This is a genomic window from Avibacterium sp. 20-126, from assembly GCF_044358625.1.
In the GTDB taxonomy this organism is placed as follows: Bacteria; Pseudomonadota; Gammaproteobacteria; order Enterobacterales; family Pasteurellaceae; genus Avibacterium.
Map to the genome: position 1 here is coordinate 1,953,097 of NZ_CP091457.1, position 115,343 is coordinate 2,068,439.

General features: G+C 40.7%; 103 protein-coding genes, 7 tRNA genes, 3 rRNA genes and 1 other annotated feature (2 of these 114 only partly in view). Of the genes, 59 read left to right on the forward strand and 54 right to left on the reverse strand.

Annotated features, from left to right (window positions below; all coding sequences use genetic code 11):
* A protein-coding gene (gene cmoB, locus L4F91_RS09185; protein WP_395896108.1) for a tRNA 5-methoxyuridine(34)/uridine 5-oxyacetic acid(34) synthase CmoB crosses the window boundary here: on the forward strand, positions 1-323 show its 3' portion. Its footprint begins 643 nt before the window's first position; 323 of the gene's 966 nt are visible here — the last part of the coding sequence; the start codon falls outside the window, past its left edge; the stop codon is at positions 321-323.
* A gap of 330 nt (positions 324-653) precedes the next feature.
* On the opposite strand, the gene rrf is transcribed toward cmoB, so the two are convergent.
* The 9 genes from rrf to gmk form a co-directional block, all read right to left on the reverse strand.
* Positions 654-769 (reverse strand): 5S ribosomal RNA (gene rrf, locus L4F91_RS09190).
* A gap of 102 nt (positions 770-871) precedes the next feature.
* A 23S ribosomal RNA gene (locus L4F91_RS09195) occupies positions 872-3,770 on the reverse strand.
* A gap of 209 nt (positions 3,771-3,979) precedes the next feature.
* Positions 3,980-4,055: transfer RNA gene (locus L4F91_RS09200), tRNA-Glu, on the reverse strand.
* A gap of 90 nt (positions 4,056-4,145) precedes the next feature.
* Positions 4,146-5,689, reverse strand: a 16S ribosomal RNA gene (locus tag L4F91_RS09205).
* Together the 16S, 23S and 5S rRNA genes with 1 tRNA gene alongside form the textbook arrangement of a ribosomal RNA operon.
* Positions 5,690-6,046: 357 nt before the next feature.
* Entirely contained in the window at positions 6,047-6,853 is an 807-nt protein-coding gene (gene murI / locus L4F91_RS09210) for a glutamate racemase (protein WP_395896110.1), read from the reverse strand.
* A 68-nt stretch (positions 6,854-6,921) separates the two neighbouring features.
* The gene (recG, locus tag L4F91_RS09215; protein WP_395896111.1) at positions 6,922-9,003 is read right to left on the reverse strand and encodes an ATP-dependent DNA helicase RecG; all 2,082 of its coding nucleotides are present in this window, start codon (positions 9,001-9,003) and stop codon (positions 6,922-6,924) included.
* The gene (gene spoT, locus L4F91_RS09220; protein WP_395896113.1) at positions 9,003-11,126 is read right to left on the reverse strand and encodes a bifunctional GTP diphosphokinase/guanosine-3',5'-bis pyrophosphate 3'-pyrophosphohydrolase; all 2,124 of its coding nucleotides are present in this window, start codon (positions 11,124-11,126) and stop codon (positions 9,003-9,005) included. The genes recG and spoT overlap by 1 nt, the downstream gene beginning before the upstream one ends.
* 75 nt (positions 11,127-11,201) lie before the next feature.
* Entirely contained in the window at positions 11,202-11,468 is a 267-nt protein-coding gene (gene rpoZ / locus L4F91_RS09225; RefSeq protein ID WP_250349499.1) for a DNA-directed RNA polymerase subunit omega, read from the reverse strand.
* A gap of 66 nt (positions 11,469-11,534) precedes the next feature.
* Positions 11,535-12,161 (reverse strand): guanylate kinase, encoded by a 627-nt coding sequence (gmk, locus tag L4F91_RS09230; protein WP_250363573.1) that lies wholly within the window; start codon positions 12,159-12,161, stop codon positions 11,535-11,537.
* A 416-nt stretch (positions 12,162-12,577) separates the two neighbouring features.
* On the opposite strand from gmk, the gene gapA reads away from it, so the two are divergent.
* The 4 genes from gapA to nrdG all read left to right on the forward strand — a co-directional run bounded on the left by gapA (position 12,578) and on the right by nrdG (position 19,671).
* On the forward strand, positions 12,578-13,582 hold the full coding sequence (gene gapA, locus L4F91_RS09235) for a glyceraldehyde-3-phosphate dehydrogenase (RefSeq protein WP_250349497.1): 1,005 nt from the start codon (positions 12,578-12,580) through the stop codon (positions 13,580-13,582).
* A 295-nt stretch (positions 13,583-13,877) separates the two neighbouring features.
* Positions 13,878-15,674 carry an AMP-dependent synthetase/ligase gene (locus L4F91_RS09240; RefSeq protein ID WP_395896116.1) on the forward strand — a complete coding sequence of 599 codons (1,797 nt, stop codon included), beginning with the start codon at positions 13,878-13,880 and terminating at the stop codon, positions 15,672-15,674.
* Between the two features lie 305 nt (positions 15,675-15,979).
* On the forward strand, positions 15,980-18,106 hold the full coding sequence (nrdD, locus tag L4F91_RS09245) for an anaerobic ribonucleoside-triphosphate reductase (RefSeq protein ID WP_395896118.1): 2,127 nt from the start codon (positions 15,980-15,982) through the stop codon (positions 18,104-18,106).
* Between the two features lie 1,094 nt (positions 18,107-19,200).
* Positions 19,201-19,671 carry an anaerobic ribonucleoside-triphosphate reductase-activating protein gene (gene nrdG / locus L4F91_RS09250; RefSeq protein WP_265777373.1) on the forward strand — a complete coding sequence of 157 codons (471 nt, stop codon included), beginning with the start codon at positions 19,201-19,203 and terminating at the stop codon, positions 19,669-19,671.
* A 21-nt stretch (positions 19,672-19,692) separates the two neighbouring features.
* Here nrdG and L4F91_RS09255 read toward each other — a convergent pair whose 3' ends face one another.
* From L4F91_RS09255 to L4F91_RS09265, 3 genes are all read right to left on the reverse strand, one after another.
* Complete coding sequence (locus L4F91_RS09255) at positions 19,693-20,487, reverse strand: TatD family hydrolase (RefSeq protein ID WP_395896120.1); 795 nt, start codon at positions 20,485-20,487, stop codon at positions 19,693-19,695.
* 11 nt (positions 20,488-20,498) lie between these two features.
* Entirely contained in the window at positions 20,499-21,116 is a 618-nt protein-coding gene (locus tag L4F91_RS09260) for an NUDIX hydrolase (protein WP_250363582.1), read from the reverse strand.
* 93 nt (positions 21,117-21,209) lie between these two features.
* On the reverse strand, positions 21,210-21,719 hold the full coding sequence (locus L4F91_RS09265; protein ID WP_250351644.1) for a peptidylprolyl isomerase: 510 nt from the start codon (positions 21,717-21,719) through the stop codon (positions 21,210-21,212).
* A 112-nt stretch (positions 21,720-21,831) separates the two neighbouring features.
* Between L4F91_RS09265 and cysS the strand changes: the two genes are divergently transcribed.
* Positions 21,832-23,211: a cysteine--tRNA ligase gene (gene cysS, locus L4F91_RS09270; RefSeq protein ID WP_250363583.1), complete on the forward strand. Its 1,380-nt coding sequence runs from the start codon at positions 21,832-21,834 to the stop codon at positions 23,209-23,211.
* Positions 23,212-23,610: 399 nt separating this feature from the next.
* Here the strand turns inward: cysS and hmpA are convergent, their stop codons facing one another.
* Positions 23,611-24,810: an NO-inducible flavohemoprotein gene (gene hmpA, locus L4F91_RS09275; protein ID WP_395896123.1), complete on the reverse strand. Its 1,200-nt coding sequence runs from the start codon at positions 24,808-24,810 to the stop codon at positions 23,611-23,613.
* A gap of 139 nt (positions 24,811-24,949) precedes the next feature.
* Between hmpA and L4F91_RS09280 the strand changes: the two genes are divergently transcribed.
* Positions 24,950-25,378 (forward strand): RrF2 family transcriptional regulator, encoded by a 429-nt coding sequence (locus L4F91_RS09280; protein ID WP_395896125.1) that lies wholly within the window; start codon positions 24,950-24,952, stop codon positions 25,376-25,378.
* A gap of 119 nt (positions 25,379-25,497) precedes the next feature.
* Here the strand turns inward: L4F91_RS09280 and glyS are convergent, their stop codons facing one another.
* From glyS to L4F91_RS09330, 10 genes are all read right to left on the reverse strand, one after another.
* Complete coding sequence (gene glyS, locus L4F91_RS09285) at positions 25,498-27,561, reverse strand: glycine--tRNA ligase subunit beta (RefSeq protein ID WP_395896127.1); 2,064 nt, start codon at positions 27,559-27,561, stop codon at positions 25,498-25,500.
* Between the two features lie 176 nt (positions 27,562-27,737).
* A complete protein-coding gene (locus L4F91_RS09290) occupies positions 27,738-28,775 on the reverse strand; it encodes a YhcG family protein (RefSeq protein WP_395896129.1) in 1,038 nt (345 codons plus the stop codon).
* 36 nt (positions 28,776-28,811) lie between these two features.
* Complete coding sequence (locus tag L4F91_RS09295; RefSeq protein WP_395896131.1) at positions 28,812-29,081, reverse strand: hypothetical protein; 270 nt, start codon at positions 29,079-29,081, stop codon at positions 28,812-28,814.
* Positions 29,082-29,103: 22 nt separating this feature from the next.
* Positions 29,104-29,721 carry a glutathione S-transferase family protein gene (locus L4F91_RS09300; protein WP_395896132.1) on the reverse strand — a complete coding sequence of 206 codons (618 nt, stop codon included), beginning with the start codon at positions 29,719-29,721 and terminating at the stop codon, positions 29,104-29,106.
* 25 nt (positions 29,722-29,746) lie between these two features.
* Entirely contained in the window at positions 29,747-30,655 is a 909-nt protein-coding gene (gene glyQ, locus L4F91_RS09305; RefSeq protein WP_395896134.1) for a glycine--tRNA ligase subunit alpha, read from the reverse strand.
* Between the two features lie 201 nt (positions 30,656-30,856).
* Positions 30,857-38,083 (reverse strand): YadA-like family protein, encoded by a 7,227-nt coding sequence (locus L4F91_RS09310; protein WP_395896135.1) that lies wholly within the window; start codon positions 38,081-38,083, stop codon positions 30,857-30,859.
* A gap of 944 nt (positions 38,084-39,027) precedes the next feature.
* Positions 39,028-40,038, reverse strand: coding sequence for a galactose/methyl galactoside ABC transporter permease MglC (gene mglC / locus L4F91_RS09315; RefSeq protein ID WP_250351581.1), 1,011 nt, complete (start codon positions 40,036-40,038; stop codon positions 39,028-39,030).
* Positions 40,039-40,056: 18 nt separating this feature from the next.
* Entirely contained in the window at positions 40,057-41,562 is a 1,506-nt protein-coding gene (gene mglA, locus L4F91_RS09320; RefSeq protein WP_395897877.1) for a galactose/methyl galactoside ABC transporter ATP-binding protein MglA, read from the reverse strand.
* A gap of 69 nt (positions 41,563-41,631) precedes the next feature.
* Positions 41,632-42,624, reverse strand: coding sequence for a galactose/glucose ABC transporter substrate-binding protein MglB (mglB, locus tag L4F91_RS09325; protein WP_250363594.1), 993 nt, complete (start codon positions 42,622-42,624; stop codon positions 41,632-41,634).
* A 204-nt stretch (positions 42,625-42,828) separates the two neighbouring features.
* Positions 42,829-43,830, reverse strand: coding sequence for a substrate-binding domain-containing protein (locus L4F91_RS09330; protein WP_395896138.1), 1,002 nt, complete (start codon positions 43,828-43,830; stop codon positions 42,829-42,831).
* Positions 43,831-44,050: 220 nt separating this feature from the next.
* Between L4F91_RS09330 and galT the strand changes: the two genes are divergently transcribed.
* The 3 genes from galT to galM are packed head-to-tail and all read left to right on the forward strand — an operon-like array spanning position 44,051 to position 47,295.
* Positions 44,051-45,094, forward strand: a complete 1,044-nt coding sequence (galT, locus tag L4F91_RS09335) for a galactose-1-phosphate uridylyltransferase (protein ID WP_395896140.1) — start codon at positions 44,051-44,053, stop codon at positions 45,092-45,094.
* Between the two features lie 21 nt (positions 45,095-45,115).
* Positions 45,116-46,273: a galactokinase gene (galK, locus tag L4F91_RS09340; protein WP_395896142.1), complete on the forward strand. Its 1,158-nt coding sequence runs from the start codon at positions 45,116-45,118 to the stop codon at positions 46,271-46,273.
* The gene (galM, locus tag L4F91_RS09345; RefSeq protein ID WP_395896145.1) at positions 46,267-47,295 is read left to right on the forward strand and encodes a galactose-1-epimerase; all 1,029 of its coding nucleotides are present in this window, start codon (positions 46,267-46,269) and stop codon (positions 47,293-47,295) included. Before galK ends, galM begins: the two co-directional genes overlap by 7 nt.
* 226 nt (positions 47,296-47,521) lie before the next feature.
* Here the strand turns inward: galM and proB are convergent, their stop codons facing one another.
* A complete protein-coding gene (gene proB, locus L4F91_RS09350; protein ID WP_395896146.1) occupies positions 47,522-48,625 on the reverse strand; it encodes a glutamate 5-kinase in 1,104 nt (367 codons plus the stop codon).
* A gap of 158 nt (positions 48,626-48,783) precedes the next feature.
* On the opposite strand from proB, the gene L4F91_RS09355 reads away from it, so the two are divergent.
* Genes L4F91_RS09355 through folA form a run of 3 tightly spaced genes read left to right on the forward strand, consistent with a single transcriptional unit; the run spans position 48,784 to position 50,563 of the window.
* A complete protein-coding gene (locus tag L4F91_RS09355) occupies positions 48,784-49,572 on the forward strand; it encodes a threonine/serine exporter ThrE family protein (RefSeq protein WP_250363600.1) in 789 nt (262 codons plus the stop codon).
* Complete coding sequence (locus L4F91_RS09360; protein ID WP_250351572.1) at positions 49,569-50,033, forward strand: threonine/serine exporter family protein; 465 nt, start codon at positions 49,569-49,571, stop codon at positions 50,031-50,033. Before L4F91_RS09355 ends, L4F91_RS09360 begins: the two co-directional genes overlap by 4 nt.
* Positions 50,034-50,065: 32 nt before the next feature.
* Positions 50,066-50,563: a type 3 dihydrofolate reductase gene (folA, locus tag L4F91_RS09365; protein WP_395896150.1), complete on the forward strand. Its 498-nt coding sequence runs from the start codon at positions 50,066-50,068 to the stop codon at positions 50,561-50,563.
* Between the two features lie 66 nt (positions 50,564-50,629).
* Here folA and mutM read toward each other — a convergent pair whose 3' ends face one another.
* The 4 genes from mutM to radC form a co-directional block, all read right to left on the reverse strand.
* Positions 50,630-51,451 (reverse strand): bifunctional DNA-formamidopyrimidine glycosylase/DNA-(apurinic or apyrimidinic site) lyase, encoded by an 822-nt coding sequence (gene mutM, locus L4F91_RS09370; RefSeq protein WP_395896152.1) that lies wholly within the window; start codon positions 51,449-51,451, stop codon positions 50,630-50,632.
* 148 nt (positions 51,452-51,599) lie between these two features.
* Complete coding sequence (gene rpmG, locus L4F91_RS09375) at positions 51,600-51,770, reverse strand: 50S ribosomal protein L33 (protein ID WP_005542835.1); 171 nt, start codon at positions 51,768-51,770, stop codon at positions 51,600-51,602.
* 11 nt (positions 51,771-51,781) lie between these two features.
* The gene (gene rpmB, locus L4F91_RS09380; protein ID WP_011608297.1) at positions 51,782-52,018 is read right to left on the reverse strand and encodes a 50S ribosomal protein L28; all 237 of its coding nucleotides are present in this window, start codon (positions 52,016-52,018) and stop codon (positions 51,782-51,784) included.
* Positions 52,019-52,244: 226 nt separating this feature from the next.
* Positions 52,245-52,901 carry a DNA repair protein RadC gene (gene radC, locus L4F91_RS09385; protein WP_395896157.1) on the reverse strand — a complete coding sequence of 219 codons (657 nt, stop codon included), beginning with the start codon at positions 52,899-52,901 and terminating at the stop codon, positions 52,245-52,247.
* Between the two features lie 173 nt (positions 52,902-53,074).
* On the opposite strand from radC, the gene coaBC reads away from it, so the two are divergent.
* The 5 genes from coaBC (at position 53,075) to crp (ending at position 56,354) form a co-directional block, all read left to right on the forward strand.
* Positions 53,075-54,298 carry a bifunctional phosphopantothenoylcysteine decarboxylase/phosphopantothenate--cysteine ligase CoaBC gene (gene coaBC / locus L4F91_RS09390; RefSeq protein WP_395896159.1) on the forward strand — a complete coding sequence of 408 codons (1,224 nt, stop codon included), beginning with the start codon at positions 53,075-53,077 and terminating at the stop codon, positions 54,296-54,298.
* Positions 54,299-54,306: 8 nt separating this feature from the next.
* Positions 54,307-54,762 carry a dUTP diphosphatase gene (gene dut, locus L4F91_RS09395; RefSeq protein ID WP_250351568.1) on the forward strand — a complete coding sequence of 152 codons (456 nt, stop codon included), beginning with the start codon at positions 54,307-54,309 and terminating at the stop codon, positions 54,760-54,762.
* Between the two features lie 91 nt (positions 54,763-54,853).
* Complete coding sequence (gene slmA / locus L4F91_RS09400; protein WP_250351643.1) at positions 54,854-55,453, forward strand: nucleoid occlusion factor SlmA; 600 nt, start codon at positions 54,854-54,856, stop codon at positions 55,451-55,453.
* A gap of 21 nt (positions 55,454-55,474) precedes the next feature.
* On the forward strand, positions 55,475-55,696 hold the full coding sequence (locus tag L4F91_RS09405; RefSeq protein ID WP_250351642.1) for a YheU family protein: 222 nt from the start codon (positions 55,475-55,477) through the stop codon (positions 55,694-55,696).
* Positions 55,697-55,718: 22 nt separating this feature from the next.
* Positions 55,719-56,354: a cAMP-activated global transcriptional regulator CRP gene (gene crp / locus L4F91_RS09410; RefSeq protein ID WP_265748352.1), complete on the forward strand. Its 636-nt coding sequence runs from the start codon at positions 55,719-55,721 to the stop codon at positions 56,352-56,354.
* A 73-nt stretch (positions 56,355-56,427) separates the two neighbouring features.
* Here the strand turns inward: crp and L4F91_RS09415 are convergent, their stop codons facing one another.
* The 4 genes from L4F91_RS09415 to L4F91_RS09430 form a co-directional block, all read right to left on the reverse strand.
* Entirely contained in the window at positions 56,428-57,942 is a 1,515-nt protein-coding gene (locus L4F91_RS09415; protein WP_250351567.1) for a DHA2 family efflux MFS transporter permease subunit, read from the reverse strand.
* Position 57,943: 1 nt separating this feature from the next.
* The gene (locus tag L4F91_RS09420) at positions 57,944-59,113 is read right to left on the reverse strand and encodes an EmrA/EmrK family multidrug efflux transporter periplasmic adaptor subunit (RefSeq protein WP_265762791.1); all 1,170 of its coding nucleotides are present in this window, start codon (positions 59,111-59,113) and stop codon (positions 57,944-57,946) included.
* A gap of 12 nt (positions 59,114-59,125) precedes the next feature.
* Positions 59,126-59,623 (reverse strand): transcriptional repressor MprA, encoded by a 498-nt coding sequence (gene mprA, locus L4F91_RS09425; protein WP_395896163.1) that lies wholly within the window; start codon positions 59,621-59,623, stop codon positions 59,126-59,128.
* A 145-nt stretch (positions 59,624-59,768) separates the two neighbouring features.
* A complete protein-coding gene (locus L4F91_RS09430) occupies positions 59,769-60,779 on the reverse strand; it encodes a YeiH family protein (RefSeq protein WP_395897879.1) in 1,011 nt (336 codons plus the stop codon).
* Positions 60,780-60,946: 167 nt separating this feature from the next.
* Between L4F91_RS09430 and ispF the strand changes: the two genes are divergently transcribed.
* Genes ispF through L4F91_RS09465 form a run of 7 tightly spaced genes read left to right on the forward strand, consistent with a single transcriptional unit; the run spans position 60,947 to position 65,543 of the window.
* The gene (ispF, locus tag L4F91_RS09435) at positions 60,947-61,423 is read left to right on the forward strand and encodes a 2-C-methyl-D-erythritol 2,4-cyclodiphosphate synthase (RefSeq protein WP_395896165.1); all 477 of its coding nucleotides are present in this window, start codon (positions 60,947-60,949) and stop codon (positions 61,421-61,423) included.
* A gap of 3 nt (positions 61,424-61,426) precedes the next feature.
* Positions 61,427-62,434 carry a tRNA pseudouridine(13) synthase TruD gene (gene truD, locus L4F91_RS09440; protein ID WP_395896167.1) on the forward strand — a complete coding sequence of 336 codons (1,008 nt, stop codon included), beginning with the start codon at positions 61,427-61,429 and terminating at the stop codon, positions 62,432-62,434.
* An 8-nt stretch (positions 62,435-62,442) separates the two neighbouring features.
* Positions 62,443-63,183, forward strand: a complete 741-nt coding sequence (surE, locus tag L4F91_RS09445; protein WP_395896169.1) for a 5'/3'-nucleotidase SurE — start codon at positions 62,443-62,445, stop codon at positions 63,181-63,183.
* Between the two features lie 33 nt (positions 63,184-63,216).
* Positions 63,217-63,792 carry a YqaA family protein gene (locus L4F91_RS09450; protein ID WP_250363611.1) on the forward strand — a complete coding sequence of 192 codons (576 nt, stop codon included), beginning with the start codon at positions 63,217-63,219 and terminating at the stop codon, positions 63,790-63,792.
* Positions 63,793-63,806: 14 nt separating this feature from the next.
* Positions 63,807-63,995, forward strand: coding sequence for a hypothetical protein (locus L4F91_RS09455; RefSeq protein WP_395896171.1), 189 nt, complete (start codon positions 63,807-63,809; stop codon positions 63,993-63,995).
* A 13-nt stretch (positions 63,996-64,008) separates the two neighbouring features.
* Positions 64,009-65,160, forward strand: a complete 1,152-nt coding sequence (gene nlpD / locus L4F91_RS09460; RefSeq protein WP_250363612.1) for a murein hydrolase activator NlpD — start codon at positions 64,009-64,011, stop codon at positions 65,158-65,160.
* On the forward strand, positions 65,160-65,543 hold the full coding sequence (locus tag L4F91_RS09465; RefSeq protein WP_395896174.1) for a hypothetical protein: 384 nt from the start codon (positions 65,160-65,162) through the stop codon (positions 65,541-65,543). The genes nlpD and L4F91_RS09465 overlap by 1 nt, the downstream gene beginning before the upstream one ends.
* A 121-nt stretch (positions 65,544-65,664) precedes the next feature.
* On the opposite strand, the gene L4F91_RS09470 is transcribed toward L4F91_RS09465, so the two are convergent.
* Positions 65,665-66,435, reverse strand: a complete 771-nt coding sequence (locus L4F91_RS09470) for a M48 family metallopeptidase (RefSeq protein ID WP_395896176.1) — start codon at positions 66,433-66,435, stop codon at positions 65,665-65,667.
* A gap of 73 nt (positions 66,436-66,508) precedes the next feature.
* Positions 66,509-67,036, reverse strand: a complete 528-nt coding sequence (ppa, locus tag L4F91_RS09475) for an inorganic diphosphatase (RefSeq protein ID WP_250351556.1) — start codon at positions 67,034-67,036, stop codon at positions 66,509-66,511.
* A 160-nt stretch (positions 67,037-67,196) separates the two neighbouring features.
* On the opposite strand from ppa, the gene L4F91_RS09480 reads away from it, so the two are divergent.
* The 17 genes from L4F91_RS09480 to hda all read left to right on the forward strand — a co-directional run bounded on the left by L4F91_RS09480 (position 67,197) and on the right by hda (position 82,339).
* Positions 67,197-68,441 (forward strand): aromatic amino acid transporter, encoded by a 1,245-nt coding sequence (locus L4F91_RS09480; protein WP_395896178.1) that lies wholly within the window; start codon positions 67,197-67,199, stop codon positions 68,439-68,441.
* A 73-nt stretch (positions 68,442-68,514) separates the two neighbouring features.
* Positions 68,515-69,279 (forward strand): class I SAM-dependent methyltransferase, encoded by a 765-nt coding sequence (locus L4F91_RS09485; RefSeq protein ID WP_395896180.1) that lies wholly within the window; start codon positions 68,515-68,517, stop codon positions 69,277-69,279.
* Between the two features lie 71 nt (positions 69,280-69,350).
* Positions 69,351-69,479 (forward strand) — a sequence feature (His leader region).
* A 30-nt stretch (positions 69,480-69,509) separates the two neighbouring features.
* Positions 69,510-70,409 (forward strand): ATP phosphoribosyltransferase, encoded by a 900-nt coding sequence (gene hisG / locus L4F91_RS09490; protein WP_250351553.1) that lies wholly within the window; start codon positions 69,510-69,512, stop codon positions 70,407-70,409.
* 37 nt (positions 70,410-70,446) lie between these two features.
* The gene (gene hisD / locus L4F91_RS09495) at positions 70,447-71,742 is read left to right on the forward strand and encodes a histidinol dehydrogenase (protein ID WP_265777846.1); all 1,296 of its coding nucleotides are present in this window, start codon (positions 70,447-70,449) and stop codon (positions 71,740-71,742) included.
* A gap of 137 nt (positions 71,743-71,879) precedes the next feature.
* Positions 71,880-72,185 carry a hypothetical protein gene (locus tag L4F91_RS09500; RefSeq protein ID WP_395896183.1) on the forward strand — a complete coding sequence of 102 codons (306 nt, stop codon included), beginning with the start codon at positions 71,880-71,882 and terminating at the stop codon, positions 72,183-72,185.
* A gap of 165 nt (positions 72,186-72,350) precedes the next feature.
* On the forward strand, positions 72,351-73,403 hold the full coding sequence (gene hisC, locus L4F91_RS09505) for a histidinol-phosphate transaminase (RefSeq protein ID WP_395896185.1): 1,053 nt from the start codon (positions 72,351-72,353) through the stop codon (positions 73,401-73,403).
* A gap of 92 nt (positions 73,404-73,495) precedes the next feature.
* Positions 73,496-74,590, forward strand: a complete 1,095-nt coding sequence (hisB, locus tag L4F91_RS09510; protein ID WP_395896187.1) for a bifunctional histidinol-phosphatase/imidazoleglycerol-phosphate dehydratase HisB — start codon at positions 73,496-73,498, stop codon at positions 74,588-74,590.
* 32 nt (positions 74,591-74,622) lie between these two features.
* Positions 74,623-75,636, forward strand: coding sequence for a YhcG family protein (locus tag L4F91_RS09515; RefSeq protein ID WP_265762319.1), 1,014 nt, complete (start codon positions 74,623-74,625; stop codon positions 75,634-75,636).
* 15 nt (positions 75,637-75,651) lie between these two features.
* Positions 75,652-76,245 carry an imidazole glycerol phosphate synthase subunit HisH gene (hisH, locus tag L4F91_RS09520; protein ID WP_265762320.1) on the forward strand — a complete coding sequence of 198 codons (594 nt, stop codon included), beginning with the start codon at positions 75,652-75,654 and terminating at the stop codon, positions 76,243-76,245.
* Positions 76,245-76,739: a protein disulfide oxidoreductase gene (locus L4F91_RS09525; RefSeq protein ID WP_265762321.1), complete on the forward strand. Its 495-nt coding sequence runs from the start codon at positions 76,245-76,247 to the stop codon at positions 76,737-76,739. The genes hisH and L4F91_RS09525 overlap by 1 nt, the downstream gene beginning before the upstream one ends.
* A 23-nt stretch (positions 76,740-76,762) precedes the next feature.
* Positions 76,763-77,512 (forward strand): 1-(5-phosphoribosyl)-5-[(5-phosphoribosylamino)methylideneamino]imidazole-4-carboxamide isomerase, encoded by a 750-nt coding sequence (gene hisA / locus L4F91_RS09530; RefSeq protein WP_265762322.1) that lies wholly within the window; start codon positions 76,763-76,765, stop codon positions 77,510-77,512.
* Positions 77,494-78,273: an imidazole glycerol phosphate synthase subunit HisF gene (gene hisF / locus L4F91_RS09535; protein ID WP_250364044.1), complete on the forward strand. Its 780-nt coding sequence runs from the start codon at positions 77,494-77,496 to the stop codon at positions 78,271-78,273. The genes hisA and hisF overlap by 19 nt, the downstream gene beginning before the upstream one ends.
* Before the next feature lies 1 nt (position 78,274).
* The gene (hisIE, locus tag L4F91_RS09540; protein WP_250364043.1) at positions 78,275-78,901 is read left to right on the forward strand and encodes a bifunctional phosphoribosyl-AMP cyclohydrolase/phosphoribosyl-ATP diphosphatase HisIE; all 627 of its coding nucleotides are present in this window, start codon (positions 78,275-78,277) and stop codon (positions 78,899-78,901) included.
* 9 nt (positions 78,902-78,910) lie between these two features.
* Positions 78,911-79,414 carry a chorismate lyase gene (locus L4F91_RS09545; RefSeq protein WP_250364042.1) on the forward strand — a complete coding sequence of 168 codons (504 nt, stop codon included), beginning with the start codon at positions 78,911-78,913 and terminating at the stop codon, positions 79,412-79,414.
* Between the two features lie 150 nt (positions 79,415-79,564).
* Positions 79,565-80,191 (forward strand): uracil phosphoribosyltransferase, encoded by a 627-nt coding sequence (gene upp, locus L4F91_RS09550; protein ID WP_250351541.1) that lies wholly within the window; start codon positions 79,565-79,567, stop codon positions 80,189-80,191.
* A gap of 98 nt (positions 80,192-80,289) precedes the next feature.
* Positions 80,290-81,543: an NCS2 family protein gene (locus L4F91_RS09555; protein ID WP_265762323.1), complete on the forward strand. Its 1,254-nt coding sequence runs from the start codon at positions 80,290-80,292 to the stop codon at positions 81,541-81,543.
* 106 nt (positions 81,544-81,649) lie between these two features.
* Positions 81,650-82,339: a DnaA regulatory inactivator Hda gene (gene hda, locus L4F91_RS09560; protein ID WP_268738960.1), complete on the forward strand. Its 690-nt coding sequence runs from the start codon at positions 81,650-81,652 to the stop codon at positions 82,337-82,339.
* Between the two features lie 121 nt (positions 82,340-82,460).
* On the opposite strand, the gene L4F91_RS09565 is transcribed toward hda, so the two are convergent.
* From L4F91_RS09565 to ccmA, 11 genes are all read right to left on the reverse strand, one after another.
* A complete protein-coding gene (locus L4F91_RS09565) occupies positions 82,461-83,036 on the reverse strand; it encodes a hypothetical protein (RefSeq protein ID WP_250351539.1) in 576 nt (191 codons plus the stop codon).
* Between the two features lie 16 nt (positions 83,037-83,052).
* Positions 83,053-83,448, reverse strand: coding sequence for a VOC family protein (locus tag L4F91_RS09570; RefSeq protein ID WP_250351538.1), 396 nt, complete (start codon positions 83,446-83,448; stop codon positions 83,053-83,055).
* Positions 83,449-83,566: 118 nt separating this feature from the next.
* Entirely contained in the window at positions 83,567-84,466 is a 900-nt protein-coding gene (gene ccmI / locus L4F91_RS09575) for a c-type cytochrome biogenesis protein CcmI (RefSeq protein ID WP_250364040.1), read from the reverse strand.
* Positions 84,467-84,469: 3 nt separating this feature from the next.
* Positions 84,470-84,952, reverse strand: coding sequence for a cytochrome c-type biogenesis protein (locus L4F91_RS09580; RefSeq protein ID WP_250364039.1), 483 nt, complete (start codon positions 84,950-84,952; stop codon positions 84,470-84,472).
* Positions 84,952-85,497 carry a DsbE family thiol:disulfide interchange protein gene (locus L4F91_RS09585; protein WP_250364038.1) on the reverse strand — a complete coding sequence of 182 codons (546 nt, stop codon included), beginning with the start codon at positions 85,495-85,497 and terminating at the stop codon, positions 84,952-84,954. Before L4F91_RS09585 ends, L4F91_RS09580 begins: the two co-directional genes overlap by 1 nt.
* A gap of 19 nt (positions 85,498-85,516) precedes the next feature.
* Positions 85,517-87,466: a heme lyase CcmF/NrfE family subunit gene (locus tag L4F91_RS09590; RefSeq protein WP_395896194.1), complete on the reverse strand. Its 1,950-nt coding sequence runs from the start codon at positions 87,464-87,466 to the stop codon at positions 85,517-85,519.
* On the reverse strand, positions 87,466-87,981 hold the full coding sequence (gene ccmE / locus L4F91_RS09595) for a cytochrome c maturation protein CcmE (protein ID WP_250351533.1): 516 nt from the start codon (positions 87,979-87,981) through the stop codon (positions 87,466-87,468). Before ccmE ends, L4F91_RS09590 begins: the two co-directional genes overlap by 1 nt.
* Complete coding sequence (gene ccmD, locus L4F91_RS09600) at positions 87,978-88,181, reverse strand: heme exporter protein CcmD (RefSeq protein WP_250351532.1); 204 nt, start codon at positions 88,179-88,181, stop codon at positions 87,978-87,980. The genes ccmE and ccmD overlap by 4 nt, the downstream gene beginning before the upstream one ends.
* Positions 88,182-88,288: 107 nt before the next feature.
* Positions 88,289-89,026, reverse strand: a complete 738-nt coding sequence (locus tag L4F91_RS09605; RefSeq protein WP_265777470.1) for a heme ABC transporter permease — start codon at positions 89,024-89,026, stop codon at positions 88,289-88,291.
* 45 nt (positions 89,027-89,071) lie between these two features.
* A complete protein-coding gene (ccmB, locus tag L4F91_RS09610) occupies positions 89,072-89,737 on the reverse strand; it encodes a heme exporter protein CcmB (RefSeq protein WP_395896197.1) in 666 nt (221 codons plus the stop codon).
* A 45-nt stretch (positions 89,738-89,782) separates the two neighbouring features.
* Entirely contained in the window at positions 89,783-90,433 is a 651-nt protein-coding gene (gene ccmA, locus L4F91_RS09615; protein ID WP_395896199.1) for a cytochrome c biogenesis heme-transporting ATPase CcmA, read from the reverse strand.
* 525 nt (positions 90,434-90,958) lie between these two features.
* Here ccmA and leuA point away from each other — a divergent pair.
* The 4 genes from leuA to leuD all read left to right on the forward strand — a co-directional run bounded on the left by leuA (position 90,959) and on the right by leuD (position 96,133).
* A complete protein-coding gene (gene leuA / locus L4F91_RS09620) occupies positions 90,959-92,512 on the forward strand; it encodes a 2-isopropylmalate synthase (RefSeq protein WP_395896201.1) in 1,554 nt (517 codons plus the stop codon).
* An 11-nt stretch (positions 92,513-92,523) separates the two neighbouring features.
* Positions 92,524-93,606 carry a 3-isopropylmalate dehydrogenase gene (gene leuB, locus L4F91_RS09625; protein WP_265777473.1) on the forward strand — a complete coding sequence of 361 codons (1,083 nt, stop codon included), beginning with the start codon at positions 92,524-92,526 and terminating at the stop codon, positions 93,604-93,606.
* 505 nt (positions 93,607-94,111) lie between these two features.
* A complete protein-coding gene (gene leuC, locus L4F91_RS09630; RefSeq protein ID WP_250351526.1) occupies positions 94,112-95,521 on the forward strand; it encodes a 3-isopropylmalate dehydratase large subunit in 1,410 nt (469 codons plus the stop codon).
* Between the two features lie 9 nt (positions 95,522-95,530).
* On the forward strand, positions 95,531-96,133 hold the full coding sequence (gene leuD / locus L4F91_RS09635; RefSeq protein WP_395896204.1) for a 3-isopropylmalate dehydratase small subunit: 603 nt from the start codon (positions 95,531-95,533) through the stop codon (positions 96,131-96,133).
* A gap of 180 nt (positions 96,134-96,313) precedes the next feature.
* On the opposite strand, the gene folD is transcribed toward leuD, so the two are convergent.
* A complete protein-coding gene (gene folD, locus L4F91_RS09640; RefSeq protein WP_250364031.1) occupies positions 96,314-97,174 on the reverse strand; it encodes a bifunctional methylenetetrahydrofolate dehydrogenase/methenyltetrahydrofolate cyclohydrolase FolD in 861 nt (286 codons plus the stop codon).
* A gap of 167 nt (positions 97,175-97,341) precedes the next feature.
* On the opposite strand from folD, the gene L4F91_RS09645 reads away from it, so the two are divergent.
* A tRNA-Pro gene (locus L4F91_RS09645) sits at positions 97,342-97,418 on the forward strand.
* A gap of 25 nt (positions 97,419-97,443) precedes the next feature.
* Positions 97,444-97,520 (forward strand) — tRNA-Arg (locus L4F91_RS09650).
* Between the two features lie 278 nt (positions 97,521-97,798).
* Here L4F91_RS09650 and groL read toward each other — a convergent pair.
* Together groL and L4F91_RS09660 are read right to left on the reverse strand one after the other, a co-directional pair.
* Positions 97,799-99,433, reverse strand: coding sequence for a chaperonin GroEL (gene groL / locus L4F91_RS09655; protein WP_395896206.1), 1,635 nt, complete (start codon positions 99,431-99,433; stop codon positions 97,799-97,801).
* Between the two features lie 199 nt (positions 99,434-99,632).
* The gene (locus tag L4F91_RS09660) at positions 99,633-99,923 is read right to left on the reverse strand and encodes a co-chaperone GroES (protein ID WP_250351521.1); all 291 of its coding nucleotides are present in this window, start codon (positions 99,921-99,923) and stop codon (positions 99,633-99,635) included.
* Between the two features lie 319 nt (positions 99,924-100,242).
* On the opposite strand from L4F91_RS09660, the gene L4F91_RS09665 reads away from it, so the two are divergent.
* From L4F91_RS09665 to L4F91_RS09675, 3 genes are read left to right on the forward strand one after another with little or no spacing between them, the layout of a single operon-like run.
* On the forward strand, positions 100,243-101,253 hold the full coding sequence (locus tag L4F91_RS09665) for a Fe(3+) ABC transporter substrate-binding protein (protein ID WP_395896208.1): 1,011 nt from the start codon (positions 100,243-100,245) through the stop codon (positions 101,251-101,253).
* A 56-nt stretch (positions 101,254-101,309) separates the two neighbouring features.
* Entirely contained in the window at positions 101,310-102,971 is a 1,662-nt protein-coding gene (locus tag L4F91_RS09670; protein ID WP_395896210.1) for an ABC transporter permease, read from the forward strand.
* The gene (locus tag L4F91_RS09675; protein ID WP_250351518.1) at positions 102,968-103,993 is read left to right on the forward strand and encodes an ABC transporter ATP-binding protein; all 1,026 of its coding nucleotides are present in this window, start codon (positions 102,968-102,970) and stop codon (positions 103,991-103,993) included. Before L4F91_RS09670 ends, L4F91_RS09675 begins: the two co-directional genes overlap by 4 nt.
* Before the next feature lie 74 nt (positions 103,994-104,067).
* Here L4F91_RS09675 and L4F91_RS09680 read toward each other — a convergent pair.
* Positions 104,068-104,143 (reverse strand) — tRNA-Ala (locus L4F91_RS09680).
* A gap of 77 nt (positions 104,144-104,220) precedes the next feature.
* Positions 104,221-105,663, reverse strand: a complete 1,443-nt coding sequence (gene gltX, locus L4F91_RS09685) for a glutamate--tRNA ligase (protein WP_395896212.1) — start codon at positions 105,661-105,663, stop codon at positions 104,221-104,223.
* A gap of 173 nt (positions 105,664-105,836) precedes the next feature.
* Between gltX and L4F91_RS09690 the strand changes: the two genes are divergently transcribed.
* From L4F91_RS09690 to L4F91_RS09700, 3 genes are all read left to right on the forward strand, one after another.
* Positions 105,837-105,912 (forward strand) — tRNA-Val (locus tag L4F91_RS09690).
* Between the two features lie 38 nt (positions 105,913-105,950).
* A tRNA-Val gene (locus L4F91_RS09695) sits at positions 105,951-106,026 on the forward strand.
* Between the two features lie 66 nt (positions 106,027-106,092).
* Positions 106,093-106,168: transfer RNA gene (locus L4F91_RS09700), tRNA-Val, on the forward strand.
* A 140-nt stretch (positions 106,169-106,308) separates the two neighbouring features.
* On the opposite strand, the gene mreD is transcribed toward L4F91_RS09700, so the two are convergent.
* The 4 genes from mreD to uvrA form a co-directional block, all read right to left on the reverse strand.
* Entirely contained in the window at positions 106,309-106,797 is a 489-nt protein-coding gene (mreD, locus tag L4F91_RS09705) for a rod shape-determining protein MreD (RefSeq protein ID WP_250351516.1), read from the reverse strand.
* Positions 106,797-107,843 (reverse strand): rod shape-determining protein MreC, encoded by a 1,047-nt coding sequence (gene mreC, locus L4F91_RS09710; protein WP_395896214.1) that lies wholly within the window; start codon positions 107,841-107,843, stop codon positions 106,797-106,799. The genes mreD and mreC overlap by 1 nt, the downstream gene beginning before the upstream one ends.
* Before the next feature lie 80 nt (positions 107,844-107,923).
* On the reverse strand, positions 107,924-108,970 hold the full coding sequence (locus L4F91_RS09715; protein WP_250351514.1) for a rod shape-determining protein: 1,047 nt from the start codon (positions 108,968-108,970) through the stop codon (positions 107,924-107,926).
* Between the two features lie 147 nt (positions 108,971-109,117).
* The gene (uvrA, locus tag L4F91_RS09720; protein ID WP_250351513.1) at positions 109,118-111,946 is read right to left on the reverse strand and encodes an excinuclease ABC subunit UvrA; all 2,829 of its coding nucleotides are present in this window, start codon (positions 111,944-111,946) and stop codon (positions 109,118-109,120) included.
* A 172-nt stretch (positions 111,947-112,118) separates the two neighbouring features.
* Between uvrA and L4F91_RS09725 the strand changes: the two genes are divergently transcribed.
* From L4F91_RS09725 to L4F91_RS09745, 5 genes are all read left to right on the forward strand, one after another.
* On the forward strand, positions 112,119-112,634 hold the full coding sequence (locus L4F91_RS09725) for a single-stranded DNA-binding protein (RefSeq protein WP_395896217.1): 516 nt from the start codon (positions 112,119-112,121) through the stop codon (positions 112,632-112,634).
* 626 nt (positions 112,635-113,260) lie between these two features.
* Entirely contained in the window at positions 113,261-114,064 is an 804-nt protein-coding gene (locus L4F91_RS09730) for a site-specific integrase (protein WP_395896219.1), read from the forward strand.
* A complete protein-coding gene (locus tag L4F91_RS09735) occupies positions 114,051-114,416 on the forward strand; it encodes a hypothetical protein (protein WP_395896221.1) in 366 nt (121 codons plus the stop codon). Before L4F91_RS09730 ends, L4F91_RS09735 begins: the two co-directional genes overlap by 14 nt.
* Positions 114,417-114,426: 10 nt before the next feature.
* Positions 114,427-114,813: a hypothetical protein gene (locus L4F91_RS09740; RefSeq protein WP_395896222.1), complete on the forward strand. Its 387-nt coding sequence runs from the start codon at positions 114,427-114,429 to the stop codon at positions 114,811-114,813.
* A 146-nt stretch (positions 114,814-114,959) separates the two neighbouring features.
* Positions 114,960-115,343: the 5' portion of a hypothetical protein gene (locus tag L4F91_RS09745; protein WP_395896223.1), read on the forward strand. The gene runs 213 nt beyond the window's last position; 384 of the gene's 597 nt are visible here — the first part of the coding sequence; the start codon lies at positions 114,960-114,962; the stop codon falls past the right edge of the window.

The following is a 115,343-nucleotide window of genomic DNA, read 5'->3' on the forward strand; positions in this document are numbered from 1 at the left end:
TAAGGGTAGGTGGGGAATTAGTACTTGAAACGTTAGTCATTGATGGTGATGAAAACACCGTACTTGTACCGCAAGATCGTTACGCAAAAATGAAAAACGTCTATTTTATTCCTTCTGTCAATGCTTTGATTTTATGGCTAGAAAAGAGTGGATTTCACAATGTGCGTTGTGTTGATGTGGCCGTAACCCGCCTTGAAGAACAACGTAAAACCGAATGGCTAGAAAACGAAAGCCTGATTGATTTCCTTGATCCACAAGATCACAGCAAAACGATTGAAGGCTACCCAGCTCCAAAAAGAGCGGTGATTTTGGCGAATAAATAATGAATAAAAAAGCACCGCACTTACAAAATCGCTCAAATATGACTTATTTGAGTGATTTTGATATTCTTTCTTAAACATATAAGACCAAAGTGCGGTGTAATTTTGACAGATTTTTCTTGCATCTTTTTTCTCTTGCTTATGTCTTTTATACCCAAAACATATCAAGACATAATTAATAGCCTTTAAATATACTTATATATAATATCTTTTATCTTTAGATTATGGTTCAATCTAGCCTATTCATTCTCAGTGATGCTTCTCTGCTTCTATTCCCTCCAAATACAAAAAACGCCACTGAGTTCCCTCAATGGCGTTCTTCTTTCATTCAAAACCTGGCGGTGCCCTACTCTCACATGGGAAACTCCCACACTACCATCGGCGTTACAGCGTTTCACTTCTAAGTTCGGCATGGATTTAGGTGGGTCCACTGCACTAACGCCGCCAAGATAATTCTTTCGCTTATCTCTCTTCTTTATAGACTTCAAAGCCTTTCGCTCTAAAATCCCTACTCTTTCAATCAAAAACAAGCCAAAACCCTTGAGTGTTGTATAGTTAAGCCTCTCGGGCAATTAGTACTGGTTAGCTCAACGACTCACATCGCTTACACACCCAGCCTATCTACGTCTTAGTCTCAAACAACCCTTACCAACTTAAAGTCGGGGAGAACTCATCTTAAGGCAAGTTTCGTGCTTAGATGCTTTCAGCACTTATCTCTTCCGCATTTAGCTACCCAGCAGTGCCTCTGGCGAGACAACTGGTACACCAGTGATGCGTCCACTCCGGTCCTCTCGTACTAGGAGCAGCCCCTCTCAATTCTCCAACGCCCACGGCAGATAGGGACCGAACTGTCTCACGACGTTCTAAACCCAGCTCGCGTACCACTTTAAATGGCGAACAGCCATACCCTTGGGACCTACTTCAGCCCCAGGATGTGATGAGCCGACATCGAGGTGCCAAACACCGCCGTCGATATGAACTCTTGGGCGGTATCAGCCTGTTATCCCCGGAGTACCTTTTATCCGTTGAGCGATGGCCCTTCCATTCAGAACCACCGGATCACTATGACCTGCTTTCGCACCTGCTCGACTTGTCTGTCTCGCAGTTAAGCTTGCTTATACCATTGCACTAACCTGACGATGTCCGACCGTCATTAGCAAACCTTCGTGCTCCTCCGTTACGCTTTGGGAGGAGACCGCCCCAGTCAAACTACCCACCAGACACTGTCCGAACACCCGTTTCAGGCGCTTCGTTAGAACATCAAACGTTAAAGGGTGGTATTTCAACAACGACTCCACGATAACTGGCGTTACCGCTTCATAGTCTCCCACCTATCCTACACATCAAAATTCAAGGTTCAGTGTCAAGCTATAGTAAAGGTTCACGGGGTCTTTCCGTCTAGCCGCGGGTACACCGCATCTTCACGGCGATTTCAATTTCACTGAGTCTCGGGTGGAGACAGCCTGGCCATCATTATGCCATTCGTGCAGGTCGGAACTTACCCGACAAGGAATTTCGCTACCTTAGGACCGTTATAGTTACGGCCGCCGTTTACTGGGGCTTCGATCAGGAGCTTCTCTTTCGATTACACCATCAATTAACCTTCCAGCACCGGGCAGGCATCACACCCTATACGTCCACTTTCGTGTTTGCAGAGTGCTGTGTTTTTAATAAACAGTTGCAGCCAGCTGGTATCTTCGACTGGTTCATGCTCCATTCGCAAAGAACTTCACACTACGCCAGCGCACCTTCTCCCGAAGTTACGGTGCTATTTTGCCTAGTTCCTTCACCCGAGTTCTCTCAAGCGCCTGAGTATTCTCTACCTGACCACCTGTGTCGGTTTTCAGTACGGTTTAGTAAAGCCTGAAGCTTAGTGGCTTTTCCTGGAAGTGTGGTATCAGTTACTTCAGCTCCTTAGAGCCTCGTCATCATCTCTCTGTGTTGACAGTAGACCGGATTTGCCTAGTCTACCCACCTACCAACTTAAACGTACATCTCCAACAGTACGCTAACCTAACCTTCTCCGTCCCCACATCGCAGCTTTACCAAGTACGGGAATATTAACCCGTTTCCCATCGACTACGCTTTTCAGCCTCGCCTTAGGGGCCGACTCACCCTGCCCCGATTAACGTTGGACAGGAACCCTTGGTCTTCCGGCGAACGGGTTTTTCACCCGTTTTATCGTTACTTATGTCAGCATTCGCACTTGTGATACGTCCAGCAATCCTCTCGAACCACCTTCTTCCGCTTACACAACGCTCCCCTACCCAACAATCTTTCGATTGATGCCGCAGCTTCGGTACTATATTTTAGCCCCGTTACATCTTCCGCGCAGGCCGACTCGACTAGTGAGCTATTACGCTTTCTTTAAATGGTGGCTGCTTCTAAGCCAACATCCTAGCTGTCTAAGCCTTCCCACTTCGTTTCCCACTTAATATAGATTTTGGGACCTTAGCTGGCGGTCTGGGTTGTTTCCCTCTCCACGACGGACGTTAGCACCCGCCGTGTGTCTCCTGTGCAGTACTCTTTGGTATTCGGAGTTTGCATCGGTTTGGTAACCCGGGATGGGCCCCTAGCCGAAACAGTGCTCTACCCCCAAAGGTATTCACACAAGGCTCTACCTAAATAGATTTCGGGGAGAACCAGCTATCTCCCGGTTTGATTGGCCTTTCACCCCCAGCCACAGGTCATCCGCTAATTTTTCAACATTAGTCGGTTCGGTCCTCCAGTTAGTGTTACCCAACCTTCAACCTGCCCATGGCTAGATCACCGGGTTTCGGGTCTATACCTTGCAACTAGCCGCCCAGTTAAGACTCGGTTTCCCTTCGGCTCCCTTATTCAGTTAACCTCGCTACAAAATATAAGTCGCTGACCCATTATACAAAAGGTACGCAGTCACCCAAAAGGGCTCCCACTGCTTGTACGTACAGGGTTTCAGGTTCTATTTCACTCCCCTCACCGGGGTTCTTTTCGCCTTTCCTTCACAGTACTGGTTCACTATCGGTCAATCAGGAGTATTTAGCCTTGGAGGATGGTCCCCCCATCTTCAAACAGGATTCCTCGTGTCCCGCCCTACTTCTCGTAAGCTTAGTACCACACGCGATTTTTCAGATACGGGGCTATCACCCTGTTTCGCTTGACTTCCCAGTCAATTCTCCTAAATCACTCGCTATCACTTACTGGCTACTCCGCTTTCGCTCGCCGCTACTCACAGAATCTCGGTTGATTTCTTTTCCTCGGGGTACTTAGATGTTTCAGTTCTCCCGGTTCGCCTTGTTTACCTAGTTTATTCAGTAAACAATGATAGGTTCTTCACCTATCGGGTTTCCCCATTCGGACATCGTGGGTTAAACGCTTCTTATCAACTCACCCACGCTTTTCGCAGATTAGCACGTCCTTCTTCGCCTCTGATTGCCAAGGCATCCGCCCTGTACGCTTTCTCACTTAACTATACAACCTCAAGGATTTTTTTCCTTAAAGCTATCATCGTCATTCGTTGAGAATCGCTTACTTGCTTTTGTTCAAGTAAGTCTTCTTTTACTCAGACTTCTTCAATTCAATGATAAACTTTATCTTTTATCACCGGCTTGAAAGTCTCTTCAGTTTTCAGCTTGTTTTTACATTGTTAAAGAGCAATTCGCTATAAAATTAGCTTTATATGGCGTCCCCTAGGGGATTCGAACCCCTGTTACCGCCGTGAAAGGGCGATGTCCTAGGCCTCTAGACGAAGGGGACTACATATAAAGGTAATCTCTACTACATCCTTTGCTTCTCATTGTCTAACATCAATCAACCAATCTGTGTGAACATTCGTCTTCTCTTCGGTAAGGAGGTGATCCAACCGCAGGTTCCCCTACGGTTACCTTGTTACGACTTCACCCCAGTCATGAATCATACCGTGGTAAACGCCCCCCTCTCGGTTAAGCTATCTACTTCTGGTACAACCCACTCCCATGGTGTGACGGGCGGTGTGTACAAGGCCCGGGAACGTATTCACCGCGACATTCTGATTCGCGATTACTAGCGATTCCGACTTCATGGAGTCGAGTTGCAGACTCCAATCCGGACTTAGATGCACTTTCTGAGATTCGCTCACCCTCGCAGGCTCGCTTCCCTCTGTATGCACCATTGTAGCACGTGTGTAGCCCTACTCGTAAGGGCCATGATGACTTGACGTCATCCCCACCTTCCTCCAGTTTATCACTGGCAGTCTCCTTTGAGTTCCCATCTCTACATGCTGGCAACAAAGGATAAGGGTTGCGCTCGTTGCGGGACTTAACCCAACATTTCACAACACGAGCTGACGACAGCCATGCAGCACCTGTCTCAAAGTTCCCGAAGGCACAGTCTTATCTCTAAAACCTTCTTTGGATGTCAAGAGTAGGTAAGGTTCTTCGCGTTGCATCGAATTAAACCACATGCTCCACCGCTTGTGCGGGCCCCCGTCAATTCATTTGAGTTTTAACCTTGCGGCCGTACTCCCCAGGCGGTCGATTTATCACGTTAGCTACGGGCGCCAAGCTCAAAGCCCAACCCCCAAATCGACAGCGTTTACAGCGTGGACTACCAGGGTATCTAATCCTGTTTGCTCCCCACGCTTTCGCACATGAGCGTCAGTATCTCCCCAAGGGGCTGCCTTCGCCTTCGGTATTCCTCCACATCTCTACGCATTTCACCGCTACACGTGGAATTCTACCCCTCCCTAGAGTACTCTAGTAAACCAGTCTGAAATGCAATTCCCAAGTTAAGCTCGGGGATTTCACATCTCACTTAATTTACCGCCTGCGTGCCCTTTACGCCCAGTTATTCCGATTAACGCTCGCACCCTCCGTATTACCGCGGCTGCTGGCACGGAGTTAGCCGGTGCTTCTTCTGTGACTAACGTCAAATCAACGCGCTATTAACACGTCAACCTTCCTCATCACCGAAAGAACTTTACAACCCGAAGGCCTTCTTCATTCACGCGGCATGGCTGCGTCAGGGTTCCCCCCATTGCGCAATATTCCCCACTGCTGCCTCCCGTAGGAGTCTGGGCCGTGTCTCAGTCCCAGTGTGGCTGGTCATCCTCTCAGACCAGCTAGAGATCGCAGGCTTGGTAGGCCTTTACCCCACCAACTACCTAATCCCACTTGGGCTCACCTTATGGCTAGTGGCCTTCCGGTCCCACTACTTTAATCCTCAGATATTACGCGGTGTTAGCCATCGTTTCCAATGGTTATCCCCCTCCATAAAACAGATTCCCAAGCATTACTCACCCGTCCGCCACTCGTCAGCATCGAAAGCAAGCTTTCAACCCGTTACCGTTCGACTTGCATGTGTTAAGCCTGCCGCCAGCGTTCAATCTGAGCCATGATCAAACTCTTCAGTTTAATCTCGCTCAATGAATACATAACGTTATATTCTTTTCGAATTTCAAGTTAAGCATCATTGATTTCTAAATTTTAAATCTTTTTGAAAATCAACGAATGCCCACACAGATTGTCTGATTGATTGTTAAAGAGCAAAAAAGAACGACGCGATTTGTATCATCTTAATTTCTACAACGTCGCGTCGTTGTGTGCGGCGTATTATAGACATCTCGAAAATCTTTGCAAGTCTTTTTTTGTAAAAAATAATAAAAAAACATAAAAATGATGACGACTGACTATTTTAAAATCACACTGATGATTTCTTCTGCAAAGTGCGGTGAAAATTTAGTGAATTTTTATACCGCACTTAATTATTGGCTATTTATCTAAAATAAGCGTTCGTAAGCTTGAAAAGCCAAATTGTTTAAATACCTTTAATAAAGAAGGCTGTTCTTTACTTTCTTTTGTACAATACACCAAATTCTGTTTGACTGTTTTTTGCGTTGGTTCTCCAAGCAAATCCTTGACTCGTTTAGCAATTGCTTTACTTGGATCTAAAAAATATTTCACCTGTGGCAAGCAGGCTTTTAGTTCTGCTTTTAGGAATGGGAAATGGGTACAACCTAAAATCACCGTATCTAATGATAAATTCCGTTGCCATTCTTTGACTTCAAATAAAAGTTTTATGGGATCAATGGGATTCCCTTGTAATTTTTCTTCTGCCATTTTCACCAATTCCGTGCTTCCTAGCTTTTCAACAGTACAATGCATTGCGTAATCTTGAATCAGCTTATCTACATAAGGTCGTTTTACTGTACCTTTAGTGGCAAGTAATCCGATAATCCCTGTTTCTGTTTGCTGTGCAGCAGGTTTTACTGCCGGTACTGTACCAACAACTGGGCAAGAAAATTTTTCTCGTAATGCTGGCAAAACGACTGTGCTTGCGGTATTACAAGCTATCACAATTAAATCAATCGGATGTTGTTGCGAAATTTTCTGACAAATCAAGACACAACGTTCAATAATCGCCTGCTCTTCTTTTTCAGAATAAGGAAAAAATGCGTTGTCTAAACAATAAAGGTAATGGCAATAAGGCAAAAGTGTTTTAACTTCACGATATACACTCAAGCCCCCAATGCCAGAATCAAAAAATAAAATGGTAGGCGGATTAGATAAGGTTGTCATTTATTATTAAAAAGCAATTCAAGTTGAGGTGATCTTATACCTTAGTATAGGATATCTCAAGGTAAAGTTTACGCATTGGAATAAATGGTTTTCTCGTCAAGCCAACGCTGAATCAAGGCGTCCGAAAGTTGTGGATATTTGTGAATTATTTCTCTGGCATACTGCTGAACCATTGGGATCATTTTGCGATCGCGCATTAAATTTGCCACTTTAAATTCAGCTACCCCTGTTTGTTTTGTTCCCAATACTTCCCCCGGTCCACGGATTTCAAGATCTTTTTCTGAAATATAAAAACCATCTTGACTTTCACGTAACACTTGCAGACGTTTTTTTGATACCTTTCCTAATGGTGGTTTATACATTAGTACACAAAACGAGGCCGTACTTCCCCGCCCTACACGTCCACGCAGTTGGTGGAGTTGAGATAAGCCAAGCCGTTCAGCATTTTCGATAATCATCAAACTTGCATTAGGTACATCAACCCCCACCTCAATTACCGTTGTGGCCACAAGAACATCCAGCTCTGCCGCTTTAAAACTTGCCATAATGTCTTGCTTTTCTGTCGGCTTCATTCGCCCATGAACTAAGCCAATACGTAAATTAGGTAAAGCGTTTGTCAGATCTTGCCAAATTGCTTCTGCGGCTTGCGCCTCTAAGACTTCACTTTCATCAATAAGCGTACAAACCCAATATGCTTGACGTTTTTCATTCACACAAGCCTGATACACGCGTGCAACAATTTCAGCACGGCGTTCTTCTGAAATCGCAACCGTTGTAATGGGCGTTCTTCCCGGTGGCAATTCATCAATAATAGAGGTATCCAAATCAGCATAAACTGTCATCGCTAAGGTGCGCGGAATAGGGGTTGCCGTCATTATCAGTTGATGTGGATAATTTCCTGATTTTTCACCTTTTTCCCGTAACATTAAACGCTGATGTACGCCAAATCGGTGCTGTTCATCAATAATCACTAAAGCGAGATCATTAAATTCTACATCCTGCTGAAATAAGGCGTGCGTACCAACAATCATCTGCACTTCACCTGATTTCATCTGTTCTAATACGGTTTGGCGTGCCTTACCTTTCACTTTTCCGGCAAGCCAACCGACCTTGATACCAAAAGGCTCAAGCCAATGTTGAAAATTGACAAAATGCTGTTCAGCCAAAATTTCCGTCGGTGCCATTAATGCCACTTGCCTTTGGTTATCAATTGCGACGAGTGCGGCTAACGCTGCAACCAAGGTTTTCCCTGATCCCACATCACCTTGCACCAATCGCATCATTGGATAAGGCTTTTGTAAATCTCGCTCAATATCCTGCACAACACGATGTTGTGCATTAGTTGGGGTAAATGGCAAACGCTGTAAAAAGTGCTGTTTTAGATCCGTTTGATAGTGCAAGGGCAAAGCAAAAAATTGCTGAATATTTGACCGCACTTTTTGCATTGCCAAATTATGAGCTAATAATTCTTCAAAAATTAATCGCACTTGCGCTGGGTGCTGTCCCTTTTCGAGCATTTCCAGCGAAACATCGGGTGGCGGACGATGCAAAAATCGGAGCGCCTCTTTCAAACTGTATGGATAAGGATTAAATTCATCAGGTAGAATTTCTGGCAACTGGATTTTATCTAACAACGCCAGCGCTTGATCGGTGAGTTTTCGTAAAGCGTTTTGCTTTAAACCTTCAGTGGTAGAATAAATGGGGGTAAGCGTTTCTGCCATAACTAAAGGAGCATCATCACGAATAATTTGATATTCAGGGTGATGAATTTCTGCCATAAAACGACCACGCTTAATTTCACCGAAGGCTTTTACCCGTGTTCCCACCTGAAAACTGTTACGCATTGCCGCGTTAAAATTGAAAAAACGTAAAGTTAATTTTGATGTGCTATCAGATACCACGACGATTAGAATTGGGCGACGTCCAAACTGCACTTCACAGAGCTGAACTGTCGCACTGATCGTCGCATATTGCTCAGGACGAAGATCAATAATAGGCGTAATGCGTGTACGATCTTCATAACGACTCGGTAAATGAAAGAGAAGATCTTGTAGATTATTAATACCAATTCGGCTTAATTTCGCCGAAACTGCCACTCCCACGCCTGATAGTGTAGTAAGCGGTACAGCCCCAAGAATATCTGTTGTCATTAGCGATTAATATTACGTTCAATACTGACAAAACCCGGCGTTGTCTTGATTTTTCGCATAATTTGGCTTAAATGATGGGTATCTTTTGCGGTAAGCAATACGACAATTTGATATAAACGTCCGTCTTGCTCTTCCGTCCAAATGCTATGAATATTACTGTCCATTGCGGAAATATTCGATGTCAAATTAGGCAACGCCCCTTGCTGATTAATCATTTCAATGCGTAATTCTGTTTCAAAATCGACTTTATTCTCACTATTTTCCCACGTAACAGGCGTATAATGCTCTTTATTGTCTTCATGATTACGCAAATTTGCACAAGCTTCATGATGTACAACAAGTCCTTTGCCGGGACTCGCATAAGCCATAATTGGATCGCCAGGAATAGGATGGCAACATTGTGCGAATGTTGTTAATAAATTTTCTGAACCATTAATAGCAAAAATGCTTTTATTATTACTTAGATCACCATCGGTATCAATTTCAATGCTTTCACCAAGTAAACGATAGGCAATGACCGCACTCATCTGATTGCCTAAACCAATTTCAGCTAGCAAATCCTCAAAACGATTAAGTTTAAGTTCATTTAGCAACGTATTAATACGTTGTGGTGAAATCTGTTCTAATTTATGTGGCAATAAGGCATTCGTGAGCTGACGTTTACCTAATAGAATAGCGGTATCTGAACGCATATTTTTCAAGGCATGACGAATATTAGAACGTGCTTTTGCGGTAACCACAAAATTAAGCCAAGCCACATCAGGACGCGCATTTAACGCGGTGATAATTTCTATTGTTTGTCCTGATTGCAACGGTTGAGAGAGTGGGTAAGGTTTGCGATCAACATTTACTGCAACACACGCATTACCAATATCAGAATGAACCGCATAGGCAAAATCAACTGCTGTTGCCCCTACAGGCAATTCAACAATGCGTCCTTTCGGGGTAAAGACATAAATTTCTTTCGGGAAAAATTCTGATTTTACGCTTTCAATAAATTCAAAAGAATTCCCCGCACTTTGTTGCAATTCGATCAGGCTTTGTAACCAACGTTGTGCGCGAATTTGTGCCGTGGTGCTATCATTCTTACCGCCTTGTTTATATGCCCAATGCGCTGCCACCCCCATTTCTGCCATTTGATCCATTTCTTCTGTACGAATCTGCACTTCCACCGGCACGCCGTGTGGACCAATCATAGAAGTATGTAAGGATTGATAGCCATTTGCTTTCGGCACAGCAATATAATCTTTTACTCGACCGGGACGTGGCTTATATAAGCTGTGCATTTGTCCTAGCACACGGTAGCAAGTATCAACATCTTTCACTACCGCACGGAAAGCATAAATATCCATAATAGAATGAAATTGCTGATCTTTGAGGCGCATTTTTTGGTAAATGGCATAAAGGTGTTTTTCTCGCCCAAAGACGCGTGCATCAATACCCACATCCCCCAGACGTCCTTTAATTTCATCGGAAATCCGCTCAATCATATCTTTGCGGTTACCACGCGCAATTTTTATTACTTTTTGTAATACCGCATAACGCTGCGGGTGCATCGCTTCAAAACCGAGATCTTCTAGCTCATTTTTAATATGTTCTATCCCTAAACGATGAGCAAGAGGAGCGTAAATTTCAAGGGTTTCTTTTGCAATCCTACGCCGTTTATCCGGGCGTAATGCGCCAAGTGTGCGCATATTATGGGTGCGATCAGCCAATTTAATAAGCACAACACGAATATCTCGTGTCATTGCCAAGATCATTTTACGGAAGTTCTCTACTTGCGCCTCTTGGCGTGTGCGAAATTTGAGTTTATCTAATTTAGAAACACCCTCTACAATTTCAGCAACACTCGTACCAAATTCGGCTTCAAGCTGCGCCTCGGTATAAGGTGTGTCTTCAATCACATCATGCAACAAGGCTGCCATCACCGCTTCGTGATCTAAACGCATTTCCGCAATAATGGAGGCCACCGCAACAGGGTGTGTGATGTACGGCTCACCGCTAGAGCGAGACTGTCCTTCGTGCGCATCTCTTGCGATAATATATGCACGTCTTACTAATTCAATTTGTTCAGCAGGCAAGTAGCCGCGAATAATATGCTCTAAACGTTCAAATAAGTACAAAGGACACCTAACTTTTTATTCAAATTTTATTGCGAAGGATAAAAATAAAACAAAAAACTACCGCACTTTTATCGCTTATGAAGATAATAAAGATACTGCGTGATGTTCTGTTGCCTCTTGCTCTAAGGCATCTTGACGCTCGTGCGCATTCATAATTTCATTATTGATCAAGCCTTTCTCAATCTCACGCAATGCAATGACTGTTGGCTTGTCATTGTCTTCTGGCACCAAAGGTTGGCGAATATGCAATTGTAATTCTCTTGCACGGCGTGCTGCGGTTAAAATTAAATCAAAACGGTTACCAATTTGTTCTACCGCATCTTGCACTGTTACACGAGCCATAAATTTACTCCAATCAGTTAAACTTCTTCAATAAATAAAAGGGATCTAATGATACTAAAATGTCAATTATTTTGCCAGTAATTGATGAATTAAAGCGATATTTTGCGTTTGTTGATAGCTTTTGGTTAAACATTCGGCGCGTAAAATGTGCTGTAAATCTGCCACAGCTTGTTCAAAATTATCATTAATAATCACATAATCATATTCATCATAATGAGACATTTCACTGGTGGCTTTTGCCATTCGATCGGCAATCACTTCTGCGCTATCCTGTCCACGTCCAATTAAACGGCGCTCTAATTCACTCACAGAAGGAGGCAAAATAAAAATACTTTTTACACTCGGTAATTTGGCACGAATTTGTTGCGCCCCTTGCCAATCAATATCTAAAAAAACATCAATGCCTTGCGCCAAACTTTTTTCAATCGTTGGTAAGGAGGTGCCATAATAATTTCCGCCAAATACGTTCGCATATTCCAAGAATAAATCTTGTTCAATTAAATGCTCAAATTCCGCTTTACTCACAAAATGATAATGCACGCCATCCACTTCGCCCGGGCGTGGTGAGCGGGTGGTATGGGAAACAGAAACCATCATTTTACGCCCTGTTTCTTTTGCTAATAATGCGGCGATTAAAGATGATTTTCCCGCACCACTTGGGGCAGAAATAATATAAAGGTTACCCTGGCTCATTGTTTATCCTCAATTTCCATCAAATTACGCTCATTATGCCGATAAATCAGAAAAAAATCATTAGGGGCAGGGGATATTTTTCGTGGTAACTGCGTTGAATGTGGTTCGTTTAGCATAACTCAACTTTGCCACTTTCGCCTTGCTCTCACAAAAATAGCCCCCCGCTCAACGGCGAAATAAATTATCAACAATCCCTAAAAGTGCGGTGTTTTTTTACTTAATATTGACAAAATAAAAACAAGCTAACTGGCTGATCCGCAAAGTTTTGATGTAGATCACAAATGTTTTACGGTTTTCTTGCGAGTTAGTTTCACCCTATCTAAAAAGCGTGCTATAATCCGCAGCGAACGGAAAATAGAAATTCTTTCTATGCACCGTAACCCTTTTGTTTAACTTAAATTATAGGTGAAAAACTTATGGCAATTAAAATTGGTATCAATGGTTTTGGCCGTATCGGTCGTATCGTATTCCGTGCAGCACAACAACGTGATGACATCGAAGTAGTAGGTATCAACGATTTAATCGACGTTGAATATATGGCATATATGCTAAAATATGATTCAACTCACGGTCGTTTTGATGGCACAGTTGAAGTAAAAGATGGCCATTTAGTGGTAAACGGTAAAACTATCCGTGTTACCTCTGAGCGCGATCCTGCAAACTTAAAATGGAACGAAATTGGTGTTGATATTGCTGTTGAAGCAACAGGTATCTTCTTAACTGATGAAACTGCTCGTAAACACATTGAAGCGGGTGCGAAAAAAGTTGTATTAACCGGTCCATCTAAAGATGCGACACCAATGTTTGTAAACGGCGTAAACTTTGATACTTATGCAGGTCAAGATATCGTTTCAAACGCCTCTTGTACAACAAACTGTTTAGCACCATTAGCGAAAGTAATCAACGACAAATGGGGAATCAAAGACGGTTTAATGACCACTGTTCACGCAACCACAGCAACCCAAAAAACAGTTGATGGTCCTTCAGCGAAAGACTGGCGTGGTGGTCGTGGTGCGGCTCAAAACATCATTCCATCTTCAACAGGTGCAGCAAAAGCAGTAGGTAAAGTTATTCCTGAGTTAAACGGTAAATTAACAGGTATGGCATTCCGTGTTCCAACACCAAATGTTTCTGTTGTTGATTTAACTGTAAACCTTGAAAAACCAGCAACTTACGCTGAGATCTGTGCAGAAATCAAACGTGCTTCTGAAAACGAATTAAAAGGCGTTTTAGGCTACACTGAAGATGCAGTAGTATCAACAGACTTCAACGGTTGTGCATTAACTTCTGTATTTGATGCAGAAGCAGGTATCGCATTAACTGATACTTTCGTTAAATTAGTATCTTGGTACGATAACGAAACAGGTTATTCAAACAAAGTATTAGACTTAGTAGCTCATATTCACAACTACAAAGGCTAATTAAAAATCATTTAAAATTAAGCCGCACTTTTAAAGTGCGGTTTTTTTCACCAAATTTTTCTCGCTGATTTATTCTTGCTTCTCTCTATTTGCCTTTCTCTGGAAAAACATTTCTTTTCTTCATAACATAAAAATGAACAACTGTTCGCTCGTTAAAACTGTTACATCGCTCACAAAATCACTGATTATCCGCATTTTTCAGCGGATTTTTCTCGCTTTTTATTGGATTAACGATTATATTTAGCCTACAACTGTACGCTAAAAAATCATAATTAGGTAAATAGGATAAAGAAGAATGACAAATACCCTTGATTTTCATTTTGTGAGCCGTTTTCAACAGCAAGCAAAAACATTAAAAAATAACACCGCACTTCGTTATTTTGAAAATCAACAATGGCACGATATTTCTTGGGCTAGCTTTCAACAACAAGTAAACGAACTTTCTCTTGCACTACTCGCCCATCATATTGATGTACAAGACAAAATTGGCATTTTTTCCCATAATATGCCACGCTGGACAATTGCCGATATCGCAGCATTACAACTTCGTGCCATTACCGTACCAATCTACGCAACCAATACCGCACAGCAGGCCGCGTTTATTATTAATGATGCCGATATAAAAATTCTCTTCGTTGGCGATCAAGAACAGTATGAACAAGCATTACACATTGCTGCGGATTGTCCACAGTTACAGCATATTGTGGCGATGAAAGACAGCATTCAACTGCACAATCATCCACTGGCTTGCAGTTGGGCAAACTTTATTGCAACAGGATCTCAAACCAATCCCACAGCATTACAACAACGTCTCGATAATAAACAACTGAATGATTTATTTACCCTTATTTATACTTCTGGCACAACAGGTGAACCAAAAGGCGTGATGTTAGATTATGCTAACCTTGCCCATCAACTTAAAGCGCACGATCAAGCATTAAAGCCCATTACAGAACAGGATATTTCCCTTTCTTTTCTGCCTTTCTCACATATTTTTGAACGTGCTTGGGTCGCCTATGTACTACATCGTGGTGCAGTGAATTGCTATATTGAAAACACCGATCAAGTTCGCCCTGCGTTAAGTGCTATCCGCCCAACATTAATGTGTGCGGTGCCACGTTTTTACGAAAAAATTTACACCGCTATTCACGATAAAGTGCAACAAGCACCCAAACTTCGCCGTGCGCTATTTAACTGGGCAATGAACGTGGGGCATCGTTATTTTGATCGCAAAAGCCAAAAACTGCCTATTCCATTTTGGCTTAAACAGCAATTTTTCTTAGCGGATAAATTAGTGTTGAGCAAATTACGCCACTTGCTCGGTGGACGTATTCGTATGATGCCCTGTGGCGGTGCAAAATTAGATCCCACTATTGGGCTATTTTTCCACAGCATTGGCATTAACATTAAGCTGGGCTATGGTATGACAGAAACCACCGCTACCGTTTCTTGCTGGGAAGATGATCATTTTGAGCCAAATTCTATCGGCAAGTTAATGCCCGGCGCCGAGGTTAAAATTGGCGAAAACGATGAAATCCTAGTGCGTGGCGAGATGGTTATGCGTGGTTATTACAAAAAACCAGCGGAAACTGCTACTGCCTTTACCGCTGACGGTTTTTTGAAAACTGGTGATGCTGGTAAATTAGATGAGCAAGGACATCTCTACATCACGGATCGCATTAAAGAGCTGATGAAAACCTCAAACGGTAAATATATTGCCCCTCAACATATTGAAGGAAAAATTGGAAAAGATAAATTTATTGAACAAATTGCCGTGATTGCTGATGCGAAAAAATATGTTTCCGCCTTGATTGTGCCTTGTTTTGCCTCTTTAGAAGAATATGCGAAAAAACTCAATATTAAATATCAAGATCGAATGGAGTTGCTCAAACATTCTGAAATTATTCAGCTTTTTGAAAAACGTTTAAATGAATTGCAAAAAGAGTTAGCAAGCTTTGAACAAATAAAAAAATTCACCTTGCTACCAGAAGCCTTTACTACCGCAATGAATGAAATTACCCCCACATTGAAACTACGTCGAAAAGTGATTTTGGAACGTTACAAAGCACAAATTGAAGCCATGTATCAATAAAAAACCAAGCGCGGTGATTTTTCACCGCATTTTCCATTTTTCATTTCTCTTCACAACAGCAAAAACTCGCAAATTTTTCACCGCACTTTATTTTTATAAACTTTGATCTATATCAATAAAATTGACAATTTATTGAGAATAATTCTCATAAATAAAGATGAAAATTGCCTAGTAAAATCAACTTCTCCACGTCATTTCGCTCAAAAAACAAGCTAAAAAACCTTATTTTTTATCAGTTGAATTTGGTAAAAATCTATATATAGTGCTTTTCAAAACATAAAAACACAATATATAGGGGTTATACAATGAGTTCGTTTTTTGTCATCAAACGCGATGGTTCACGCGCGCAATTTGATATTCAACGCATCATCAATGCAATTCGTAAAGCAGCCTTAGCCGTTGGCATTCATAATGAGGATTATTGCCACACAATGGGACAACAGATTGCCAATGACATTTTTGCACAATATCAGCAAGACATTGATATTAACGAAATCCAACAATTGGTTGAAAATCAATTAATGACAAGTGCTTATCCGCAAGTCGCACGGGCTTATATTGAATATCGCCACGATCGAGATTTAGCACGCGAAAAACGTAGTCAGCTCACCCAAGATATTGAAGGGCTGATTGAACAAAGTAATGTGGAATTACTCAATGAAAACGCGAACAAAGATGCTAAAGTCATTCCTACGCAACGGGATTTACTTGCCGGTATTGTGGCGAAGCATTATGCAAAGCGTTATATTCTACCTCGTGATGTCGTAGAAGCGCACGAAAAAGGCGAAATTCACTACCACGATTTAGATTATGCCCCATTCTTTCCAATGTTTAATTGTATGTTGGTGGATCTCAAAGGAATGCTCACGCACGGTTTTAAAATGGGCAATGCGGAGATTGAACCGCCTAAATCAATTGGCACCGCTACCGCAGTAACCGCCCAAATTATTGCACAAGTGGCGAGCCATATTTATGGCGGAACCACAATTAATCGTATTGATGAAGTACTTTCCCCTTATGTTCAGCTGAGCTATGAAAAGCATTTAAAAACCGCCCAACAATGGAATATCCCTGAACCAGAAAATTATGCGAACGCCTTGATTGAAAAAGAATGTTTTGACGCCTTTCAATCATTGGAATATGAAGTCAATACCCTACATACCTCCAACGGACAGACCCCTTTTGTTACCTTTGGTTTCGGTTTAGGAACAAGTTGGCAAGCCCGTTTAATTCAACAAGCCATTTTGCGTAATCGTATTCGTGGCTTAGGAAAAAATCACAAAACCCCCGTCTTTCCTAAATTGGTTTTCACGATTAAAAAAGGAATAAATCAGCAACACTGCGATCCCAATTATGATATTAAACAACTGGCTTTAGAATGTGCTTCCAAACGGATGTATCCTGATATTCTTAACTATGATCAAGTGGTTAAGGTAACGGGATCATTTAAAGCGCCAATGGGCTGTCGCAGCTTCCTAGGCGCTTATGAGGAAAATGGTGAGCTTATTCACGATGGGCGTAATAATCTCGGTGTGGTTAGTCTAAATTTACCGCGTATTGCACTAGAGGCTCAAGGTAATGAACAACGTTTTTACGCATTACTTGATGAACGCCTTGCTATTGCGAAAAAAGCCTTAATGACACGTATTGCACGTCTCGAAAACACCAAAGCACGGGTTGCCCCTATTCTCTATATGGAAGGGGCTTGCGGGGTTCGCTTAAATGCGGATGATAATGTCGCAACTATCTTTAAGCAAGGACGTGCTTCCATTTCCCTAGGTTATATTGGTATCCACGAAACCATTAACGCCCTTTATCAAAAGGGTCATATTTATGATGATGAATATCTACGTCAAAAAGGCATTGCTATTGTAGAATATTTAAGCAATGCAGCAAAACAATGGCAACAAGACACAGGCTATGCCTTTAGCCTTTATTCCACACCAAGTGAAAATTTATGCGATCGCTTCTGCCGCCTAGATACCAAGCAATTTGGCATCATTCAAGGAGTAACGGATAAGGGATACTACACCAACAGCTATCATCTTGACGTAGAAAAAAAGGTCAATCCCTACGATAAACTCGACTTTGAAATGCCTTATCCCCCATTAGCAAGTGGAGGCTTTATTTGTTATGGCGAATACCCAAATATTCAACACAATCTCAAAGCCTTAGAAGATGTTTGGGATTACAGCTACGACCGCGTGCCTTATTACGGGACAAACACGCCCATCGATGAATGCTATGAATGCGGTTTCACGGGCGAATTCCATTGCACCAGCAAAGGCTTTACTTGCCCTAAATGTGGTAATCACGACAGTGAAAAAGTCTCTGTTACTCGCCGTGTTTGTGGTTATCTCGGTAGCCCCGATGCACGCCCGTTTAATGCGGGTAAACAAGAAGAGGTGAAAAGAAGAGTGAAACATTTATAATTGGAGAATGGAGTGAGAATTTTGTTTAAGGTTAAATTGCTTTTTTCTTTATGATTGATAACGGATTTCGCCGTTGGCAACTTCCTTTCTTTTGCTTACCCAAAAGAAAGGAAGCTAAGAAAAGAGACTCCGATCAAACCGCATTTTCCTCATCCTGATAAAGTTTTTTAACGAAAAGTAAGCTCATACTCGCTACGCTACGTTCAGGCGTTACTTTTCTAAAAATTTTATCTCCATTCGGGCGGTTTGGACGGGGAATGCGGTTAAGATGAACTTTAAAGTGCGATAGAAATTTTTGGATTTTTTAAAATTCTGTGGAAAATGCCCACACTTTATTACTTGCTTTTTTCTTTGGGATTGATAACAGATTTCACCGTTGGGCGACCTACTTTCTTTTGCTTGCTCAAAAGAAAGTAGGCAAAGAAAAAAGCCCCCGACTAAATTGCTGTTCTTCATTTTTAGCAAATTTTCTTAACGAAAAGTAAGCCCATACTCGCTACGCTGCGTTCAGGCATTACTTTTCTAAAAATTTGTTAAAAATGAAGGCAATTTACACGGGAGATTAATTCATTATCTTCTCCAGATCATAGAGAAGGATTTTGAAGCCCTTCTGAAATAAACGGGGAGATACTGTATTCAACCTCAGATTTTATAAAGCGGGAACGTTCAAGCTCCTCTTTAGTAAAGAGGGGTGGGGAGATTTGTTCAGGAAGCTACTTCACCACCTACGAGCCATAGGCGGTTAGGTAACACAGTCGCTCTGTGACTAAGATCGAGAATTTTCTTTACTCTTTGTAAAACTCAAAGATTCTCACCGCACTTTAAAATTCGCCTTAACCGAATTTCCCCGTCCAAACCGCCCGAATGAAGATAAAATTTTTAGAAAAATCACGCCGAGCGAGAGCGAAGCGAACATCAGGCTGATTTTTCGTTAAGAAAATTTTATTAGAATGAGGAAAAAGCGGTTTGATCGGGGTTCCCTTTTCTTTGCTTCCTTTCTTTTGGGTAAGCAAAAGAAAGGAAGTCGCCAACGGCGAAATCCGTTATCAATCACAAAGAAAAAATTAATTATTCAAGATAAACAATAAAATAAAATGAACTATCTCCAATATTACCCCGTTGATATCGTAAACGGTGAAGGCACACGTTGCACACTCTTTGTCAGTGGTTGCGAACACGCTTGCAAAGGTTGCTATAACCAAAAAAGCTGGTCATTTAGTGCTGGTGTGCGATTTGATAAAGCAATGGAAGATCAAATTATCCGTGATCTTCAAGATCAACGTATTAAACGGCAAGGACTCAGTTTATCAGGCGGAGATCCCCTCCACCCACGCAACGTGCCAACTTTACTCGCCTTAGTCAAACGCATCAAAACAGAATGCCCAGACAAAGACATCTGGCTTTGGACAGGCTATCAACTTGCGGAACTCAATGAATTACAACGCGAAATGTTACCTTATATTGACGTACTGATTGATGGTAAATTTATCCAAGAACAAGCCGATCCCTCTTTAATATGGCGAGGTTCGGCTAATCAGGTCATTTATCGCTTGAAAATTGACTAATTTTACATCACTAATATGGCACTATTTCTCAGCAAATAACGCACAACTAGTTTGCCAAATTCGCTCGGCAATGTCTTCGGGACGTTCTGATCTTAATTCACATAATGCATTGAAGGTTTCTCGTATGCGCATTGGGCGATTAGGCTGACCTTGAAAACCAAATACGGGCATATCCGGGCTGTCGGTTTCAAGCAATAAGCTATCTAAAGGCAGACGTTTAATGGTTTCACGAGTTTTGTTCGCACGCGCATAGGTAATCACACCGCCTACGCCAATTTTATAGCCTAAATCGACAAAGCGTTTGGCTTGTTCATAACTGCCTGAGAAACCGTGTACCACGCCCGTAATGCTAAGTTGGGCGTTTTTTAAAAAACGATAAAGATCCTCGTGAGATTTGCGTGAATGTAAATTCACTGGTAATTGATTGTCTTTCGCTAAATGAAGTTGAGCTTCTAAAAATTCGCATTGTTTTTGCCATAATGCAGGCGTTAATAGCTCAGGCACGCCTTTTTCTAAGCCAATTTCAGCTACCGCAGTCAGATTGTTAGAACGCTGAGCAAGCCGCTGTGCCAATAGGTCTAAATCTGCTAAGCGATGCCGAGCAATATATAATGGATGTAAACCCAAGCCATAATAAAGCTGTTTAGGATAAAGTGCGGTGAGTTTTTCAATATTATTAAAATCTTCTGCTTGCACTGCCACCACTAACATTTTCTCAACGCCAGCTTGTTGGCTTTCTTCAATCAGTTCCGCCAAAGGCTGTTGAGTGCTAGCCAATAAATAATCAAGATGAGTGTGAGTATCAAAAAATGGCACGAGAATTCCTGTTAATCAAAAATGGTCTGCCAATGTTTGGCGTAATGTGCTTCAAAGCACATTTTTATTTGTGCTTCTGTTGTTTTGCCCGTTGCCAAAGGTGGCAAATTCTGTAAGGAAAAATAACCACTGGCTAAGGTTTCGCTATTTGGTTTAAATTCTCCCCCTATAGCACGGCAATAAATGAACACTTTACATACATTATGCGCCAACGCAGGAGGGTTATTTTTAGTATGATCTTGCAAGGCAATAACAAACTCGGCTATGGCATCTAGCCCTGCTTCTTCCTTTACTTCTTTCAACACATTTTCTTTGACGGTGGCAACCACATCACACCAACCGCCGGGGAGCGCCCACAAGCCATTTTCTTCTTGTACCAATAGAATTTGGTTATCTTGAAAAATTGCCGCTCTAGTATCAATTTTTGGCGTTTGATAACCATTTTCATTGCAAAATAACTGGGTAACACGCGCTAAAGGTAAATTAGATTGGGCTTGCAACATTTCAGCGCTAATTTCTCTAATCCGTTGAAAGCGTTCTAAATCAAATTTGTTTTCAGAATAAAATAAGCCAGCTTGTGCTAATCCTTGCAATTCGATTATCCATTGCAACCATTTTTCATTTTGCATCGTACGCTTCCTTAGAGAAGATAGTAAAAATCAAGTGCGGTAAAAATTTTAGTTATTTTAAAAGGAGGCAAGCCTCCTTTTATTTCGTCAATCTTATTCCACTGTAACAGACTGAATGACAATATCGTCCACAGGAACATCTTGGTGGAAGCCTTTATTGCCGGTTTTTACACCTTTGATTTTATCTACGACATCCATACCGTCCACGACTTCACCAAATACGGCATAGCCCCAATCTTGTACCACTTCTTTACCAAACATTTGTTTAGAACGGTAATCCAAGAACGTATTATCTGCTACATTAATAAAAAACTGTGCTGTTGCAGAATGCGGATCAGAGGTGCGAGCCATTGCGATAGTCCCACGTTTATTGCTTAAACCGTTATTGGCTTCGTTTTTGATAGGCGCATTGGTATTTTTTTCCTTCATTCCCGCTTCCATTCCACCACCTTGGATCATAAAGCCATTAATAACACGGTGGAAAATTGTGTTATCATAAAACCCATTTTTACAATAGGTTAAAAAATTTTCGCTGGTAAGTGGCGCTTTTTCGCTATTTAAAGTAAGTTTGATATCACCCAAATTGGTGTGTAAAGTAACCATTGTCATCGTTATATTCCTCTAACTGATAAAGGCGGTTATTATTTCATAAAAGTGCGGTATAATTCCAGCTCATTTATTTTGTCTAATTCATCATTTCAAGAGAAACAAACAAATGCTAAAAATTTTCAATACATTAAGCCGAGAGAAAGAAATTTTTACTCCCATTGAAGCCAATAAAGTGGGGATGTATGTGTGCGGTGTTACCGTTTATGATTTATGCCATATCGGACACGGACGCACTTTTGTTTGTTTTGATGTGATTGCGCGTTATTTACGCTATTTGGGTTACGATCTCACTTATGTACGCAACATTACCGATGTGGATGACAAGATCATTAAACGCGCATTAGAAAATAAAGAAACCTGTGAGCAATTAGTGGATCGAATGGTCGCTGAAATGTATCGTGATTTTGATGCGCTCAACATTTTACGCCCAAATATTGAACCAAGAGCCACCCATCATATTCCTGAAATTATTGATATTGTTGAAAAATTAATTCAACGTGGTCACGCTTATGTGGCAGAAAATGGCGATGTGATGTTCGATATAGAAAGTTTCCCACAGTATGGCAAACTTTCTCGCCAAGATCTCACTCAATTACAAGCCGGGGCAAGAATTGAAATTTCTGAAATCAAGAAAAACCCAATGGATTTTGTGTTATGGAAAATGTCTAAACCCAATGAACCAAGTTGGGATTCTCCGTGGGGAAAAGGTCGCCCGGGTTGGCATATTGAATGCTCAGCAATGAATAGTAAACAACTTGGGGATCATTTTGATATTCACGGTGGTGGCTCAGATTTAATGTTCCCACACCACGAAAATGAAATTGCGCAATCTTGCTGTGCGCACGATGGCGAATACGTCAATTACTGGATTCACTCAGGAATGATTATGGTGGATAAAGAAAAAATGTCGAAATCCCTTGGCAACTTCTTCACCATTCGCGATGTATTAAATCATTATCACGGCGAAGTGGTACGTTATTTCTTACTCACTGCCCATTATCGTAGCCAGCTCAATTACAGTGAAGAAAATCTTAACCTTGCACAAGGCGCATTAGAGCGTTTATACACGGCATTACGTGATACCGATCCGAATGTTGCCCCGCAAGGTGGCGAAGCATTTGTCGCACAATTTAAAGAAGCGATGGATGATGATTTCAACACACCAAATGCCCTCTCTGTACTCTTTGAAATGGCGCGTGAAATCAATAAATTGAAAGGGGAAGATAAAATCAAAGCCTCTCAACTTGCCGCCCGCTTGCGTGAGTTAGGTGATATTTTAGGCTTATTACAGCAAGCCCCTGAACGTTTCTTACAAGCTGGCGCTGACGATGACGAAGTCGCCAAAATCGAAGCCTTAATTAAACAACGCAACGAAGCCCGAGCAACTAAAAACTGGGCTGCCGCTGATGAAGCCCGCGATCAACTCAATGCAATGGGCATTGTATTAGAAGACGGTGCAAATGGCACAACGTGGCGTAAGCAATAAACCTTGATAATCACATCCGCACGTAAAACGTGCGGATCTTTAGACTTTATCTCTAAATTTTTATGTCCTCAACAGAGACAAGTGAATAATGTCTCTCAGCTTATCCTTATTCACTCACCTTTGCCTACAAGGCTACAAATCGTTTTTGTTTAAAAACTATATACTATTTATAGTTCCATTTATTGTATGGTCGATTTTTATCATCATTCAATTTGCTTATCATAGCTTACTTTCCTATATGTTGAATTTTAGTTATTAATAGCATTTTCCCACAGCTTAGGCTCTTTCGTCCCATACAATAGATAAATAACATACCATTTTTTATAACCAGATAAATCAGCTATAAAAAATAAGGCTAGATATTCCTATCCAGCCCTATTTCTGTATTAACGCTAAATATTAGTCTAACTTGACACCGCCCGTATTAAATGCCTCAAAATGAATTTGCGCTACTGGCACGCCTAACTCAACTAAAGCATTGTACTGTGCTTGCATAAATGCCATTGGACCGCATAAATAGTAATCCGCCTCTTTAGGTAAAAGTGCGGTTGGAATTTGGCTTAAATTTAGACGACCTGTTGCATCAGCTTGTTCGTCTTCCACTTCATAGACAGTAAACGTACTGACATTTGGATACTGTGCTTTTACACTATCAATATGATTTTTCATAGCATGCACATCAGCATTACGACAGGCGTGGATAAAGCTTACTTTTTCAGGTACATTTTGTTCTACAAGCTGGTTAAGCATTGCAATCATAGGGGTTAAGCCAACACCACCACTAATAAATACATTCGGCTTATGGCTATCAACCAAGAAGAAATTACCTGTTGGAGCAGTGGCTTCAATCTCATCGCCTTCTTTTAACTGATGCAAGGTGTTTGAAACCCAACCGCCTGCAAGTTCACCTTTTGGATCTTCACGTTTTACAGAAATACGTAAATAATCTGTTTTTGGATTATCTGAAAGCGTATATTGACGAGGTTGTTTTAACCCTAATTCTTCGACAAAAACACGCACTGAAATATATTGCCCCGCTTTATAAGTTGGCAATGCGCCCCCATCGACAGGCTGTAAATAAAAAGACGTAATTTCACTGCTTTCTGCTACTTTTTTCGCAATTTTAAATTTACGCCAACCTAACCAGCTTCCTTTTGTTTGTTGGTGTTCATCATAAATGGCTTTTTCTGTGCTAATCAGAATATCTGCTAATTGGTTATAAGCCGCAGTCCAAGCTTCAATTAATGGATCGTCCATTGAAATTTGCAACACTTCACTAATAGAATGAAGTAAGTTGTTACCTACAATAGCATAGTCAGGTGCTTGAATATCCAAACTCACGTGTTTATGTGCCATTAATTCAACGGCAGGCAATAACACAGCGGGATTTTCAATATTTTCTGCATAAGCTAATACCGCATTAGCTAAAGAACGGGCTTGTGCGCCACTACGTTGATGACCAAGATTAAATACTTGTTTTAATTCTGGATGATTGGTCAGCATTCTGTTGTAAAAATAAGAAGTCAGTGCAACACCATTTTCACGTAGCACTGGCACAGTCGCTTTCACTAATTCAATTTGATTTGCTGTTAATGACATAAACATTCCTTTTTCGTTTATTAAAAATGTATTTAAAATACATTTTTAATGTTAGGCTGGCAAGCGATTATTTATGAATACGCGATAATCTAGCGAGAAGTGGTGAAATAGACTACAATAATCCACCTAAGGAGTTGAAATGCAAATTAATAAATTTACTGATTATGGTTTCCGTGTGTTAATTTACCTTGCTCGTCAGCAAGCGCAAAGCCACACAATCGCAAGCCTTGCTAATGCCCTTCAACTCTCACAAAATCATTTAGTGAAAATTGTGCATTTTATGGCGAAACAGCAATGGCTCATCACTAGTCGCGGTAAAGGGGGTGGAATTCGCTTAGCAGAAAATACGCTTGATCTTCCTCTCGGTGAAATGCTACGCACTTTTCAAGGCAATGATCCTCTTGTAAATTGCCTCTCACCAAAATGTGGATTACAGCCCCAATGCCAACTGAAACATTTACTTGATAATGCGTTAGAACAGTTTTACCAAAGTCTGAATCAGTATCCATTACGGAAAGTCATTAGTCATTCTTCACAAGGCAACATTCCTTTTATTTCTTATCTGTAATATCAATAAGATAGGGATATAACCTGCTTATGGATAATTTAAAGTGCGGTGATTTTTTTAGAAAAATTTAGAAAAAAAGCCCCGCACTTTAGAAAGCGGGGCGACATTAAAAAGACAAGTTATTGCAATAAAGAAATATCTGCTACTTGTAAGAATAACCCTTGCAAGGTTTTCAGAATGGCTAAACGATTTTGGCGAAGTTGCGGATCTTCGGCGTTTACCATTACTTTCTCAAAGAAGTTATCCACTGGCTGGCGTAAATTTGCCAATTTATCTAACACCGCCACGTAGTCTCCCTGCGCAATAAGTGGTTGCACTTCACTTTGTAACGCGAGTACGCTTTGCGCTAATGCTTTTTCTTCTGGCTCAACACAACGATCTAACTGGATTTCACCAATTTCACCCTCTGCTTTGGCCAAAATATTGCTTACACGCTTATTCGCGGCGGCTAAGGCTTCCGCTGCCTCAAGGGTACGGAAATGTGCCACTGCTCTTACTCGCGCATCAAAATCAGCAGGACGGGTAGGGCGACGGGCAAGTACTGCTTGAATGACATCAACAGCGATGCCTTCTTCTTGATACCAAGCACGGAAGCGACCTAGCATAAAGTCCACAACATCCTCTACAACATTGCCATTGGTTAATTTATCGCCGAAAAGTGCGGTGGATTTTTGCACTAAATCGGTTAAATCAAGAGGTAATTTTTTCTCTACAATGATACGTAACACACCCAATGCCGCACGGCGTAAAGCAAATGGATCTTTATCGCCCTTTGGATGCTGACCAATGCCAAAAATCCCCGTTAAGGTGTCTAATTTATCCGCTAATGCCACGGAACAGGCCACTAAGGAATGCGGTAATTCATCACCGGCAAAACGTGGCATATATTGCTCATTTAACGCAACGGCCACCTCTTCATCTTCACCATCATGACGTGCATAATGCATTCCCATTACACCTTGTGTATCAGTAAATTCAAACACCATATTGGTCATTAAATCACATTTTGATAGTAAGCCTGCACGCTCTGCTTTGCTTACATCAGCACCTATTTGTGCCGCAATTTCACCGCTCAGTTTTTCAATACGTTGTGTTTTATCAAATAACGTCCCGAGCTGCTGTTGGAACAAGACGGTTTTCAAACGAGGTAGATTATCTTCTAAACGCTGTTTTAAATCGGTTTTGAAGAAGAATTCTGCGTCAGTTAAACGTGGGCGTACCACTTTTTCATTTCCTTCAATAATCTTACTTGGATCGTCTGGATTAATATTAGAAACAAAAATAAAGTGCGGTAGTAATTTGCCGTTTTTATCGTAAATTGGGAAATATTTTTGATCCCCTTTCATTGTATAAACCAAGGCTTCTGCTGGCACAGCAAGAAAACGTTCTTCAAATTTCGCGGTCAGCACATTTGGAAATTCTACTAATGCGGTAACTTCGTCAAGTAAACTTTCTTCAATATCCGCTACACCACCAAGTGCGGTGGCTTTTTGTTGTGAATTTTCCAAAATAATCGCTTTACGGCGTTCAAAATCCGCGATGACACTGCCTTTTTGTTCTAAAATTTGCGGATACTGATCGGCATTTTCAATGGTAAATTCTTGCTCACCTAAAAAACGGTGTCCACGAATGGTTTTACCACTGGCAACACCAAGAATTTCGCCTGCAATCAGCTCATCTCCCAATAACAGGGTTACGGTATGCACAGGACGAACAAATTGCTCGCTTTTATCTCCCCAACGCATCGTTTTTGGAATAGGCAATTTCGCAAGGGCATTGCTGATAATACCAAGCAGAAGATTTTTAGTTGGCTGACCTTCAATCACCGCACGATGGACTAACCATTCGCCTTTATCAGTTACCAAACGATCCGCCTGTTCCACACTAATACCACAACCACGCGCCCAGCCTTCTGCGGCTTTGGTTGGCTTGCCTTCTGCATCAAAAGCAGCCGAGATTGCCGGCCCACGTTTTTCCACTTCTTTACTTGGCTGTGCTTCCACTAATCCCAACACTTTCACCGCTAAACGGCGTGGGGTGGCAAACCACTGAACTTCATCAAAGGCTAAACCTGCTTGATGAAGCTCTTGCTCCACATTCTCTTTAAATGCCACCGCTAATTTTTTCAGAGCCTTCGGTGGTAGCTCTTCTGTGCCGATTTCGGCGAGGAAATTTTTTGTCATTTTGTTTCTCTAATTACATTTTAATTTAATTAAGTTTTAGGCTCTCTTGTCTTGCTTTTTCAAGCTGTTTTTCTAACTTTACCGTTTGGCGAACCTGATGACGTGCCTGTTCAATAATTTGACTGATTTGCTGTAATAAACCCGTATTGGTTAATTATGTCATCATCGTTTCTTAATCAGTCATTAAACCGCAATTTTGCTTTTTCTACCGCTAAATGCAATCGCTGTGCTAATATTTCTTTGCTCGGTAACACCGTCATATATTCAGCGATATGAATATCCGATTGCTTTAAATCTAATAATTCAACTTGTTCCTGCTTTTTAGAAGTACATAAAATAATACCCAGAGGAGGATTTTCCCCTTCTTCTTGTTCATATTTTGCAAGCCACGCCAAATAAAGTTCCATTTGGCTTTTATGTGAATGTTTAAACGCTTCGGTTTTTAATTCAATGGCAATTAAGCGTTTTAATTTACGATTATAGAACAACAAATCAATATAGAAATCATCATTATCAATTTGAATTCTTTTCTGCCGTGCGATAAAAGTAAAACCAGCACCTAATTCTAAAAGAAATTGTTCAACTTCTCTTAAAATCGCATCTTCGAGATCTTTTTCTAAATAACGATCATTGAGATCTAAAAAATCCAAGACATACGGATCTTTCAGCACAAGCGACTGATTATATTCGCCTTTTTCTCTCAATAAGGTTAATTCTTGGCTAATGGTTTCATCAGGCTTTTTCGATATTGCCGTGCGTTCAAATAGCAAAGAACCAATACGCTCTTCTAGTGTTCTTGTACTCCAACGCTCTTGTGCCGCCATCGTTGCATAAAAATCGCGTTTGAGCGGATCATCAATATAAATTAATGCTTTGAAATGTGTCCAACTTAATTTTCCACGCAGTGCGTGGACAATTTCCAAATCATCAAATGTTTCGGCAAATTTGATGCAATAATTAAGATGAGATCGTCCCCAACCTTTGCCAAATTGCTCCGTTAGGCTTTTAGACAAGTTTTTAACCACTTCCTTGCCATATTCCGCCCGTTCATTATTGAGAATATATTGATTAATCCGCTGTCCAATATGCCAATAAAGTAAGGTAAGTTCCGCATTGACTGTTACCGCAACACGCTGTTTACTGGTTTGAATAAGTTGGCTAATTTCACCCACTAATTGCTGTTCGTTGATTGCTATGTGGTTTTCTTTTTTCATTTAAAACTCCTGCAAAACTTACCGCACTTTTAGCTATCACTTACTTTGCAAAACGTCAGCCAATTTTTCAATTTCTAGCACAACATCGCCGTTATCTAATAACAACGCAGGAATGCCAATCGCTCCGCGCGCTTTCACTGCTTCAAACTCTGCACGGCTATCACGCAAAGCAAGAAAACGTTTGAGGTTACCTAATGAAGATTGTATTTCCACCGCTTCATATTGCACACCTAATTCTTGCAAGCGTGCCACAAAAGGGGCGGTATCAGGGCAAGTTTCGGCGAAAAATAACACGGGTTTTGTCATATGCTACTCCTAACACAAAATCTTATATTGTTGGTTTTGTTGTTTGTAAAAATATATATTTTTCATTCATTTTTGCCGCCCATTCTACTAAATTAGGGAAGTGTTGCACTAAATTGAAACCTGTGCCATCTATGCGAAATTGCCACCAATCAATTAAACACACCGCACTTAATGTACCGATATTAATTTCGTCACCAAATGTTGCTAATTTCTGTTCTAATTGCTTAAATGTACGAATATTTCTTTCCATTAATTGCTGATGTCTGCTTGTCCACCATTCATTTTGTGGACGAAAACGGCGTTCGGCAACAATGGTTGGCGTGGTATTCTCTAAAATCCCTTCAACTAAAGAATGTAACTGCAAGACTTGCCAACGTTTAGCATTTATCGGAAATAATGTTGGTTGTGAACCTATGCTATCTAAATATTGGCTAATTAACAAACTACCAAATAGCCATTCACCATTTTCCATTTGTAATGCAGGAATTCTCCCTAGCGGATTATCTTGATTATGTGGAGAGTTAGAATCAAATGAATTAGTAATTCTCAATAATTCAACTTGTTCTTCAAGTTGATGATATTTCAATGTAGCAACCGCTTTACGAGCAAATGAACTCGTCGTGGAATACCAAAGTTTCATTTTCCCTCTCCTTAATTCTCTAAAATTATTTTTTACAACCAGGAAAACCTAACGCCTCACGGCTGGCATAATATGCCTCTGCCACGCCTTTAGTTAAAGCACGGATTCGTAAAATATAGCGTTGGCGTTCAGTGACGGAAATGGCTTTGCGTGCGTCCAACAAGTTAAAGCTGTGTGCCGCTTTTAAAATGCGTTCGTAAGCAGGCAATGGCAATGGTTTTTCCAGTGCTAATAGCTCTTGTGCTTCTTTTTCATATTGCTCAAAGGCGTTGAATAAGAAATCAATATCAGCGTATTCAAAGTTGTAAGTGGATTGCTCTACTTCGTTTTGATGAAACACATCGCCATAAGTTGTTTTGCCTAAAGCACCGTCTGACCACACCAAGTCATAGACACTATCCACACCTTGAATATACATCGCTAAACGCTCTAAACCGTAGGTAACTTCCCCCGTAACTGGGCGACATTCTAAACCACCGACTTGTTGGAAATAGGTAAATTGGGTGACTTCCATACCATTTAGCCATACTTCCCAGCCTAGGCCCCATGCACCAAGGGTTGGGTTTTCCCAGTTATCTTCCACAAAACGAATATCGTGTTGTGTTGGATCAAAACCAAGCATTTTTAATGAGCCAAGATAAAGCTCTTGAATGTTATCAGGGGAAGGTTTAATCACCACTTGGAATTGGTAATAATGCTGTAAACGGTTTGGATTTTCGCCATAACGCCCATCTGTCGGACGGCGTGAAGGTTGTACATAAGCAAATGCCATTGGCTCAGGCCCTATAGCACGTAATGCAGTCATTGGGTGAGAAGTCCCCGCGCCCACTTCCATATCAAAAGGTTGCACAATAGTACAACCTTGCTCTGCCCAATAAGCTTGTAGGGCAAGGATCATACCTTGAAAGGTTTTTACATCAAATTTTGTATTCATAGCTAGCTTTATTCAAATTAAGTAAACGAAATGGGGCTATTGTACTGGATTATGGGAAATTATCCTAGTTTAGAATAATCTTCTCTCAAGGAAATTCAGACAAAAAATAAGCCCTACAATATGTAGGGCTTAAAAACAACAAAAATCTCACCGCACTTTATAAATTAAACAAAACTAAAGTGCGGTACAATTTTCAAATGATTACCATTGATAGCCGACAGAACCACCCACAATGTAGTTATTGCGCGTATTTGCCGATGCACCAACTTTAATCACCCATTTCTCATTGTCAGATACACGAGAAACACCTAACGCCACTGCTGACTCGTTGCGGTAAGTTGTACCACCCACAGAAACCATTGATTTACCCGGTCTCGTTGGTTGAGGCAACATACCTAATGCCGCTGCACCTGCGATACCTGCACGGAGTTTTTTATCCATACGTTTCATATCGCCAGCAACTTTATTGACTTTATTATCAAGATGGTTCGCAACATTGCTAAGCTGTGCCACATTTACTGCATCTGTTGGCGCGGTACCTGGTGCCACGTTAGTAATTCGATTACCACCATTATTCAAGCCATTTTGCGTTAAGCTTACCGCATTATTGCCACTGCCAATGGTTACCCCCTCGTTATTCACAACGGTGTTACCCGCAGTGATACTATCAACTTTAAGGTTTTTATTTAATGCAACTTTCACACCTGAAGAGGTTACAGAAGTTTTAATATTTTCATCACCATTAACAGCGACTGTATCACCTAATTTACGGTTAAGTGTTTGACCATCATCAGCCGTAAAATTCAAGCCCTTGTTGATCGTTGCAGTGTTGTTTGCAATATTTGCAGCATTTTTTGCTACATTTTGGTTAGTTTCGTGTAATTGACTACCATTTACTGCATCAGTGCTATTCGCATTAATATTGCCGTCTAATACGCCTGTTACTTTTTTGTTACCTGCGTTAATTCCAGTATCTTTAATGCTCACACCACCAACATTAACCTTATCAAAGTTTACCTCTTTCTTAGTTGCAACAGTATAAACAGTTTGACCATCATCACCAGTTTTTGAAGTTACTTCAATATTATCACCAGCTTCAACTTCTGTTTTCGCCGCTTTCGCTTCTTGTTGAACAGCGTAGAGCTGACTACCGTTTATTGCATCTTGACTTGTTGCACTAATATCACCCTTGGCAACACCAGTTACTTTCTTGTTACCTGCATTGATACCATTAGTTGAGATATTCACATTTCCCACTTTCAAGCCATCTTTGGTGAGAGCAACGTTATCGCCAACTTTAACACCGTCTTTATTCAGTACAGTATCGCCAGCTTTCACACCCTGTTTATTCAATACCGTATCACCAGCTTTTACGCTATTCACATCAAGATCATCTGCAGTCGCAACTGTATAGGTTTTGCTACCGTCAGTATTTTTTGTTTCAGTGACTTTAATGTTTTTACCTTCAACCACTTTTGTTGTAGCGGCTTTTTGTGCTTTCTCTAGTTGGCTTACATTTACAGCATCTGTTGGTGCTTTACCATCATCAACATTAGTAATTTTGTTACCGCCGTTATCTAAGCCATCTTTCGTTAAGCTAACTGGCTTACCTGCTTTACCATTATTGATAGTTACACCATTGTTATCCATCAAGGTATCGCCTGTTGCAACACTGGTAAAATCTGTCAGGGCTTTTGCCATTTTGATAACAAGCTCACCATTTTCGCTATCTACACGAAGGTTTTTGTCTGTTACATCAGCATCTGCCTGAGCTTTACCTTTGATTGTCACTGTTTCATTCAGTTTCTTAATCAAGGTATCGCCTTTGTCCCCAGCAAATTTCAAGCCATCGTTTAAGGTCGCAACGTCTTCACCATTGATGTCTAAACGCGGTTTCTGTTCGCCATCTTTACCATCAACGCCCGGCTTACCTTGTTTCACGGTAATTGTGCCGCTTGCACCATCTTTACCATTCAAGCCGATTGAACCGTCTTTACCGTTGAGGCTTACGCCGTCTTTACCGTTTTCACCTTTCACCGTAATGGTTCCTGGCTCCTTGTCACCACCTACCGTTAAATCTTTATTTAACGCAAATTTGATTTCATTATCTGCCACAGTAGTCACAATATTTCCATTAGGGTCGGTGAATTTCACTGTTTCTCCTAATTTCACATTGTCTTCATTTCCATTATCTGCTGCGATATTGAAACCTGTGTTCACAAGGTTGCTGGTTGCATTTTTCAAATCACCAATATTCGCTGCGTTAGTATCTACGTCACCACCGCTTGCTACATTTGTGATTTGGTTGCCACCGTTATCTAAGCCAGCATCCGTTAAAGATACAGGTTTTTTCTGACCATCTTTTGGTGTAATCGTCACCCCATTATTATTGACAACAGTTGTATTACCATCTGGGGTTGTAAATGTTGCACTCGTCAAGTCAGTTAGCGCTTTTGCCATCTTGATGATTAACTCAGAACCGCTGTTTTCTACATACATATTAGTAGCAGAAACATCATCTCCCGCATTCCCCCCTTTGATGGTTAAGGTCTCATTCAGTTTTTTCTGAATTGCTGCAGTTGTGTCATTATTACCTTGGAATTTCAAGCCATCATTCAAGGTCGCTACTTCCTCGTTATTCACTTCTAAGCGAGGTTTAGTTGATTCTCCAGAAACATCTGGTGTACCATCTGTTTTTGTCGTTAAGGTTACGCCATTTGCACCATCTTTACCAGCAATACTGATACCTGGTTTACCGTCATTGCCTGTATCGCCTTTAATGGATACGCCATTCTTACCATCTTTTCCAACCACATTTATTGTGCCTGCCTTTTTCGGAGCATTAGGATTTGATGGGTTTTCAGGATCCCCAATGGTAATCTCATTGCCAAGACCAATTTTAAGCTGTTTACCCGGTTCATTTGCAGTAACTGTAATTCCTTTCTCACCTTTCAACTGGATAGAATGACCTAAGTCTTGTGAAACTTTTTCATTATTGTCATCTGTTAGAATAAAACCACCACCTTTAGTTGCATCAGTAATGTTACCTGCCACTGCATAAAGTTGCGAGCCGTTAATCGCATCAGTTGAATCTTTGCTAATGCGTCCTGCTGCAACATTCGTGATAGTACGTTCCTTACTAGCTGAGCCAATACTTAATGTTGCAATTGGTGAAGTTCCTGCAAAGCCATCATAGGTAATACCATTTATAACTGCCTCTGTTGTTCCAACCGCAGTTTCGCTGATTGCCCCCGCACCTAATGCAATATCATTCTCATTTTTCGCTTGGCTATCCAAGCCAATGGCAACCGCTTTATCTTTTAAGGCCTGAGCATTATTTCCTAAACTAATTGAGTCGCTTACTTCACGCGTATCAGAAGCACCCGATTTAAATATTAGCTCATTAGGATCATCATTTACAACAACGGCTGTACCTGCTTGACGACCAATCGCAATATTATTACTACCATTTAAATTAGCCCCTGCTGCATTACCTAAGGCAACATTATCATTACCAGTTAGTGTACTACCAGTTGAAGTGCCTAAAGCAAGGTTATTTGAACCGTTGATTCCCCCACCAGCAGAAACTCCCATTGCAACATTATAGTTAGAATTATCGCCAATCCCTGAGCCAGCGGAGTCTCCAATTCCTATATTTGATATTCCCGAAGCAGAATTTCCTGCATTCACACCAATCCAAACACTATTTGGAGCAGTACTATCGCTTCCCGCTGAGTATCCCATAGAAACCATATTATTAGCTTTAGCCTGTGCTACAGGGCCAATTGCAACTGCACCAATCTTTGTTGCTTTTGCCTGATAGCCAACAGCGACAGCAGCTTGATCATCAATATCGCTACCAGACTCAGCAAAAGCACTCTCCCCTACAGCAATATCCCCCTTACCGGTAGCTCGAGCTCTTACTCCTGCTGCAATAGCATCAACTCCTGTTGCACCATCATTATTATAATTTTCATCATTAGGATTATTAGCACCTACACTATAATAATGCGTTTTTGTGGCTTTAATTGCTTCATCAATAGTGTTTTTACCCGTTCCGCCAATATTGTTCATCGTAATATTGCCCGTATTAGGATCAATCGCGGCATTTCCTCCTAAAACTGTTTGCACACTGTTTGCAATATTGCCAACCGTATTCGCCACCATATAGAGTTGCGAACCATTAATCGCATCGGTTGAACTAGCAGTAACTTGCCCAGCTGCCACATTTTTGATTTGACGTTGCTTACCTTCTTCCGTTGTTCCCACAGAAACAACACGAGCGCTTCCAATTTTATCGCCAGCAAAGCCTGAGTAAGTAATACCATTCACTTTCGCACTTGAGGTTTTAACTGCTGCCGCTGCCGTATTACTTCCTTCACCTAATGCAACAGCGCCTGCTAAAGTTGCTTGTGCGTTATAACCCAGTGCAAGCGCCCCCGTTCTTTCAGCTTTAGCTTGAAAACCTAATGCCGCAGCATTATTTTCACTAGTTAACGCTCCCTGCCCAACTGCTGTGCTAGAAGCTCCTACTGCCTGGCTATATTGTCCCACTGCCATTGAGTTATTGCCCGTGGCTTTTGCTCCTGCGCCTACAGCTAATGCAACATTTCCTGTTGCTTGCGCCTCTTGTCCTAAAGCAGTAGATGATTTGGTAGCAAGTGTATTTGAACCAACGGCAACTGCCTGATCGCCACTTGCACTTGCTTTATTACCAATTGCAGTAACAAAATTACCATCAGTATGAGAGCTAGTACCAATTGCAATAGAATCATTGTCATTTACCGTAGCATTACTACCAATACCGATCGCTCTTGCACTTGTTCCAGCTTTATCTTTTTGCACTTTAACATTATTACCGAGAACAAAAGCCTCTTGTCCATTTATAGAGTTATTATTACCCAGAATACGACTTTTTCCTGCATTATTAGTGAGAATATTGCTATCACCAAACACCCCCACTTGTTTGCCTTGAACCGTATTTGAGTTACCAATAATTTCACTATCAGTCGCTGAAACTATATTACGCGCGCCCATTACCATATCGCCACTTGCATTATTTTGTAGCGTATTATTATTGCCAATTACACGGTTATTATCACTAGCTGCCGCAAGATTATTATCATTACCGAATACACCAGAACCGCTTGATGCAATCGTGCCGTTGTTATTACCGAGAGAATAGGTGCCAGCGCCTGTAATGGTTGTTGGATCCCCAATCGCCCCAGAGTTTTGCCCCGTAACTACGTTGCCGTTACCAATAGAAATGGCATTTGCGGCTAAAGCTTGTGCGTTAATCCCCAAAGCAATGGCATTTTCAGCAGTACCTTGCGCACTTGAACCAATGGCGATTGTGTCATTTGCGGTTGCTTTTGCTGCACGCCCAATTGCGGTTGATTGAATACCTGATGCATTTGACTGTACGCCACTTGCTACTGCATATTTACCCGAAGCAGAAGATGCATTCCCTAATGCGGTTGCTCCTTCACCGCTCGCATTGGCATTGGAACCAAAGGCGGAAGCCGAACCAGCGGTTGCTTTAGACTGACGCCCTACGGCAGTAGTTCCACCTGTTGTAATAGGTGAACCCGCAGTAATAGGCGCTCCCGCAGAAGCTAAAGCAGCTTCCCCAATTGCCACAGATGCCACACCTAATGCTTGTGCAGAAACCCCTAATGCAGTCGCGGCATTTGCCAATGCGTTTGCGTTAGCACCAACTGCGGTTGCTGCATTGCCGTTTGTCCCCGGGTTGGCTTTGGTGTCTGTACCAATGGCGATGTTATTATTCGATGTTAATTTTTCTGCTTCGGTATATTTACCCGCATTTTTACCAATGGCGATATTGGAGCTACCTTTGATATATTGTCCTGAATAATAGCCTAATGCGATATTTTGGCTTCCTTCAACATTTTGCCCTGCGTTGATAATGGCAGCAAAGTTATCAGCACCTTTAACATTATTCCCCGCGCTGACACCAATGGCATAGTTTGTGTTACCCTCAACATTCGCCCCTGCGTTTCGACCAATTGCTACGTTTTCTGTGCCTGATATCGCATTTTTACCGGCACCGTTACCAATGGCAATTCCGTTGTTATTCTTTTTGTTCTTCTCTGTGGCGCCACCTTGACCTGCATTGACTCCAATAGCAATCATATACTCTGCATCTGCTTTGGCACTTGAACCAATTGCAACAGAGCCTATCCCTGTAGCTTTCGATTTAAAACCACTTGCCACAGCGTTATAAGCGGCTTGTGCTGCCGCCCCAACAGCAACATTATCTGCACGGTTTTGCGAAGCTAGGCTATCAGGCAAACCTGCTGTACTGGCTTCTGCCCCTGCACCGATCGCAACAGCATTACGCCCTGTGGCATTAGCCCCTGCACCCACTGCCACTGCTGCTGAGGCTATTTCCCTCTGAACATTTGTATTAGTCATTGCTGCAGTATTATTAGTAGTTGTGCCATTTGCCACCGCACCAAGCCCCATTGCCATATCGGCACGTGAAAGGGCGTTAGCTTCTGAACCTAAAGCCACCGCGTCAGTAGCAGTTTGTGCAGTACGCGCTTTAGCCCCAAAGGCAATAGAACGATCGCCTAAGGCTTGTGTGTTGGTATTCGCATCGTAATTGGTTACGCGTGCGCCACCAACATCTGTACCGCCAATAACATCTGCACTACCGATAGCAATAGCACGATCGCCCGCAGCTTGAGAAGATTGCCCCATTGCAAGGCTTCCCTTACCTGAAGCCCAAGAAACCGTACCAATTGCCATTGCATAATCATTAGTTGCGGCAGATTGACGCATCATTGCTAAAGAGTTAAAGCCTGATGCACGAGAGGCTGTACCAATCGCAGTAGCCCCCACTTCTGAACCAATAGAATATGCCCCTAACGCAAAGCTTAATGGTCCGCTGGCTTTAGAATAATCGCCAATGGCAATGCCTGAAGATCCCGTTGCGTTTAAATTAAAACGTCTATCAAACATAGCATTTGCACCCGCACCGATAGCTATTCCTGTTGCTGAAATTAAATTCCCTGAATAACGTCCTGTAGGATCAATTAAATTTGGATCTGCATAACTTAAATTCCCTGGGTTATTATAATTGAGAGCATTATGTCCAAAGTCATCACTTGCAGTTGCAGTCAAACTTTTCTGCTGATTATTAATTATTGCCATTCCCGCATTTTGTTGTGCGGTTCCGCTATATTGTGCTGTTCCCCCAATTGCCACATAGGCATTTGCGGCAAGGGGTAAGCTCATTAATACACTTAATGAAATAAGATTTAAAAAGAAATTTTTGCTTGATTTTGTTGGCTGAATGGAAGAATCCACAAGGCTGTTTGATTTGCCTTGTCGAGAAGCTAATTCTGAGGTTACAACCCAATTTTGCTGAGCGTGGTTCCAAATAATACGGAATATTTTATTCATAAGTTATACCTAATTTTGGTTAGTGAAGAAACAACTATCGTTTAAAAAACGAACAAAGATAAAAATTTCAGGATGCAAATATAGCATAAAACCGCTATATTACTAACCAATTTAGCGTAATTAATTGTAAATTTAATGTAAAGTAACCCCACGTTAATGATTGAAAAGAAGTTCTTATAACTTATTGCACTTTTTAAGCAGCCATTTATAACAATCAACAATTAAATCTACAAAAAAGTTATTTTTCTTCAAAAAAGGATTGGGAGAAATAGAAAATTTATAACAAGATAAATTATTACCTAAGCAAAATGTTCAAGCTGCTTGACCGTAATAATGTAGCATTCATTAAAGATTTGCCCGATAACCACAATGCTAATGCAACATTGCTTCACATATTTAATGTAGGGGCAGACCGATGTGTCTGCCCGTTGGGTGTGAAATGAAATCCATATTATTTTGGGCGGATACATCGATCCGTCCCTATCTGTGGGATAGCACCTTATTGTTCATAAAATCAAATCGTATGATTCTCTTTTGTTTCAATAACCAGAATTGTTGCAGCAATGTAGGGGCAGACCTATGTGTCTGCCCGTTGGGTGTGGAATGAAATCCATCTATTTCGGGCGGATACATCGATCCGTCCCTACCTATGGGATAGCACCTTATTGTTCATAAAATCAAATCGTATGGTTCTCTTTTGTTTTAATAACCAGAATTGTTGCACCAATGTAGGAGCAGACCTATGTGTCTGCCCTTTGGGTGTGGAATGAAATCCATCTTATTTCGGGCGGATACATCGATCCGTCCTTACCTGTGGGATAGCACAATCAACGTCTATTTAGATCGTATAGTACAATTGAAAATCCCCTCTCATGGAGGGGGTATCTATAAAGAGAGAAGAATTAAGTGCGGTGGTTTTTTCACAAGTTTTTTCTGCACTGTCGCTATTTTTTCTTCGCATATTTAAGCGAGTCAATGGCGACGGCGAAGATGATGATGCTCCCTTTGATAATATATTGCCAGTAAGGGTTTACGCCGATGTAGGTTAAACCATAATTGATGACAGTAAAGATAAGCACGCCGGTAATAACGCCCATTACGGTACCCACCCCACCTGCAAAAGAAACACCTCCCACGACACAAGCTGCAATGGCATCAAGTTCATACATAAAACCAAGGTTATTGGTTGCACTGCCGATACGTCCTGCTTCCAGCATCCCCCCAAATGCGTAAAATATTCCTGCAATCATATAAATGGCAACAAGGTTACGGGTTACATTCACCCCTGACACACGAGCGGCTTCTGGATTTCCCCCAATGGCAAAAATATTTTTACCAAAACGCGTTTTATTCCATAGCACCCAAACAAAAGCGGCACAAATTGCTGCATAGATGGTGATATAGGATAATTTGAAACTTCCTATTCTGAAAAAACCTTGAGCAAAAGTTGAAAATTGTTCATTAAAGCCCGCGATGGGTGATGAACCAACGGCATCGTAATAAAGCGAGTTGATACCATAAACAATGATCATCGTTCCCATTGTGGCAATAAATGGGGTAACATTCAGGTAAGCAATGACTACGCCATTGACCAAGCCAATGATTGCGCCAACAAAGCAGACAACTAAAATCACCACAGGAATCGGGATTTCACCTAAATCAGGGAAAACACGGTTCATATTATCCATTGCTTGCAGAAGTGTGGCAGAGATTACCGCAGCCAAGCCCACTTGACGCCCAGCGGATAAGTCGGTTCCCTGTGTAACCAATAAGCCTGCAACACCGAGTGCAATAATTAAACGAACCGAAGATTGGGTCAGAATATTACTGAAATTTCGTAAGCTTAAGAAGCTTGGATCTTGCATAATAATAATGCCAAGCAAGACTAAGAGGACAAAATAAATGGCATTTTGTTTGAGGAAATCAAGCGATTTATTCGATTTTAAAGCTGACATAATTCATTTCCTTCTAAATTAGAGATATTTCGCTGCAAGTTGCAGAATTTCTTCTTGTGAGGTTTTGGCGGTTTCTACAATGCCCGCCACTTTTCCGTTACTCATTACTAAAATTCGGTCGGTTACGCCTAACAGTTCGGGCATTTCGGAAGAAATCATAATGATGCCTTTCTCTTTTTTGGCAAGTTCCATTATCAATTGGTAAATTTCAAATTTTGCACCAATATCAATGCCTCGAGTGGGTTCATCAAGCATTAAAATTTCTGGCTGGGTGAGCAACCAACGCCCAATCACCACTTTTTGTTGATTTCCGCCAGACAGCGAACCAATGGTGGTTTTGTGTGAAGGGGTTTTCACATTCATTGCATCAATCACCCATTGGGTGTCGCTTTTCATTTTGTTGCCACTTAATAAACCTAATCGACCTAAATAGGATTTCATATTTGAAATCAACGAGTTAAATTCAATATTTAGGTTGGCATAAATGCCCGTAGAGCGACGTTCTTCTGTAACTAAAGCAAAACCATTGTTAATCGCTTCAAGTGCGGTGCGATTTTTCATTGTTTTTCCGTACAATTTAATTTCACCCGCTTTACGTTCGCGTACCCCGAAAATGGTTTCCACAATATCGGTGCGTTTTGCCCCTACAAGCCCTGCAATCCCTAGAATTTCCCCTTTACGAAGCTGAAAACTCACATCTTGAATAGACGGTTGATTGAGTGCAGTGAGATGTTCCACGTCTAAAATGACTTCTTGTGGCGTGTTGGTTTTTGCAGGAAAGCGTTGAGTTAGCTCACGCCCTACCATCATTGCCACAATTTCGTCCATTGTACTGCCTTTGACTGGCACGGTGTTGATCCATTTGCCATCACGCAGAATAGTGATTTCATCGCAAATTTTGAAAATTTCGTCCATTTTGTGCGAAATGTAAATAATCCCACAGCCTCGTGCTTTGAGTTTTTCGATGATTTTAAATAAATGTTCCACTTCTTTTTCTGACAAGGAGGAAGTGGGTTCATCCATAATCACAATTTTTGCGTTGTAAGAAAAAGCCTTTGCAATTTCAATCATTTGCATTTGTGAAACAGAGAGATTTGCCACTTTTTCTTTTGGATCTACATCAATATCCAATTCATCAAAAATCGCTTTGGTATCGTGATACATTTTAACGTGATCGACAAAAATGCCTTTTAGCGGATAGCGTCCTAACCAAAGATTATCCATTACATTGCGTTGCCGAACTAAATTGAGTTCTTGATGAACCATTGAGATGCCATTTTCTAGCGCTTCTTTTGATGTTTTAAAATTAACAGGTTGATTTAAAAAGAGAATTTCCCCTTCATCTTTGGCATAAATGCCAAATAGGCATTTAAGTAAGGTGGATTTGCCCGCCCCATTTTCTCCCATTAAGGCGTGAACAGAATGTGAACGGACGGTGAGATTTGCCCGATCTAGGGCTTTAACACCGGGGAAGGTTTTACTTACATTGGTCATTGTCAGTAAAATCCCTTGGTGTTGTGGCATTGGTGTATGTTCTTTCATAGCCAACCTCATAGAAAAGGGGAGCCATTCTCCCCCTATATATAATGCATATTATTTTAGAAATTCATTTAGATTATCTGCATCGACACCCACATAAGGAATACGCACAACCTTACTTTCTAATTTCCATTGTGTGCCTTCTGTCGCGGGTTTTTCGTTAGCTAAGTTATTGGCTAATTGCACCACAGCTTTACCTTGGTTTACGCCATCATTTAACACGGTGCCTGCCATTTCCCCTTTTTTGATCAGTTGCAACACTTCAGGCAGGGCATCCACACCGAAGATCGGTAATTTTTTACCGTGTGCTTTGGTGGCTTCCAATGCACCCATTGCCATACCGTCATTATTAGAAATAATCACTTCAATATCATTCGCTTTAGAGCTGGATAACCACGCGTCCATTTTGTCTTTCGCTAATGCTGCGTCCCACATTCCTGTGTCAATAAAAAGCTGTTCGGTTTCAATGCCATTTTTATTTAATTCTTCAATCACATATTTGGTTCGTGCTTCGGCATCTGGGTGACCGGGTTCACCTTTTAACAGTACATATTGAATTTTACCGTCTTTATTTAAGTCAAAGGCTGGATTAGCTTTCCAGTGCTTGGTGATAAGTTGCCCTTGAATGACGCCTGATTCTTTTGGATCTGTCCCCACATAATAAGCCTGTTCATAACTTCCAATGGCTTTTGCGCCCGGATCTTTATTGAAGAACACCACCGGAATATCCTCCGCTTTTGCTTTGCCAATAATGGTTGGCGCAGCCGCGGGATCCACAAGGTTAATGGCAAGGGCTTTCACCCCTTTAGAGATCAACACATCTACTTGGTCATTTTGCACGGATTGGGCATTTTGTGAATCGTTCATTAATAATTCAACGTCTTTAAGTGTTTTTGCTTCTTTATCAATTTCTTGACGCATTAAAGACATAAAATTATCGTCATATTTGTAAATCGTTACACCAATTCGGTTTACCGCTTGTGCTGTTGTTGCAGCAAGACCTAAGCCCACAGCAAGTGCGGTGGTTTTTAATAGCATTTTTTTCATAGATAGCTCCTTAAATGGATTAAACAATCGCAAAGAGGTTGTGCATACTGCTAAATTTATTTCATACAGCACAAGGATTTGTTATGAAATAAATTCAATAACAGAACAGAGCATAACGAAAAATAATTGTTAAGACTGTGATCCCTCTCACATTAATGGAAACGATTACAAAAAAATGTTTAAAAATGTGACGGTGATCATAAATTAATCACAAGGTTCTGTGGAAAATCGTCTGACTAGGGTTGGATTAAATTGCGTATGAATCGGTGTATTAATGCGGTTATCCACCAAGCTTAACGCTAAGTTAGCCGAATAAGTTGCCATTAAATCAATCGGATAGCGAATAGTAGTAAGTTTAGGGATCAAATAGCGGGCAATGGGCATATCATCAAACCCGATAATGGAAAATTGTTTCGGCACGTTGATATTGTTTTCATTTAATACGGAAATTGCTCCTGCTGCCATTGTATCGTTATAGGCGACGACGGCGGTTAAATCAGAATTGTAGCTCAGTAGATGAATCATTGCCTGTTCACCACCCTCAAAGTCAGGCGAACTGTAGGCAATACGATGTTCAGCATAAGGTAAGACATACTTTTCCAAAGCATTGAGATAACCTTGTATTCGCTCTTGTGCATCACTAATTTGATGATTAGAACCAATATAGCCAATATTTTTATGCCCAAGGCGAATTAAACTTTCTGTGGCAATAAACGTGCCTTTGGTGTTATCAAGGCTCACACAACGGTTTTCATAGCCTTTCACCACACGATTAATCACCACCATTCCCGCAATGCGACTTAAATATTGGCTTAATTCTTCATCACTCAAGGCTTTGGCGTGCACCACTAAGCAACTACAACGCTTGCGTAGCAAGGTTTCAATAGCACGGCGTTCTTTTTCTGCATTATGATAACCAATGCCGATCAAAATACTTTTTTGATGCTGTTCCGCCACTTTATCCACCGCTTTAACTAAAATCGCAAAGAAAGGATCGGTAACATCGGTTACCACCACGCCAATGGTCTCCGTGTTTTGCAGGGCGAGCGCTTGTGCATTCGCATTAGGGTGATAACCCAGTTCCTGCACCGCTTTTTGTACCGCCAGACGGGCTTTCTCACTGGCGGAAGAATGATTATTCAGCACACGAGAAACCGTTGCGACGGAAACCCCCGCCTGTTTTGCCACATCACGAATTGTAATCATCTTCTCCCCTAAAAATGCAAAAAATTTATACCGCACTTATCATATAAAGAATTTTTTCTAATTGAAAACGCTTACTTTAAAAAATGAAAACTCTATCACAAAAAAATACGACTTATTTCTCAATTTGTGATCTAGTTAATAGTTTATTTTTGGCAATCTGCTATTTTATAGCAGTTTCTTTTTGTAACCGCTTTCATCTTTTTGATAAGGGAGAATAATTATGTCTGAACAATTTGTTGCGGCAGATCATCCACACCGCCGCTATAATCCATTGATTGACCGTTGGGTGCTGGTTTCTCCCCACCGCGCAAAACGTCCGTGGCAAGGTCAGCAAGAGAAAAATGAAGAAGTGCAAAAACCAAGCTATGATCCTAACTGTTATCTTTGTCCGCGCAATAAGCGTATTACGGGTGAGCAAAATCCTGATTATCACAAACCTTTTGTCTTTAAAAATGATTTTTCTGCCTTGTTAGAACAAACGCCTAAGCCCGCACCTAGTGATGATCCGTTGTTTCAAACCGCCGCGGCAGAAGGGGAAAGTCGTGTCATTTGTTTTTCACCTGATCACAGCAAAACCTTACCCTTACTGAGCGTAGAAGAAATTGCTGATGTAATTGATGTATGGCAAGCTCAACTCAATGAGCTAGGTCAGCGTTACCCTTGGGTGCAAATTTTTGAAAACAAAGGGGCAGCAATGGGCTGTTCAAATCCACACCCACACGGGCAAATTTGGGCGAACAGTTTTCTTCCCAATGAAGTGGCTCAGGAAGATCTGGCTCAACAGCGTTATTTTGAAAAATACGGTTCAGTGCTATTGGTGGATTATGTACAACGGGAATTGGCACTAAAAGAGCGTATTGTGGTGGAAACCAAACATTGGGTTGCCCTTGTGCCTTATTGGGCGGTATGGCCATTTGAAACCTTATTACTCCCTAAACAACATCGTAAAAACTTTGCACAACTCAGCCCTGAGCAACAGCAAGATTTGGCACTTGCCTTGAAATTGCTGACCACCAAATATGATAACCTGTTTGAAACCTCTTTCCCTTATTCAATGGGCTTTCATTTTGCGCCATTTAACGGCAAAGAAAATGAACATTGGCAACTACACGCCCATTTTTATCCCCCATTATTACGTTCTGCCACGGTGCGAAAATTTATGGTGGGCTATGAAATGCTGGGGGAAAGCCAACGTGATCTCACCGCAGAACAAGCCGCAGAAAGATTACGGGCTTTAAGCGATATTCATTACAAATTACGCTAAATCAAAAGAAGGAGACAATCAATGACCCCACAACAACGTGCAGAACACTTATTTTCTGAAAAATTTCACCGCACTTTTGATCTCCGTGTTTATGCTCCCGGGCGCGTTAATATTATTGGTGAGCATACAGATTACAATGACGGTTTTGTGATGCCTTGCGCCATTAATTATGGCACGGCAGTATGTGGTGCAAAGCGTGATGATAGTTTATTTCGGGTTTATGCCGCTGATCTTGATGCGTTTGATGAATTTGATCTCGCCAAGCCCATTGAAACAAATCCTGCACATAAGTGGACGGGCTATGTGCGTGGGGTGGTGAAATTTATTCAAGCGCAATGTCCTCATTTCCAGAAAGGGGCTGATTTGGTGATTAGTGGTAATGTGCCACTTTCCGCTGGGCTAAGCTCTTCCGCTTCATTGGAAGTGGCTATCGGCAAATTTTGCCAACAGCTTGCCCAGCTTCCGCTTAGCGATACTCAATTGGCGTTGATCGGTCAGCAAGCAGAAAACCAATTCGTTGGAGCGAATTGTGGCAATATGGATCAACTGATTTCCGCCCTTGGGCAAAAAGATCATTTACTGATGATAGATTGTCGCAGTCTTGAAACTCGACCCACACCTGTACCAAATGATGTAGCTGTGATGATTGTTAATTCTCACGTTAAACACGATTTAGTCGCCGGTGAATACAATACTCGTCGCACACAATGTGAAAAAGCCGCCGCGTTTTTTGGCGTGAAAGCCTTGCGAGATGTGTCAGTGGAACAGTTCAATAAAATGGAAGAAAAACTTATCGCACTTGATCCTATCGTCGCTAAGCAAGCCAAGCACGTTATTACTGAAAATGCCCGTGTGCTTGCTGCTGTTGAGGCTTTAAAACAAGGCGATCTCAGTAAACTAGGGCAATTAATGGCACAATCCCACGATTCAATGCGTGATGATTTTGAAATCACCGTGCCACAAATTGATTACTTAGTCGAACTCGCTCAACTTGCCGTTGGCAACACAGGCGGGGCGAGAATGACAGGAGGCGGTTTTGGTGGCTGTATTGTGGTGGTTGCGCCACAAGAAAAAGTTGAAGCGGTACGCCAGCTTATTAGCGAAAATTATGAAAAACAAACAGGGCTAAAAGAAGATTTCTATGTTTGCACCGCCTCACAAGGGGTTTCAGTATGTTAAGACAATCGCACACCGGGCTTGCGCCAGATTGCAAGCCCTTTAAGCTATTTACGCTAACCAATCAACAAGGAATGTGCATTCAATTAATGGATTGGGGGGCGACGTGGCTTTCTTGTAAAATCCCCGTGAATAATCAATTACAAGAAGTACTGCTAGGTTGCCATATACAGGATTATCTCACACAGCAAGCTTATTTAGGGGTAACGGTGGGGCGTTATGCTAATCGCATCGCCAATAGTCGCTTTCGCTTAAATGGTAAAACGATTTATCTTAATGCTAATCAAGGCAAACATCAACTTCACGGCGGTAAAGGGTTTGACAAAGGTCGCTGGCAAGTAGAAAAGTGCGGTGATAATTTTGTTCAATTTTCCCTTTTTTCTGCCGATGGCGATCAGGGCTTTGTCGGTAATTTACAGGTGAAGGTGAGTTATCGTTTAACTGAAAAAAATCAAGTACGTATTGAATTTGAGGGCATTTGTGATCAAGATACACCACTTAATTTAACCAACCACGCGTATTTTAATTTAGATGATGCCAGCGCTGGCACAGATGTACGCCAACATTGGTTGCAACTTAATAGTGAGCAATTCTTACCGGTTGATCAACAAGGTATTCCGAATGCCCCTCTCAAAGCGGTGCAAGGTACAAGTTTTGATTTTCGCCAAGCAAAAATGATAGCTCAAGATTTTTTACAGCAAGAACAACGACTTACTAAAGGCTACGATCACGCTTTTTTACTCAATGGCACACAGCCTTGTGCCATATTGCATTCCAGTAATCGCCAAATTTCCCTTAGCGTTTCCACCTCGCAGCCAGCGTTACAAATCTACACAGGGAATTATCTGGCTGGCACGCCAAATCGTTTAGGGGGAACTTACCAAGATTATCAAGGTATCGCCCTTGAGCCAGAATGTTTGCCTGATACCCCTAATCATCCAGAGTGGCAAAAATACGGTGGAATAAGCAAGAAAAATCAGCCTTATCGGCAGTGGATTGAGTATCAATTTAAGATTAAAAACTAAGTAGAGGGAGATTAACCGTTCCTGAAATACTATATTCGTAAACCTTAGATCCAGTTGGGCCAAACGATTAAAGGGACTAATAGATAAATACCCTCAACCCGCTTTGTTTAGTATGGGAATGCCTGAGAATTGGCATCAAGATAGCTTTTGGGAACGTGCCTTAGAATAAAAAACGTGATAACACTACCGCTCTTTTCTAAGTGCGGTAGTTTTTTCCAAAATATCTCTACAACACCACCATATCATCACGATGTACCGCGACAGCGCCGTATTCATAGCCCAAAATTTGTGGAATCTCTTGTGATTTTTTGCCTTTAATTAAATTTAACGCATCGCTGTTGTAGCGAGGAATTCCAAGGGCGATAATGTTGCCGTTAGGCTGTTGGATTTTTACCACTTCGCCACGAGAAAAACGCCCTTCGATTTGTGCAATGCCTGCTGGAAGTAAGGATTTATGCTGAATTAGCACCGCACTTGTTGCACCTTCATCAATGATAATCGTGCCTGCTGATGGCGCGGCAAAAAGCCATTGTTTACGGCTTTCAATGCGATCTGTTTGCACGGTAAATTTGGTGCCGATATTTTCGCCGTAAGCCAGATCCACAATTACATTTGGGCGATTACCCGGTGCGATAATGGTTTCCACGCCTGAACGGGTGGCAACATCTGCGGCGATCACTTTTGTGGACATTCCTCCTGTACCAAGATTTGTGCCACTTCCGCCTGCGATTTGGCGAATCGCATCGGTGATTTTTTCCACCACTGAAAGCAATTTCGCTTGCGGATTGTTTCTTGGATCGCTATCAAATAAGCCTTGCTGATCGGTGAGCAAATAAAGTTGTTCAGCTTGTGCCAAAATCGCCACAAGCGCCGATAAATTATCGTTATCACCAACTTTAATCTCGGCGGTGGCTACTGCATCATTTTCATTAATCACGGGAATAATGCCGTTATCTAATAAGGCGTTAAGGGTGTCTCGTGCATTGAGAAAACGCTCGCGATCTTCAATATCGGCACGACTGAGCAAAATTTGCCCAATATGAATATCGTAAATAGAAAAAAGCTGTTCCCACGTTTGAATAAGTTGGCTTTGCCCCACGGCGGCTAATAATTGTTTTGAGGCAATGGTAGGCGGAAGTTGCGGATGGTTGAGATAGTCTCGTCCTGCCGCCATTGCTCCAGAGGTAACAATGATAATGCGAAAGCCTGCTTGGTGTAGTTGGGTGATTTGTCGTACAATTTCCATCATATGTGGGCGATGAAGTTTGGTCGTGCCTTGTGTTAAGGTACTTGTACCAAACTTCACGACAATGGTTTTCTTTTGTTCCATAAGGGAGTTTCCTATTACTGTTGAATGCGCAAAACCCTATCATTAAATGCGAAAAATTTCATTAAATTTTCACCGCACTTTGTATGATTTAAAACAATTTTTATTACTCAAAACAGGGTATAATAGCATCATTTTTTAATCAACCCAGCGCAATTGAAATGTCAGAACAAAATCATATTGAACGCCAACGTGAAGTAACACGATTATGTATAAAAGTGGCATTAATGCTACTTCAACACGGTGCAGAAAGTGCGGTTGTGGTACAAATGTCGCATAGATTAGGGCGAGCTTTAGGAATGGATAGTGTTGAATGTGCCTTAACGCCGAATGCGGTGATTATTACCACGCTATATCATAATCATTGCATTACCACTGCACGCAAGAATGTGGATCAAGGCATTAATATGCATATTGTTACGGAAGTGCAACGCGTAGTGATTACGGCGGAGCATCGTATTTATGATTTGCACCAAGTGAAAAAACGCCTTGAGCAAATTAAACCGTTTAAATATAACCGCTCTCTTGTGGTGCTAATGATTGGGTTATCTTGTGCTTGTTTTGCCCATTTATCTGGGGGCGATAGTAGGATTGCGGTGATAACATTTGTTGCTGCTGCAATTGCAATGTTTATTCGTCAATCCCTTGCTCATCGCCATTATAATCCGATCATTGTCTTTTCAATTACCGCCTTTATCGCCTCAATTATTTCAGGAATGGCGTTGAAATATCAATTAGGCAATGATCCGCAAATTGCCCTTGCTTCGAGCGTGCTTTTACTTGTGCCGGGTTTTCCATTGATTAATTCCCTCGCAGATATTCTCAAAGGCCACGTTGGAATGGGCTTAGGGCGTTGGACCATTGCCACCATTCTCACCTTTGGCGCTTGCTTAGGTATTGTCTTTGCCCTTGCACTGTTAAATATTCCCTATTGGGGAGAATTAAAATGACCTTGTTGCTGAATTTATTAGATGATATGTTTTTCGCCGCTATTCCTGCGGTGGGCTTTGCCTTAGTCTTTAATGTTCCCCCTAAGGCATTGAAATATTGTGCAATTTTAGGCGCATTAGGACACGGCTTGCGTACCTTATTGGTGCATTTTGATGTACCGTTAGTATTTGCGACCTTTGCTGGAGCCAGTTTAATTGGTTTTATTGGCGTGCATTTATCGCATCGCTATCTTGCCCATCCTAAAGTATTTACAGTTGCGGCAATTATCCCGATGATTCCCGGCGTTTATGCCTATAAAGCGATGATCGCGATTGTGCAAATTCACCATTATGGTTTTTCTGATGTATTATTTGCACAAATGATTGATTATTTTATTAAAACGGGATTTATTCTAGGGGCATTAGTTTTTGGTTTGGCATTGCCGGGCTTATTGTTCTATCGACAAAAACCTGTAATATAATAGCCAAAGCAAGAGAATCAAAAGGAAAGCAAATGACCCTCAGTTTAATTGTGGCAATGACGAAAAATAATGTGATTGGTAAAAATAACCAAATGCCGTGGCACTTGCCTGCCGATTTAACGTGGTTCCGCCAAAACACGCAAGGCAAACCCGTGATAATGGGGCGGAAAACCTTTGAAAGTATCGGTCGTCCATTACCAAAACGCACCAATATTGTGCTTTCTCGCTCTCCCTTTGAGTACGATGGTGTTATTTGGAAAAGTGATTTTACAAGTGCACTGGATTTTGTGAACGAGTTTCCTGAGATAATGCTGATTGGTGGTGGCGAATTATTTAAACAATACCTTCCCCACGCAGATAAACTCTATCTTACTGAGATTCAAGCAGAAATTGATGGGGATACATTTTTCCCACAAATTAATTGGGCTGAATGGCAAATTGAATTTGAACAATATCGTCCCGCCGATGAAAATAATCCCTATGATTGCCGATTTTTGATTTTACAACGGATTAACCATTCGCGTTCCTAATGAAAAAGGAAGGCTTGCTTGCCTTCCTTCGTTTGTTTAATTAATTTTATACGAGTGCATTTTTCCCTATTTTCCGCCTTTTTTCTGACATTTTGGGCAGAAAAAACTATTACGTTGTCCGATGACTAAACTTTCAATTTTTGTACCGCACTTTGGACAAGGCTTGTCTTTATTGCCATAAACTCGCAATGCTTGAGCAAAATACCCCGGGCGACCATCAGGTTGTAAAAAATCTTTTAAGGTTGTGCCACCTTGTTGAATTGCGCTGGCAAGCACTTGTTTAATGGTTTGAACCAACAATTCACATTGCTCTTTAGTCAAATTTTTAGCTAATTTTAGCGGATGTAATCCACATAAAAATAAGGTTTCATTCGCATAAATGTTACCTACACCAACGACTACGGCATTGTCCATTAAGAAAGTTTTAAGTGCGGTCTGTTTTTTGCGAGATTTTTTAAACAGATATTCCCCGGTAAATTCTTCCGACAGGGGTTCGGGGCCAAGTTTCGCAAAAAGGTGGAAATCCGCCAAATTATCCGTATATAGCCACGCACCAAAACGGCGAGGATCGTTATAACGCAAAACTTTGCCATTATTCATCACAATATCTAAATGATCGTGTTTATCAATGGGACTATCTTGTGGCACAACACGCAAAGAGCCTGACATTCCTAAATGCCCAATGATTGCCCCTTTTTCAGTATGAATGATTAAATATTTTGCACGACGAGAAAGGTGGCTCACTTTTACTTGCCTAAACTCACTCAATTGCGGACTCACTTCCCAGCGTAATCTAGGGTTACGCACGACAATTTTTTCAATGGTAAACCCTGTCAAATAAGGTGAAATGCCATTTTTGGTCGTTTCAACTTCGGGTAATTCAGGCATTTTTCCTCCTTACGAATGCTATATTGTTTCTAATGGAAATCGCTATAATTCACTAGGTAGATAAATAGAGGCAATCAATAAAAATCCAAGAAACGCAGATAGAAAAAAACCCGAACAAGTCGGGTTTTTCTAATTCATCAAAATCAAATTATTTGATTTTCGCTTCTTTATAAATAACGTGTTTACGCACAACAGGATCAAATTTTTTGATCTCCATTTTTTCTGGCATATTACGTTTATTTTTGGTTGTTGTGTAGAAATGACCGGTTTCAGCTGTTGAAACTAAACGGATTTTTTCACGAGCACCTTTAGCTGCCATTTTTTAGCTCCTTAGATTTTCTCGCCACGAGCACGGATTTCAGCTAACACTGCATCAATGCCTTTTTTATCAATAATACGCATACCTTTCGCTGTTAAGCGTAAAGTTACGAAACGTTTTTCAGACTCAACCCAGAAACGGTGAGTGTGTAAGTTAGGAAGAAAACGACGACGTGTCGCATTCATTGCGTGTGAGCGGTTGTTACCAACTGCTGGACGCTTGCCTGTTACTTGACAGACTCTAGACATATTAATCTCCAATAAATCAAATATAAGCTCGAGCTTAGGGTTCGGATTACTGCAAACTAGGTTTGCAAGCCACCTCGTCAGGTCGCTGTAACCGACCCGCATACTATATTAAAGGTGGCAAATTATACTCACTTTATTTGCTATACTCAAGCCTAAATCACTTAATTAACGCAATAAATGACAAAAAAATCAGCAATTCTGTTACATTGCGCTGGCAAGACTTCTGCTATAACCAACCTTTTTCACTAAAAGAAACATAGCAACCTTTACCGATCACAAAATGATCCAATACCCGAATCTCCACTAATTCTGCCACTTTTTGGATCTTTTCAGTAATGCACCGATCAGAATGGCTCGGCTCTGCAATTCCAGAGGGATGATTATGGGCTAAAATAATCGCTGCAGCATTGCAAAATAATGCTGTTTTCACAATTTCTCTAGGATACACAACGGCACTATTAATTGTCCCTAAAAACATTTCTTCTTTTTTAATTAAACGATGTTGATTATCTAGAAAAAGCACCAAAAAAACCTCCCGCTCTTTATGCTCTAGCTCCGTTTGCAAATACATTCGCACCAGTTCAGGACGGGTAAATGCCTGTGCCATTTCCAATTCTTGTAACAAATAACGCTTTGTCATCTCTGTACTGGCTTGAAGCTGGATAAATTGCGTGATACCTAACCCTTTGACGTTGCAAAAAGCGTGTTGATCCGCACTGATTAATTGCCTTAACGATCCAAAATGTTCAAGAACCAAGCGGGATAATTCCATCACTGAACAATTCTTGATCCCTGTACGTAGAAAAATTGCCAATAATTCACTGTCATCAAGGGCTTCTGCACCAAATGTTAATAATTTTTCTCGTGGCATTAAGGCGGTCATTTTAATGATGTACTCTTTTCTCTTAAATCAATTTATACTTACTTTTAGCATAGACAACCGTATTGTGATAGATTTATCCATCACTTTTGCGATCCTGATCGAAAAATAGGATTTTGTATTAAGGAAAATTACAGTAAAATTAACCGCACTTTTAATTTAAGGATCGCTAATTAATGCAAGATCTTCAAGGAAAACGTATCGTTATCGGCATTACGGGGGGTATTGCCGCATATAAAAGTATTGAACTTATCCGCTTGTTACGCAAAAGCCAAGCAGAAGTACGCGTGGTACTTACCGCAGCAGCGGCTGAATTTGTTACCCCACTCACATTACAAGCAATTTCAGGCAATGCGGTGGCTCAATCACTATTAGATCCTCAAGCTGAGTTAGCAATGGGGCATATTGAACTGGCAAAATGGGCAGACCTTATTGTTATCGCACCCGCTAGTGCAGATTTTATGGCGCGCTTAAATGCAGGAATGGCAAATGATTTACTCACCACCATTTGCCTTGCAACTGCAGCGCCAATTTTGCTTGCGCCGGCAATGAACCAGCAAATGTTCCGCCAATCCATCACACAACAAAATTTGGCCAATTTAAAAGCCCGTGGCATTGCCACTGTCGGGCCAAATAGCGGAGAGCAAGCTTGTGGTGATGTGGGCTTCGGGCGAATGTCAGAACCGGCCGAAATTTACACCGCACTTTGTGAAATGCTTCTCCCTAAACAAGATCTCAGCCACTTAACGGTTGCCATTACCGCAGGCCCAACGCGTGAAGCCATTGACCCCGTACGTTATATTAGCAATCACAGCTCAGGAAAAATGGGCTTTGCTATTGCCGAAGCCTTTGCCAAACGAGGTGCAAAAGTAAAATTAATTGCAGGGCCGGTCAATTTGTCTACGCCTGCGCAAGTAGAACGAATTGATGTCATTTCTGCTCAAGAAATGGCGGATGTTACCCTTTCACTTGCACCACAAGTGGATATTTTCATTGGCTGTGCAGCCGTAGCAGATTACCGCGTAGCCCAGATCGCCGATCAAAAAATGAAGAAAACGGCTGGAAATGAGATGCTCACCTTAGAATTGGTGAAAAACCCTGATATTATTGCCACTGTGGCTGCACTCACTGAGAACCGTCCTTTTGTGGTAGGATTTGCCGCAGAAACGCAAAATGTTGCTCAATATGCACAGGATAAATTAGTGCGTAAAAATTTGGATCTGATCTGCGCAAATGATGTTTCTGATGGAAAAGGCTTTAATGGTGATGATAACCAACTTCAGCTTTTCTGGCGTGACGGCAACCAACAATTACCACACAGCAGTAAAAAAGAGTTGGCACGGCAACTCACTCAATATATTGTGGAACGATTTTACGCTCAGTTTGAACGAAAGGAATAAACAAAAAAATGAAAAAGATTGATGTAAAAGTTTTAGATAGCCGAATTGGCACGCAATTTCCCTTGCCAGCTTATGCCACAAGCGGTTCTGCCGGCTTAGATCTGCGTGCGTTGGTGGAAGAAAGTTTTGAAATCCAACCGGGTGAAACGAAGCTCATCCCAACAGGGCTGTCTATTTATATCGCCGATCCTAATCTTGCCGCCGTCATTTTACCTCGTTCAGGACTGGGGCATAAACACGGTATTGTACTGGGTAATTTAGTTGGTCTCATTGATTCTGATTATCAAGGCCCTTTAATGGTTTCAATGTGGAACCGTGGTGATCAACCTTTCAAGGTGGAAGTGGGGGATCGCATTGCACAACTTGTGTTCGTTCCTGTGGTGCAGGCAGAATTTAACGTTGTAAATGATTTTGAACAAACAGAACGTGGTGAAGGCGGATTTGGGCATTCGGGTAAGCAATAGAGGGAATATGGTAGAAGAACAATTAGAAATTGCGGGGATTGAGCCAGCGCCCATCACAGAAAAGCACACCACGACACAACGTACAGAAAAAATAACGAAAAGTGATAAACGTAGTGTTAAAGAACGCCGTTTACAAGTCCTCACCGTGCTGACCCATATGCTTCATTCCGAACGTGGAATGGAACGGATGACAACGGCTCGCCTTGCCCAAGAAGTCGGTGTTTCGGAGGCGGCACTCTATCGCTATTTCCCAAGTAAAACCAAAATGTTTGAAGCCTTGATTGATAATTTAGAAAGTAATTTATTTAGCCGTATCAACCATTCAATCAAAAATGAAACAAACACGATGAACCGTGTGCGAGATATTATGCAAATGATTTTAGATTTTGCACGTAAAAACCCCGGGCTTACTCGTGTTCTTACCGGACACGCCTTGATGTTTGAAGATCCGCTCCTACAAGCACGCGTTGCGCAATTTTTTGATCGTTTAGAATTTCAATTTGTGAATATTTTACAAATGCGAAAATTACGTGAAGGAAAAGGGTTTCATCTCGATGAACGGATTATTGCCTCTTATCTTGTTAATCTGTGTGAAGGACAATTTATGCGTTATGTTCGTTCTAACTTTCGCCATCATTCTAGTCAAAATTTTGAACAACAATGGAAACTTATCGCGGTACACTTTGCATAATAACAATTTTTAGGTAATATGATGATTATTCCTTGGCAAGATTTAGAAGAAGAAACACTCATTAATATTGCAGAAAGTTTCATTCTGCGTGAAGGGACAGATTACGGTGAACAGGAGCTTTCCCTCCAACAGAAAACGCAAAACTTGCTGACCAAAATACGTCAAGGAACGGCTGTAATTGTTTGGTCGGAATTACACGAATCCATTGATATTAAAGATAAAATGGAATTTCTTAAATCATAGATGATAAATGTAGGAGGACACCGTGCAAGAACAACATACTCCGCCAATGGATCCAACCTTAGAATGGTTTTTATCTCATTGCCATATCCATAAATATCCAACCAAAAGTTCAATTATTCACGCGGGTGAAAAAGCAGAAACGCTTTATTATCTCATCAAAGGCTCTGTGGCTATTTTAGTCAAAGATGAAGATGGTAAAGAGATGATCCTTACTTACCTAAATCAAGGCGATTTCTTTGGCGAAGCGGGATTATTTGAAGAAGGTCAAGAACGTTCAGCTTGGGTAAAAACAAAAATGACGTGTGAAGTGGCAGAAATTTCTTACAAGAAATTCCGCCAGCTCATCCAAGTAAATCCTGAAATTTTAATGTATTTATCTGGTCAGCTTGCTCGTCGTTTACAAAATACCTCAAGACAAGTTCGCAATCTTGCTTTCCTTGATGTGGCAGGGCGTATTGCACAAACCTTGCTAAACCTCGCTAAAATGCCAGATGCAATGACTCACCCAGAAGGAATGCAGATCAAAATTACTCGCCAAGAAATTGGTCAAATGGTCGGCTGTTCCCGTGAAACCGTTGGGCGAATTTTAAAAATGCTGGAAGACCAACATCTTATTTCAGCTCACGGCAAAACGATTGTGGTTTATCACTCCAGATAAAAATCTCCATCAAAGAAAAGAGCGGTGTAAAAATGCTGAATTTTCCACCGCTCTTACTCTTTCTATTGCTTTACTAATGCTTATTACCAAACGGCGGATTGGCAAACCACACCACGATAAAAAGCAACATAAACATTATCGCAGACAACCAGAAAATCTCATTTGCGCCAATAATAAATCCTTGCGCGGTGATGGTTCTTGCGAGAGACATTGAGGTTTGCGTTTCGCTCAAACCTAGCTCTGCCATTGTGTTGTAATAAGCTTGGGCGTTGAGATTATAAGGATTGATCGCTTCTGTAAATTGCGTGTGATGTATTGCCTCACGGTTATACCATAAGAAAGTGGTCAGCGAAGTACCAATTGAACCTGCAAGGGTTCGTAAAAAATTAAACAAGCTCGAGGCTGATGCCATTTTTTCTGCGGGTAAACCCGATAAGGTAATGGTGGTGAGTGGCATAAAAAAGCAAGCCACAGCAATTCCTTGGATAAGTTGTGGTAATGCTACATCAGCAAAGGTCATTGAAGGCTCAAAAGTAACGGCACGCCAATGGAAAGTTAAGGCATACACCATAAAACTGATCGTAACTAAAATTCGCATATCAATTTTATAGCCAAAACGTCCAATAATAGGCGAAAGTAGAATGGGGAATAATCCTACTGGGGCGGCGGCAAGCCCTGCCCAAGTGGCGGTATAGCCATAAACTTGTTGTAATAAAAGCGGAATTAGGACGACTGAACCAAGATAAATCAAAAATGCAAGGCTAGTACACAAGCAGCCCACACTAAAATTACGTGATTTAAATAAGGAAATATCCACAACAGGGTTATCCTCAGTCAATTCCCAAATAATTAAGGCAATTAATGCAATGGCAGAAATCACAGTAAGCACGACAATTTCAGTAGAATTAAACCAATCTTGCTCGCGCCCTTGGTCAAGCATTAATTGTAAACAACCCACGCCGATGACAAGCAAAATTAATCCCATCATATCAATAGGCTGCTGATAAGTTTTGGTTTCTCGCTTAGCTAAAATTTTCCAACTTAGAAAAATGACACACAATCCAATCGGCACGTTAATAAAGAAAATCCACCCCCAGTGCAGATTATCACTAATCCAACCACCTAAAATTGGACCAAAAATAGGTGCAACAACCACCGTCATTGACCAGAATGCTAATGCCATACTGCGTTTTTGCGGGGGATAGTTGTTCAGTAATAAACTTTGCGAAAGTGGGATAATTGGCCCTGCCGCAAGTCCTTGAAAAATACGGCATAAGATCAACATTTCTAAACTATGAGAAATACCACATAGCCAAGAAGCAAGCACAAATAAGCCAGTAGCAATTAAAAACAAGCGCACTTCGCCAAAACGTTTTGCTAGCCAGCCTGTAATGGGAATTGAAACGGCATTTGCAACCCCAAAGGAAGTAATGACCCAAGTACCTTGACTAAACGATGCCCCCAGATCGCCTGCAATCGTCGGGATTGCCACATTGGCAATGGTCGAATCTAACACTTGCATAAAGGTGGCAAGGGAAAGGGCAATCGTCATTACTGCCAGTGCGGCACCTTGAACAGGTTTTTGCATATTATTCACCTGCATTAGCTTGAATAATTTGTTCTGCTAATGTGTTTACAGGACTTAGGTCATAATCTAATGCCTGCGTTTGATACAATACTTCACTTGCTCTCGGTTCACGCAACACCTTACCGCGCGTATCCGCCACATTCACTTCCACTGTGGCAGAAAGCCCAAGCCGTAATGGATATTTTTTCATTTGGTCAGGATCTAAATCAATCCGCACTGGCACACGCTGTACTACTTTAATCCAGTTACCTGTGGCATTTTGAGCAGGAAGAAGCGAAAAAGCACTGCCTGTTCCCATTTCTATCCCACTCACGGTGCCATCAAATTTTACGTCATCGCCATATAAATCGAAGACTAATTTTACCGGCTGACCAATCCGCATTTTACGCAGTTGGGTTTCCTTAAAATTCGCATCAACCCACATTGTTTGATTGGATACCACTGCCATTAAAGGGCTACCTACTGCCACTTTTTGCCCCACTTGCACATTACGACGTGCAACATAACCATCAACAGGGCTAACAATTTTGCTACGTTGTAAATTCAACCACGCGAGGGTTAAGGCACTCACGGCATTCTTCACTGCTGGCTGCTCGCGTAACGGCAAATTCCCTAATAAGGCTTGATTCGCTGCTAATTGGTTCTGTGTAGCTTGTAGATCCGCTTGTGCAATATTCACCGCGTCTTTGGCGTGTTGTAAGGTTTCCTTATCAATAGATCCTGTTTTAGCTAACTGCTCACGGCGTTGTAAATCGCCTTTTGCTTTATTAAGTGCGGTGCTTTTTGCATCTAAAATGGATTGCAATTGTTTCACCGTAAAACCCAACTGCTCAATTTGACGCACACTACTGGCTAAATTATCTTGGGCTTGCTGAAAGTGCAATTTGAGATCCGTATCATCAAGCTCAAGAAGAACGTCACCCGTATGGACAAAATCCATATTATCTACGTTAATTTTGCTTACGTTGCCGTTCACTTGGGACGAAATCATCACTTGGTTACCTGACACATAAGCGTCTTCTGTTTCCTCATAATTTCTTACAAAGAAAAACCAATAAACGCTGGTAATTATCGCGATGAGAAGTAGTATAGTAATAAAATATCCCAGTGCTTTTTTACGTTTTGCATTTTTACTTAATACCGGTTTTTTATTTTCAGTTTGTTCTGTCATTGACTTCACCTATTAAAGATTTTCTAAACTGGTTAGCAGTTTAAGTAATAATTTTTTTAATTGTTGCTGCTCTTGTTCATCTAACACAGAAAAAAGTTGATCCACTTGCTTCCATTGATTGGGCAAAAGTTGTTCTAAAAATTGTATTCCTTGCGGCGTAAGGGTTAATAAAAAGCCACGCCGATCCCCTTGTACTTCCGTGCGTGCTAACCACGCACGCTTTACTAATTCATCAGCAATACGTGTTGCATTGGTTTTTGAATAACCAAAAATTTCACTTAATTGACTGGGTTGTAAAGCATAGCTAGGCTGGCAATATAGCACAACTAATGCCATAAAAAGGGTATCATTGAGCTGATATTTTTTAAGCAACTGATTTCGTTTTTCCACATAATGGCTGCTGTTATGCAAAAGTAAACGAGCCAAAAGAATTTGCTCTACTGGCATTGCAGGATTATTCTTCGCCGATTGGCGAATCAACATTTCTTGATCCGAAAAAGAGAGTGGCATAAAACAATTGATTAGTAGAAAATAAACTGCGTAATAGTAACGCACGTAACTATTTGTGTCAAAAAATACCGCACTTTCTTTTTCCTTAATGTATAAAGTGCGGTGCTTTTTCTTAATATTTTTCGAGCCTTATGGCAAACCTGATTTATGCCAATAGATAAGCAAAAATGAGATTGATCCCAAGTCCCCCCACCATTAACCAAATCCAAATTATTGCCCCCAATAATAAGGGTTTTGTTCCCGCTTGTTTCAGTGAGTTAATATGCGTGGTGAGTCCTAATGCCGCCATCACCATCATTAATAAAAAGCGGTCTAATTGAACCAGAAAATCTACGATAAATGAAGGTAATACATTGAAAGAATTAAAAATGGCTACGCCAATAAATAATAAAGCAAAATAAGGAATGACGATTTTACCTTGCTGTGGGTTATTTTCTTTGCGTAAAAAATAGGATAAAGCGAGCAAAAGCGGGGCGAGCATCATTACACGCAGCATTTTAGCAATCACCGCGGTATCTGCCACTTGAGGAGTAATATTTGCCCCAGCGGCATACACTTGTGCAACTTCGTGTACCGTTGAACCGATATAAATACCGAATAAATGATCTGGTAAGTAAGTTTGCAAGTAAGGGTAAAGTAGCGGATAAAGGAACATACTCACTGTGCCGAAAATCACAATTAATGCCACCGCAACAGACACTTTATAAGAAGGGGCTTTTAGGATTGGCTCGGTTGCCATAATGGCGGCAGCGCCACAAATACTGCAACCTGAAGCGGTAAGTTGTACAATTTGGCGATCAATCTTAAGCCATTTAATGCCGATCCAACAAGTCAGTAAGAAAGTCAAAATTAGCATCGTTAAATCAGAAAAAAACGCATTTAAGCCAACCTGACTAATGTCTTGCAAGGTCAAGCGAAAACCAAATAATACGATACCGCAACGTAATAATATTCCTTTTGCAAAGGTTACTCCCGATTTCATTACGGATTCAATACGATGATAAAACGTATTTCCACCTAAAATCCCTAACAAAATGGCTAATGTCAGGGCGCTAATGTGCCACGACAGCGCTAAGGGGGTTTGCGCAAGCAAGCTTGCCAATAAGCTAATTAATATAGTTAAGAATAAACCCGGGAGCAGTGAGAGGTGTTTCATCATTGTATGGTTCTCCACATAACAAGGTAGTGATAGAGTAACGCATTTTTATGATAAGTAAATAAGAAAAATGATAAAAATCCCACCGCACTTAAATTAGCCATTTTTGAATAACGCGGGTGATGCTATAATCTTGCACTATTTTTCAGCAGAGATCAGGAAAGAATATGATACGAATTGGACACGGGTTTGATGTACACGCCTTTGGCGGGGCTGGGCCGATTATTATTGGTGGTGTCGCAATACCTTATGAGAAAGGCTTGCTTGCACACAGCGATGGCGATGTGGCATTGCACGCATTAACAGATGCATTGCTCGGTGCGGTGGCGTTAGGGGATATTGGGAAATTATTCCCTGACACCGATCCACAATATAAAGGGGCTGACAGCAAGGGATTACTACAAGAAGCTTATCGTCAAGTGCAGGGCAAAGGCTATAAAATCGGCAATGTTGATATTACCATTATTGCTCAAGCACCGAAAATGCGTCCGTATATTGATAATATGCGTGCGGCCATTGCACAGGTGTTAGATTGTGAAATAGAACAGGTGAACGTAAAAGCCACTACCAGTGAAAAACTTGGTTTTACCGGGCGTGGTGAAGGCATTGCTTGTGAAGCTGTCGCTTTGCTATTGAAGGTTTAATTTATGCAAGAACTCGCCTTTTTATACAATCCCCCCGAACAACCGGCTCACTTAAAAGCGGAATGTGCTGATTTTATCGTGAAAGAAGAATTGGGCTATGAAATGGCTGGTGAAGGGGAATTTGTCGCTCTTTATGTGCGTAAAACCGATGCCAATACCCTTTTCGTTGGTGAAAAATTAGCTGAATTTGCGGGAATTTCGCCACGTAATATGAGCTATGCCGGCTTAAAAGATCGCAAAGCCATTACTGAGCAATGGTTCTGTCTGCATATGGCGGGGCAAGAAACGCCTGATTTTAGTCAATTTCATTTAGACGGCGTGGAAATTCTTAAAGTAACAAGGCATAACCGAAAAATTCGGACAGGCAGCTTGGACGGTAACCATTTTGAGATTTTATTGCGTGGCGCACAACAAACTGACGATTTAAACCTGCGATTAGAAAATCTGAAGCAGTTAGGGTTTCCTAATTATTTTACCGAACAACGTTTTGGCCGTGATGGGCATAATCTCACACAAGCAATGCGTTGGGCAAAAGGTGAAATTAACGTGAAAGATCGTAAAAAACGAAGCTTCTACTTATCTGCCGCACGGAGTGAAATCTTTAATTTGGTGGTTTCAGATCGTATTCAGCAACAACTTACGCAAGCTATTTTATTCGGTGATATTGTGCAATTAAATGGCTCACACAGTTGGTTTACGGTGAATGAAGCAGAGGATCTTGAGCAATTAAAAGTGCGGTTAAAAAATCAAGATATTTTACTAACCGCCCCATTGGTTGGAGAACATATTCAAGCGGCGAATGCGCGTGAAATGGAGATTGTTCAGCAACATCAAGAGATCTTAAATTTAATGCATAAAGAACGAATGAAGCCAAGTCGCCGTCCCTTATTGATATGCCCGCAATCCTTAGATTGGGCATTTTTGCCTGAAGGATTGAAATTAACCTTTTATTTACCAGCAGGTTGCTATGCTACGGCATTGATTCGTGAATTAATACAGATTATTGAATAAGGAATACAATGAATATTTTATTATCAAATGATGATGGCATTCACGCTGAGGGAATTAAAACCCTTGCCACCGAATTACGTAAAATTGCACAGGTTACCGTTGTTGCACCAGACCGCAATCGTAGTGCCGCGTCAAGTGCGCTAACCCTAGTAGAACCATTACGCCCAATGAAATTAGATAGCGGTGATTACTGCATTAATGGCACACCCGCTGATTGTGTGCATTTAGCCTTGAACGGTTTTCTTTCAGGACAAATCGATCTTGTTGTATCGGGTATTAATGCAGGGGTGAATTTAGGTGATGATGTGCTTTATTCGGGGACAGTGGCGGCAGCTTTTGAAGGTCGCCATCTCGGTTTACCGGCTATTGCCGTTTCATTAGATGGTCGCCAACACTATGAAACAGCAGCGCGTATTGTCTGTGAACTTGTGCCGAAATTGCACAATCAGTTAATAAAAAGCCGTGAAATTCTGAATATTAACGTGCCTGATTTACCTTACGACGACATTAAAGGGATCAAAGTCTGCCATTTGGGCTATCGTGCAGCGGCAGCAGAAGTCATTAAACAACAAGATCCCCGTGGTGAAGCCATTTATTGGATTGGCCCTGCGGGCTTAGCAGAAAATGAGCAAGAAGGCACAGATTTTCACGCAGTGAAAAATGGCTATGTGTCGATTACACCGATTCAAGCGGATATGACCGCTTATCATTCGCTCCAATCTTTACAAGATTGGTTAAAAAGTGAATAATATTCCGTTTTGCAAATTATTGAGGGTATGCCATTGAAAATATTTGGTGCGATGTACGATAAAGTGATGCAGTGGTCGGCTCATCGCTATGCGACGGCGTGGTTGATTTTTACCAGCTTTATCGAATCCATTTTTTTTCCTGTTCCCACTGATGTGATGCTTGTACCAATGGCAATGAATCGCCCTAAACAAGCCTTAAAGCTGGGAATTTATACCGCGATTGCCTCTGCACTCGGTGGCGTCGTGGGCTATGGATTGGGTTATTATGCTTTTGATTATATTCAAGAATATATTATTAAATGGGGCTATCAATCTCACTTAGACACAGCGATGTCTTGGTTTAAACAATGGGGAATTTTAGTGGTGTTTATTGCTGGATTTTCCCCTATTCCCTATAAAGTGTTCACTATTTGTGCGGGCGTAATGCAAATGGCATTTTTACCATTTTTAATTACATCAACGATTTCTCGTGCTGCACGTTTTATTTTAGTGGCGAAATTAGCCGCTTGGGGCGGTCAGAAATTTGCCCATAAATTACGTCAATCCATTGAATGGATTGGCTGGGCAGTAGTACTGCTTGCTGTGATCATTTATTTCATATTCAAATAAAAGTGCGGTCAAAAATGAAAAAATTTTTAATCCTAATTACTTGCTTTTTTATGCTAGGGGCTTGTACATCAGAACCACAACAGCAAGATGAACATCCCCTTTCACCGGGAATGATGCAACCTGTGCTTGGCACAGGGGCAACGGAAGATGCCCAATGGCAACCAATTATTGAAAAACAACCTATGCCTGAATCAATGAATTAATAGAGGAACTCCAATGAAAAAATCTTTTTTACTTTTGCCTATTACGATGGCGGTATTATCAGCTTGTTCATCCACTTCACCTGCACCGGTAGAAAATGCCGATGGTGCGTTGCCACCGGGAACGATGCAACCGGTAGATAGCAATGCTGGAAGCACTTGGGAACCCCAAATTCAGCAACAGAGTATGCCTGCTACAATGACTGCACCTGTTACGCCACAACCCACTTATCAAGCACCTCAAGTACAGGCACCACAAATACCACAACCAGTCAATCAAACTGTGCAACAAAGCAAAAAAGCGGTGGCAAATACCACTGCGAAAGCAAAACAAGTTTCACAAAACTTTGAGATTCCGCGTAACCCAGAAACCAATGCCCCTGATTACAGTAAAATTGATAAAGGCTTCTATAAAGGGAACACTTACACTGTTCGCAAAGGCGATACAATGTTCTTGATTGCTTATATTTGTGGGCTTGATGTGAAAGAACTGGCGGCGATGAATAATATGTCTGAACCTTATACCTTAAGTGTTGGACAAACCTTGAAAGTCTCTAATGAAACCGCCCCTGTTGCGACCAATACTGCGCCAAGTACGGCTAAACCGGTGGAAAAACCTGCACAACCTGCAGTTACTTACACGCCGGGGCCAAATGGTACACAATATGGTTCTGATGGTTCGATCATCGGGCCGATTAAATCTTCGGTCGGTACCCCTTCATCAACGCCAATCGTTTCTGCACCAGTTAAAACACAACCTGTTGTGCAACCGGTTTCTTCTACCCCAATTGCTTCAAATGTGGCTTGGCAATGGCCAACCAATGGCAAAATTGTACAAGGGTTCTCTAGCGCTGATGGCGGAAATAAAGGCATTGATATTAGCGGTTCACGTGGACAGGCAGTTAATGCGGCAGCGGCTGGTCGCGTGGTATATGCAGGTAATGCGTTGCGCGGTTACGGTAACCTTATCATTATTAAGCACAATGATGATTATTTGAGTGCTTATGCACACAATGAAAGTCTTTTAGTGAAAGATCAACAAGAAGTGAAAGCCGGACAGCAAATTGCGAAAATGGGGAATTCTGGCACAAATAGCGTGAAACTTCATTTTGAAATTCGCTATAAAGGCAAGTCTGTTGATCCTATTCGTTATTTACCGAGACGTTAATGATGAAAAAACTTGCTGCATTATGCTTTAGTACCACGCTGACCTTGGGCTGTACCGCCCATTCAGCAAGCCAACTTTTAGGCGGTGATGTTGATGAAAAAGGCTGTATTTCCTCTGCTGGTTATCATTGGTCTGAATTAAAACAGCAATGTGTTCAACCTTTTGATATTGCCGATCTTCGCTTTACCGATCCTGAAGATTCGACCCTCGCTATCTATGTCATCTTGGCACAAGATCAAGGTAAAGCAGAGGTTTTTTCTGCACATTCAACGCCTAATCTGATCCTTGATGCGGTAAAAGGTGGCTATGCAGCAAAAGATAAAAGTCTGAGCATTATAAAAACCACGCAAGGGTGGGAACTGAAAAAACGTCCTACTCGTTAAAAATAAAAAGTGCGGTGGAAAATTTTGTAAAATTTACACCGCACTTTTATTGCATTTAAGTTGAATAGATAAAGGTGATTCTGAATATTAGTTGCTATTTACTCTTTTCAACAGCAATAGTTTATTGACGACCTTTATAAATTGCCACCGCCTCAGGCATTAAACGAAGTAAATTGGCTTGGCGATCTTTATCACTCGGGTGAGTGGAAGAAAGCGCCGCTAATACACCGCTCTTTCCTGAAGAGGCTGTCTGCATTTTTTCCCATAATTTTGGTGCTGCCTCTGGGTTATAACCTGCTTTTGCCATTAAAAATAGTCCCACTTCATCCGCTTCCGTTTCTGCACTACGAGAATAAGGCTTATCTAATGCCCAATCTTTGGTGATACCGATAATTAACCCACTTCCTTCTGAACCAATTTGTGTGGAAAGTGCAATATGCGCAACCTGTGCGACCACATTCGTGAATGTTCCCATATTCACTTTCTTTTTGCCGTGTTCTTTCAGTGCGTGTGCCATTTCGTGCCCCATTACGGTAGCAATTTCATCATCATTTAAGTGTAATTTATCCACAAGCCCTGTATAAAATGCCATTTTACCGCCCGGCATCGCCCACGCATTGAGTTCATTTGATTTAATCACGGTAATTTGCCAATTAAATGGTTGCCCCGTATTATTTTCACGATTAGCATAAGGGTACATTTTATTAAATACTTGATGAATGCGTTTTGATGTTGTTGAATTTGTATCTACAACCCCTTTTTGTTTTGCTTCATTCACCGTTTGTAGGTAACTTGTCGCCGCTTGTTGATTAACACTTGCAGAATCGGCACAAGCATTAAGCATTAGGGTAAAAATGCAAAGTGCGGTGATTTTTTTCATTGTTTTTAACATATTCACTCCTTAGGTTAAACATAGAAAAATACCGCATTAGGTAACGCGGTATTTAAAAAGAACAGGTTAAGAATTATTTTTTTGCACGCTCAAAAGAGTCTAAAATTTCTTTACGTGCCGCCGCAGCATCTTCCCAACCATCAACTTTCACCCATTTCCCGGCTTCTAAGGCTTTGTAGCTTTCAAAGAAATGTTGAATCTGTGCTTTTAGTAATGCTGGTAAATCACCAACATCTTTAATGTGATCGTATTCTTTGCTTAATTTTGTATGTGGTACTGCAATAACTTTAGCATCTTGACCCGATTCATCGGTCATTTTTAATACGCCCACTGGACGACAACGAATCACTGAACCCGGTTGTAAGGGATAAGGGGTTGGTACTAATACATCAACAGGATCGCCATCTAACGATAAGGTGTGGTTAATATAGCCATAGTTTGCTGGGTAGAACATTGCTGTCGCCATAAAACGATCAACAAATAAGGTACCCGTTTCTTTATCCACTTCATATTTGATTGGATCTGAGTTTGCTGGAATCTCAATCACAACATAAATATCATCAGGAAGTTCTTTTCCTGCTGGAACACTTTCTAAGCCCATTTGCTCTTTCCTTCTAGTTAATGAATGGTAATAAAACGCTTGAATTATAGCTTGATTTTTTTGCTTTTGCCAAGCTAAATGGGCAATTTTGGCATTGTGTTTTTATTTTGCACTATTATAATAGTTCACTAATACCAATATAAAACTTATAGGTGAATTTATGAAAAAAAATCCTTCCTTATTTGGTGGTGCGATGATTATCGCAGGCGGTACAATTGGTGCGGGTATGCTCGCAAACCCTATTGCCACCTCTGGCGTGTGGTTTATCGGTTCAATTTTGATCCTCTGCTACACTTGGTTTTGTATGACCACATCAGGCTTAATGCTACTTGAAGCAAACTTACATTATCCTACTGGTGCAAGTTTTGACACCATTGTAAAAGACTTGCTTGGCAAGGGTTGGAATGTGTTAAATGGGCTTTCCGTTGCATTTGTTCTCTATATTCTCACCTATGCATATATTACTTCTGGTGGCGGTTTAACAGAAAGTTTTCTTAATCAATTACTGAGTAGTGAACAAAGTGCGGTGGAAATTGGACGCATTTCTGGCTCACTGATTTTCTGTGCGGTTCTCGCTTTTTTCGTATGGTTCTCAACAAAAGCGGTGGATCGTTTTAGTACCATTTTAATTGCTGGAATGGTGGTGGCATTTTTCCTTTCGGTGACTAATTTATTAGGTATGGTAAACACCGATATTCTGCTTGGTAGCACAGGGGATAGCCAATACTTGCCTTTCGCCCTTGCTGCCTTGCCAGTTTGCTTAGTTTCGTTCGGTTTTCACCAAAACGTACCAAGCCTTGTGAAATATTATGATCGCAACAGCAGCAAAGTGACAAAATCGATTGTTTACGGTACATTCATTGCCTTGATCATCTATATGCTATGGCAACTTGCTATTCAAGGCAATTTACCACGTAATGAATTTATCCCGGTTATCCAAAAAGGGGGCGATATTGCGGTACTATTGGAAGCCTTAAATAATCAAATTCAAACGGATTTTGTCGGCTTAATGTTACGCTTTTTTGCCTATATGGCGATTGCTAGCTCGTTCCTTGGAGTAACTCTCGGTTTATTTGATTACATTGCGGATTTATTCAAATTCGACAACAGTAGTGCAGGCAGAAGCAAAACCGCATTAATCACCTTCTTACCACCGTTGATTTTAAGCTTACTTTTCCCATACGGTTTTGTTATCGCCATTGGTTACGCAGGATTAGCAGCAACAATTTGGGCGGTTATTACGCCTGCATTATTGGCTAAAGCAAGTCGGGCTAGATATCCAAATCAAACTTACCAAGTGTATGGTGGTTCAGCGATGATTTATTTTGTTATCTTATTTGGATTAATTAATATTCTTGTTCAACTCGCTGATTTAGTTGGCTGGTTACCAGTATTTGGAAGATAGTTGAAAATCCCTTAAAATAACAGAAAATAGACACAATTAGCACGGATAACCGTGCTAATTTTTTACCGTTAAGATGATAATGAAAACCTCTGTTTACGATAAAGAAGGCTTTTTTGAGCTTTACCAAAAATTACGCCAGAACCCATCTAGTTTAAATGAAATTGTGGAAAAACCCACAATGTTAAGTTTACTGCCTGATTTAACGGGGAAAAAATTGCTCGATCTCGGTTGCGGAATGGGAGAGCATTTACAACTTTATTTGCAACAAGGTGCAGCATTTGTGGTCGGAATGGATTTATCTCAAGCGATGCTACAGCAAGCGGCAAAAAATCTCGCTGAAAAACGACCGCACTTTGCTTTGCATCAACTGGCAATGGAGCAACTTAATAAATTACCTGATGGAAATTTTGATGTCATTACGAGTTCTTTTGCATTTCACTATATACAAGATTTTCCCCAGTTATTAGCCCATATTCAGGCAAAACTTAAACCTAATGGCTGGCTGATTTTCTCTCAAGAACATCCGATTGTTACTTGCTATCAAGGGGGAGAGCGTTGGGAAAAAGATCAGCATAAACAACAAGTGGCTTATCGACTTAATTATTATCGCGATGAAGGTGAACGGCAACGAAACTGGTTTAAACAACCATTTAAAACCTACCATCGAACACTTTCAAGCATTATCAATGATCTTATCAATGGCGGGTTTCAAATAGAAAAAATGGTAGAACCAATGCTCGCTGAACAACCCGAATGGCAACAAGAATTTAAAGATCTACAACATCGCCCCGTGCTGCTTTTTATCAAAGCGAAAAAAATAAAAAATTTGCTTGCATAAAAATTTTTTTTGCGTAGAGTAATGGCTAAGCAATTTTTGGAGCAAAATAAAATGAATTTTAATCGTAATACTCATCATCACCATCACCCTGAATAATCTTTCGGGCGATGGCGATTGCTTGGAAGATAAGCTTCCGAGTGAGTATTGCTGATACCAAAACACATAAACCTCTCGGAAGTTAATTTCGAGAGGTTTTTTTATACTTAAATTTTGATTTAGAAGGAAAAATTATGGCTAACACAACACGTTTACGTATTGCTTTACAAAAAAAAGGCCGTCTTAGTAAAGATTGTGCTGAATTATTGAAACAATGCGGGGTAAAAATTAATTGGAATGAACAACGTCTGATTGCTTACGCGGAAAATATGCCCATTGAAATTTTACGGGTGCGTGATGATGATATTCCGGGGTTGGTTTTTGATGGCGTGGTTGATCTTGGCATTATCGGGGAGAATGTCCTTGAAGAAGAGGAGCTTGGTCGTATCGCAACAGGCGAAAACGTAAGTTATAAAAAATTACGCACACTTGATTTCGGCGGTTGCCGTTTATCTTTAGCAATTGAACGAGATCGTTCCTATAATGGCGTGCAAGACTTTGCCGATTCTCGCATCGCAACCTCCTACCCTAATTTATTAAAACGTTATATGAATGAACAAGGTGTTCCTTTCAAAAGCACCTTATTAAACGGCTCCGTTGAAGTTGCCCCTTCCGCAGGATTGGCTGATGCTATCTGCGACCTTGTTTCTTCAGGTGCAACCTTAGAAGCAAATGGATTAAAAGAAGTGGAAGTCATTTATCGTTCAACTGCGTGTTTAATTCAACGTCAAGAGGCGTTATCTGCCGAAAAACAAGCCTTAGTAGATAAATTATTAACGCGGATTCAAGGCATACAACAAGCTGGCGAATCAAAATATATTATGCTTCACGCCCCCAAAGCACAATTGGAACAGATTATTAATCTGCTTCCCGGTGTGGAAAATCCCACAATTTTACCACTTGCGCACGATGAAAGTCGCGTTGCTTTACACGCAGTAAGCCAAGAAACCTTATTCTGGGAAACAATGGAAGAACTCAAAGCACAGGGCGCCAGTTCAGTATTAGTATTGCCTATTGAAAAAATGCTCGCGTAAAGTGCGGTCAGAATTTAAAACGTTTTAAGGAAAAATTATGCAAACACTGATTTGGAAAAATTTAACACAACAAGCGCGAAAAGACGCATTAATGCGACCAGCGATTTCTGCCGCACAGTCCATTCAAGAGGCCGTTGAGGCTATTCGTGAACAAGTGCAAAGCAATGGCGACCAAGCATTATTTGAGCTAGGTGAAAAATTTGATAAGGTGAAATTAACCCGTCTGACGATTTCTCCACAGGAAATTGATGCCGCCTCTCAACGCCTCACTCAGGAATTAAAAACAGCAATTCAAAATGCTAAACGTAATATTGAACGCTTCCACCAAGCACAAATTCCGCAACCTGTGGATATCGAAACACAAGCTGGCGTGCGTTGTCAGGTGGTTACTCGCCCAATTAACCGTGTAGGGCTATATATCCCGGGGGGATCGGCACCACTTTTTTCGACCGTATTGATGCTCGCAATCCCTGCTAAAATTGCAGGTTGTAAAAAAATTGTACTTTGTAGCCCGCCGCCTATTGCAGATGAAATTCTTTATACGGCAAGCCTATGTGGCATTGATACCATTTACCCCATTGGCGGCGCACAAGCCATTGTCGCAATGGCATTCGGCACAGAAAGCGTCACTAAAGTTGATAAAATTTTTGGCCCCGGTAATAGTTTTGTGACAGAAGCAAAACGTCAAGTAAGCCAAGCTGTAAATGGCGCGGCGATTGATATGCAAGCAGGCCCTTCCGAAGTATTGGTGTTAGCGGACGAAAATGCCGATCCTGATTTTGTTGCCAGCGATCTGCTTTCTCAAGCTGAACACGGTGCTGACAGCCAAGTGATTTTAGTTACTCCTAGCGAAACCTTAGCAAAACGCACCGCACTTGCTATTGAACGCCAGCTTGCTCAACTTCCCCGTGCTGAAACTGCCCGTAAGGCGCTCAGCCATAGCCGAATTATTCTTGCGGAAGATTTAGCACAAGCCATTGAAATTAGTAACGAGTATGCGCCAGAACATCTTGTGGTGCAGGTAAACAACGCCCGTGAATTGCTCGATCAGCTTGATAATGCAGGATCGATTTTCCTCGGCGCATATAGCCCTGAAAGTATGGGCGACTATGCCAGCGGCACTAACCACGTTCTACCTACTTATGGCTATACCCGTACAACTTCAAGCCTTGGCTTAGCCGATTTTAGTAAACGAATGACAGTGCAAGAATTGACGCCACAAGGTTTTAAAGATCTGGCAAAAACAGTGGAAATTATGGCAGAAGCGGAACAACTAGATGCCCATAAGCAAGCGGTTTCTATTCGTTTGGCAAAACTACAATCCTCAAGCTAGCTACTTGTTACATTTTGTATCGAAACGGGCAATAAATTGTGATGAAGATCGTAAAATTGAGGGAAACCGCTTGCACATTCTGTGCTTTCCATTAAGGATTACTGTGTTTTTATACATTAAAATGAGAGGCTAGAAAAATGCAAGATCAACGAGGTAATAACCAAATTGAAATTTATCAATTAGCAAACGGCGAAACTCAAATTGAAGTGAAATTTGAAAATGACACGGTTTGGCTTTCTCAAGCCCAAATAGTGAAACTTTTTGGTAGAAATCAGTCTGTAATTTCACGTCATATTCGTAATGCAGTAACAGATGGTGAAATCTCAGAAAAAAGCAATATGCAAAAAATGCATATTGCTTTTGCAGACCGTCCAGTCACCTTTTATGATTTGGATACTGTGATTCCTTTGGTACTTACGCTTAAATCAACATTTACTCGCTAAACCTGTAGAGCGACTGATTAATGATAACACGTTAGTCGCACTTGCACTTTTGGTGGCGGAAAGTTTGCCAGAACAAAAAGAATTAATGATAAAACTGATCGAACATTTTATTTTGATCAAATAAAAGTGCGGTCAAAAAAACGAAAATTTTTAGAGAGAACAACAATGACAATCACAACCTTATCACGCAAAAATATTCAAGCCCTCACGCCTTATCAATCGGCGCGCCGTTTAGGTGGGAAAGGGGATATTTGGTTAAATGCCAATGAATTTCACTCATCTCCTCAACTGAATTTGACTCAGCAGAATTTTAATCGCTACCCCGAAGCGCAACCACAAGCATTGATTCAAGCGTATGCTGATTACGCAGGGGTAAAAAAAGAAAATGTGATAGTAACCAGAGGAGGGGATGAAGGGATTGAATTAATCATTCGAGCGTTTTGTGAAGAGCAAGATAGCGTGTTATATTGCCCGCCGACCTATGGAATGTATGCGGTGAGTGCGCAAACCTGTGGTATCGCAACGAAAACCGTTCCTCTAACGGCTGATTTTCAACTTAATCTTGCCGAAATTGAACAACAACTTGATGGCGTTAAAGTTATTTTTGTATGTAGCCCAAATAATCCGACAGGCGGTTTGTTGAAACGGGAAGATTTACTTACCTTATTACAAATGACTCGAGGCAAAGCTATTGTCGTCGTTGATGAAGCTTATATTGAATTCTGCCCAGAAGCGACAATGGCTAACGAACTCGCCCATTATCCTCACCTTGCGATTATCCGAACCTTATCAAAAGCCTTTGCACTTGCAGGATTGCGTTGTGGTTTCACCTTAGCGAATACGGCGCTGATTGATGTCTTACAAAAAGTGATCGCGCCTTACCCAATTCCTGTTCCGGTATCAGATATTGCCGTACAAGCCTTAAGCAAGGAAGGGGTAGCGACAATGCGAGCAAATGTGGATGAAGTCATCACGCAACGCCAATGGCTGGTTAAGCAATTAGGCGATTTACCTTTGGTGGAACAGATTTTTGAGAGTGAGGCAAATTATCTGTTAATTAAATTTAAAGAGGGGCAACACGTTTTTCAGCAATTATGGGAGCAAGGCATCATTCTACGTAACCAACACACTGCGCTAGGATTGCAAAATTGCGTGAGAATGACGGTGGGAAGTGCGGTAGAAAATCAACGTGTAATCAATGCGTTAAAGGCACTTTAGCCATTTAAACCCGTAACAAGAAAAAATACGCGTTTATCTTATTTTCTGATGATAATATTAAACACGCAACGTTACTTTATAAGGAAACACCAATGACACAACAATCTATTTTATTTATTGATCGAGACGGAACCTTAATTGATGAACCGAAAACAGACTTTCAAATTGATAGCCTAGAAAAATTAAAATTTGAAAAAAACGTTATCCCAGCCTTACTCAAATTGAAAAACAAATATCGCTTTGTTATGGTCAGTAACCAAGATGGTTTAGGTACTGCCTCTTTTCCACAGGCTGATTTTGATGCCCCTCATAATGCAATGATGATGTTGTTTAACTCGCAAGGTATTGAATTTGACGATGTGCTGATTTGTCCGCACAAGCCTGAAGATAACTGTGATTGCCGTAAGCCAAAAACTAAATTATTGCAAAAATATATCGACCGTGAATTATTTGACCCCGCCACCAGTTTTGTCATTGGCGATCGTGCAACCGATGTGCAATTGGCGGAAAATTTAGGCATTCGAGCCTTACAATATCATCCTGAAAAATTAAACTGGGATCTAATCAGTGAAAAATTATTAGGCGAACCTGTTACTAACATAGGAAACCATCAGCCACGCTATGCCGAAGTAGAACGAAAAACGAAAGAAACAGAGATTAAAGTTCAAGTATGGCTAGACGAAACAGGACATAATGACATCAAAACAGGCGTGGGTTTTTTTGACCATATGCTCGATCAAATTGCCACGCACGGCGGTTTTAGAATGAATGTTTATTGCAAAGGTGACCTTTGGATTGATGAGCATCACACGGTTGAGGATACCGCCCTTGCCTTAGGCACAGCACTGAAACAAGCCATTGGTGATAAACGTGGCATCGCCCGTTTTGGCTTCGTATTGCCAATGGATGAATGTCGAGCTGAATGCGCAATGGATCTTTCCGGTCGCCCATTTATTAAATTTAATGCACAATTTAAACGCGAAAAAGTTGGTGATTTCAGTACTGAAATGACGGAACATTTCTTCCAATCTATTGCATTTACCCTGTTAGCAACCTTGCATTTAAACGCTGAAGGCGATAATGATCACCATAAAATTGAAAGTTTGTTTAAAGTGTTTGGACGAACATTAAGACAAGCGATTAAAATTGAAGGGAATGAATTGCCGAGTAGTAAGGGGGTACTCTAATTCTTATGGGTAAAGTCTGAAGGGAAATGACTATGCTAAGCAACACAGCCATCATTACTGATATTAAACAAATCATCGCGCAATCTCGTGAAAATGCAGTAAGAGCGGTAGATTTTCAACGTGTGCTGATGTATTGGCACATTGGTAAACGTATTTTCGAAGAAGAACAGCAGGGGCAAGCGCGGGCGGATTATGGGAGTTATTTGATCAAATCTCTTGCAAAACAATTGCAACCTGAGTTTGGTACGGGGTTTTCTGCTCGTCAGCTAGAACGTTACCGTCAATTTTATCGAACTTTTCCAATTGCGACCGCACTGCGGACGCAATTAAACTGGACCCAGTATAAAAGCTTAATTTCAATTAATGATCCTGATAAACGCGAATTTTACATTGCCGAAAGTATCAAGAATAATTGGAGTTCTCGTCAGTTAGAACGTCAAATTAATAGCAGTTTATATGAACGTTTACTGTTAAGTAATGACAAAGAAACCGTGCTTGCAGTGGCGAATAATCAGCTTATCCCTAATGATCCTAAACAGATTATTAAAGATCCTATGGTGTTGGAATTTCTCGGGCTGCAACGTGAAAGTGCCTATTATGAAAAAGATCTTGAACAAGCGATTATTACTCATTTACAGGAATTTTTGCTTGAATTAGGTAATGGTTTTTCTTTTGTTGCACGGCAGAAACGTTTACATCTTGAGGGCGATGATTTTTTCGTGGATCTCGTTTTATATAATCGCTTACTACAATGTTTTGTGATTATCGAAATCAAAACCCATAAATTAACGCATCAGGATTTAGGACAGTTACAAATGTATGTCAATTATTTTGATCGTGTTGAAAAGCTGCCACGAGAAAATCCAACCATTGGGATTTTATTATGTGCAGATAAAAATGATAGCGTAGTGAAATTTTCCTTACCTGAAAATCAACAGCAAATTTTTGCTAGTCAATATCAACTTTATCTACCATCAGAAGAATTATTGCTGACAGAAATACGCAAAGAAATTGAAAATTTTGAACAAAAACAACAAGAAAACTAGGATACTCAGAAAAAAATGCAAACCATTACTATCATCAATACAGGCTGTGCTAATCTTTCTTCGGTGAAATTTGCGTTTGAGCGATTAGGCTATCAAGCGGATATTACCGATGATCTTGCCAAAATTCAGCGTGCTGAAAAGCTTATTTTACCGGGAGTGGGAACGGCATTGGCCGCAATGCAAAGTATGCAAGCCCGTCAATTAACCCACGTTTTAACTCAGCTTACGCAGCCGGTTTTAGGCATCTGTTTGGGAATGCAGCTAATGACAGATTATTCTACGGAAGGTGATGTGGAAACGCTGAAACTTATTCGCGGTAACACGCAATGTTTGCCAAATAAAGGATTACCATTACCCCATATGGGCTGGAATAAGGTACATTATCAGGATAACCACCCATTATTTAAAAACATTCCGCAAGACATCTATTTCTATTTTGTGCATAGCTATGCCGTTTTGCCAAACGAAAATACGATTGCTACCTGCGATTATGGCGTGCCATTTTCTGCAGCGATTGCGAGAAAAAATTTCTATGGCGTGCAATTTCACCCTGAGCGTTCAGGCAAAGTAGGCGAACAATTATTGCGCAATTTTATGGAAAATCTCTAATGAACAAAATCCAAAGTGCGGTGAAAAATCTGCTCATTTTTGTCTTATTGTTTGGCGTTATCTCTCTCGCAATGGATTATTGGCGGCGTCCCAATGCCCCTGAAAATGCGTTGCAACAACCATTGAGAAAGTTGGCAGGAGAACGTATTCAGTTAGCCAAGCTCAGCAAAGAAAAGCCCGTGCTACTTTACTTTTGGGGAAGTTGGTGCAGTATTTGTTCACTGACTTCACCAAGCATCGCAAGCCTTGCCAATGAGGGCATACAAGTCATTAGCGTGGCATTAAAATCGGGCGATGATCAGACGGTACAAGACTATCTACAGCAACACCAATATAATTTTTTGACCGTAAATGATCCACAGGGGACACTTTCCGCCCAATGGCAAATTCAGGTAACACCAAGTATTATCATTATTAAAAATGGCAAAATTGTGCATACCACCACAGGATTAAGTAGTCCTTGGGGCTTAAAATTACGTTTATGGCTTAGTTAATAAATCCAAAAGAGAAAATAACAATGAAAAAAACATCACAAATTATCCCCGCACTTGATCTCATTGACGGCAAAGTGGTGCGTTTATATCAAGGGGATTACGCGCAGCAAACACAATATAGCGATAACCCCATTGCTCAATTTCAGCATTATTTATCGCAAGGTGCGAAGCAGTTACATTTGGTAGATTTAACGGGAGCGAAAGATCCAAGCAAACGTCAAACCAAGCTTATTGGTGAAATCATTGCGGCAACCCAAGCCAATATTCAAGTGGGGGGCGGTATCCGCACAGAACAAGATGTGACAGATTTACTCTCCGTCGGTGCTAATCGCGTGGTGATTGGTTCAACGGCAGTAAAACAACCTGAAATGGTGAAACAATGGTTCACTCACTATGGTGCAGAAAAATTTGTTCTTGCCTTAGATATTCATATTGTAGAGAGTAAAAAACGCATTGCCATTCACGGCTGGCAAGAAACCAGTCCACTTACTTTAGAACAAGTCATTGAGGAGTTTCATCAAGTGGGCTTACAACACGTCCTTTGTACGGATATTTCCCGTGATGGCACATTACAAGGCTCTAATGTTGCCTTATACCAAGAAATTTGCGCCGCTTTCCCACAGATTGAATTTCAATCTTCTGGCGGTATTGGCTCACTGGCAGATATTGCTGCATTAAAAGGCACTGGCGTCTCAGGTGTGATTGTCGGGCGTGCATTATTAGAAGGAAAATTTAACCTAGCGGAGGCGATTCAATGTTGGCAAAACGGATAATTCCTTGTTTAGACGTGCGTGATGGGCAGGTGGTAAAAGGTGTGCAATTTCGCAATCACGAAATTATTGGGGATATTGTTCCTTTGGCAAAACGCTATGCAGAAGAGGGGGCGGACGAACTGGTGTTTTACGACATCACGGCCTCATCAGACGGGCGCACGGTGGATAAAAGCTGGGTGGAGCGGGTAGCGAAAGAAATCAATATTCCATTTTGTGTCGCAGGAGGAATTAAAACCATCGCAGATGCGGAGCAGATTTTTACTTTTGGTGCGGATAAAATCTCAATAAATTCCCCCGCACTTGCTGATCCTACATTAATTACACGGTTAGCGGAGCGCTTTGGTGTTCAAGCCATTGTGGTTGGTATTGATAGTTGGTTTGAGCAAGAAACCGGAAAATACTGGGTTAATCAATATACCGGCGATGAAAAACGTACACGCCAAACAAATTGGCAGTTATTAGATTGGGTCAAAGAAGTACAACAACGCGGAGCGGGGGAAATTGTGCTAAATATGATGAACCAAGACGGTGTACGTAATGGCTATGATTTAGTTCAACTTAAAAAAGTGCGTGAAGTATGCAACGTGCCACTGATTGCCTCTGGCGGTGCTGGCGAAATGGTGCATTTCCGCGATGCCTTTATTGAAGCGAATGTGGACGGTGCATTGGCAGCAAGCGTGTTTCATAAGCGGATTATTGATATTAGTGAATTAAAACGTTATTTACGCAATGAAAAAGTTGAAGTGAGAGGTGAGGAATAAAATGACAAATCAAGTATTAAAAGCCAAAATCAACTGGCAAAAAGTGGACGGCTTACTTCCGGTTATCGTGCAAAATGCGACGACTTGCGAAGTGTTAATGCTAGGCTATATGAACCCTGAAGCACTAGAAAAAACCCTTTCAGAAAAACGGGTTACCTTTTATTCTCGCACCAAGCAACGTCTTTGGACAAAAGGAGAAACTTCAGGGCATTTCCTTAATGTGGTGGATATGAGTTTGGATTGTGATAATGACACCCTATTAATCCTTGCTAATCCCATTGGCGAAACGTGCCATACTGGGGCGGAAAGTTGTTTTCATCAATTTGAAAAACAAGATGAGCCAGATTGGATCTTTTTTAGTAAATTAGAACGTTTAATTGCGAGCCGCAAAGGGGCTGATCCTGAAAGCTCTTACACCGCCCACTTGTATTCACGCGGCACAAAACGCATCGCACAAAAAGTGGGGGAAGAAGGGGTGGAAACCGCACTGGCAGCGACAGTAAAAGATCGTGAGGAAACCATTTGCGAGGCAGCAGATTTAGCCTATCACTTAACCGTGTTACTGCAAGACGCGAATTTAAGCTGGGCAGATGTGATTGCGAAGCTGAAAGAACGGCATCAAAAATAAGTCTAAAAAATGAATTTTGCACACTATCGTCAATTACTCTCTCGCCCTGATTGGCAAACATCAGGGCATTTTGCCACACCTGAAATAGCGCAATGGATACAGCATCAAGGTTCGCTAACGCAGAAATTGCAACAAGCCTGCCAGCAACTTTCCGTGGAGGTTATTCATCAGGGCTGGCAAACAAATTCCTCGACAAAAACTTCCGAAAAAAGCACCGCACTTAATGATGTCTGGCTACGCGAAGTATTGCTAAAAGGCGATGGCATCCCTTGGATTTTTGCACAAACACGCCTGCCTAAAGATACCGTTGATAACGTCGCACAATATGTATTGCAACTAGATAATGCACCCATTGGCTTGTGGTTATTCAAACAACCCATACAACGCACCTCTCTTTATTGGCGACAAGATCCTGAAACTGGCTTATATGCACGTTATTCAGATTTTGACCTCAAAGGATATGTTTTACAAATCAAAGAGTTATTTCTTGATAATTTCTCTTTCCCAGTCTAGCTCTTTCTTTATATGAGTGCGACATCAAAAAAATGAATGAAAAAACACCGCACTTTTTTCATTGATTTTGCATAATTTTGCTGTTCATTTTGATCACTTTGATTTAGAATTTGTCGATTTTATTTTTACGGGTCGAATAAGGGGTTAAAAATGAAAATTGTTGAAGTTAAACATCCATTAGTGAAACACAAATTAGGTTTAATGCGTGCGGCTGATGTTAGTACCAAACACTTCCGTGAACTCGCTACTGAAGTAGGGAGTTTATTAACCTATGAAGCAACCGCTGATTTAGAAACTGAAAAAGTGATTATTGATGGTTGGTGTGGCCCCGTAGAAGTAGATCGAATTAAAGGCAAAAAAGTAACGGTTGTGCCGATTTTACGTGCTGGTTTAGGAATGATGGACGGAGTGTTAGAGCATATTCCAAGTGCGAGAATTAGCGTAGTTGGTATGTATCGTAATGAGGAAACCCTTGAGCCAGTTCCTTATTTCCAAAAATTAGCAAGCGATTTAGAAGAACGTTTAGCCATTGTCGTTGATCCTATGCTAGCAACAGGGGGATCGATGATTGCCACAATTGATTTATTAAAAGAAAAAGGCTGTAACCAAATTAAAGTATTAGTGTTAGTAGCCGCACCTGAAGGGATTGCTGCATTAGAAAAAGCCCATCCAGATGTAGAATTATATACCGCTTCTATCGATCAAAAATTAAATGAACAAGGCTATATTATCCCGGGCTTAGGTGATGCCGGTGATAAAATTTTTGGTACAAAATAATCTTTTTAAAAACGGCATTTATGCCGTTTTTTTCCGCGTGTTTTATGTAAATAAAACGTTTTTTTAAAGTTAATTCAGACAGAGAGTTGAAACTTAAAATGATAAAAACCAATCCAAATGCACCTATTGAGGTGGAAAACAAAGCCAAACAAGCCTTTGTAGGCTTGCAAATGTTATTTGTTGCTTTTGGCGCACTAGTACTTGTTCCCCTTATTACAGGCTTAGATGCCAATACCGCATTATTAACCGCGGGGGTGGGAACATTACTTTTCCAATTATGCACGGGTAAACAAGTCCCCATTTTTCTTGCTTCTTCTTTTGCTTTTATTGCGCCAATCCAATATGGCGTTGCGACTTGGGGGATTGCCGTAACAATGGGCGGGCTAGCTTGCACTGGCTTAGTCTATTTTGCGTTAAGCACACTGGTAAAACTAAAAGGTGCGGAAGCCTTACAAAAGATCTTTCCGCCTGTCGTGGTAGGCCCTGTCATTATTATTATCGGTATGGGACTTGCGCCTGTTGCGGTAGATATGGCACTTGGGAAAAACTCAGCATATCAATATAATGATGCGGTTTTAGTTTCTATGGCAACACTCTTAACGACGCTGGCAGTGGCGGTTTTTGCTAAAGGAATAATGAAACTGATTCCAATTATGTTTGGTATTACGGTCGGTTATATTTTATGCTTATTCTTAGGCTTAATTAATTTCCAGCCTGTCCTTGATGCCCCTTGGTTTAGTTTACCGCATATCACCACACCAGAATTTAAGCTAGAAGCTATTTTATACTTACTTCCAATTGCGATTGCCCCTGCGGTAGAACACGTTGGCGGAATTATGGCGATTAGCTCTGTAACGGGTAAAGATTTTCTGAAAAAACCGGGATTACACCGCACATTACTCGGTGATGGTGTCGCGACCACTGCGGCATCATTATTGGGTGGCCCACCAAATACCACCTATGCGGAAGTAACAGGGGCAGTTATGCTAACACGCAACTTCAATCCAACAATTATGACCTGGGCTGCCGTATGGGCAATTGCCATTTCTTTCTGTGGAAAAGTGGGGGCATTTCTTTCCACCATTCCAACCATTGTAATGGGAGGCATTATGATGCTAGTATTTGGCTCTATTGCAGTGGTCGGAATGAGTACCTTAATCCGTGGCAAAGTCGATGTTACCGAGGCACGCAATCTGTGCATTATTTCTGTGGTGATGACTTTTGGTATTGGTGGAATGTTCGTGAACTTCGGCGAAATTTCATTAAAAGGTATTAGTTTGTGTGCGGTTGTGGCGATCCTTCTTAACCTGATTTTGCCAAAAGCGAAAGATCAGGTAGAAATTCAAGAATAAAATATCACCAAATTCAACGTAGAAAATAGGGGTAGGCTTTATTTATCCCTATTTTTTTTGTATATTCTTACCGCACTTTAGTTTACGAACACATTGGTTATTAGATTTGCAGTTACCGCTTCCCATTCATCAAATTGATGAAGAAACTCTAGATAATTTTTATGCCGACAATAATTTATTGTTGCTCGATTCCTTGCATAAAAATTTTACTGAATTAAAACAGCAATTTTTCTATATCTGGGGAACAAAAAGTAGCGGCAAAACCCATTTACTAAAAGCCTGTTCTAATGAATTTTTAGTGCAGCAACGCCCTTCTATTTATGTGCCATTAAGCAAATCACAATATTTCTCCCCTGAAGTGCTGGAAAATTTGGAGCAGCAAGATTTAGTCTGCTTAGATGATATTCAAGCGGTGATTGGTAATGATGAATGGGAGCTCGCAATTTTTGATCTGATTAATCGTATGCGAGAACAAGGGCAAGGTATTTTACTCATCAGTGCCAATCAATCACCAAATGCGCTACCAGCGAAATTGCCTGATTTGAGATCACGTTTATCTTGGGGGGAAAGTTATCAGCTTGTATCTTTAGATGATGAACAGAAAATCAAGGTATTACAACAAAAAGCACATTCTCGTGGCATAGAACTGCCCGATGAAACCGCTAATTTTCTGCTAAAACGCCTTAATCGTGATATGCACACGCTGTTCCAAGCATTGGCAGACTTAGATAAAGCCTCTTTACAAGCACAGCGTAAACTGACGATTCCTTTCGTGAAAGAGATTTTAAAACTATAAAGGGAAGGTATTCCCCTTCCCTCTCAGTATGTTATCGTCATTCCAAATAAAAATCATACAGCGTTGCCGCTTCCTTATGTACGACGAGTAACACCGCGGTCGCTTTCTCGTATTTTCATTTTCAACGACGATAATAATCTTGTTTACAAATTGTTTTTTTCAGCATTTCTGAATTTTTTGCAATATTTTGTGTTGCAACTTGTTTACCGTATTTATTTTCTTCATCTTGCACCTGCTGTGCAATTTTTTCATCTTGAATGTTAAATACAGGCGCATATTGCACATTTTCTGGCGCATTTTTAGAATAAATGGTGGCACCTGCAATGCTTGCATAATATTCATTATTAGCTTGGTCAATATAATAAGTACGAGAATCGGTCATATCAACGCCATAATGTGATCTAAACCCTCGACAAATCCCCGCACCAGATTTGAATACCGTGTGCGCAACACGATTTTCACTCACCTCATACACTTCAAACTCAATACTTTTGGCGAGTTTTTCTGCATCGCTCATTTTCTTAGGATTAAGAAGCTTCGATTCTTCCTTGCTCACATAGGTTTGATTTTCTGGCTCACTTTCAGAAAAACGAAAAACTTCCACATAACCAGAAGGCTCTGCCGTTTCTTCAACTGCCATAATGAAATGGCTAGAAAAGCTAAGGAAGATAGCCGTTGCTATATTTAACTTTTTCATTTTGTTACCAAATATTTTACTCAATTTCGTATAGTTCCAAAGGTAACCCATCTGGATCTTGAAAAAAGGTAAACTGCTTACCCGTTAATTCATCGACTCTGATAGGTTCACAAAAAATGCAATGTTGGGCTAAATATGCCACAACTTGATGAATATGCTTTACTTTAAATGCCAAATGGCGTAAACCGCAAGCTTCTGGTTTTGTCACTCTGGCTGGCGGGTTGGGAAAGGAAAACAGCTCAATTTGACTACCATCGGGCAAAGCAAGATCCAGTTTATAGCTGTCTCGCTCTGCTCGATAGGTTTCTTGAATCACCTTTGCCTGCAAAATTTGCGTGTAAAAATGTTTAGATTTTGCGTAATCTGACGCAATAATCGCAATATGATGAAAACCTAAAAATAATGAATTCATTTATCCTCCACGCAATAATCGCTCCACTATATCATTTTTTCAGTAAAATGTGGAATTATCGCTCAAATAGGAAAAAGATAAGATTGGCGTATTTCAAATGGCGCGACGCCACACATCATTACTTTTTCTGATTTGCCTTCTCTTTTTCTTCTTGCGCATCACGCGCTGCACGGATACTTTTTTCTAATAATGCGACTCTAGGATCATCTTTGGGAATTAAACGCAGCATCATTGCCCAAGTAACCGCAGCCATTTTATATTCTTCAGCTTCAAAATATTGAAAAGCCAACAAACCTAACGCCTGTAAATTCGTATGATCTTTACGCAGTACGCCTTTGAGTAAATCCATACCTTTATTTTTATCCGTTTGGTCATCAGAGAACATTAATATACGTGCATAAGAAAGCTGATATTCCTTATTTTCAGGATCTAATTTTACCGCTCTTGCATAGCTGTCATAAGCCAAACGTGCATCATTAAGATTCATTGCCGCCTGCCCAAGCGTCCACCAATCTGCCGCATTATTTGGCTCTTTTTGCAATTTCAAACGCAAAGCCATCGCAAACTGCTGTAATTCTTGCTCATTCATTGGCTTACTTTCTTCTTCCTTTAAGCGTTCATAAAAGTGCGGTAATTTTTGATAAGTTTTTTCAATCATAGCCTCTTGTTGCCACGCTCCTACACGCATATAGCCTAATCCCGCTAGAATAGCCAACGCGAGAAAACCTGAAACAAACCAAATTTTGCCATATTGTTTATGATCTTGTTGCAGCGGTTCATTTTCAGGAATATCTTGCAATAAGGTTTGTTGCAATTCTGTGCGTAACTGCGGGGTATCTTCAATTAAGCCTTGTTGTTCATCATCCTCAAGTTCTTTTAACCGATTAAGATAAAAGGCTTTATTTAACTTATTTCGCTTATTGCTATCCTGTTCGGTTTTGCTTGAAAATAATAAGGGATAGAAACAAATCACTGCAATCAAGAGTGTTACGCCTAGACTAATGAGCCAAAAATTCATTGATTATTCCTTATCTGCTAATAATTTTGCTAAACGTTGCTGTTCTGCTTGGGTTAATTTTTCATCATCCATTTGTACCGCACTTTGCTTTGCCTGAATTTGTGTTTTGGATTTGCGGCGTAACACTAAAATACCACCAAATAACACCAAGCCAATCGGTACAATCCAAAGTAATAGCGTAGCTGGCGTGAGCGGTGGGTTGTAGGTAACAAAGTTGCCATAACGTTGCACCATATAATCCACCACTTGCTGTTTAGTTTGTCCTTGATTGAGCAATTGATAAACTTTTTCGCGCATATCCACCGCAATGGTGGCGTTAGAATCTGCAATATTATTGTTCTGACACTGCGGGCAACGTAGCTCTTGGGTGAGGCTTTGATAATCTTGTTCCTGTTGTGCTGACGCAAAATTCCGCACCTCAATCGCTGCCTTGGCGGTGATAGCAAAAAATAAAAGTGCGGTAAAAAAATAAGGAATTTTTCGCATTATTTTTGTTCCATTAATTTTTGATAAATTGGCTGTAACGTGCTTTGCCAGACTTTTTCGTTCACATCACCTGCATAGCGATAATGAATGATGCCTTTGCCATCAATAATGAAGGTTTCTGGTGCGCCATAGACGCCTAAATCAAGTCCAAAAGCGCCTTTTTCATCTTTAATCACAAGCTGATAAGGATTGCCTAACTCTTTTAACCATTTAATCGCCTTATCCGTTTTGTCTTTATAATCTACCCCGATAATGGTTATCCCTTGTGAATGAAGCTGATTTAAATATTGATGTTCCGCATAGCAGGTGGGACACCAAGTTGCCCATACATTCAATAAGATTGGCTTGCCTTGCTGAAAAATACGTTGCTCGTGCGTTTTGTTGTCAAACAGATCTTGCAATATTGCGGTTGGCACAGGTTTGCCCACTAACGCACTTTCCAACGCTTTGGGATCATCGCCGTTGGAATTACGCTGTAATTGAACGAAAAAGGCAATACTCAATGCCAAAAATAAAATTAGCGGAATTGCATATTTTTTATTCATTATAACCTTCTTATTCTGTTTAAGCCTTCGTTAATAACTGTTTGAAACGGTAACGTCGATCAAACATACAAAGCAAGCCGCCTAACGCCATAAAGAGACCACCGAGCCAAATCCAACGAATAAACGGTTTATAATATAAACGTAATGCCCACGCGCCATTGCCAAGGCTTTCACCTAATGCCACATAGAGGTCGCGTGCAAAGCCCCAATCAATCGCGGCTTCTGTCATTGACATTTTACTCACGGTGTAAAAGCGTTTTTCAGCATACAGCGTGGCTTCATATTGACCATTTTTACTGATTTCAATTTCTGCCTTGCCACCAAGATAGTTTGGCCCATTCGCATCACTAATCCCTTGGAATTTAAAATCATAGCCTGCAATCTCAATGCTATCACCAACGTTCATTCGCACATCACGTTCAATGCTGTAATTTTGGCTAAAGGCAATCCCCCAGACGGTCATCGCCACGCCGAGATGTGCCAACACCATTCCCCAATGGGAACGGGAAAGTTTACTTAGCCCTGCAAAAAAGTGATGGCGGTGAGTAGCTCGCTGTTGTAATTCGTATAAGGCTAATACGGTGATGATCACCGACATCATCACGCCTAGCACAGAGGTTGCCGTGATACGATCTTGTAACCAATAAGGCAACCCCCCCCCCGCAATTAACATCAAAATTAGGCTAAGAATGACTGGCGTTCGGATAGCAGAAAATTGATCTCTACGCCATTTTACCAACGGTCCAATACCAAGTAATAAAGCAAAAGGGATCATAATATAAAGGAACATTTGATCGAAGAACGGTGCGCCAATAGAAATGCTGCCCAAGCCAAGTTGTTTATGCACTAAAGGCAATAATGTGCCTAAAAACACCACAGCAAGTGCGGTCATTAAAAGGATATTATTGAGTAACAACATCGTTTCGCGCGAATAACGTTCTGCATTATCTCTTGAGCGAATGCGGTTGCCTTTGTAAGCATACAAGGTCAGTGAGCCACCAATCACGACGATCAAATACGCTAAAATATAGAGTCCACGGGTTGGATCAGAAGCAAAGGCGTGTACAGACACTAAAATACCCGAACGCACAAGGAATGTGCCGAGCAAACAAAGGGAAAAGGCTAAAATCGCCAGCAATACTGTCCAAGCTTTAAATGTGCCTCGCTTTTCGGTTACTGCAAGCGAATGCAATAACGCCGTTCCTGCCAACCAAGGCATTAATGAGGCGTTTTCTACCGGATCCCAGAACCACCAGCCGCCCCAGCCGAGTTCATAATACGCCCACCAAGAACCAAGTACGATCCCTAAGGTTAAAAACACCCAAGCGGCCATTGTCCAAGGTCTTGACCATCTTGCCCACGCGGTATCCAGTTTGCCCGTCATTAATGAGGCAATGGAAAAAGCAAATGCCACTGAAAATCCCACATAACCCATATAAAGCAGGGGTGGGTGGAAAATTAAACCAATATCTTGCAATAATGGATTTAATTCTCGCCCTTCCACTGGAAAATTTGGAAAGGTACGTGTAAAAGGGTTCGATGTGAAGAGGACAAAAATCAAAAAACCAATCGTAATAACCCCCATCACGCCTAACACGCGCGCAACCGCTTCTTGCGGTAACGGCTTGCTGAAAAAGGCTACCGCAGCACTCCATAAGGTGAGCAACCAAATCCATAGCAATAATGAGCCTTCGTGCGATCCCCATACCGCAGATAAGCGATAAGCCAAGGGTAACGTTGTATTTGAATTATTGACCACATATTGCACAGAAAAATCATTGGTCGCGAATAGATAAAATAAGCACGCAAATGCCAAACTCAATGCCACAAATAACCCATAGGTCATTGGACGTGCTAATGCCATCAGCTGGGCATTATTTTTTTCTGCCCCATATAAAGGGAATATCGCCAATAATAACGCAATGCCTAAACTTAGGGCTAACGCATAATTTCCTAATTCCGCAATCATTATTTACCTTCTCGTTTTTCTTGGCGATCACGTTCGCTTTCATGGCTTAAATCTGAAATGCCCATTGGCTTATGCACTTTTTTCATTTGTTCGCCTAATTCGGGTGGAACATAATTCTCATCGTGTTTTGCCAATACTTCACTGGCTTCTAGCACAGTCGGGGTTTTTAATACCCCTTGTGCAACAATGCCCTGTCCTTCACGGAATAAATCAGGCAAAATGCCTTCATATTCCACCGTAATTGAAGGCCCAATATCATTGAGATCAAATACCACTTTCAGGCTTTTCGCATCACGTTTTACTGAGCCTTCCACCACCATTCCGCCAACACGGATACGTTGCCCAACGTGCGGTTTGGTTTCCGCATTCTCATTTTTGCCATAAAGTACTTCTGTTGGTGTATAAAATAAATCAATATTTTGACGCAACGCATACAACACCAGCGATGACGCCACCGCAAGACCGACTAACACAAATAAAACAATGGTTAAACGAGATTTACGTCTTGGATTCATAGGCTTTCTCCCGTTCTACGTTTTTGTTCATATTGGGCACGTTGTTGTTCACGTTTAATTTCATTAATGAGATTTTTCTTACTCATCACCCCTTGCAAGATCAAGCCCACAATGGCTAAGAAAGAAATGCCATAGGAAAGCCAGACGTAAAACCCATAGCCCCCCATATTTAGAAAATCACTCACAGAGTTAAAAAACATTCTCTTATCCTTATAAAATTAAAAATTCGTTGAAAAACCACCGCACTTTAGTTTTCTCCCCGCATTATGTTTAAAAAATAAAAGTGCGGTGCAAATTTATGCAAAATTTATTTGCTATTTACTAACATTTTTACCCAAGGGCGTTTTTTCTCATCATTTAATAAGGCTAAACGATAACGCACTAATGTTAAACAAATGGTTAATGCCATAAAGCCCAAAATAGATAAAATCAGTGGGATCAACATCGGCGTTGCAATAGATGGCTTTTCAAATTTGGTGATACTCGCGCCTTGGTGCAAGGTATTCCACCATTCCACAGAGAAGTGGATAATCGGAATATTGATAACACCAACAATGGATAAAATGGCGGCGGCTTTCATTCCTGTTATGCGATCTTGGAATGCGGAATACAACGCAATCACGCCTAAATATAAGAAAAATAAAATTAATGATGCGGTTAAGCGTGCATCCCACACCCACCACGTTCCCCACATAGGTTTTCCCCAAATCGCCCCAGTTACTAAGGCGATAAAAGTAAATACCATACCAATTGGTGCCATCGCAATAATTGAAAGATGTGCTTGGCGAATTTGCCACACTAAACCAATGATTCCCGCAATCGCCATTGACACATAAATACTCATTGACCAAATGGCTGCCGGAACGTGAATATACATAATGCGAAAGCTATTACCTTGTTGGTAGTCTGCTGGTGCATAAGCTAAGCCCCATACTAAAGCCGTCGCAATGAATAAGGTTGAAAGTATGGCAAACCAAGGAAGTAATTTTCCACATACGCGATATTGCGTTTCTGGTTTAGCATAAGGGTGAAGCCATTTCCACATAATGAATATTTTCCTTACTTTAAAATCAAAAATCAGTTTCTCACGTTATTCCACGCTAATCCGTAACGCTGCCGCAATAGCAAAAGGCGATAAGGTTAATGCAACACATAACATTGCGCCCAAAATAGCAAGTTGCCCGTTATAAGGCAAGGTAAGTGCCGCCGCTTCAAGGACAGACGAAGAAAAAATCAACACGGGAATAAACAAAGGTAACACCAATAAACTCAGTAGCACACCGCCTTTGCGTAGCCCAACCGTAAGTGCCACACCAATTGCACCAAGACAGCTTAGAATTGGCGTCCCCAATAACAATGTCAGCACTAACGCCCACCAAATATGGCTATCCAAAGAAAGCAATAACGCAGCAATAGGGGAAAGCAAAATCAAGGGTAAGCCTGTCAATAACCAATGTGCCACCACTTTAGCTAATGCGGTTAAGGCTAAATGTTGTGAGCTGAGCATTAATTGCTCTAATGAGCCATCAATAAAATCATCACGAAATAAACGTTCAAAAGATAATAATGCCGAGAGCAACGCTGCCACCCAAGCAACCCCGGGGGCAATTTCGGCGAGTAATTTCGGTTCTGGGCCGATGACCAAAGGAAATAAGGTAATAATAATCAAAAAGAACCACAACGGATTGAGAATCTCCGTTTGTTTTCGCATCGCAATGCGTAATTCCCGTTTGATAATTTGCGTAAATATCTGCATAAAAACGTCTCTCATTTTGCACCGCACTTTATTTGAGCGTAGCGACTAAGCACGATGTGGGTCAAATTTATATTTCTCTAAATCCAGCACCTGTAATTGTTCGCTCGGGATCGCTTGATGACTAGTTAAAATCACCATTCCGCCTTTTTCCACTTGCTGTTCAAATAAGCCTGTTAAAATGCGTACACCCTTTTTGTCAATCGCCGTGAAAGGCTCATCTAAAATCCATAAAGGCGCTTGGGAAAGCCATAACCGTGCAAGGGCAATACGTCGCTGTTGCCCTGCGGAAAGTTGCCCTGCGATAATCTCTTCACGCCCGAGTAAGCCCACTTTTTCCAATGCCTGCCAAAGGGCTTCTTCACCTTGTTGGCATTGGCTAACGGCTTGATAAAATTTTAAATTTTCCCACGCGGTGAGTTCTGGTTTAATTCCCGTGTGATGACCTAAATATAATAACTGGTAATAATACGCTTCACGGCATTGTTTAATCGGTTGAGCATTCCAGCATACTTGCCCAACAACGGGTTGGGCTAGCCCAACTAAAATCCGTAATAAACTGGTTTTTCCAATACCATTATGTCCTTCAATCTGTACAAAATCACCACTTTGCCAAGTTAAAGATAACTCGGAAAATAAGGTTTTATCACCACGTTGGCAGGTAATTTGTTCAAGCTGTAATTGATTGATTATTGACATAAAAATTGACAATTATTGGAAAATGCCCTGATTCTATCATAAGGCGATAACACCGCGTAGTTCTTCCAGTAAAGAAAGGCTACCCCTTTAGTGGTATTTGTAGGTTATTATTGATTTAACGCAAAATTTGTTTTTTCTTCTTTATCAAAATAAATTTTATTCTCTTGTTTTCAGGAAAAGTGCGGTATAAAAAAATAACATTTTTGCTACTTTTAGTTTATTAAACCAATATAAAATTAAAATATGAAATATTAAACTAAACGAACACATTGAAAATCGTTTGCTTTAGAGAAAAATCCTAAAATAGTGTTTGACAGTTTATTTTTAGCAGGTAAGATAAAACCGTTTTCAAGAAGGATTATGTTTTATGTTTACTCGTGTTTTGCTTTCACTCCACCTGCTCCTCTCACAATTTTTGTGCGGCTAGCTTGTGGATAAAAAACACGTTATGTAAAAATTTCCCAAATTTGACCCGCACTTTAGAGGCGGGTTTTTTTATATTCAAAATCAATGAAAGGATAAGTTATGACAGATCAAGTGATTATCTTTGACACCACCTTACGCGATGGCGAGCAAGCCCTAAAAGCCAGTTTAACGGTAAAAGAAAAACTACAAATTGCCCTTGCTCTTGAACGTCTTGGCGTTGATGTAATGGAAGTGGGATTTCCTGTTTCTTCTGCGGGGGATTTTGAATCCGTGCGCACCATTGCGGAACATATCAAAAATAGTCGTGTCTGTGCGTTATCTCGTGCGGTGGATAAAGATATTGACGTGGCAGCAGAAGCCTTAAAAGTGGCGGAAGCATTCCGAATTCATACTTTCATTGCCACCTCAGCTTTGCACGTTGAAAGCAAATTACGTCGCACCTTTGATGATGTGGTAGAGATGGCAATTAATGCGGTTAAACGTGCGCGCCGTTATACCGATGATGTGGAATTTTCTTGTGAAGATGCTGGGCGTACAGGCATTGATAATATTTGCCGTATTGTAGAAGCCGCAATCAATGCGGGAGCAACCACAGTGAATATTCCAGATACAGTGGGTTATTGTTTACCAATGGAATATGGCAATATTATCGCCAATGTAATGAACCGTGTACCAAATATTGATAAAGCGATTATTTCCGTGCATTGCCATAATGATTTGGGAATGGCGACTGCGAACTCTTTAACTGCGATACAAAATGGTGCAAGACAAATTGAATGTACAGTAAATGGTATCGGTGAGCGTGCGGGTAACACGGCATTGGAAGAAGTGGTGATGGCAATTAAAACCCGTCAGACCTTGTTTGGCGTAGATACTCGTATTAATACACAAGAAATTCACCGTGTTAGCCAAATGGTTAGTCAATTATGTAATATGCCAATTCAACCCAATAAAGCGATTGTTGGGTCAAATGCCTTTGCCCATTCTTCTGGTATTCATCAAGACGGTATGGTGAAAAATAAAAATACTTACGAAATTATGTCGCCAGAAACCATCGGTTTGAAAAAAGAAAAATTGAATTTAACGGCTCGTTCTGGGCGTGCAGCGGTAAAAAATCATATGGATTCAATGGGATATCAAGAAAGTGAATATGATTTAGATAAATTGTATGAGGCGTTCTTGAAATTAGCAGATAAAAAAGGGCAAGTGTTCGATTATGATTTAGAAGCCCTTGCTTTTATTGATATGCAGCAAGGCGATGAGGATCGTTTAACCTTAGATGTGATTACTTCACAAATGATCAGCCATTTACCTGCCTCTGCCTTTGTGCAAGTGGAGCTAGACGGTGAAAAATTAAGTCAAGTATCCAGTGGAGGTAATGGCCCAGTGGATGCGGTGTTTAATGCCATTTTGAACATCACGAATATTGATTTAAAAATGTTGAATTATCACTTAACGGCTAAAGGCGAAGGGGCTGAGGCACTAGGGCAAGTGGATATTGTGGTGGAGCATAAAGGTCGCCGTTTCCACGGGGTGGGCTTGGCAACGGATATTGTAGAATCCTCAGCCCGTGCGCTGATCCACGCCATCAATGCAATTTACCGCTCACATAAAGTAGAAAATTTGAAATTAAGCAAAAACTCGATCAATTAAGGAGTGATACGATGAAAAATTATAATGTTGCTGTATTAAGTGGTGATGGCATTGGGCCTGAAGTGATGGCAGAAGCCATTAAAGTGCTTGATGCCGTACAACAAAAATACGGTTTTCAGCTTAACTTCCGCCATTTTGATGTAGGTGGCATTGCCATTGACAAGCACGGCACAGCGTTACCAGAAGACACCTTAACAGGTTGCGAACAAAGCGATGCTATCTTATTTGGTTCAGTGGGTGGACCAAAATGGGAACATCTTCCGCCTAACCAACAACCTGAACGCGGTGCGTTATTACCATTACGCAAACATTTTTCATTGTTTTGTAATTTACGCCCTGCAACCTTATACAAAGGCTTAGAAAAATTCTGCCCATTGCGTGCGGATATTGCCGCTAAAGGTTTTGATATGGTTACCGTCCGTGAATTAACGGGAGGCATTTATTTTGGTCAGCCAAAAGGGCGCGAAGGCGAGGGAGATAATGAGAAAGCCTATGATACGGAAATTTATCATCGCTATGAAATTAAACGCATTGCCAAAGTTGCCTTTGAAACCGCAATGAAACGTAAAAAACATTTAACGTCTGTAGATAAAGCCAATGTATTAATCAGTTCAATCTTATGGCGGGAAGTGGTTGAAGAAGTTGCGAAAGATTACCCAGAAGTAACGTTAGATCATATCTACATTGATAATGCTACGATGCAATTAATCAAGCAACCTGAATTTTTTGATGTGTTACTTTGCTCAAATATTTTCGGCGACATTATTTCTGATGAATGTGCGATGATCACGGGTTCAATGGGAATGCTACCTTCAGCGAGCTTAAACGAAAAAGGATTTGGTTTATATGAGCCTGCAGGCGGTTCTGCCCCTGATATCGCAGGGAAAGGTATCGCAAACCCAATTGCACAAATTCTTTCTGCCGCAATGATGTTACGTTATAGCTTTAATCTTAATGAGGCGGCGAATGAAATAGAAAGTGCGGTACAAAAAGTGCTAGAAAATGGCTATCGTACAGCAGATTTAGCCGATGAAAACACACCTGTTTCAACGAAGGAAATGGGGGATCTGATTGTGGCGGAGATTAAGGCTTAGCCATTTATTAAGAAACTTGATTAATTTATCTGGTTTCACCTAACTGAAACTTCATTTTCTTTGTTCGCACAAAGAAAACGAAGCAAAAGAAATGCGCCCTGATAACTTGCTTTTCTTCATTTCGTGGAGTGGCAAACGGCGGATTTTTAACTCGCCTGCAAGCAGGCTCAAACACGAAAAATCCCCCTAGCCACTTAGCCACTCATTCAGGCAAGTTATAAAGGGGAAAAACGGGATATTCACTATCCTTTTAATTTAACAAAGATAGTACTTCGGGTTACCTGCTGTTTTGCCCAAACGTAAATAAATTTTTAGGAAAATTCATTCTAAAAAATGGAAGCAAAACAGCAGAGAGCTTTTTTGCACAAGCAAAGACACCTTTTAGGTTGAACGTTGCTTTTGCAACAGCACGCAGTGCAAGGCATAGCCACAGTAAAATGAAGTCGCTATTAGGCGAAACCAAACAGCAGATACCAAATATTAAATACCAAATAACGAGCGAAATATGAAAAAAACTCTCTACGACAAATTATTCGATGCACACATCGTCTACGAATCACAAGGTGAAACACCGATTTTATACATTAATCGCCATTTAATTCACGAGGTTACTAGCCCTCAAGCATTTGATGGATTACGAGTCGCGAACCGCCCAGTTCGTCAAGTAGGAAAAACCTTCGGCACAATGGATCACAGTATTTCAACGCAAGTACGTGATGTGAATAAATTGGAAGGGCAAGCCAAAATTCAAGTGCTTGAATTAGCTAAAAACTGTGCAAAGACAGGAATTGAGTTGTTTGATATGAATAGCAAACAACAAGGTATCGTTCACGTAGTTGGACCTGAACAAGGGCTAACCTTACCGGGTATGACCATCGTATGTGGCGATTCACACACCGCAACTCACGGCGCTTTTGGTGCATTAGCCTTTGGAATTGGAACATCAGAAGTCGAACACGTGTTAGCAACACAAACCTTAAAACAAAGCCGCGCGAAAAATATGAAAATTGAAGTGCGTGGTAAAGTTGCCCCGGGGATTACTGCAAAAGATATTGTGCTTGCGATTATCGGTAAAACCACAATGGCTGGTGGCACAGGACACGTTGTAGAATTTTGTGGCGAAGCGATTCGTAACCTCTCAATGGAAGGTCGAATGACAGTATGTAATATGGCAATTGAACTTGGTGCGAAAGCAGGATTAATTGCCCCAGATGAAACGACCTTTGAATATTTAAAAGGGCGTCCTTATGCGCCGAAAGGTAAAGATTGGGATGAGGCTATCGCTTATTGGAAAACACTCAAAACCGATGAAGGGGCTGAATTTGATACGGTAGTCGTATTAGAAGCCAAAGACATCGCACCACAAGTCACTTGGGGAACAAATCCGGGACAGGTGATTGGTATTGATCAAACCGTACCCAATCCAGCGGAAATGCGTGATCCTGTGATACGTGCCTCTGCGGAAAAAGCCTTAGCTTATATTGGTTTAGAACCCAACGCAGATTTAACTCAGATTTCCATTGATCAAGTATTTATTGGCTCTTGCACGAACTCTCGTATTGAAGATTTACGCGCTGCCGCTGCGGTGATGAAAGGGCGTAAAGTGGCGGATAACGTAAAACGCGTGTTGGTTGTTCCGGGGTCTGGGCTTGTGAAAGAACAAGCAGAAAAAGAGGGGTTGGATAAAATCTTTATTGAAGCTGGCGCACAATGGCGTAACCCCGGCTGTTCAATGTGCTTAGGAATGAACGATGACCAACTAGGCGAATGGGAACGCTGTGCCTCCACCAGTAACCGTAATTTTGAAGGCCGTCAAGGGCGTAATGGCCGAACACATCTTGTTAGCCCAGCAATGGCAGCAGCCGCAGCGGTGTTTGGTAAATTTGTCGATATTCGTCAAGTGGAATTATATTAAGGAGAAATTATGGCAGGCTTTAAACAACATTCAGGCATTGTTGTGCCATTAGATGTGGCAAATGTAGATACCGATGCCATTATTCCAAAACAATTTTTGCAAGCGATTACACGCGTCGGTTTTGGTAAACATTTATTCCATGAATGGCGTTATCTTGATGCCGAAGGCACTCAGCCCAATCCCGAATTTGTACTAAACTTCCCGCAATATCAAGGGGCGAGTATTTTGCTTGCACGCAAAAATCTAGGCTGTGGTTCATCTCGTGAACACGCGCCTTGGGCATTGGCCGATTATGGTTTCAAAGTGATGATTGCACCAAGTTTCGCAGATATTTTCTATAACAACAGCTTAAACAATCATATGCTTCCAATCCGTTTAAGCGAAGAGGAAATCGAAGAAATCTTCCAATGGGTGTGGGCAAACCAAGGCACAACCATTGATGTAGATTTAGAAAAAATGACCGTTACCACAGGTGAAAAAATCTATCCCTTTGAACTAGATGAATTCCGCCGTCATTGCCTATTAAATGGTTTAGATAATATTGGTTTAACCTTGCAACACGAAGAGGCTATTTCAGCATACGAGAAAAATATTCCTGCATTCTTGAAATAGATTTAAGGCTGACATAACGTCAGCCTAATTTTATCTAAAGGCTGGAAATTTTGATTTTTTTAATGTATACCTATGCCAATATTCTGCATATTCAAAGTGGTGATATAGCAATGAGCTTAGGATTATTTTCAATCGGCATTGGATTATATTTTTAAAGTGCGGTGTTTTTTTCTATTATTTTTATTTGCCCTCAGCCCAATGTTTTTCATAAGCGGATAACGTATTATACATTAACATTGCAACGGTCATTGGCCCTACACCACCGGGAACTGGGGTAATATAACCCGCTCTTTCTTTTGCTTTATCAAATTCCACATCACCCGCAAGTTTGCCATCGACACGGTTAATCCCGACATCAATCACCACAGCGCCTTCTTTAATCCATTCGCCGGGGATAAATTGTGGTTTTCCTACCGCTACCACTAAAATATCCGCTTGCTTAACGTGATGTGCCAAATCTTTTGTAAAGCGATGTGTTACCGTAACGGTGCAGCCTGCAAGTAATAGTTCTAATGCCATAGGACGCCCTACGATATTAGAAGCCCCTACAATTACGGCGTGCTGACCATAAAAATCAATGCCAGTAGTTTCTAAAAGCTTGATCACGCCATAAGGCGTACAAGCGCGTAAGGTAGGAATACGCTGACATAAACGCCCCACATTATATGGGTGAAAACCATCCACATCTTTATTTGGTGAAATACGCTCAATCACAGAGGTGCTATTAATATGAGCCGGTAAAGGCAATTGAACGAGAATCCCATCAATGTTCGGATCCGCATTTAACTCATCGATCAGGGCAAGCAATGCTTGCTCGGACGTACTTTCAGGCAAGTCATAAGATTTAGAAAACATACCAATTTCTTCACAGCTTCTACGTTTACTTTCAACATAAACTTGTGAAGCTGGATCTGTGCCAACTAAAATAACAGCCAACCCCGGGGCGCGTCTATTTTGTTTAAGATGCTGCTGAATTTTTTCTGCTATTTCTGCTTTGATTTCTTTCGAGAGTGCGGTGCCAGAGATGATTTGTGCCGTCATTACGTTTTCCTTAAATATGAAATGCTGAGAAAGTAAACGTTTGCTATTCTCTCAAAAAAAACCTTCTAATGTAAGCCTAATTGAGATAATTTTGAGCGATTAAACCAAAAAACAGAAAAAATTCATTGACTGATAATAAAAGCATTTTATAATTACCGCCATCTTGTCGGCGAGTAGCGCAGCTTGGTAGCGCAACTGGTTTGGGACCAGTGGGTCGTAGGTTCAAATCCTATCTCGCCGACCACTTCTTTTATATATCCATTTGAAATGCGCCCTTAGCTCAGCTGGATAGAGCAACGGCCTTCTAAGCCGTAGGTCATTGGTTCGAATCCAATAGGGCGTGCCATTATGTTATTTTCCCTTGTGAATTCTTGTTAGTCCCTGTTTCTTATCAAGTATTTAATAAAAAGCACATCCTAATGAAAACGAGAGGAAATCTATATCATTTTCCATATAAAATAATCCATACTGATTTTCTGATTTTTTATACTGATGATTTTCGCTCTAACTTATTAGTCTAACTACAAAAAATCCCCATAGCGAAAACTACGGGGATTTATACAGTAGAAATTTAAAAATAAGAAAAATTTCTACCGCTCTTTGAAAATAAGGATGTGGGAGGAATTACATCATACCGCCCATTCCACCCATTCCGGCGCCTAGATCAGCTTTCTCTTCTTTAGGAATCTCTGTTACCATCGCTTCAGTGGTAATCATTAATCCCGCGATAGAAGCGGCAAATTGAAGTGCTGAACGTGTTACTTTAGTTGGATCTAAGATACCCATTTCAAGCATATCACCATATTGCTCAGAACCGGCATTATAACCAAAGTTTCCTTCGCCAGATTTCACCGCACTTGCCACAACAGAGGCTTCTTCACCTGCATTGGTAACAATTTGGCGTAATGGCGCTTCCATTGCACGTAAAGCTAGTTTGATCCCGACGTTTTGCTCTTCATTATCACCTTTTAAGTTTGTGGCTACTTTGCTTGCTGCACGAATTAAAGCAACGCCACCACCTGCAACAATTCCTTCTTCTACCGCTGCACGGGTTGCGTGTAAGGCATCTTCAACACGATCTTTTTTCTCTTTCATTTCAACTTCGGTTGCAGCACCGACTTTAATTACTGCCACGCCACCAGCTAATTTCGCTACGCGCTCTTGTAATTTTTCTTTGTCATAATCAGAAGTGCTTTCTTCAATTTGCTGACGAATTTGTGCAACACGTCCTTTAATTTGCGCTTCTTCACCTACACCGTCAATAATGGTCGTGTTGTCTTTATTGATCACCACACGTTTTGCTTGACCTAAATCTTCTAAGGTTGCTTTTTCTAACTCCATACCGATTTCTTCAGAAATTACGGTACCTGCCGTTAAAATGGCAATATCTTGTAACATTGCTTTACGGCGATCACCAAAGCCCGGCGCTTTCACTGCGGCAACTTTCACGATACCACGCATGGTATTTACCACTAATGTCGCAAGCGCTTCCCCTTCTACATCTTCTGCAATGATAAGTAACGGCTTACCGGCTTTTGCTACCGCTTCTAATACAGGTAATAATTCACGAATATTAGAGATTTTTTTATCCACTAAAAGAATAAATGGGTTATCAAATTCTACCGTTGCGGCTTCAGGTTTATTGATAAAGTATGGAGAAAGGTAACCGCGATCAAATTGCATTCCTTCCACAACAGCAAGCTCATCTTCTAAGCCCGTGCCGTCTTCAACGGTAATCACGCCTTCTTTACCCACTTTTTCCATTGCTTCAGCAATTAATTTCCCTACGACATTATCTGAGTTCGCAGAAATCGTACCGACTTGCTCAATTTCTTTTGAGCTTTCGCACGGTTTAGAAAGGGCTTTTAATTCAGCAACGACTGCATTAACCGCCTTATCAATACCACGTTTTAAATCCATTGGGTTCATTCCTGCAGCCACGGCTTTTAACCCTTCATTCACGATCGCTTGGGCTAAGACCGTTGCGGTTGTGGTACCGTCTCCTGCCGCGTCATTCGCTTTAGACGCCACTTCTTTCACCATTTGTGCGCCCATATTTTCAAATTTATCTTCTAATTCGATTTCACGAGCCACAGAAACACCATCTTTTGTGATCGTTGGCGCACCAAAGGCTTTATCTAAAATTACATTACGACCTTTTGGCCCTAGCGTTACTTTCACTGCATCTGCAAGAATGTTTACGCCGTTAAGCATTTTTACACGTGCATCATTACCAAATTTAACGTCTTTTGTTGCCATTTTTATTTATTCCTTTTAATGAGATTATTAATTAATGTTTACTTCTGCAAGATCTGCACCAACTTTGATTCGTTGCTCCGTTTGGAACATTTCGAAGACCAAATTTTTGTTCTAGTTCTTGGTGTGTTTTAGCTGTTACGTTTTTACATTTTGGACAAGTATGAGGAAGATTTAATGTACCAGTCATAATTTTCTCCGATTATTCTACAATAGCTAAAATATCGCTTTCAGAAATGATTAATACTTCTTCGCCATCAATTTTTTCTGCTTTTACGCCATAGCCATCATTAAAAATAATGGTATCGCCCACTTTGACATCTAAAGGGAGTACTGTGCCATTTTCTAAAATACGTCCTTTCCCCACTGCAAGCACTTTTGCACGGGTAGATTTTGTTGCTGCAGAACCGGTTAATACGATTCCGCCCGCAGATAAGGTTTCAATTTCTTCACGTTTGATGATCACACGATCGTGTAATGGACGAATATTCATTGTTATTTCCTTTTTACGTTGATGTTTAAAAAAAGTATTGCAAATATGGGGGAGTTTTTTTGCGCTTTCAAGAGCGTAATCAAATTTTTTTATCCAAGAGTAAATATCAAATCAAAGAAAATGAGAATAATTTTTATTTACTTCATTGTTTTTTTATGTAAAATCAAGCACAGCTAGAAGAAATTTTAGCGAAACAACATCACTTGAATATGAAATCTGTTTTTTTGTCATACCAAAGAAAAATTCGTTTGGAAAGAGTGCGGTCTAAAAAGCAGGAAAATTTCAAACACCCATCTATTTTAACCACGGAGAACGTGAAATGAAAAAAACATTATCAGCGATTGCATTATGCACCACATTTGCCACCTCAGCGTTGGCTGCCAATGAAGTCAATGTTTATTCTTATCGTCAGCCTTACTTAATTGAGCCTATTTTAAAGCAGTTTGAAAAAGAAACGGGCGTAAAAGTGAATTTTATTTTTGCTGATAAAGGGCTGGTTGAGCGTGTGAAACGTGAAGGCGAGCTTAGCCCGGCTGATGTGCTATTAACAGTGGATATTAGTCGTGTGATGGAAATTGTTAATGCTGGATTAGCGCAACCGATTCATTCTACAACGTTAGAGAAAAATATTCCTGCTCGTTTCCGTGATAGTCAAGATAGATGGTTTGCTTTAACCAGCCGTGCGAGAGTGATCTATTCTTCAAAAGATCGTGTTGGCAAATTACCACCGAGCTTTACTTATTATGATTTAGCCAAACCTGAATTAAAAGGCAAAGTGTGTGTGCGTTCTGGCAAACATTCTTATAATGTTTCGTTAATTGCGTCATTGATTGCCCACGATGGCGTAGAAAAAGCCAAAGCGTTCTTAACGGGATTAAAAGCAAACTTGGCACAAAAACCACAAGGCGGTGACCGCGATCAAGTGAAAGCAATTAAAGAGGGCGTGTGCGATTATTCATTAGGCAATAGCTATTATTACGGCAAAATGCTAGAAGATGAAAAACAAAAAAGCTGGGCAGAAGCAGCTTATATTAACTATCCAAACCAAGAAACCGTGGGCACACATATGAATATCAGCGGTGTGGTTATCGCAAAATATGCCCCAAATAAAGCAAATGCGGTTAAATTAGTGGAATATTTAAGTGGTGATCAAGCACAACATCTCTACGCAGAGCTAAATCACGAATATCCAGTAAAACCTTCTGTAGAAAAATCAAAATTGGTACAGTCTTGGGGCGAATTTAAGCAAGATGACTTGCCATTAGAGAAAATTGCAGAAAACTATGAAAACGCATTGAAATTAATCGATGAAGTAAAATTTGACCTATAATAGGCCTAATCTAGGCTAGCCTATCCCATGCAGGGTAGGCTAGTTTTATTTTGATTATGGATAATTTCACACAACATAAAAAATTTTTCGCAAAAAGCACCGCACTTATCATATTGTTAGGGGTATTGGGGTTTTTCTTGCTTCCAATTATCGCCTTGTTATCTTCGGCATTTGGCAGTTCACTGCACAGTTTGCAACATTTATGGCAAACGGTGTTTACCGACTATTTAGTTAATTCCCTAAGCCTAGTGGTGGGGACAACAGCCTTAAGCTTATGCTTTGCCTTACCTTGTGCATTTTTGGTTTCGCGTTATCATTTTATTGGTAAAACCTTGTTACAGTGGTTGCTTTGCCTCCCACTTGCCATTCCAGCGTATTTATCAGCCTATCTTTATACCGATTTTTTAGACTATCCCGGTATTGTGCAACAAAGTTTACGCACTTGGTTTGATTGGCAAACCAAGCAAGATTATTGGTTTCCTTCCATTCGTAGTCTAGGCGGTGCTTGTTTTATTTTGGCATTGTCTTTATATCCTTATATTTTCTTATTGGTAAGAATGGCGTTAATGGAGCAAGGCGATAATTTACAACAAAGCGCAAAATTGCTAGGGGCAAGTCGCTGGCGGGTGTTTTACAAAATTACCTTTGCCTTAATCCGCCCTGCTATTGCGGTGGGTTGTGCCTTAGTTGCAATGGAAACCTTAGGCGATTTTGGTACAGTCGCATTCTTTGCGATTCCTTCACTCACCACTGCCATTTATGATACTTGGCTCGGCTTTGGTGATTTACAAGCGGCAGCGCAAATTTCGCTTTTTATGCTAGGGCTATTGGTGCTATTTATCAGTATTGAACGTTACGCTCGTCGCCAACAACGCTATTATCAACGAACAGGGCAGCGCCCGAACCAAACGCAACAGCTCAACGGATTAGGTTGGGGATTACTGTTATTTAGCATCATCTTGATTATTCTTGCCTTTTTTATCCCACTCTTTCAACTCAGCTATTGGTCTATCATCTATTTTGAGCAAGCGTGGACGGCTGATTTCTGGCAATATAGTCAAAACAGCTTACTGGTTTCTGGGCTGGCAATGATCATTTGTGTATGTTTAGCGTTATTAATGCACTTTTGGGCAAGATTAACCCCCGTGCCGTTGGCAAAACTGGCAGTACGCTTTTCTGCACTAGGCTATGCCATTCCCGGTACGGTACTTGCAATCGGCTTGTTAATTCCTTTTACCTTTGCCGATCATCAACTTAATCAATGGTTAAAATGGCTAGCTTTACCCATGCTTGGTTTAGTGTTTTCAGGCTCACTTTTCGCACTTGTCTCTGCTTATGTCATTCGCTTTTCGGCAATGGCATTAGGCAGTTTAGAAACGAGCCTGAACCAAATACCACCTTCTTTAGAAATGGCAGGCAGAATGTTAGGCTATAAATCGTGGGGAATCTGGCGAAAAATCCATTTACCTCTTATGCATAAAGGAATTTTTACCGCATTATTGCTGGTTTTTATTGAAAGTATGAAAGAACTTAATGCTTCTTTATTATTGCGCCCGTTTAATTTTGATACGCTCGCCACCCACGTTTTCACCTTTACTTCAGATGAACAGCTTGAACGTGCTGCGTTGCCTGCATTAATACTGATTTTAGTTGGGATAATTCCCGTATTGATTTTAACTCGCGCTTTACTGCAATCAGGGAAAAAACAGAATAAATGAAGATGTTAGATATTACCCATTTAACTTGTTGCTATAACAATCAACCTATTTTACAAGATCTTAATTTATCTATTGAAAATGACGATATTGTCTGTTTACTTGGCGCAAGCGGTTGCGGAAAAACGACCTTACTCAAAGCTATCGCAGGATTGCTCCCACTCAGTGCAGGAACGCTTCGCTTGCAAGGTAAAGATATTGGCTATCTTGAGGCAAATCAACGAGAAATAGGCTTGATCTTTCAAGATTATGCACTTTTCCCTCACTTAACCGTAGCAGAAAATATTCTGTTTGGCTTACATCAACGTAATAAAAATGAGCAAATAAAAACCTTGCAAAAAATGACCGCACTTGTGCATTTACAAGGTTTGGAAAAACGCTATCCACACGAGCTTTCAGGCGGGCAACAACAGCGTGTCGCCATTGCTCGTGCGTTAGCTTGTCAGCCGAAATTGTTATTACTAGACGAACCTTTTTCTAACATTGATAGCCAAGTTCGTCATCAAATGATCGAAGAAATTCGCACTATTCTCAAACAGCAGCATATTCCTGCCATTTTTGTAACACACAGCAAAGAAGAGGCATTTCTATTTGCTGATAAATTAGCGCTAATGAACCAAGGAAAAATCTGTCAAGTTGGCTCACCTCGCACACTTTACCAGCAGCCAAACAGTCCTTTTGTGGCTAATTTCTTGGGCGAAATGAATTATTTGCCTTGTCAGCCTATTGATGAACAGCATTACCAATCCCTACTTGGCGTGCATTTATGTACAAATCATCAATTACAACAAAAGCCGAGTTATCTTGCGATCCGTCCAGAACAGTTACAATTACGCTTAGTGGATGATCTCAAACAAGCCAACGGCATTATCCGTCAGAAGCGTTTTTTAGGGGCTTATTATAAATATCACGTAGAAATCTCTGGCGTGCAATTGATCATTACAAGCCAGCAATCTTTACCCTTAACGGGGCGGGTTCAGGTATTATATGAGAAAGAAACTGGCGTCATCTTTGCTGAAAAATAATATATTGAAAATTGAAGTATTATTTAGCGTATAAAAAGCAAAAGCCTTGAAATTTCTTTCAAGGCTTTAAAATCTGGTGGAGATAATCGGGATCGAACCGACGACCTCTTGAATGCCATTCAAGCGCTCTCCCAACTGAGCTATATCCCCTTAATACTGGCTATGATAATTAGCAGAATGAATGCTGTCAATATTAAATTTGTTGCATTCATTCGCTAGATTAAATATTAAGCGTTTTGTGCTTGAATAAAATCGATGGCTTTTTGAATACGTGCCAATGAACGTTCGCGACCGATACCCACAAGGGTGATATCCATTGAAGGGGATTGTCCTGCTCCTGTAACGGCAACACGTAATGGCATACCCACTTTACCCATTCCTACCCCCAACGCTTCCGCCGTTTGCTCAATGGCTTGGTGAATTGGTTTGGCTGTCCATTGAGGAAGTGCGGTCAATTTTTCTTTTACTTTTTCAAGTGCATCAATTGCACCAGATTTAAAGTGTTTTTTCACCGCACTTTCATCAAAATGATCAAACTCTTCAAAGAAATAACGGCTTGCACTTGCCATTTCTTTCAATGTTTTACAACGCTCACCAAGCATAACGACAATATCACTTAATGCAGGACCATTGGTGGTATCAATGCCTTGCTGTTGATAATGCCAAGCAAGGTGTTTAGCAACATATTCAGGCGGTAATTCACGAATATAGTGATGATTTAGCCACAAGAGTTTTTCCGTATTGAATGCACTTGCAGATTTACTCACTTGAGTTAATTCAAACAGCTTGATCATTTCTTCTACAGAGAAAATTTCTTGATCGCCATGCCCCCAACCTAAACGCACCAAATAATTGAGTAAGGCTTCCGGTAAAAAACCATCATCACGATATTGCATAACACTCACTGCTCCGTGGCGTTTTGATAATTTTTGTCCATCATCACCTAAAATCATAGAAACGTGTGCATAAGTTGGAATTGGCGCGCCTAATGCTTTTAATATGTTAATTTGACGCGGGGTGTTATTAATATGATCTTCACCACGCACAACGTGTGTGATCCCCATATCCCAGTCATCAATCACAACACAGAAGTTATAGGTTGGTGAACCATCGGTACGGCGGATAATTAAATCATCAAGTTCGCGATTGCTAATTTCAATACGTCCACGCACCGCATCATCAAATACGACAGAACCTTCTTGTGGGTTTTTGAAACGTACAACGTGAGGTGCATCGGGATTCTCAGGTGCGTGATGTAAGCAATACCCATCATAACGTGGTTTTTCTTTATTTTTCTCTTGCTCACTGCGTAAATGTTCTAAACGTTCTTTAGAGCAATAACAACGATAAGCCAAACCTTGCTCAAGCATTTGATCAATGACTTGATTATAACGATCAAAGCGTTTTGTTTGGTAATATGGCCCATGCTCCCAAGCTAAATTTAACCATTCCATTCCTTCTAAAATCGCTTGTGTTGCTTCAGGTGTAGAACGTTCTAAATCAGTATCTTCGATGCGTAATACAAATTCACCTTGGTTATGTTTTGCAAATAACCAAGAATATAATGCCGTTCTTGCTCCTCCAACGTGCAGATAACCCGTTGGGCTAGGAGCAAAGCGAGTACGAACTTTCACAGAGGGATCTAAAGTAAATAAGGGTTCAGCTTTCATTTTATAACCTTGTTCGATAGAAAAAATTAAATCGGCGATATTGTACTATGAGTTATCCGAATTCACGATAAAAAAAGAAAATTTATGTCTATTTTTACAACACTTAGACAAAAATAACTAAAAATGTATTGACTGTATGTTGAGAATACTTATAATGCCAACCCACAACACAAGGGCGATTAGCTCAGTTGGGAGAGCACCTCCCTTACAAGGAGGGGGTCACTGGTTCGAGACCGGTATCGCCCACCACTTTTTTAAGGCTTGTGTTGTAATGCTTAAACTCACGTGGGCGATTAGCTCAGTTGGGAGAGCACCTCCCTTACAAGGAGGGGGTCACTGGTTCGAGACCGGTATCGCCCACCACTCAAGTTTAAGTTCCCATTTAACTTTTACAAAGTTAAATCCGATAGCTAGAAATAGCATTCTGTCGGGCGATTAGCTCAGTTGGGAGAGCACCTCCCTTACAAGGAGGGGGTCACTGGTTCGAGACCGGTATCGCCCACCACTTTATTCAAAACTAAAATGTTTATTATTTCTCTACAGTATTTTCATTAAGAAATAAAAAAATCTCTTTTAATTTGGTTTATCAATTAAGTTTACCCAATATCAAAAGAGACAAAAATCATTTCTTATTTATTGATGATATTATTCAATATGTAATTGCTTTGCTACTTTTCGTAATAACAAGAATATCCAAGGCCATAATACCCCGCTCGTCATAGCACCAAAGATCTCTTGCCAATTAAAATCCGCACTATGTAAGAATAATTCAACAATAAAAATACCTATTCTTACGCTAAAAACAGCGAAAATAACAAATATCCCCTGCATCCATAAAGATAGGTTACGAATTAATATGCTATTCACCGCTAATAAATAAGCAAAAACAGAAAGCACTAATGCGTGAATACCTAAGGTTGAGCCAAGTACAAGATCCCAAGCAATCCCCATACAAAATGCCGTGCCTACACTAATTTTTGCAGGCATTGCTAAAATCCAATAAGTTAAAACGAGCAATAACCAAGCAGGCTTGAAATGATGTAAACTGCTTGGCCAAGGCGCAATTTCTAACACCATTGCAACTAAAAAGGTGGATACAATAAATAATAATTGTAAAAAAGCACGACCTTGCATTAATCTTCCTCTCGATAATGTTGCAATTCAGGCTCAACAGGTTCAGAAGGCATTTCCATTTGTTCCGTATGGATCTCCTCTAGCGTTGGCGTTGATGGTTTTTCTTCTGGTTCTTCAGTCGTCATCAATGGCGGTAGAATGTCTTGCTTTTTCTGTGTTTCAAGGCGCTGGCGAACGGCTTTACGCACTTCTTCTGGTGTACTTGAATTGACTTTACGCATATCTTCATTAGTCGGCCATAAAAGCAAGACATAACGTAAGCGCTCGAGCGATGCAAGCGGCTTTGCGGTGATCGTGGCAAAATAATTTTTTCCATCGCGCGATACATTTTCTACAATCGCAACAGGATATCCTTCAAGAAAACGTCCTCCTAATCCTGAAGTAACCAAGAGATCACCTTTCACAATATCCACTGAACGTGGCACATTGTCTAAGGTAAGTTCATCGCTGTGTCCCGTACCACTTGCGATCACGCGCACATCATTACGCAACACTTGCACAGGAATAGAATGCGTTACATCAGTGAGCAATAACACGCGGCTTGTATGACTTCCCACAGAAATAATTTGCCCAACGACACCTTTTTCATCAATAACCGGTTGCCCAACATAAGCACCATCATTTTCTCCTTGGTTAATGACCACTTGCTGGCGATAAACATCTGTTTCTGCAGTTAAGACCTCAGCAATTTTTTTGTATTCGTCTGTGCGTAATGGGGAATTTAGCAATAAACGTAAGCGTTGATTTTCTACTTTGAGTTGATCCAAGAGTAATAAATCGGCATTTTTTTCGCGAAGTTGTTCTCTTAGCACTTTATTTTCGATTTGTAATTTGTTGGTATCAACAAGATTGTAAGACACGCCGTCTAGCACCGTTCTTGGTGTGTTGGCAAGATAATAAACGCTACCAATCGCCGTTTCCATTATGCTACGTACCTTTATCATCGTATTGGTTTGTCCATCAAATAAAATAAGCACGATAGAAGCTATCACGGCAAAAATTAAACGGATGCCAAGATAGGGGGCTTTTCCAAAGATCGGTTTCATTAATATCACTCAGAAAGAAGTGCGGTCAAATTTTTAGCATTTTTTGACCGCACTTTTATAAACATTTATAACATTGGAAATTAAATGTCGTCACTGAAAATATCAGCACCGTGCATATCTAATGCTTCACCACCACCGCGTGCGACACAGGTAAGTGGATCGTCTGCCACAATAACTGGTACACCCGTTTCTTTTGATAATAACACATCAATATTGCGTAATAACGCACCACCACCAGTTAGCACAATTCCACGTTCAAAGATATCGGCTGCGTGTTCTGGTTGGCATTCTTCAAGTGCGGTACGCACTGCGGCAACAATACCATTTAATGGCTGTTGAATTGCCTCTAAGACATCACGCGAGTTTAAGGTAAAGGTTCTTGGCGCACCTTCTGAAAGGTTATGACCGTGAACTTCTAGCTCTTTAATTTCATCGTCTTCTTGAATATAAGCAGTACCAATTTCTTCTTTGATACGCTCTGCTGTCGGCTCACCAATAATGGATCCAAAGGTACGACGCACATAAGCAATAATGGCTTCATCAAAACGGTCGCCACCAATACGCACAGAAGAAGAATATACAATACCGTTTAAAGAAATCACCGCAACTTCTGTGGTACCACCACCAATATCGATAACCATTGAACCCGTTGCCGTAGAAACGGGCAATTTCGCGCCGATTGCAGCAGCCATAGGCTCTTCAATTAAATACACTTCGCGTGCGCCCGCACCTAAGGCAGATTCCTTAATCGCTCGGCGTTCAACTTGGGTTGCACCAGCAGGCACGCAGACTAACACCCGTGGACTTGGGCGCATAAAATTTCCGCTATGTACTTGCTTAATAAAATACTGCAACATTTTTTCGGTTACCGAGAAATCCGCGATAACCCCATCTTTCATCGGACGAATGGCTAAAATACTTTTCGGTGTGCGCCCAAGCATTAATTTTGCTTCTTTTCCTACCGCTGCAATACTTTTCATTGAACCTGCACGCCCTTGACGAATTGCAACCACAGAAGGTTCGTTTAGCACAATGCCCTGCCCTTTCACATAAATCAACGTGTTGGCTGTACCTAAATCAATAGAAAGATCATTGGAGAATAAACCACGAATTTTTTTAAATAGCATAAGAATTCCGTTAAAATCACTGTATAAAAAACACTCACATTTAAGTGTGAGAAAAATTGTGCTAAATGTATCAAAAAATCAACATTGATGATAGAAGTTTTTATACAATTCTGCCTAAAAAATTACCGCACTTTGATTTCAGTCCATTTATTTTTCAAGGATTTGTTTCAAGAACCGCGCAGTATGAGAACCTTTCACTTTTGCGACTTGCTCTGGCGTGCCAGTGGCAATGATTTCACCGCCGCCACTTCCCCCTTCAGGACCAAGATCAACAATCCAATCTGCGGTTTTAATCACATCTAAATTATGCTCAATCACCACAATGGTATTACCCTGATCACGCAAGCGATGTAGCACCTCGAGGAGCTGTTTAATATCAGCAAAATGTAAGCCTGTTGTCGGTTCATCAAGAATATATAAGGTTTTTCCCGTATCTCGTTTTGACAACTCTGTGGCGAGTTTCACTCGTTGCGCTTCCCCACCTGACAATGTTGTAGACGATTGCCCAAGGCGAATATAAGAAAGCCCAACATCCATTAATGTTTGTAATTTGCGTGCAATTTGTGGAATCGCATCAAAAAACTCTCGCGCTTCTTCAACAGTCATATCAAGCACTTGATTAATCGTTTTTCCTTTATAACGAATTTCTAATGTTTCACGATTATAACGTTTTCCTTTACATTGATCGCAAGGCACATAAACATCAGGCAAGAAGTGCATTTCTACTTTGATTACCCCATCCCCTTGGCACGCCTCGCAACGTCCACCACGCACATTGAAACTAAAGCGTCCCGGATTATAACCACGTGCGCGTGATTCTGGCACGCCCGCAAATAATTCACGAATTGGCGTGAATAATCCGGTGTAAGTTGCGGGATTGGAACGTGGCGTGCGTCCAATCGGGCTTTGATCAATATCAATGACTTTATCAAAGAATTCTAACCCTTGAATAGATTTATAAGGGGCGGCTTGTGCGTTTTCTGCACGGTTTAACGCACTCTGCGCAAGTGGGAACAAGGTGTCATTAATCAGAGTAGATTTACCTGAACCTGATACCCCTGTGATACAAGTGAATAATCCGACAGGTATATCTAAATTGACGTTTTTCAGATTATTGCCTGATGCCCCTTTGAGTTTTAATATTTTCGCTTTATCAAGTGCGGTGCGTTTTTTAGGAATTTCTATTTTTTCTTTTCCCGACAAGAATTTTCCGGTTAAAGAATGTGGGTTTTGCATAATTTCTTTTGCTGTGCCTTGTGCAACCACGTTACCGCCATGCACGCCCGCTCCTGGTCCAATATCAATGATATGATCCGCCGCTAAAATTGCATCTTCATCGTGTTCAACCACAATGACAGTATTGCCTAGATTTCTTAGATGAATCAACGTGTTAAGCAAACGTTCATTATCACGTTGATGTAACCCAATAGAGGGTTCATCAAGCACATACATCACCCCCACCAAGCCTGCGCCAATTTGACTAGCAAGACGAATACGCTGTGCTTCACCGCCAGAAAGGGTTTCTGCCGAGCGGGAAAGAGACAGATAATTTAGCCCCACATTCACCAAAAATTGTAACCGCTCTTTAATTTCTTTTAGGATTTTGTCAGCAATTTGCGCGCGCTGTCCGCTTAGGGTTAGGCTATCCACAAAATTAAACGCTTCGCCGATGCTTTTTTCTGAAACTTCAGGCAAATTCGTTTCACCGATAAACACATTGCGAGCTTCAGGACGTAAACGCGAGCCACCGCAATCCTTACAAGGGCGGGTGCTGATATTTTTCGCTAATTCTTCACGTACAGACATTGATTCCGTTTCCTTGTAACGGCGTGCCATATTATTGAGAATGCCTTCAAAACTATGACGGCGTAATACCACATCGCCACGGTCATTCATATATTGGAATTCAATTTCTTCTTTACCTGAACCGTGCAAAATAATGTGCTGAATTTTTTTCGGTAAATCTTCAAAAGGGCTTTCTACATCAAAGCCATAATGTTTGGCGAGCGAAGTGAGCATTTGGTAATAATAGAAATTACGGCGATCCCAGCCTTTAATCGCCCCCCCTGCTAAGGAAATAGTTGGATTTTGTACCACGCGTTTTTCATCAAAATATTGTTGAACACCTAAACCGTCGCAAGTAGGACAAGCCCCCGCTGGGTTATTAAAAGAGAATAAACGAGGTTCTAATTCTGGCACAGAATAACCACAATGCGGGCAAGCAAAATTGGCTGAAAAAAGCAATTCTTCCCCTTGCGGTTCATCCATATTTGCCACCACTGCCGTGCCACCAGAAAGCTCTAATGCTGTTTCAAAGGATTCAGCTAAACGCGTTGCCAAATCTGGACGAACTTTAAAACGATCCACCACCACTTCAATAGTATGTTTTTTCTGCAATTCTAATTTGGGTGGATCGGATAAATCACAAATTTCGCCATCAATTCTGGCGCGAATATAGCCTTGCGCAGCAATATGCTCCAAAATTTTAATATGCTCCCCTTTGCGATCTTTTACCACAGGAGCAAGTAACATCATTCGGCTTTCTTCGGGCAACGCCAACACTTTATCCACCATTTGGCTAATAGTTTGTGCCGCCAAAGGAATATGATGATTTGGACAGCGCGGTTCCCCAACGCGGGCAAATAATAAACGCAAATAATCGTGAATTTCCGTGATTGTTCCCACCGTAGAACGTGGGTTATGCGACGTGGATTTCTGTTCAATGGAAATGGCTGGAGATAGCCCTTCAATATGATCCACATCTGGTTTTTCCATTAGCGATAAAAACTGGCGCGCATAAGCAGAAAGGGATTCAACATAACGACGCTGCCCCTCAGCATAAAGGGTATCAAATGCAAGGGAAGATTTTCCCGAGCCAGAAAGCCCTGTAATCACAATCAATTTATCACGCGGAATAGTCAAATTAATATTTTTTAAATTATGGGTTCTCGCCCCACGCACATCTATTTTTTCCATAATCTTTTAGTCTGTTCAAGCAATTTAAGGTGATTTTGCGATCATTATCGCATAATCTGAAATAACTGTGCAAATATCCAGTTAATTTGCATTGAATTAATAGCTTTTTATTTTTTTTTAAGGCAAAATAGCAAAAATTTTTACCGCACTTAATAATCAGACAGAGGAATTTATGGCTGGAGTAAACAAAGTTATTATCGTAGGAAACCTTGGAAATGATCCTGAAGTTCGCACAATGCCAAATGGTGAAGCTGTTGCAAACATTAGCGTAGCCACCAGTGAGAGCTGGATGGACAAGAATACTGGCGAACGTCGTGAAATCACTGAATGGCATCGCATTGTCTTTTATCGTCGTCAAGCTGAGATCGCAGGAGAATATTTACGAAAAGGGTCAAAAGTGTATGTGGAAGGACGCTTAAGAACCCGTAAATGGCAAGATCAAAATGGACAAGATCGTTACACCACTGAGATTCAAGGTGATGTGCTACAAATGTTAGATAGCCGCGCAGAACGTGGGCAAGGTGGCTATGCGCCACAAGGTGGGGGTTACCAACAACAAAGTAGCAACCAATACGCCCCTCAAGGAACACAACCAACATATTCATCATCAAAACCAGCGCAGCAACCAACGCCAGCGCCTCAGCCAGCGATTGATGATATGCAATTAGATGATGATATTCCATTCTGAGTTACATATAATTTAAAACTGTAAAATAAAATCCATATAAATATAGAGAACCCTTTATTTTAAAAGGGTTCTCTTTTTTTACATTAATTTTGAAACAACATCTTTAATTTGATAGTATTTATATATGATATTTTTGTAAATTAAATGAATATGCATAGATTAGAAACAGTCCTTTTTTCAAATGGAGAACGTTTTCCTATATTGGTTAATGTTAAAACTGGTATTCCTGATTTTTATTCAACCTTATGGGTAACTGTAAAACTACGTAATCAATCCGCAGTAAACACAATTAGAAATAAGCTGGGAACTATACAGTGGATAATGAATTGGGAAAAACAGAATAATCTGGTTATTAGTGATCTAATTCATAACAAAGTACTCTTAACAGAAAACCAATTAGAATCTCTTATTCAGCATATGAGAATAAATGTAAAAAAGCAAAAGAATGTAATCAATACAAAAAAAGTGTGTTAATGAAAGGTAGGACTCAATTTATTGATATTTATTCTGCCGTATCTCTTAGTCATCAATATAATAGACTAACAACGCTTTCAGAATACATATTATTTCTATCTAAAGTAATTAATGTATCTAATGAATATATTGAAAAATTGACGAAACTAATTATGTTAATTAAAGAGTCAAGACCTAAAAATCATAAAACATTATCTATAAAACCAGAGAGTGAGCTACCTGATGGATTGTTAGATGAATTTATGTCTATTGCGAACTTTTCTAATTCTAATAATCCATTTCAAGATATTGGAATTAGAAAAAGAAACCATTTAATGTTTATCTTATTAAAGGAATTAGGGATTAGAAGAGGAGAGCTATTATCAATTCAAATCCCATTTATTGATATAGGAACAGCTAAATCCTCAATTACAATTAGACGAACGCATGATGATAAATTTGACACAAGGAAGAAGCAAGCTGTAAGTAAAACGAAAGAAAGACGACTTCCTATTTCACAAAATATAGCTCAACTTATCAATGACTATATTATGAACTATCGCTCTAAAATTCCTAACGCTAATAAACATCCATATTTATTTGTAACCCATCGAAAAGGAAAAACGCAAGGAAACCCAATTAGTACCAGTTCTTTTGATAACGTTATTGTACCAACGATGAAAAAGATAGATCCTAAATTTTCTATTATTCATCCGCATATTTTTCGTCATAAATGGAACTTAGATTTTTCACGAAAGGTGGATAAAAATAATCAAAATATAAATCATGATTTTTCTCATAAAGATTTTATTTCTTCCGAAAAAGAAGCAAAGATGAGACAACATCTTATGGGACATACATCCGAGAAATCAGGAAATATTTATAATCAACGTTATATAAGAGAAAAAGCTAACCAGATATTATTAGATCTTCAGATTGAGTTTCAAAAAAAGGTTGATAATTATGAAGCAGAATAAACGTCTTAGACAGTCAAGAGATGGGTATGTATTTGATGAAAATGAAAACTCTTGGAATATAAGTAAAGATATTACAATTAATTTCTCTCAAGCTGTATTAGATATAGATCATAAAACACTAGCAGGATTTAAAAAAACACTTGCTATTTATGCTGAAAAATATTCTAGCTACCATACTTTTAATATGCATCGTCGATTCCAAGAATTTGTAATAAGTACTAACTCAAATATTATTGATACATCTGTAATAATAAATTGGAAAGCTACTTTAGGTAAAGAGTGTGAGTGGCATTTAGGAGCATTAAAGGTTTTTTTACTGTCATGGCATGAGTATCGGCTATTATGGAGTTGATAAATCTGTTGTGTCATTGCTAGAAAGCTTTACGTTGAGTGGAAATGATAAAGGTAAATCGGTATTAATGAGATGCCCTTATACAGGAGCATTTACCGAAAATGAGATTTTGGCCTTAATGTCTGAACTAAATAGGCTTTGGAAAGAAGATTTGATTTCATTTGAAACATATGCATATATTAATTTACTTCAATCTACTGCAAGACGACCGATACAAATACGCCATTTAAAATTTAAAGATCTAAGAAAAGAAATGTCAAATGGCACATGGAATTATTATCTAGAGATTCCTACTGCTAAAAAAAGAAATGCAACATTTAGAAGTTCATTTAAATGTTTATCAATCACTGAAGATTTATATTTAATTTTATCGAGTTTCAATATAAAAAACTTCTAGAGTTAGTTAAAGAAACAACAATTCTTAATAACAAGAATGAATTGCCTATATTCATAGATTAGAATACTCTAAAACAAAATATAGAAAATAAGTATTTTGATGTATCTCTATTAGAAAAAGACATATTCCATTACTCATCTTCATCATTGGAACAAAATGTATTACGACATTTCTGTATTCAACAAAAAGCCATTTCAGAAAGAACTGGAGATATCATACATGTAAGTGCGAGACGATTTCGTCATACTAGAGGTACGAATTTAGGAAGAAAAGGCGTTGGTGCGATAATTATAGCCGAGCTTCTAGATCATTCAGATACACAAAATGTAAAAGTTTATACGGAAAATACTGCTGATACTGTGCAATATATTGATCAAGTGATGGGGGCTGAAATCGGAAAATTAGCTCAAGCATTTACAGGTAAGATAATTTCTAATTTAACCGAAAGTGAAAGAGGTAATGATCCTAAATCATTTATAACAAACGATGGTGTAAGTACCATTGGAGCTTGCGGTACCAATGATTTCTGT

Coding starts and splice junctions, on each gene's coding strand:
- mglC (WP_250351581.1), bottom strand. CDS start 40,038: ATGTCAGCTTTAAAATCGAATAAATCGCTTGATTTCCTCAAACAAAAT.
- radC (WP_395896157.1), bottom strand. CDS start 52,901: ATGACCGCCTTAATGCCACGAGAAAAATTATTAACATTTGGTGCAGAA.
- L4F91_RS09280 (WP_395896125.1), top strand. CDS start 24,950: ATGCAAATTAATAAATTTACTGATTATGGTTTCCGTGTGTTAATTTAC.
- coaBC (WP_395896159.1), top strand. CDS start 53,075: ATGCAAGATCTTCAAGGAAAACGTATCGTTATCGGCATTACGGGGGGT.
- L4F91_RS09590 (WP_395896194.1), bottom strand. CDS start 87,466: ATGATTGCGGAATTAGGAAATTATGCGTTAGCCCTAAGTTTAGGCATT.
- hisH (WP_265762320.1), top strand. CDS start 75,652: ATGCAAACCATTACTATCATCAATACAGGCTGTGCTAATCTTTCTTCG.
- L4F91_RS09605 (WP_265777470.1), bottom strand. CDS start 89,026: ATGTGGAAATGGCTTCACCCTTATGCTAAACCAGAAACGCAATATCGC.
- hisIE (WP_250364043.1), top strand. CDS start 78,275: ATGACAAATCAAGTATTAAAAGCCAAAATCAACTGGCAAAAAGTGGAC.
- truD (WP_395896167.1), top strand. CDS start 61,427: ATGCAAGAACTCGCCTTTTTATACAATCCCCCCGAACAACCGGCTCAC.
- mglA (WP_395897877.1), bottom strand. CDS start 41,562: ATGCCACAACACCAAGGGATTTTACTGACAATGACCAATGTAAGTAAA.
- galT (WP_395896140.1), top strand. CDS start 44,051: ATGTCTGAACAATTTGTTGCGGCAGATCATCCACACCGCCGCTATAAT.
- L4F91_RS09500 (WP_395896183.1), top strand. CDS start 71,880: ATGCAAGATCAACGAGGTAATAACCAAATTGAAATTTATCAATTAGCA.
- mutM (WP_395896152.1), bottom strand. CDS start 51,451: ATGCCTGAATTACCCGAAGTTGAAACGACCAAAAATGGCATTTCACCT.
- gltX (WP_395896212.1), bottom strand. CDS start 105,663: ATGAAAGCTGAACCCTTATTTACTTTAGATCCCTCTGTGAAAGTTCGT.
- L4F91_RS09660 (WP_250351521.1), bottom strand. CDS start 99,923: ATGAATATTCGTCCATTACACGATCGTGTGATCATCAAACGTGAAGAA.
- hisA (WP_265762322.1), top strand. CDS start 76,763: ATGAAAAAAACATCACAAATTATCCCCGCACTTGATCTCATTGACGGC.
- hisB (WP_395896187.1), top strand. CDS start 73,496: ATGACACAACAATCTATTTTATTTATTGATCGAGACGGAACCTTAATT.
- L4F91_RS09470 (WP_395896176.1), bottom strand. CDS start 66,435: ATGTTAAAAACAATGAAAAAAATCACCGCACTTTGCATTTTTACCCTA.
- galK (WP_395896142.1), top strand. CDS start 45,116: ATGACCCCACAACAACGTGCAGAACACTTATTTTCTGAAAAATTTCAC.
- L4F91_RS09310 (WP_395896135.1), bottom strand. CDS start 38,083: ATGAATAAAATATTCCGTATTATTTGGAACCACGCTCAGCAAAATTGG.
- folA (WP_395896150.1), top strand. CDS start 50,066: ATGACCCTCAGTTTAATTGTGGCAATGACGAAAAATAATGTGATTGGT.
- L4F91_RS09665 (WP_395896208.1), top strand. CDS start 100,243: ATGAAAAAAACATTATCAGCGATTGCATTATGCACCACATTTGCCACC.
- surE (WP_395896169.1), top strand. CDS start 62,443: ATGAATATTTTATTATCAAATGATGATGGCATTCACGCTGAGGGAATT.
- L4F91_RS09420 (WP_265762791.1), bottom strand. CDS start 59,113: ATGACAGAACAAACTGAAAATAAAAAACCGGTATTAAGTAAAAATGCA.
- murI (WP_395896110.1), bottom strand. CDS start 6,853: ATGACAACCTTATCTAATCCGCCTACCATTTTATTTTTTGATTCTGGC.
- glyQ (WP_395896134.1), bottom strand. CDS start 30,655: ATGAATACAAAATTTGATGTAAAAACCTTTCAAGGTATGATCCTTGCC.
- nrdG (WP_265777373.1), top strand. CDS start 19,201: ATGAACTATCTCCAATATTACCCCGTTGATATCGTAAACGGTGAAGGC.
- gapA (WP_250349497.1), top strand. CDS start 12,578: ATGGCAATTAAAATTGGTATCAATGGTTTTGGCCGTATCGGTCGTATC.
- hisC (WP_395896185.1), top strand. CDS start 72,351: ATGACAATCACAACCTTATCACGCAAAAATATTCAAGCCCTCACGCCT.
- L4F91_RS09485 (WP_395896180.1), top strand. CDS start 68,515: ATGATAATGAAAACCTCTGTTTACGATAAAGAAGGCTTTTTTGAGCTT.
- ccmE (WP_250351533.1), bottom strand. CDS start 87,981: ATGAATCCAAGACGTAAATCTCGTTTAACCATTGTTTTATTTGTGTTA.
- mreD (WP_250351516.1), bottom strand. CDS start 106,797: ATGCAAGGTCGTGCTTTTTTACAATTATTATTTATTGTATCCACCTTT.
- ccmA (WP_395896199.1), bottom strand. CDS start 90,433: ATGTCAATAATCAATCAATTACAGCTTGAACAAATTACCTGCCAACGT.
- L4F91_RS09565 (WP_250351539.1), bottom strand. CDS start 83,036: ATGAAAAAGTTAAATATAGCAACGGCTATCTTCCTTAGCTTTTCTAGC.
- L4F91_RS09515 (WP_265762319.1), top strand. CDS start 74,623: ATGCTAAGCAACACAGCCATCATTACTGATATTAAACAAATCATCGCG.
- hmpA (WP_395896123.1), bottom strand. CDS start 24,810: ATGTCATTAACAGCAAATCAAATTGAATTAGTGAAAGCGACTGTGCCA.
- rpmG (WP_005542835.1), bottom strand. CDS start 51,770: ATGGCAGCTAAAGGTGCTCGTGAAAAAATCCGTTTAGTTTCAACAGCT.
- ccmI (WP_250364040.1), bottom strand. CDS start 84,466: ATGAATTTTTGGCTCATTAGTCTAGGCGTAACACTCTTGATTGCAGTG.
- L4F91_RS09265 (WP_250351644.1), bottom strand. CDS start 21,719: ATGGTTACTTTACACACCAATTTGGGTGATATCAAACTTACTTTAAAT.
- nlpD (WP_250363612.1), top strand. CDS start 64,009: ATGAAAAAATCTTTTTTACTTTTGCCTATTACGATGGCGGTATTATCA.
- L4F91_RS09465 (WP_395896174.1), top strand. CDS start 65,160: ATGATGAAAAAACTTGCTGCATTATGCTTTAGTACCACGCTGACCTTG.
- ispF (WP_395896165.1), top strand. CDS start 60,947: ATGATACGAATTGGACACGGGTTTGATGTACACGCCTTTGGCGGGGCT.
- upp (WP_250351541.1), top strand. CDS start 79,565: ATGAAAATTGTTGAAGTTAAACATCCATTAGTGAAACACAAATTAGGT.
- L4F91_RS09240 (WP_395896116.1), top strand. CDS start 13,878: ATGACAAATACCCTTGATTTTCATTTTGTGAGCCGTTTTCAACAGCAA.
- L4F91_RS09545 (WP_250364042.1), top strand. CDS start 78,911: ATGAATTTTGCACACTATCGTCAATTACTCTCTCGCCCTGATTGGCAA.
- groL (WP_395896206.1), bottom strand. CDS start 99,433: ATGGCAACAAAAGACGTTAAATTTGGTAATGATGCACGTGTAAAAATG.
- folD (WP_250364031.1), bottom strand. CDS start 97,174: ATGACGGCACAAATCATCTCTGGCACCGCACTCTCGAAAGAAATCAAA.
- L4F91_RS09290 (WP_395896129.1), bottom strand. CDS start 28,775: ATGAAAAAAGAAAACCACATAGCAATCAACGAACAGCAATTAGTGGGT.
- L4F91_RS09570 (WP_250351538.1), bottom strand. CDS start 83,448: ATGAATTCATTATTTTTAGGTTTTCATCATATTGCGATTATTGCGTCA.
- mprA (WP_395896163.1), bottom strand. CDS start 59,623: ATGCCACTCTCTTTTTCGGATCAAGAAATGTTGATTCGCCAATCGGCG.
- L4F91_RS09480 (WP_395896178.1), top strand. CDS start 67,197: ATGAAAAAAAATCCTTCCTTATTTGGTGGTGCGATGATTATCGCAGGC.
- L4F91_RS09330 (WP_395896138.1), bottom strand. CDS start 43,830: ATGATTACAATTCGTGATGTGGCAAAACAGGCGGGGGTTTCCGTCGCA.
- recG (WP_395896111.1), bottom strand. CDS start 9,003: ATGACAACAGATATTCTTGGGGCTGTACCGCTTACTACACTATCAGGC.
- ppa (WP_250351556.1), bottom strand. CDS start 67,036: ATGGGCTTAGAAAGTGTTCCAGCAGGAAAAGAACTTCCTGATGATATT.
- L4F91_RS09295 (WP_395896131.1), bottom strand. CDS start 29,081: ATGACAAAACCCGTGTTATTTTTCGCCGAAACTTGCCCTGATACCGCC.
- L4F91_RS09715 (WP_250351514.1), bottom strand. CDS start 108,970: ATGCTATTTAAAAAAATTCGTGGTTTATTCTCCAATGATCTTTCTATT.
- hisG (WP_250351553.1), top strand. CDS start 69,510: ATGGCTAACACAACACGTTTACGTATTGCTTTACAAAAAAAAGGCCGT.
- hisF (WP_250364044.1), top strand. CDS start 77,494: ATGTTGGCAAAACGGATAATTCCTTGTTTAGACGTGCGTGATGGGCAG.
- L4F91_RS09675 (WP_250351518.1), top strand. CDS start 102,968: ATGAAGATGTTAGATATTACCCATTTAACTTGTTGCTATAACAATCAA.
- leuD (WP_395896204.1), top strand. CDS start 95,531: ATGGCAGGCTTTAAACAACATTCAGGCATTGTTGTGCCATTAGATGTG.
- L4F91_RS09730 (WP_395896219.1), top strand. CDS start 113,261: ATGTTAATTAAAGAGTCAAGACCTAAAAATCATAAAACATTATCTATA.
- L4F91_RS09585 (WP_250364038.1), bottom strand. CDS start 85,497: ATGAATAAAAAATATGCAATTCCGCTAATTTTATTTTTGGCATTGAGT.
- L4F91_RS09735 (WP_395896221.1), top strand. CDS start 114,051: ATGAAGCAGAATAAACGTCTTAGACAGTCAAGAGATGGGTATGTATTT.
- L4F91_RS09360 (WP_250351572.1), top strand. CDS start 49,569: ATGACCTTGTTGCTGAATTTATTAGATGATATGTTTTTCGCCGCTATT.
- leuA (WP_395896201.1), top strand. CDS start 90,959: ATGACAGATCAAGTGATTATCTTTGACACCACCTTACGCGATGGCGAG.
- galM (WP_395896145.1), top strand. CDS start 46,267: ATGTTAAGACAATCGCACACCGGGCTTGCGCCAGATTGCAAGCCCTTT.
- hisD (WP_265777846.1), top strand. CDS start 70,447: ATGCAAACACTGATTTGGAAAAATTTAACACAACAAGCGCGAAAAGAC.
- glyS (WP_395896127.1), bottom strand. CDS start 27,561: ATGACAAAAAATTTCCTCGCCGAAATCGGCACAGAAGAGCTACCACCG.
- leuC (WP_250351526.1), top strand. CDS start 94,112: ATGAAAAAAACTCTCTACGACAAATTATTCGATGCACACATCGTCTAC.
- cysS (WP_250363583.1), top strand. CDS start 21,832: ATGCTAAAAATTTTCAATACATTAAGCCGAGAGAAAGAAATTTTTACT.
- leuB (WP_265777473.1), top strand. CDS start 92,524: ATGAAAAATTATAATGTTGCTGTATTAAGTGGTGATGGCATTGGGCCT.
- L4F91_RS09415 (WP_250351567.1), bottom strand. CDS start 57,942: ATGCAAAAACCTGTTCAAGGTGCCGCACTGGCAGTAATGACGATTGCC.
- L4F91_RS09405 (WP_250351642.1), top strand. CDS start 55,475: ATGATTATTCCTTGGCAAGATTTAGAAGAAGAAACACTCATTAATATT.
- mreC (WP_395896214.1), bottom strand. CDS start 107,843: ATGAAACCGATCTTTGGAAAAGCCCCCTATCTTGGCATCCGTTTAATT.
- ccmD (WP_250351532.1), bottom strand. CDS start 88,181: ATGTTTTTTAACTCTGTGAGTGATTTTCTAAATATGGGGGGCTATGGG.
- L4F91_RS09525 (WP_265762321.1), top strand. CDS start 76,245: ATGAACAAAATCCAAAGTGCGGTGAAAAATCTGCTCATTTTTGTCTTA.
- rpoZ (WP_250349499.1), bottom strand. CDS start 11,468: ATGGCTCGTGTAACAGTGCAAGATGCGGTAGAACAAATTGGTAACCGT.
- L4F91_RS09725 (WP_395896217.1), top strand. CDS start 112,119: ATGGCTGGAGTAAACAAAGTTATTATCGTAGGAAACCTTGGAAATGAT.
- L4F91_RS09455 (WP_395896171.1), top strand. CDS start 63,807: ATGAAAAAATTTTTAATCCTAATTACTTGCTTTTTTATGCTAGGGGCT.
- L4F91_RS09260 (WP_250363582.1), bottom strand. CDS start 21,116: ATGCAAAATGAAAAATGGTTGCAATGGATAATCGAATTGCAAGGATTA.
- ccmB (WP_395896197.1), bottom strand. CDS start 89,737: ATGCAGATATTTACGCAAATTATCAAACGGGAATTACGCATTGCGATG.
- gmk (WP_250363573.1), bottom strand. CDS start 12,161: ATGAGCCAGGGTAACCTTTATATTATTTCTGCCCCAAGTGGTGCGGGA.
- L4F91_RS09430 (WP_395897879.1), bottom strand. CDS start 60,779: ATGAAACACCTCTCACTGCTCCCGGGTTTATTCTTAACTATATTAATT.
- L4F91_RS09555 (WP_265762323.1), top strand. CDS start 80,290: ATGATAAAAACCAATCCAAATGCACCTATTGAGGTGGAAAACAAAGCC.
- L4F91_RS09670 (WP_395896210.1), top strand. CDS start 101,310: ATGGATAATTTCACACAACATAAAAAATTTTTCGCAAAAAGCACCGCA.
- L4F91_RS09355 (WP_250363600.1), top strand. CDS start 48,784: ATGTCAGAACAAAATCATATTGAACGCCAACGTGAAGTAACACGATTA.
- uvrA (WP_250351513.1), bottom strand. CDS start 111,946: ATGGAAAAAATAGATGTGCGTGGGGCGAGAACCCATAATTTAAAAAAT.
- L4F91_RS09580 (WP_250364039.1), bottom strand. CDS start 84,952: ATGCGAAAAATTCCTTATTTTTTTACCGCACTTTTATTTTTTGCTATC.
- L4F91_RS09300 (WP_395896132.1), bottom strand. CDS start 29,721: ATGAAACTTTGGTATTCCACGACGAGTTCATTTGCTCGTAAAGCGGTT.
- dut (WP_250351568.1), top strand. CDS start 54,307: ATGAAAAAGATTGATGTAAAAGTTTTAGATAGCCGAATTGGCACGCAA.
- mglB (WP_250363594.1), bottom strand. CDS start 42,624: ATGAAAAAAATGCTATTAAAAACCACCGCACTTGCTGTGGGCTTAGGT.
- proB (WP_395896146.1), bottom strand. CDS start 48,625: ATGGAACAAAAGAAAACCATTGTCGTGAAGTTTGGTACAAGTACCTTA.
- rpmB (WP_011608297.1), bottom strand. CDS start 52,018: ATGTCTAGAGTCTGTCAAGTAACAGGCAAGCGTCCAGCAGTTGGTAAC.
- nrdD (WP_395896118.1), top strand. CDS start 15,980: ATGAGTTCGTTTTTTGTCATCAAACGCGATGGTTCACGCGCGCAATTT.